Annotated in this window: 111 protein-coding genes and 5 pseudogenes (2 of these 116 cut by a window edge); 65 read left to right on the forward strand and 51 right to left on the reverse strand. The window is 70.2% G+C overall.

The annotated features are described in order from the left end of the window. Positions 1 to 395 carry the 5' portion of an aspartate 1-decarboxylase gene (gene panD / locus ACIP8Z_RS09930; RefSeq protein WP_402081096.1) on the reverse strand. Its footprint begins 37 nt before the window's first position, so only the first 395 of its 432 coding nucleotides appear in the window; its start codon is at positions 393 to 395; the stop codon falls past the left edge of the window. A gap of 511 nt (positions 396 to 906) precedes the next feature. On the opposite strand from panD, the gene ACIP8Z_RS09935 reads away from it, so the two are divergent. Beyond that, positions 907 to 1,146, forward strand: a complete 240-nt coding sequence (locus tag ACIP8Z_RS09935; RefSeq protein WP_402081098.1) for a helix-turn-helix domain-containing protein — start codon at positions 907 to 909, stop codon at positions 1,144 to 1,146. Between the two features lie 67 nt (positions 1,147 to 1,213). Here ACIP8Z_RS09935 and ACIP8Z_RS09940 read toward each other — a convergent pair whose 3' ends face one another. The 3 genes from ACIP8Z_RS09940 to ACIP8Z_RS09950 all read right to left on the reverse strand — a co-directional run bounded on the left by ACIP8Z_RS09940 (position 1,214) and on the right by ACIP8Z_RS09950 (position 3,743). Beyond that, a complete protein-coding gene (locus ACIP8Z_RS09940) occupies positions 1,214 to 1,723 on the reverse strand; it encodes a hypothetical protein (protein ID WP_402081100.1) in 510 nt (169 codons plus the stop codon). Between the two features lie 468 nt (positions 1,724 to 2,191). Further along, the gene (locus ACIP8Z_RS09945) at positions 2,192 to 3,208 is read right to left on the reverse strand and encodes a hypothetical protein (RefSeq protein WP_402081102.1); all 1,017 of its coding nucleotides are present in this window, start codon (positions 3,206 to 3,208) and stop codon (positions 2,192 to 2,194) included. Between the two features lie 91 nt (positions 3,209 to 3,299). After that, positions 3,300 to 3,743 carry a transposase family protein gene (locus tag ACIP8Z_RS09950; protein WP_402081104.1) on the reverse strand — a complete coding sequence of 148 codons (444 nt, stop codon included), beginning with the start codon at positions 3,741 to 3,743 and terminating at the stop codon, positions 3,300 to 3,302. Between the two features lie 95 nt (positions 3,744 to 3,838). Between ACIP8Z_RS09950 and ACIP8Z_RS09955 the strand changes: the two genes are divergently transcribed. Together ACIP8Z_RS09955 and ACIP8Z_RS09960 are read left to right on the forward strand one after the other, a co-directional pair. Continuing rightward, positions 3,839 to 5,173 (forward strand): hypothetical protein, encoded by a 1,335-nt coding sequence (locus tag ACIP8Z_RS09955; protein WP_402081105.1) that lies wholly within the window; start codon positions 3,839 to 3,841, stop codon positions 5,171 to 5,173. 259 nt (positions 5,174 to 5,432) lie between these two features. Next, positions 5,433 to 6,365: a DUF5655 domain-containing protein gene (locus tag ACIP8Z_RS09960; protein WP_402081107.1), complete on the forward strand. Its 933-nt coding sequence runs from the start codon at positions 5,433 to 5,435 to the stop codon at positions 6,363 to 6,365. A 96-nt stretch (positions 6,366 to 6,461) separates the two neighbouring features. Here ACIP8Z_RS09960 and ACIP8Z_RS09965 read toward each other — a convergent pair whose 3' ends face one another. Next, positions 6,462 to 7,208, reverse strand: coding sequence for a DNA-methyltransferase (locus tag ACIP8Z_RS09965; RefSeq protein ID WP_402081109.1), 747 nt, complete (start codon positions 7,206 to 7,208; stop codon positions 6,462 to 6,464). A gap of 565 nt (positions 7,209 to 7,773) precedes the next feature. On the opposite strand from ACIP8Z_RS09965, the gene ACIP8Z_RS09970 reads away from it, so the two are divergent. The 10 genes from ACIP8Z_RS09970 (at position 7,774) to ACIP8Z_RS10015 (ending at position 17,702) form a co-directional block, all read left to right on the forward strand. Next, the gene (locus tag ACIP8Z_RS09970) at positions 7,774 to 8,916 is read left to right on the forward strand and encodes a C40 family peptidase (RefSeq protein WP_402081110.1); all 1,143 of its coding nucleotides are present in this window, start codon (positions 7,774 to 7,776) and stop codon (positions 8,914 to 8,916) included. 87 nt (positions 8,917 to 9,003) lie between these two features. Beyond that, a complete protein-coding gene (locus ACIP8Z_RS09975; RefSeq protein ID WP_402081112.1) occupies positions 9,004 to 9,312 on the forward strand; it encodes a DUF6112 family protein in 309 nt (102 codons plus the stop codon). Beyond that, the gene (locus ACIP8Z_RS09980) at positions 9,312 to 9,998 is read left to right on the forward strand and encodes a hypothetical protein (RefSeq protein ID WP_402081115.1); all 687 of its coding nucleotides are present in this window, start codon (positions 9,312 to 9,314) and stop codon (positions 9,996 to 9,998) included. Before ACIP8Z_RS09975 ends, ACIP8Z_RS09980 begins: the two co-directional genes overlap by 1 nt. 27 nt (positions 9,999 to 10,025) lie before the next feature. Beyond that, positions 10,026 to 11,456 (forward strand): ATP-binding protein, encoded by a 1,431-nt coding sequence (locus ACIP8Z_RS09985; RefSeq protein WP_402081118.1) that lies wholly within the window; start codon positions 10,026 to 10,028, stop codon positions 11,454 to 11,456. A gap of 135 nt (positions 11,457 to 11,591) precedes the next feature. Beyond that, on the forward strand, positions 11,592 to 13,064 hold the full coding sequence (locus tag ACIP8Z_RS09990) for an SCO6880 family protein (RefSeq protein ID WP_402081120.1): 1,473 nt from the start codon (positions 11,592 to 11,594) through the stop codon (positions 13,062 to 13,064). A 32-nt stretch (positions 13,065 to 13,096) separates the two neighbouring features. Beyond that, positions 13,097 to 13,549, forward strand: coding sequence for a DUF6238 family protein (locus ACIP8Z_RS09995; protein WP_402081122.1), 453 nt, complete (start codon positions 13,097 to 13,099; stop codon positions 13,547 to 13,549). Positions 13,550 to 13,574: 25 nt separating this feature from the next. After that, positions 13,575 to 15,080, forward strand: coding sequence for an ATP-binding protein (locus tag ACIP8Z_RS10000; RefSeq protein ID WP_402081124.1), 1,506 nt, complete (start codon positions 13,575 to 13,577; stop codon positions 15,078 to 15,080). 80 nt (positions 15,081 to 15,160) lie between these two features. After that, positions 15,161 to 15,796 (forward strand): hypothetical protein, encoded by a 636-nt coding sequence (locus ACIP8Z_RS10005; protein WP_402082330.1) that lies wholly within the window; start codon positions 15,161 to 15,163, stop codon positions 15,794 to 15,796. A gap of 143 nt (positions 15,797 to 15,939) precedes the next feature. Beyond that, positions 15,940 to 16,488 (forward strand): hypothetical protein, encoded by a 549-nt coding sequence (locus ACIP8Z_RS10010; protein WP_402081126.1) that lies wholly within the window; start codon positions 15,940 to 15,942, stop codon positions 16,486 to 16,488. Positions 16,489 to 16,928: 440 nt separating this feature from the next. Further along, positions 16,929 to 17,702, forward strand: coding sequence for a hypothetical protein (locus tag ACIP8Z_RS10015; protein WP_402081128.1), 774 nt, complete (start codon positions 16,929 to 16,931; stop codon positions 17,700 to 17,702). 52 nt (positions 17,703 to 17,754) lie between these two features. Here ACIP8Z_RS10015 and ACIP8Z_RS10020 read toward each other — a convergent pair whose 3' ends face one another. Further along, positions 17,755 to 18,678: a hypothetical protein gene (locus ACIP8Z_RS10020; protein WP_402081130.1), complete on the reverse strand. Its 924-nt coding sequence runs from the start codon at positions 18,676 to 18,678 to the stop codon at positions 17,755 to 17,757. Positions 18,679 to 19,352: 674 nt separating this feature from the next. On the opposite strand from ACIP8Z_RS10020, the gene ACIP8Z_RS10025 reads away from it, so the two are divergent. From ACIP8Z_RS10025 to ACIP8Z_RS10100, 16 genes and pseudogenes are all read left to right on the forward strand, one after another. Beyond that, on the forward strand, positions 19,353 to 20,630 hold the full coding sequence (locus ACIP8Z_RS10025; protein WP_402081133.1) for a hypothetical protein: 1,278 nt from the start codon (positions 19,353 to 19,355) through the stop codon (positions 20,628 to 20,630). A gap of 194 nt (positions 20,631 to 20,824) precedes the next feature. Then, a complete protein-coding gene (locus ACIP8Z_RS10030; protein ID WP_402081136.1) occupies positions 20,825 to 21,892 on the forward strand; it encodes a hypothetical protein in 1,068 nt (355 codons plus the stop codon). Positions 21,893 to 21,987: 95 nt separating this feature from the next. Then, positions 21,988 to 23,775 carry a type IV secretory system conjugative DNA transfer family protein gene (locus ACIP8Z_RS10035; protein WP_402081138.1) on the forward strand — a complete coding sequence of 596 codons (1,788 nt, stop codon included), beginning with the start codon at positions 21,988 to 21,990 and terminating at the stop codon, positions 23,773 to 23,775. After that, complete coding sequence (locus ACIP8Z_RS10040; RefSeq protein ID WP_402081141.1) at positions 23,772 to 24,008, forward strand: hypothetical protein; 237 nt, start codon at positions 23,772 to 23,774, stop codon at positions 24,006 to 24,008. Before ACIP8Z_RS10035 ends, ACIP8Z_RS10040 begins: the two co-directional genes overlap by 4 nt. Continuing rightward, a complete protein-coding gene (locus ACIP8Z_RS10045) occupies positions 24,005 to 25,177 on the forward strand; it encodes a DnaB-like helicase N-terminal domain-containing protein (RefSeq protein WP_402081144.1) in 1,173 nt (390 codons plus the stop codon). The genes ACIP8Z_RS10040 and ACIP8Z_RS10045 overlap by 4 nt, the downstream gene beginning before the upstream one ends. Positions 25,178 to 25,220: 43 nt before the next feature. After that, positions 25,221 to 25,805: a hypothetical protein gene (locus ACIP8Z_RS10050; RefSeq protein WP_402081146.1), complete on the forward strand. Its 585-nt coding sequence runs from the start codon at positions 25,221 to 25,223 to the stop codon at positions 25,803 to 25,805. A 1-nt stretch (position 25,806) separates the two neighbouring features. After that, positions 25,807 to 25,980: pseudogene (locus ACIP8Z_RS10055) on the forward strand (hypothetical protein); the annotation flags it as partial. Between the two features lie 121 nt (positions 25,981 to 26,101). Next, positions 26,102 to 26,338 (forward strand): annotated as a pseudogene (locus ACIP8Z_RS10060) (C-5 cytosine-specific DNA methylase); the annotation flags it as partial. A 357-nt stretch (positions 26,339 to 26,695) separates the two neighbouring features. Then, a complete protein-coding gene (locus ACIP8Z_RS10065) occupies positions 26,696 to 27,004 on the forward strand; it encodes a hypothetical protein (RefSeq protein WP_266971857.1) in 309 nt (102 codons plus the stop codon). Between the two features lie 90 nt (positions 27,005 to 27,094). After that, the gene (locus ACIP8Z_RS10070; protein ID WP_266971855.1) at positions 27,095 to 27,712 is read left to right on the forward strand and encodes a DUF4913 domain-containing protein; all 618 of its coding nucleotides are present in this window, start codon (positions 27,095 to 27,097) and stop codon (positions 27,710 to 27,712) included. Continuing rightward, positions 27,709 to 28,485: a glycosyl hydrolase gene (locus tag ACIP8Z_RS10075; protein WP_402081149.1), complete on the forward strand. Its 777-nt coding sequence runs from the start codon at positions 27,709 to 27,711 to the stop codon at positions 28,483 to 28,485. The genes ACIP8Z_RS10070 and ACIP8Z_RS10075 overlap by 4 nt, the downstream gene beginning before the upstream one ends. Next, entirely contained in the window at positions 28,482 to 28,967 is a 486-nt protein-coding gene (locus ACIP8Z_RS10080; RefSeq protein ID WP_402081151.1) for a hypothetical protein, read from the forward strand. Before ACIP8Z_RS10075 ends, ACIP8Z_RS10080 begins: the two co-directional genes overlap by 4 nt. Before the next feature lie 17 nt (positions 28,968 to 28,984). Beyond that, positions 28,985 to 29,629 carry a hypothetical protein gene (locus ACIP8Z_RS10085; protein WP_402081153.1) on the forward strand — a complete coding sequence of 215 codons (645 nt, stop codon included), beginning with the start codon at positions 28,985 to 28,987 and terminating at the stop codon, positions 29,627 to 29,629. After that, positions 29,626 to 30,474: a winged helix-turn-helix transcriptional regulator gene (locus ACIP8Z_RS10090; protein WP_402081156.1), complete on the forward strand. Its 849-nt coding sequence runs from the start codon at positions 29,626 to 29,628 to the stop codon at positions 30,472 to 30,474. Before ACIP8Z_RS10085 ends, ACIP8Z_RS10090 begins: the two co-directional genes overlap by 4 nt. 96 nt (positions 30,475 to 30,570) lie before the next feature. Next, positions 30,571 to 31,509 carry a DUF317 domain-containing protein gene (locus ACIP8Z_RS10095; RefSeq protein ID WP_402081158.1) on the forward strand — a complete coding sequence of 313 codons (939 nt, stop codon included), beginning with the start codon at positions 30,571 to 30,573 and terminating at the stop codon, positions 31,507 to 31,509. Positions 31,510 to 31,568: 59 nt separating this feature from the next. Continuing rightward, positions 31,569 to 32,054, forward strand: coding sequence for a hypothetical protein (locus ACIP8Z_RS10100; protein WP_402081161.1), 486 nt, complete (start codon positions 31,569 to 31,571; stop codon positions 32,052 to 32,054). A 4-nt stretch (positions 32,055 to 32,058) separates the two neighbouring features. Here ACIP8Z_RS10100 and ACIP8Z_RS10105 read toward each other — a convergent pair whose 3' ends face one another. Beyond that, the gene (locus ACIP8Z_RS10105) at positions 32,059 to 32,325 is read right to left on the reverse strand and encodes a hypothetical protein (RefSeq protein WP_402081163.1); all 267 of its coding nucleotides are present in this window, start codon (positions 32,323 to 32,325) and stop codon (positions 32,059 to 32,061) included. Positions 32,326 to 32,549: 224 nt separating this feature from the next. Here ACIP8Z_RS10105 and ACIP8Z_RS10110 point away from each other — a divergent pair, with 224 nt between their 5' ends. The 5 genes from ACIP8Z_RS10110 (at position 32,550) to ACIP8Z_RS10130 (ending at position 34,460) form a co-directional block, all read left to right on the forward strand. Beyond that, positions 32,550 to 32,897, forward strand: a complete 348-nt coding sequence (locus ACIP8Z_RS10110) for a DUF317 domain-containing protein (protein WP_402081165.1) — start codon at positions 32,550 to 32,552, stop codon at positions 32,895 to 32,897. A gap of 107 nt (positions 32,898 to 33,004) precedes the next feature. Next, on the forward strand, positions 33,005 to 33,373 hold the full coding sequence (locus ACIP8Z_RS10115; protein WP_402081168.1) for a winged helix-turn-helix domain-containing protein: 369 nt from the start codon (positions 33,005 to 33,007) through the stop codon (positions 33,371 to 33,373). A gap of 170 nt (positions 33,374 to 33,543) precedes the next feature. After that, a complete protein-coding gene (locus ACIP8Z_RS10120) occupies positions 33,544 to 33,804 on the forward strand; it encodes a hypothetical protein (protein WP_402081171.1) in 261 nt (86 codons plus the stop codon). Between the two features lie 41 nt (positions 33,805 to 33,845). Continuing rightward, positions 33,846 to 34,058 carry a hypothetical protein gene (locus ACIP8Z_RS10125; RefSeq protein WP_383177559.1) on the forward strand — a complete coding sequence of 71 codons (213 nt, stop codon included), beginning with the start codon at positions 33,846 to 33,848 and terminating at the stop codon, positions 34,056 to 34,058. A gap of 72 nt (positions 34,059 to 34,130) precedes the next feature. Beyond that, positions 34,131 to 34,460 (forward strand): esterase, encoded by a 330-nt coding sequence (locus ACIP8Z_RS10130; protein ID WP_402081174.1) that lies wholly within the window; start codon positions 34,131 to 34,133, stop codon positions 34,458 to 34,460. Positions 34,461 to 35,062: 602 nt separating this feature from the next. Here ACIP8Z_RS10130 and ACIP8Z_RS10135 read toward each other — a convergent pair. After that, positions 35,063 to 35,212 (reverse strand): annotated as a pseudogene (locus ACIP8Z_RS10135) (IS701 family transposase); the annotation flags it as partial. A gap of 149 nt (positions 35,213 to 35,361) precedes the next feature. On the opposite strand from ACIP8Z_RS10135, the gene ACIP8Z_RS10140 reads away from it, so the two are divergent. Continuing rightward, entirely contained in the window at positions 35,362 to 36,150 is a 789-nt protein-coding gene (locus tag ACIP8Z_RS10140; RefSeq protein ID WP_402081176.1) for a class I SAM-dependent methyltransferase, read from the forward strand. A 43-nt stretch (positions 36,151 to 36,193) separates the two neighbouring features. Continuing rightward, positions 36,194 to 36,721 carry a ferredoxin gene (locus ACIP8Z_RS10145; RefSeq protein ID WP_402081179.1) on the forward strand — a complete coding sequence of 176 codons (528 nt, stop codon included), beginning with the start codon at positions 36,194 to 36,196 and terminating at the stop codon, positions 36,719 to 36,721. 14 nt (positions 36,722 to 36,735) lie between these two features. Here the strand turns inward: ACIP8Z_RS10145 and ACIP8Z_RS10150 are convergent. Then, positions 36,736 to 37,619 (reverse strand): IS5 family transposase gene (locus ACIP8Z_RS10150; protein WP_402081181.1). Its coding sequence is split into 2 segments (ribosomal slippage): positions 36,736 to 37,275 and positions 37,278 to 37,619, totalling 882 coding nucleotides; the frame shifts between segments, so codons are not numbered across the junction. 214 nt (positions 37,620 to 37,833) lie between these two features. Between ACIP8Z_RS10150 and ACIP8Z_RS10155 the strand changes: the two genes are divergently transcribed. Beyond that, on the forward strand, positions 37,834 to 39,090 hold the full coding sequence (locus tag ACIP8Z_RS10155) for an IS701 family transposase (RefSeq protein WP_402081183.1): 1,257 nt from the start codon (positions 37,834 to 37,836) through the stop codon (positions 39,088 to 39,090). 10 nt (positions 39,091 to 39,100) lie between these two features. On the opposite strand, the gene ACIP8Z_RS10160 is transcribed toward ACIP8Z_RS10155, so the two are convergent. After that, positions 39,101 to 41,848: a helix-turn-helix domain-containing protein gene (locus tag ACIP8Z_RS10160; protein WP_402081186.1), complete on the reverse strand. Its 2,748-nt coding sequence runs from the start codon at positions 41,846 to 41,848 to the stop codon at positions 39,101 to 39,103. Between the two features lie 37 nt (positions 41,849 to 41,885). On the opposite strand from ACIP8Z_RS10160, the gene ACIP8Z_RS10165 reads away from it, so the two are divergent. Then, complete coding sequence (locus ACIP8Z_RS10165) at positions 41,886 to 42,188, forward strand: hypothetical protein (protein WP_402081189.1); 303 nt, start codon at positions 41,886 to 41,888, stop codon at positions 42,186 to 42,188. A gap of 310 nt (positions 42,189 to 42,498) precedes the next feature. Here ACIP8Z_RS10165 and ACIP8Z_RS10170 read toward each other — a convergent pair whose 3' ends face one another. The 11 genes from ACIP8Z_RS10170 to ACIP8Z_RS10220 form a co-directional block, all read right to left on the reverse strand. Beyond that, positions 42,499 to 44,427: an AAA family ATPase gene (locus ACIP8Z_RS10170; protein WP_402081190.1), complete on the reverse strand. Its 1,929-nt coding sequence runs from the start codon at positions 44,425 to 44,427 to the stop codon at positions 42,499 to 42,501. Positions 44,428 to 44,665: 238 nt separating this feature from the next. Next, on the reverse strand, positions 44,666 to 44,977 hold the full coding sequence (locus ACIP8Z_RS10175; RefSeq protein ID WP_402081193.1) for a hypothetical protein: 312 nt from the start codon (positions 44,975 to 44,977) through the stop codon (positions 44,666 to 44,668). An 80-nt stretch (positions 44,978 to 45,057) separates the two neighbouring features. Further along, entirely contained in the window at positions 45,058 to 45,453 is a 396-nt protein-coding gene (locus tag ACIP8Z_RS10180; RefSeq protein WP_402081195.1) for a hypothetical protein, read from the reverse strand. Positions 45,454 to 45,570: 117 nt separating this feature from the next. Then, the gene (locus tag ACIP8Z_RS10185; protein ID WP_402081197.1) at positions 45,571 to 47,328 is read right to left on the reverse strand and encodes a relaxase/mobilization nuclease domain-containing protein; all 1,758 of its coding nucleotides are present in this window, start codon (positions 47,326 to 47,328) and stop codon (positions 45,571 to 45,573) included. Beyond that, a complete protein-coding gene (locus ACIP8Z_RS10190) occupies positions 47,328 to 47,993 on the reverse strand; it encodes a plasmid mobilization protein (protein WP_266971837.1) in 666 nt (221 codons plus the stop codon). The genes ACIP8Z_RS10185 and ACIP8Z_RS10190 overlap by 1 nt, the downstream gene beginning before the upstream one ends. Next, positions 47,990 to 48,214, reverse strand: a complete 225-nt coding sequence (locus ACIP8Z_RS10195; RefSeq protein ID WP_266971835.1) for a hypothetical protein — start codon at positions 48,212 to 48,214, stop codon at positions 47,990 to 47,992. Before ACIP8Z_RS10195 ends, ACIP8Z_RS10190 begins: the two co-directional genes overlap by 4 nt. 101 nt (positions 48,215 to 48,315) lie before the next feature. After that, on the reverse strand, positions 48,316 to 49,350 hold the full coding sequence (locus ACIP8Z_RS10200) for a DUF2637 domain-containing protein (RefSeq protein ID WP_266971834.1): 1,035 nt from the start codon (positions 49,348 to 49,350) through the stop codon (positions 48,316 to 48,318). Further along, complete coding sequence (locus tag ACIP8Z_RS10205; protein WP_402081200.1) at positions 49,347 to 49,913, reverse strand: WhiB family transcriptional regulator; 567 nt, start codon at positions 49,911 to 49,913, stop codon at positions 49,347 to 49,349. The genes ACIP8Z_RS10200 and ACIP8Z_RS10205 overlap by 4 nt, the downstream gene beginning before the upstream one ends. 117 nt (positions 49,914 to 50,030) lie before the next feature. Beyond that, a complete protein-coding gene (locus tag ACIP8Z_RS10210) occupies positions 50,031 to 50,735 on the reverse strand; it encodes an ATP-binding protein (protein ID WP_266971831.1) in 705 nt (234 codons plus the stop codon). Continuing rightward, positions 50,735 to 51,754, reverse strand: a complete 1,020-nt coding sequence (locus tag ACIP8Z_RS10215; RefSeq protein WP_402081202.1) for a hypothetical protein — start codon at positions 51,752 to 51,754, stop codon at positions 50,735 to 50,737. Before ACIP8Z_RS10215 ends, ACIP8Z_RS10210 begins: the two co-directional genes overlap by 1 nt. A gap of 1 nt (position 51,755) precedes the next feature. Continuing rightward, entirely contained in the window at positions 51,756 to 52,082 is a 327-nt protein-coding gene (locus ACIP8Z_RS10220) for a transcriptional regulator (protein WP_402081204.1), read from the reverse strand. A gap of 331 nt (positions 52,083 to 52,413) precedes the next feature. Between ACIP8Z_RS10220 and ACIP8Z_RS10225 the strand changes: the two genes are divergently transcribed. After that, positions 52,414 to 53,301, forward strand: a complete 888-nt coding sequence (locus ACIP8Z_RS10225; RefSeq protein WP_323185857.1) for a helix-turn-helix transcriptional regulator — start codon at positions 52,414 to 52,416, stop codon at positions 53,299 to 53,301. Between the two features lie 44 nt (positions 53,302 to 53,345). Here the strand turns inward: ACIP8Z_RS10225 and ACIP8Z_RS10230 are convergent, their stop codons facing one another. Genes ACIP8Z_RS10230 through ACIP8Z_RS10240 form a run of 3 tightly spaced genes read right to left on the reverse strand, consistent with a single transcriptional unit; the run spans position 53,346 to position 56,303 of the window. After that, positions 53,346 to 54,524 (reverse strand): amidohydrolase family protein, encoded by a 1,179-nt coding sequence (locus ACIP8Z_RS10230; RefSeq protein WP_402081206.1) that lies wholly within the window; start codon positions 54,522 to 54,524, stop codon positions 53,346 to 53,348. Positions 54,525 to 54,543: 19 nt separating this feature from the next. Beyond that, positions 54,544 to 55,665: an MAB_1171c family putative transporter gene (locus tag ACIP8Z_RS10235; protein WP_266971821.1), complete on the reverse strand. Its 1,122-nt coding sequence runs from the start codon at positions 55,663 to 55,665 to the stop codon at positions 54,544 to 54,546. 2 nt (positions 55,666 to 55,667) lie between these two features. Continuing rightward, positions 55,668 to 56,303, reverse strand: a complete 636-nt coding sequence (locus ACIP8Z_RS10240; RefSeq protein ID WP_402081209.1) for a hypothetical protein — start codon at positions 56,301 to 56,303, stop codon at positions 55,668 to 55,670. Positions 56,304 to 56,789: 486 nt separating this feature from the next. Here ACIP8Z_RS10240 and ACIP8Z_RS10245 point away from each other — a divergent pair, with 486 nt between their 5' ends. Together ACIP8Z_RS10245 and ACIP8Z_RS10250 are read left to right on the forward strand one after the other, a co-directional pair. Then, complete coding sequence (locus ACIP8Z_RS10245) at positions 56,790 to 57,233, forward strand: pyridoxamine 5'-phosphate oxidase family protein (protein ID WP_402081211.1); 444 nt, start codon at positions 56,790 to 56,792, stop codon at positions 57,231 to 57,233. A 78-nt stretch (positions 57,234 to 57,311) separates the two neighbouring features. After that, positions 57,312 to 58,358: a phosphotransferase gene (locus tag ACIP8Z_RS10250; protein ID WP_402081213.1), complete on the forward strand. Its 1,047-nt coding sequence runs from the start codon at positions 57,312 to 57,314 to the stop codon at positions 58,356 to 58,358. Here the strand turns inward: ACIP8Z_RS10250 and ACIP8Z_RS10255 are convergent. The 8 genes from ACIP8Z_RS10255 to ACIP8Z_RS10290 form a co-directional block, all read right to left on the reverse strand. Beyond that, positions 58,355 to 59,386 carry a glycosyltransferase gene (locus ACIP8Z_RS10255; protein ID WP_402081216.1) on the reverse strand — a complete coding sequence of 344 codons (1,032 nt, stop codon included), beginning with the start codon at positions 59,384 to 59,386 and terminating at the stop codon, positions 58,355 to 58,357. The genes ACIP8Z_RS10250 and ACIP8Z_RS10255 overlap by 4 nt on opposite strands. A 6-nt stretch (positions 59,387 to 59,392) precedes the next feature. Continuing rightward, positions 59,393 to 60,007: a hypothetical protein gene (locus tag ACIP8Z_RS10260; protein ID WP_266971814.1), complete on the reverse strand. Its 615-nt coding sequence runs from the start codon at positions 60,005 to 60,007 to the stop codon at positions 59,393 to 59,395. After that, a complete protein-coding gene (locus tag ACIP8Z_RS10265; RefSeq protein ID WP_402081219.1) occupies positions 60,001 to 60,915 on the reverse strand; it encodes a PIG-L deacetylase family protein in 915 nt (304 codons plus the stop codon). Before ACIP8Z_RS10265 ends, ACIP8Z_RS10260 begins: the two co-directional genes overlap by 7 nt. Further along, complete coding sequence (locus ACIP8Z_RS10270) at positions 60,912 to 61,643, reverse strand: glycosyltransferase (protein ID WP_402081221.1); 732 nt, start codon at positions 61,641 to 61,643, stop codon at positions 60,912 to 60,914. Before ACIP8Z_RS10270 ends, ACIP8Z_RS10265 begins: the two co-directional genes overlap by 4 nt. Then, entirely contained in the window at positions 61,640 to 62,524 is an 885-nt protein-coding gene (locus ACIP8Z_RS10275; protein WP_402081223.1) for an aminoglycoside phosphotransferase family protein, read from the reverse strand. Before ACIP8Z_RS10275 ends, ACIP8Z_RS10270 begins: the two co-directional genes overlap by 4 nt. Continuing rightward, positions 62,518 to 63,738 carry a glycosyltransferase gene (locus ACIP8Z_RS10280; protein WP_402081226.1) on the reverse strand — a complete coding sequence of 407 codons (1,221 nt, stop codon included), beginning with the start codon at positions 63,736 to 63,738 and terminating at the stop codon, positions 62,518 to 62,520. The genes ACIP8Z_RS10275 and ACIP8Z_RS10280 overlap by 7 nt, the downstream gene beginning before the upstream one ends. Then, entirely contained in the window at positions 63,735 to 63,968 is a 234-nt protein-coding gene (locus ACIP8Z_RS10285; protein ID WP_402081228.1) for a hypothetical protein, read from the reverse strand. The genes ACIP8Z_RS10280 and ACIP8Z_RS10285 overlap by 4 nt, the downstream gene beginning before the upstream one ends. A 130-nt stretch (positions 63,969 to 64,098) precedes the next feature. Beyond that, on the reverse strand, positions 64,099 to 64,626 hold the full coding sequence (locus ACIP8Z_RS10290; RefSeq protein WP_402081229.1) for a hypothetical protein: 528 nt from the start codon (positions 64,624 to 64,626) through the stop codon (positions 64,099 to 64,101). A gap of 291 nt (positions 64,627 to 64,917) precedes the next feature. Here ACIP8Z_RS10290 and ACIP8Z_RS10295 point away from each other — a divergent pair, with 291 nt between their 5' ends. After that, positions 64,918 to 66,345 carry a helix-turn-helix domain-containing protein gene (locus tag ACIP8Z_RS10295; RefSeq protein ID WP_402081232.1) on the forward strand — a complete coding sequence of 476 codons (1,428 nt, stop codon included), beginning with the start codon at positions 64,918 to 64,920 and terminating at the stop codon, positions 66,343 to 66,345. 29 nt (positions 66,346 to 66,374) lie between these two features. Further along, positions 66,375 to 67,561: pseudogene (locus tag ACIP8Z_RS10300) on the forward strand (dihydrofolate reductase family protein). Positions 67,562 to 67,671: 110 nt separating this feature from the next. On the opposite strand, the gene ACIP8Z_RS10305 reads toward ACIP8Z_RS10300, so the two are convergent. Next, on the reverse strand, positions 67,672 to 67,818 hold the full coding sequence (locus ACIP8Z_RS10305; RefSeq protein ID WP_402081234.1) for a hypothetical protein: 147 nt from the start codon (positions 67,816 to 67,818) through the stop codon (positions 67,672 to 67,674). Between the two features lie 128 nt (positions 67,819 to 67,946). Between ACIP8Z_RS10305 and ACIP8Z_RS10310 the strand changes: the two are divergent. The 7 genes and pseudogenes from ACIP8Z_RS10310 to ACIP8Z_RS10340 all read left to right on the forward strand — a co-directional run. Beyond that, positions 67,947 to 68,123 (forward strand): annotated as a pseudogene (locus ACIP8Z_RS10310) (universal stress protein); the annotation flags it as partial. 127 nt (positions 68,124 to 68,250) lie between these two features. Further along, positions 68,251 to 69,723: an AAA family ATPase gene (locus tag ACIP8Z_RS10315; protein ID WP_402082332.1), complete on the forward strand. Its 1,473-nt coding sequence runs from the start codon at positions 68,251 to 68,253 to the stop codon at positions 69,721 to 69,723. 101 nt (positions 69,724 to 69,824) lie between these two features. Next, entirely contained in the window at positions 69,825 to 70,019 is a 195-nt protein-coding gene (locus ACIP8Z_RS10320; protein ID WP_402081236.1) for a hypothetical protein, read from the forward strand. Positions 70,020 to 70,029: 10 nt separating this feature from the next. Beyond that, complete coding sequence (locus ACIP8Z_RS10325; RefSeq protein ID WP_402081239.1) at positions 70,030 to 70,488, forward strand: cyclic nucleotide-binding/CBS domain-containing protein; 459 nt, start codon at positions 70,030 to 70,032, stop codon at positions 70,486 to 70,488. Positions 70,489 to 70,903: 415 nt separating this feature from the next. Continuing rightward, entirely contained in the window at positions 70,904 to 71,362 is a 459-nt protein-coding gene (locus tag ACIP8Z_RS10330; RefSeq protein ID WP_402081241.1) for a Crp/Fnr family transcriptional regulator, read from the forward strand. Between the two features lie 26 nt (positions 71,363 to 71,388). Next, positions 71,389 to 72,027, forward strand: coding sequence for a CBS domain-containing protein (locus ACIP8Z_RS10335; protein ID WP_266971795.1), 639 nt, complete (start codon positions 71,389 to 71,391; stop codon positions 72,025 to 72,027). 51 nt (positions 72,028 to 72,078) lie between these two features. Continuing rightward, positions 72,079 to 72,765: a response regulator transcription factor gene (locus ACIP8Z_RS10340; RefSeq protein ID WP_266971793.1), complete on the forward strand. Its 687-nt coding sequence runs from the start codon at positions 72,079 to 72,081 to the stop codon at positions 72,763 to 72,765. Between the two features lie 6 nt (positions 72,766 to 72,771). On the opposite strand, the gene ACIP8Z_RS10345 is transcribed toward ACIP8Z_RS10340, so the two are convergent. The 4 genes from ACIP8Z_RS10345 to ACIP8Z_RS10360 are packed head-to-tail and all read right to left on the reverse strand — an operon-like array spanning position 72,772 to position 78,945. After that, positions 72,772 to 74,505: a GAF domain-containing protein gene (locus ACIP8Z_RS10345; RefSeq protein ID WP_402081244.1), complete on the reverse strand. Its 1,734-nt coding sequence runs from the start codon at positions 74,503 to 74,505 to the stop codon at positions 72,772 to 72,774. Positions 74,506 to 74,556: 51 nt separating this feature from the next. Continuing rightward, positions 74,557 to 77,178: a cation-translocating P-type ATPase gene (locus ACIP8Z_RS10350; RefSeq protein WP_402081246.1), complete on the reverse strand. Its 2,622-nt coding sequence runs from the start codon at positions 77,176 to 77,178 to the stop codon at positions 74,557 to 74,559. A 7-nt stretch (positions 77,179 to 77,185) separates the two neighbouring features. Then, the gene (locus tag ACIP8Z_RS10355; protein WP_266971788.1) at positions 77,186 to 78,046 is read right to left on the reverse strand and encodes a universal stress protein; all 861 of its coding nucleotides are present in this window, start codon (positions 78,044 to 78,046) and stop codon (positions 77,186 to 77,188) included. Beyond that, positions 78,043 to 78,945, reverse strand: coding sequence for a universal stress protein (locus tag ACIP8Z_RS10360; RefSeq protein WP_402081249.1), 903 nt, complete (start codon positions 78,943 to 78,945; stop codon positions 78,043 to 78,045). The genes ACIP8Z_RS10355 and ACIP8Z_RS10360 overlap by 4 nt, the downstream gene beginning before the upstream one ends. A 247-nt stretch (positions 78,946 to 79,192) precedes the next feature. Here ACIP8Z_RS10360 and ACIP8Z_RS10365 point away from each other — a divergent pair, with 247 nt between their 5' ends. Continuing rightward, positions 79,193 to 79,816 (forward strand): CBS domain-containing protein, encoded by a 624-nt coding sequence (locus ACIP8Z_RS10365; protein ID WP_266971785.1) that lies wholly within the window; start codon positions 79,193 to 79,195, stop codon positions 79,814 to 79,816. 91 nt (positions 79,817 to 79,907) lie between these two features. Continuing rightward, positions 79,908 to 80,828, forward strand: a complete 921-nt coding sequence (locus ACIP8Z_RS10370) for an Acg family FMN-binding oxidoreductase (protein WP_402081251.1) — start codon at positions 79,908 to 79,910, stop codon at positions 80,826 to 80,828. Positions 80,829 to 80,836: 8 nt separating this feature from the next. On the opposite strand, the gene ACIP8Z_RS10375 is transcribed toward ACIP8Z_RS10370, so the two are convergent. Genes ACIP8Z_RS10375 through ACIP8Z_RS10385 form a run of 3 tightly spaced genes read right to left on the reverse strand, consistent with a single transcriptional unit; the run spans position 80,837 to position 85,076 of the window. Then, entirely contained in the window at positions 80,837 to 83,227 is a 2,391-nt protein-coding gene (locus ACIP8Z_RS10375; protein ID WP_402081253.1) for a glycoside hydrolase family 65 protein, read from the reverse strand. After that, positions 83,224 to 83,997, reverse strand: coding sequence for an HAD family hydrolase (locus ACIP8Z_RS10380; protein WP_402081255.1), 774 nt, complete (start codon positions 83,995 to 83,997; stop codon positions 83,224 to 83,226). The genes ACIP8Z_RS10375 and ACIP8Z_RS10380 overlap by 4 nt, the downstream gene beginning before the upstream one ends. After that, positions 83,997 to 85,076, reverse strand: a complete 1,080-nt coding sequence (locus ACIP8Z_RS10385; RefSeq protein WP_266971779.1) for a zinc-dependent alcohol dehydrogenase family protein — start codon at positions 85,074 to 85,076, stop codon at positions 83,997 to 83,999. Before ACIP8Z_RS10385 ends, ACIP8Z_RS10380 begins: the two co-directional genes overlap by 1 nt. A 175-nt stretch (positions 85,077 to 85,251) precedes the next feature. On the opposite strand from ACIP8Z_RS10385, the gene ACIP8Z_RS10390 reads away from it, so the two are divergent. The 6 genes from ACIP8Z_RS10390 (at position 85,252) to ACIP8Z_RS10415 (ending at position 91,137) form a co-directional block, all read left to right on the forward strand. Beyond that, positions 85,252 to 86,679, forward strand: coding sequence for an MBL fold metallo-hydrolase RNA specificity domain-containing protein (locus ACIP8Z_RS10390; RefSeq protein ID WP_402081257.1), 1,428 nt, complete (start codon positions 85,252 to 85,254; stop codon positions 86,677 to 86,679). Between the two features lie 73 nt (positions 86,680 to 86,752). Next, on the forward strand, positions 86,753 to 87,406 hold the full coding sequence (locus tag ACIP8Z_RS10395) for a CBS domain-containing protein (RefSeq protein ID WP_266971776.1): 654 nt from the start codon (positions 86,753 to 86,755) through the stop codon (positions 87,404 to 87,406). Positions 87,407 to 87,459: 53 nt separating this feature from the next. After that, on the forward strand, positions 87,460 to 88,794 hold the full coding sequence (locus tag ACIP8Z_RS10400) for a nicotinate phosphoribosyltransferase (protein WP_266971774.1): 1,335 nt from the start codon (positions 87,460 to 87,462) through the stop codon (positions 88,792 to 88,794). Between the two features lie 170 nt (positions 88,795 to 88,964). Further along, positions 88,965 to 89,804, forward strand: coding sequence for a potassium channel family protein (locus ACIP8Z_RS10405; RefSeq protein WP_323185856.1), 840 nt, complete (start codon positions 88,965 to 88,967; stop codon positions 89,802 to 89,804). Positions 89,805 to 89,866: 62 nt separating this feature from the next. Next, positions 89,867 to 90,472: a CBS domain-containing protein gene (locus tag ACIP8Z_RS10410; protein WP_266899504.1), complete on the forward strand. Its 606-nt coding sequence runs from the start codon at positions 89,867 to 89,869 to the stop codon at positions 90,470 to 90,472. Positions 90,473 to 90,477: 5 nt separating this feature from the next. Then, on the forward strand, positions 90,478 to 91,137 hold the full coding sequence (locus ACIP8Z_RS10415; RefSeq protein ID WP_266971769.1) for a DUF4389 domain-containing protein: 660 nt from the start codon (positions 90,478 to 90,480) through the stop codon (positions 91,135 to 91,137). Here ACIP8Z_RS10415 and ACIP8Z_RS10420 read toward each other — a convergent pair. The 8 genes from ACIP8Z_RS10420 to ACIP8Z_RS10455 all read right to left on the reverse strand — a co-directional run bounded on the left by ACIP8Z_RS10420 (position 91,107) and on the right by ACIP8Z_RS10455 (position 100,725). After that, positions 91,107 to 93,818, reverse strand: coding sequence for a cation-transporting P-type ATPase (locus ACIP8Z_RS10420; RefSeq protein WP_266971767.1), 2,712 nt, complete (start codon positions 93,816 to 93,818; stop codon positions 91,107 to 91,109). The two genes, ACIP8Z_RS10415 and ACIP8Z_RS10420, sit on opposite strands and share 31 nt — an antisense overlap. Then, complete coding sequence (locus ACIP8Z_RS10425; protein ID WP_266971765.1) at positions 93,811 to 94,398, reverse strand: hypothetical protein; 588 nt, start codon at positions 94,396 to 94,398, stop codon at positions 93,811 to 93,813. The genes ACIP8Z_RS10420 and ACIP8Z_RS10425 overlap by 8 nt, the downstream gene beginning before the upstream one ends. Positions 94,399 to 94,446: 48 nt before the next feature. Continuing rightward, the gene (locus ACIP8Z_RS10430) at positions 94,447 to 94,950 is read right to left on the reverse strand and encodes a flavodoxin domain-containing protein (RefSeq protein WP_266971763.1); all 504 of its coding nucleotides are present in this window, start codon (positions 94,948 to 94,950) and stop codon (positions 94,447 to 94,449) included. Continuing rightward, positions 94,947 to 95,405 (reverse strand): Hsp20/alpha crystallin family protein, encoded by a 459-nt coding sequence (locus ACIP8Z_RS10435; RefSeq protein WP_266971761.1) that lies wholly within the window; start codon positions 95,403 to 95,405, stop codon positions 94,947 to 94,949. The genes ACIP8Z_RS10430 and ACIP8Z_RS10435 overlap by 4 nt, the downstream gene beginning before the upstream one ends. A 219-nt stretch (positions 95,406 to 95,624) precedes the next feature. After that, positions 95,625 to 96,038, reverse strand: coding sequence for a CBS domain-containing protein (locus ACIP8Z_RS10440; RefSeq protein WP_266971760.1), 414 nt, complete (start codon positions 96,036 to 96,038; stop codon positions 95,625 to 95,627). A gap of 243 nt (positions 96,039 to 96,281) precedes the next feature. After that, positions 96,282 to 98,684 (reverse strand): phosphoenolpyruvate synthase, encoded by a 2,403-nt coding sequence (gene ppsA, locus ACIP8Z_RS10445; protein WP_402081263.1) that lies wholly within the window; start codon positions 98,682 to 98,684, stop codon positions 96,282 to 96,284. A gap of 128 nt (positions 98,685 to 98,812) precedes the next feature. Next, positions 98,813 to 99,823: a universal stress protein gene (locus ACIP8Z_RS10450; RefSeq protein WP_266971757.1), complete on the reverse strand. Its 1,011-nt coding sequence runs from the start codon at positions 99,821 to 99,823 to the stop codon at positions 98,813 to 98,815. Next, a complete protein-coding gene (locus ACIP8Z_RS10455) occupies positions 99,820 to 100,725 on the reverse strand; it encodes a universal stress protein (RefSeq protein ID WP_266971755.1) in 906 nt (301 codons plus the stop codon). Before ACIP8Z_RS10455 ends, ACIP8Z_RS10450 begins: the two co-directional genes overlap by 4 nt. Positions 100,726 to 100,949: 224 nt before the next feature. On the opposite strand from ACIP8Z_RS10455, the gene ACIP8Z_RS10460 reads away from it, so the two are divergent. Next, a complete protein-coding gene (locus ACIP8Z_RS10460) occupies positions 100,950 to 101,807 on the forward strand; it encodes a universal stress protein (protein ID WP_266971754.1) in 858 nt (285 codons plus the stop codon). Positions 101,808 to 102,041: 234 nt separating this feature from the next. Here the strand turns inward: ACIP8Z_RS10460 and ACIP8Z_RS10465 are convergent, their stop codons facing one another. Next, positions 102,042 to 102,749 (reverse strand): pyridoxamine 5'-phosphate oxidase family protein, encoded by a 708-nt coding sequence (locus ACIP8Z_RS10465; protein ID WP_266971752.1) that lies wholly within the window; start codon positions 102,747 to 102,749, stop codon positions 102,042 to 102,044. Next, entirely contained in the window at positions 102,749 to 103,648 is a 900-nt protein-coding gene (locus tag ACIP8Z_RS10470; protein WP_266971750.1) for a universal stress protein, read from the reverse strand. Before ACIP8Z_RS10470 ends, ACIP8Z_RS10465 begins: the two co-directional genes overlap by 1 nt. Positions 103,649 to 104,020: 372 nt before the next feature. Here ACIP8Z_RS10470 and ACIP8Z_RS10475 point away from each other — a divergent pair, with 372 nt between their 5' ends. Further along, positions 104,021 to 104,620 carry a CBS domain-containing protein gene (locus ACIP8Z_RS10475; RefSeq protein ID WP_266971748.1) on the forward strand — a complete coding sequence of 200 codons (600 nt, stop codon included), beginning with the start codon at positions 104,021 to 104,023 and terminating at the stop codon, positions 104,618 to 104,620. On the opposite strand, the gene ACIP8Z_RS10480 is transcribed toward ACIP8Z_RS10475, so the two are convergent. Continuing rightward, complete coding sequence (locus tag ACIP8Z_RS10480) at positions 104,607 to 105,092, reverse strand: DUF1918 domain-containing protein (RefSeq protein ID WP_402081268.1); 486 nt, start codon at positions 105,090 to 105,092, stop codon at positions 104,607 to 104,609. The two genes, ACIP8Z_RS10475 and ACIP8Z_RS10480, sit on opposite strands and share 14 nt — an antisense overlap. Here ACIP8Z_RS10480 and ACIP8Z_RS10485 point away from each other — a divergent pair. The 5 genes from ACIP8Z_RS10485 to ACIP8Z_RS10505 form a co-directional block, all read left to right on the forward strand. After that, positions 105,091 to 105,768: a CBS domain-containing protein gene (locus ACIP8Z_RS10485; RefSeq protein WP_402081270.1), complete on the forward strand. Its 678-nt coding sequence runs from the start codon at positions 105,091 to 105,093 to the stop codon at positions 105,766 to 105,768. The two genes, ACIP8Z_RS10480 and ACIP8Z_RS10485, sit on opposite strands and share 2 nt — an antisense overlap. After that, the gene (gene acsA / locus ACIP8Z_RS10490) at positions 105,765 to 107,567 is read left to right on the forward strand and encodes an acetate--CoA ligase (RefSeq protein WP_402081273.1); all 1,803 of its coding nucleotides are present in this window, start codon (positions 105,765 to 105,767) and stop codon (positions 107,565 to 107,567) included. The genes ACIP8Z_RS10485 and acsA overlap by 4 nt, the downstream gene beginning before the upstream one ends. A 125-nt stretch (positions 107,568 to 107,692) precedes the next feature. Beyond that, positions 107,693 to 108,631 (forward strand): pyruvate dehydrogenase (acetyl-transferring) E1 component subunit alpha, encoded by a 939-nt coding sequence (gene pdhA, locus ACIP8Z_RS10495; RefSeq protein WP_402082334.1) that lies wholly within the window; start codon positions 107,693 to 107,695, stop codon positions 108,629 to 108,631. After that, positions 108,628 to 109,632 (forward strand): alpha-ketoacid dehydrogenase subunit beta, encoded by a 1,005-nt coding sequence (locus tag ACIP8Z_RS10500; RefSeq protein WP_266971743.1) that lies wholly within the window; start codon positions 108,628 to 108,630, stop codon positions 109,630 to 109,632. The genes pdhA and ACIP8Z_RS10500 overlap by 4 nt, the downstream gene beginning before the upstream one ends. 1 nt (position 109,633) lies before the next feature. Continuing rightward, positions 109,634 to 110,949, forward strand: partial view of a 2-oxo acid dehydrogenase subunit E2 gene (locus tag ACIP8Z_RS10505; RefSeq protein ID WP_402081275.1) — the 5' portion only. It continues 79 nt past the right edge of the window; only the first 1,316 of its 1,395 coding nucleotides appear in the window; its start codon is at positions 109,634 to 109,636; the stop codon falls past the right edge of the window.

Genomic DNA, 110,949 nt, shown 5'->3' on the forward strand with positions numbered 1-110,949 from the left:
CGCACCGTGTCGCTCCCGGGGACGGGCGCGGAGGCGTCGGTCCCCAGCTCCACGATGCGGTTGTCTCCGTCGACGTGCACGACGCGCGGCACGAACGTCCGGGCCTCGGCGTCCTCGACCTGCGCGTAGCTGATGAGGATCACGAGGTCGCCGGGGTGGACGAGGTGGGCGGCGGCGCCGTTGATCCCGATGACACCGGAACCCCGCTCGCCCTCGATGACATAGGTCTCGAGCCGGGCGCCGTTGTCGATGTCGACGATGTGCACGAGCTCACCGGGCAGGAGGTCGGCCGCCTCCATCAGATCGGCGTCGACGGTGACCGAACCGACGTAGTGCAGGTCGGCCTGGGTCACGGTGGCCCGGTGGATCTTGGACTTGAATATCGTTCGTATCATCGAGGTACTCCTGGACATAGGCTCCCTGCCTGCGTTTTTGCAGGTCAAGGGCTGTTTCCACACCTTACAACGAGTCGCAAGTTCGAGCAGCATTCCCCGGGTTTTTCAGGACTGATGCTGACCACTTGCTGACTTTCCTGACGCGTCATCAGGCAATGCCGGAGAGCTTCGTCCGCCCCTCTGGACCCACCACGACGACTTCACAAGCCTACGCAGCTATCGCCCACGAGCCTCCGTGATCACCGTCACCCCGACGGATCGGCGACGACTCCCGATCCCTGCATCCGCCAGGGCCCCGCCACTGCAGGAACCCTCGAAACGACGCGGCGACCTAGCAGTGAATCCCGGCCCGGCAAAGCCGACGATCCTCATGACCATGGCCGCAGCCCGCCCGGTGGCTCTTGGCAGTGACGCAGGGGCGGCCATCAAGAATCTCCGGAATCCGGCCAGAGCAGAGCGCGACCCGGCCCTGCGATCAGCCTCAGAGCAGCCCCGAGGAGCCGTCTCACCCATGGAACCACAGCAGTACCTCGCCAAGAACGGCCGACCGCGCAGGCGCCAGCCCGTCGAGCCCGTCCTCATGGAGACTTCCGAGGTCGCCACGATGCTCAGCATGTCCACGAGCTGGGTCTACAGGGAAGCGTCGAAACTGGGCTTGAAAGGCTACAAACTCGGCCGAGGCAAGAACGCCAAGGTCCTGTACAAGAGGACTGAGGTCTTCAAATGGCTGGAGCAACAGAAGATCCATTAAGGCGCCACCCCTGCAACTACGGGAAATGGATTCCTTGAACGGACGCGTAAGCGGCAGAAAGGCACCGTCAGAGGCTGGACTTCATGGCTTCGATGCACGCGGCACGCGCGGCGGCGGATTGATCGCGGGGATAGGCCTGCCCCAGGTTCATGCCGTCGTCGCTCTGTATCGGTGGCTGCATCCATGCCTCGCTCATGTGCACGCCCGCTTCGGAACGAGCCGCCGACACCAGAACCGTGTAGGGCTCAGCGACCGCGGATGCCTCGATCTGGAGCCAGGCATGGTGAAAGGCCATGCGGGCGAGGAGGGAACTGACCTGATCGGTGAGTTCCCTGCGGGCATCGGGTGAGTCGGGGCGCCGCCGTATCCGGTACGGCATCTCCAAGTACTCCTCTACCGCAGTCAACGCTTCGGCGAAGGTCTTCGCTCGGCGCTCCCGCCGAGCTGCACGCTGGTTGAGGACGTAGGTGACATAGACGCCCAGCAGCGCGATGACGGGCACGATCAGGGCGGTCGTCTGAACCCATGACCAGCCGCTCGCCTGCGACGCGGTCGAGAGGAACTGCTCCTGGACCAATTGCGATCCTCCGGAAGGCCGTGTGGTGCGTCCTCGACGATCCACTCACCGCCGTCACGCCCGCCCGTGCAACGCCAGTAGTGTTCAAGGAAGAGGTGTCTCTCGACGATCCCAAGAAGGTCGAGAAGGCCCTTCTCGCTGGTCCACCGACGCTCTTCGGGATCGTACGGGTACCACAGGCACAGCGCATCGTCCGTGGCGTAGCGATGTTTGGACGCGGCACCCGGATTGGCGTGGACCCGGGGGAAGTCCTGGGGCCGCTGCCCGTACGTGTCGTACCGGGGATTGGCGTAGAAGCTGACCGTCACCAGGACAGGATCCGTTTCGCCGACGACGTCGAGGGTGGAGAGGCGGTAGGTCAACCGCCCGTCTCCGTAGCGGTGCGTCAGGTCGGCGCCGAAGCGGAGCTTGGCATCCCGTTCGAGCGGGGCCCACCACATCGGCTCGACCCCGTACCAGCGGCCCATCTCAAGGAGCCCATGCTCGGGTGGGCGTCGCTCCGTAGGCAAGTCCCGGACCAACTGCCGCTGCCATACTGAACAGCGAGCGGATCCTTCCCTGCTCCTCGTCAGTGACATCCACGTCGGGAACGATCTCCGGCAGAACACGGCTGAGCGCTCGTTGCGCACTGAGCGGCCTGCCCTCGGCCTCATGCTCCTGCGCGAGTTTCAGGTAGTCCCGTGCCGTGCGCAGGCGCCGACGCACGTCTCCTCGCAGCATGTTGAGCGGGATCGGTCCTGCGACATGGGCCGGATCCTTCGTGGGACCGTCCTTGAGTGCCTCGTCCGCATGCGTGAAGAAGCCTTCGAGGGCGTCGATCAGCGGCATCGGTTCCTTGATGCACTCAAGGGCGAGCGCTTTGATGTTCCAGGAGCAGAGCGGCTTGCTGTGCTTCTTGTTCCAGTGCTTGAGCAGTCGGACGGTACGGGCGAACACGCGGTCGGTGTCCTCCAACGCCTTCAGCACCAGCTTCGTATGCGTGAGGGGGTCCGCGCGGTCCCATCGATCAGAGATCTCCATGTTGGGGATGTACAACCCCATCCCCGAGGGATGTGGGATCGCGGTCATTACGTCCGCCGTGAAGTCCGGTTGACCGGGCGTCACGGGGTCGCCAAACCTGACGAGTACGGCACGGCGCTGACCTTCGATCTTCACGGTGAGGTCGGGGAACTCCTCCCCCAATTCGCTTCTGATCGCCTGTCTCGCACGCTCCATCAGCGGCAGTGCGTTCCTTCGCCCTGGCCCATAGCCCTTGGCGTCCTCCACGGAGAGCTTCGCTCCGAGGTCGACGTCGGTCAGAGGGGTGTTCGCGTCCCCGTGTGCGACGCTGCCGTTGAAGTAGATCGTGCTGCCCGGGAAGGCGCCACGCATGGCGCCGGCCAGGAGCCGTCTTCGTCGTCTGGCTTCGTCGAGCTCCTCGTCAGTCACTTCGATGGCGTGACGGGCGTCTTCAAGAAGTTGCCCCAAAACCTTCTGGTACACCATTAGTTCCTCCTTCTCGCACCGTTATCGCCCGTTCCTGAGCACCTGAACCTTCATGGGGCATATGACTTTGGAGACCGAGCCTTTTCCAACCTCACGACGAGGTGTGGTGAAGGGTGACGACGGCCTTGACGATGTCGATGATGCGGGCGGCGCTGCAGCGGAGCTTGCTCAGCAGTAGCCAGCCCTTGAGCGTGATCATGGCTTGCTCACCGATGCAGCGGACCTTGGCGTGGGCGCTGTTGTGCCATCGCTGCCACCGCTTGAGCCGACGCCCCCGGGACGGCACTCGAGCCGGGCGGCTGGCGCCCTGGTGGGCCCGGTCCGCCCAGCACTTCAGGTCGGCCGCGGCAAGTGTGCCGACTACCCCGTGCGCACGCGCCGCCGTCAGGTCACGCGCTGAGCCGGACAGCGCGGGCAAAGCCCACAACAACCGCCCGAACGGATCAGTCAGAGCCTGGATGTTCATGCCGCGCCGTTTGCGATTGCCCGAGTAGTACGGGGCGCCGGTGGCGATCCTGTCGATCAGCAGCAACATCCCGTCGAGGATCTCGATCCGACGCCTGCCTGACCGGTGCTGGAGGAGTTGCCGCTCTTCGGGAGAATCCCAGCGCCGTCGTATGCGAGTACTTCATGCTGACGACCATGCACCCTCGGGACAATGAGACATGGCGCGCGATCGACCAGGGCTCCCGGCCGATCGACTGGGAGGCATGGTTTGGTTGCCCGGAGGGTGCCAACTACCTCTCCCCCGCGGGGCACGAGGTCACCGCCCGCGCGGTGTCCGGCCTCACCGAGTTCTTCCACAGCCGCTGGCTGCCCAAGGCCGTGACGCCTTCCCCTGCCTCCGGCGCGGCCAATGACACCTTTGTCGGCCTGGGCCGGCACTCCCCCGTGCTCCAATTCATGAACGGAGCAGCACCGGGAGCGTGGGTGGAGGCGGTGCGGTGGTGGGCCGCGTACACCTATCTGGAGAAAGCTAGGGTGCCCGGGCTTGCTTCGATGAAGCGCGACGCTCGTTGCGACGTCACCTTGTCCCGGTTCCTGCACACCCAGACGCAGGCCCGTCTCGCACTCATGGGGGCGGCCCGCGGACTCGAGGTCGAGCTGGAGCCGGTGAAGGCCAGTGGTGGGCCCGGTGACGTCCGTATCGGTCCGGTCTTCGTTGAGGTCGTCACCTTCGGCGTGGACCAGAAGCTCCTGGACGATGAGAAGTTCCGCGAGAAGTGTCGGGATCACCTCTTTGCCCTGGGTAGGGGTCGCGACATCTACTGGGAAGGCGACTATCCCGAACCCCTTAACAGCGACGACTTCAAGGCGTGGAAGAGGCGGACCGAGGAGGCCGCCCAGCAGTGCGGGATCTCGGGAGCTGCGGTCGACGTCCTCAGCAGCACTGGGAGGCGGCTCACTGTCCACCCCGGGGCAGCTCCCCCAGGCACCGTCCTGACCGGCGCGACCGTGGAGAGCGACCAGGGCAAGCGGCTCCTGGGCAAGGTGCGGGGTAAGTGCGGCAAGACGAAGGGTGCGGGCACCGCGTGGATCTGGGTGGAGGACCACAGTGGCCTCTTCCACTTCCCGACGCCCTTCGCCGAGCTGTCGCTCAGCACCAAGACGGATGCGCTCGCGGACCTGTTCGGGCCGCTCCTGGGGGAGCATGCACACGTCGCCGGGATTATCGTCTCGAACGCGGCCCACCGACGTCTGCCGCTCCCGCGCGACGAGACCGCAATCCGCCCTTCCGGACAGGGCTTTCGGCGAGGACTGCCCCTCGATCGGGTTCGTGAGACGATCGTGATTCCTCGGAGGATCCTCCTGCCAGATCAGACGAGCATGATCGCCCGAATGTGTGATGACGAAGGTGCCGTGCTCGACTGGGCCTTGGGGGAGCTCGGGGTCTCTGGGGGTGTCACATCGCTACTGGCTGCTTCGTCATCGTCGCACCGGAGTTCCGCGCTGTGGACGCCGTGAGCCAGCCGCAGCGGTGAGAAGGGGTGGAGTTTTGTATCGCTCCCGGATGAGGCACCTTTTCTCACTCTGGTACGTGGCAGGGCGACCTGGACTCTGACGGCCACCAGCCGGCCGTTACCCATCCTGCGAGTCCTAGACGGCGGCCCGGTTCACCAGGCACCTTCACCTGACCGAGCCACTCCAACCTCTAGGACATCAAGGAATACCCCACGCCCTCGGTTGATTGTTCTCCTCGCAGCGATCATGAGAGGGGGCGCTGGTGGCCGAGTTGATGTTGTTCCGGCAGGACGCGGACGGGCGGGACGTGGAGCTGTCCGGTTCGACGGTGGCGCTGGAGGTGGAGCTGCAGCGGCGGGTCGAGGCCGGGCTGGAGCAGATGCTCGGGATCCGGTTCCTGGCGTCGGAGTACGCGACCGGGCCGTGGCACCGGGGGCGGATCGACACGCTGGGCCTGGACGAGAACGGCAGCCCGGTGGTGATCGAATTCAAGAAGGGTTCCGACAGCGGAGTGCTGTCGCAGGCGGTCTCCTACATGGCGTGGCTGGAGTCGGCGCAGCATGAGTTCGAGGCGCTCGTCCGGACGGTACTGGGCGCGGAGGCGGCCGAGTCGGTCGACTGGCGGCGTCCGCGGGTGGTCTGTATCGCGGCTGGCTTCTCTCATCATGACCGGGTGGCGGTGCAGCGGGTGCCGGAGCGGATCGACCTGGTGCGTTACCGGGTCTTCGAGGGTGGTCTGCTGAGCCTGCTGCTGGTGGACTCCTCGCCCGGCGTGCCGAGCGCGGTGTCCCGGCGGAGCCGCGAACGGAGCGCCGTGGCCGGCGACGCGCCGGCGGCACCGGCGGTGCCTGCGCCGGCGGGTGCTGGTCTTGTCCCGGAGTCCATGCGGGATCTGTTCGCAGAGGTGGACGAGGCGCTTACGGCGTGGGGCGATGTCGAGGTGGCGGTGCTGCGGCACTACATCGCCTACCGGCGGCTGGTGAACGTGGCGTCGGTCCTCTTCCGTCCGAAGCACCAGGTGATCCTGGTCCATCTCAGACTCGACCCGGACACGGTCGTGCTGGAGGAGGGCTTCACCCGGGACATGCGTGGTGTCGGGCATCTCGGGACGGGGGACCTGGAGATGCGTATCGCTTCGGCGGCGGACCTGGAGAAGGCGGCGCCGTTGATCCGGCGGGCGTTCGAGGCGGCCTGAGACAAGCGGAAGGGCGGCTGGAGCATCGGTTACTCGATGTTCCAGCCGCCCTTCGGCGTCTGCGGCCCGCCAGCCCCGGGGTTTCCGTTCTCATGATCAGTCCTCCGGTCCCGCCAGGGTGAAGTCGTCCTGTTCCAGCTCGGCGCGCAGGCGCCGTTCGGCGATGTCGGCGTAGTGCGGGGAGAGTTCGACGCCGACGAACTTCCGGCCTTCGCGGAGGGCGGCGACGCCCGTGGAGCCGCTGCCAGTGAAGAGGTCGAGGACGGTGCCGCCTTCGGGGCAGACCTGGACGAGCTGCCGCATGATCCCGACGGGCTTCTGGGTGATGTGGACCCGGCCCTTGCGTGGCTGGGAGGCGATGTAGTGGCCGGGCAGGTAGAGGTCGCGGGTGTTGTCGAGGGATCCCTTGACGCCCCAGACGATGAACTCGGAGTCCTGCTTCGGCCCGCCCTTGCGGGGCCGGCTCGCGGGCTTGATCCACGGGAGGGTGCCGCTCCAGGTCCAGCCGGCCATCTGCAGGGCGTCGGTCGTGGTCGGTTCCTGGCGCCAGTCGGAGAAGACCATGGCCACCGCGTGCTCGGTGGAGGCCCGGTACGCCTCGGTGAGCAGTTCGGTCAGCCAGGAGCGGTAGGAGCGCTGGTCGCGGTTCTCGCCGGGGAAGTCGGCGAGACCGTGCGCCGAGTTGCTGGTGACGTACTTGGCACGGGCGGTGCGTCCGGTGCGCTCAGAGCTCGTACGTCCGCCGGAGTTGTACGGGGGGTCGGTGATCACGGCGTTGACGCTCTCGTCGGGGAGGGACTTCAGGACGGTCAGGGCGTCGCCTCGGTGCAGCGTGTAGCTCATGGGAGGGCCTTTCTTCGGGGTGTGGAGGGCCGTGGACCCGTGCCGGACAGCGCTCAACAGCGCTCGTTCCTGGCGGGGTTGTGCCGGAGGTTAGCCGTGGATTCCGGCCGGACCTAACGAAGCGGCGGTGGCTCGGGGCCGGGGCCGGGGGTCGTTTGGTGCGGCCGGAATCGCGGTCTACTGTCTCGCCGTGTCACCGGGAAGAAGCCTCGCTCCACCCCCGCTGACCTGTGCTTATCCGTTCCGCAGCGCACGGATAAGCGTGTTCCCCTCGTGTCCCCTGCCGTCAGGAGCCCCTGGTGTTCTGCCTGAGATTACGAGCGCGGCTGGCTGCCGCGCGTGACCTGAGACCGGCGTCCGGGAGCCGCCAACTCCCCTGACCCCGGGCCCGCCCGAGCGGCGGATGCACACCGGCGCGGTGCCGGCGGCTTTGCACGAGAAGCCGGCACCGCGCCTCCTACGAACATCGAGGAGCCGCTGCGATGCAGCATGTCCTGATACCTCCGCGCCCCGACCCGACGCCGTCACCCGGCCGGCCCCGCCGCCCCGGTGAACGGCGGCGGCGATGAAGAAGACCACCAAGGGCGTCGTCGGACTGTTCACTGCCGGCTCGATGCTGCTGGTCGTGCCGGTCCTCGCCTTCGGCGCCGGGACCGCTTCGGCCTCCTGCCCGACCGGCGGCGCGCAGTCCGTGGACACCGCGGCGGTCGCCGGCCAGGTGAAGGCCATCCTGGAAGGCGGCGGCAGGGCGTCGGTCTCCGTGCCCGGTCTGGACAATCCGGCCGAGCAGATCCCTTTCGCCAAGACGATCCAGGCCACCGGCGTCTCGATGAACATCCCGGCCCGGGGGCAGATCGTGGCCCTGGCGACCGCCCTGCAGGAGAGCGGGCTGCGGAACCTGACCTGGGGCGACCGTGACTCGCTGGGCCTGTTCCAGCAGCGGCCTTCGATGGGCTGGGGTACGGCGAACCAGATCCTCGACCCGGTGCACGCCAGCACCAAGTTCTACGAGGGGCTCAAGAAGGTCTCGGGCTGGGAGTCCCTGTCGATCACCCAGGCCGCCCAGGCGGTGCAGCGGTCGGGCTTCCCGGAGGCGTACGCCAAGTGGGAGCCGCTGGCCACGGCCTTGCAGAAGGCCATCGAGCCCCTGCTGGCGAAGGCCGGTGGCGGTGGCGTGTCACCGGATCCGGTGCCAGACGGTGCCGGCGGTCCTTCGCCCGGCACTGCGGGCGGCTGTAGCGCCGAAGGGGACGGGACCGACTTCGGCACCATTCCGGCCGGCGCGCTGCCCAAGGAGTACAGCATCCCCGCCACCGCTCCGCGAGAAGTCCAGACGGCGATCCGGTGGGCGCTCGGCCAGCTCGGCACTCCGTACCAGTGGGGCGGGACCTGCACCGATTCCCATGGCGACACGGCGATGGCCCGGTGCGACTGCTCCTCCCTAATGCAGCAGGCGTACAAGGCCGCCGGGGTCACCCTGACACGGACGACGTACACGCAGGTCAAGGAGGGCAAACCGGTCTCGGCCGACGCCCTTCGACCGGGTGACCTCATCTTCACCGAGGGCACGGCCGCCGTACCCGAGCACGTCGGCATGGCCATCGGCCAGGGCCTGATCGTGCACGCCCCGCGCACCGGCGACGTCGTCCGCATCACGACCGTCGCCGCCTGGAAACCCGGGATTCTCGCGGTCCGCCGAGTCGTCTGACCGGCGCCTCTCCCCTCCCCCCTTTCCCGCACCGCCGCTCCACCCCCACGGGCTTCGGCGCGCCTTCATTCGAACTGGAGTTCCCTTATGTATCTCGCCGACCAGGTCATACAGCTCGCCTACGACCCCGGGATCAAGCCGAACGAGGGCGGGCTGCCGGGCCTGAACGTCCTCAAGCAGGTGATGGGCTCCATCAACCTCTTCGGGCTCGTCGCCGTGGTCGACGCCCTCGCCGTCAGCGCGGGCGTGTGGGCCTGGGGCCACCACTCCGGCGGCCACCAGGCCGAGGCCAACGGCAAGAAGGGCGTCCTGGTGAGCGCCGGCGCGGCCCTTCTGCTCGGCGCGGCAAATGGAGTGGTGGCGTTCTTCAGCACGCTGGGGACGCAGGTCCGCTGATGCCTTCCCACTCCTCCAACCCCGGCGGCGCATCTCGCGTGCGCCGCCGGGCGTTGCTCGGCACCGTCGTCCTGGCGCTGCTCGTCGCCCTCGCCAGCCTGGCCGCCTACCTCACCCGCGACGGCAGGCCCCCAGCCAAGACCGCGGCGGCGCGTCCGAGTTCGCCGACGTCTTCCTCCTCGGTCGTCTCGCCGTCCGGGCCTCCCACAGCGACGCCCCGTCCCCGCTCTCTGCCGGTTCCGCCGAAGACCAGCGACCCGGTCGCCTTCGGGAAGGCAGCCGCAACGGCGTTGTGGTCGTACGACACCCGGGCGTACCCGCAGGCCGAACTGCGACGCGCTCTGCACGCGTGGCTGACCCCGGAGGCCAAGTACGCCGACGCGGCCTCGGTCGACCGGGGGATCCCCTCGCCGGTGCTGTGGAAGGAGATGGCCGCCAACGGCCAGTTCGCCACCGCCACGGTGAACGAGGGGCACTTCCCGAACGCCTTCACCCGGGCCCTTCAGGAGGACCCGGGCGCGATCACCACGGCGTACATCTACGCCGTCACGGTCTCGGGCAAGCAGACGATCGCCTGGAAGGGCTCGCCGGGCGGTGCGGAGAGCCGCTCCACCACCCTCGCGGTCCAGTGCCGCCCCAACAAGCCCTGCGCCCTGGCCGGCGTCATGCCGTCCGTCGCGCCCTGACCCCCGCTCACGAAAGGAGGTACCACCATGGACGTCTGCGGGATTCCCATGATGGACAAGGTGTGCACCGCCATCGACTTCGCCACCAACCCAGCCGGGGCCGTCACCGACGGCATCGGCGCGTGGATCGCGAAGTCGGCAGGAGAACTGGCGGCCAGCGCGGCGGACCTCGCCACCAAGGCCGTCAACCAGACCACCGCCATCGACCTCAACGCCGGATGGTTCCGGGACAACTACCAGCTGCTGCTACCCATCGGGCTCGCCCTGACCGTCGGCACGTTCTGCATCCAGCTCATGCTCGCAGCCTGGCGGCGCGACGAGCGGGCCCTGGCCCAGGCCGCGATCGGCACCATGACCGGCGTCCTGTTCAGCTTCTGCGCCATCGCCTTCACCACCGTCGCCATCACCGTGGTCGACGCCCTGTCCGACGGCCTGTTCCAAGCCGCCAACACATCGGTCGACGATGCCATCCGCCGCATCGTGAAGATCAACCAACTGGGGGCGATGTACGGCCTGGGCTGGGGCGTTCCCGCCCTCGTCGCCCTGGGCTGCGCGATCGGCTCGTTCCTGTACTGGGGCGTCATGGTCGCCCGCAAGGTCGGCGTCCTGATCATGGTCTCCCTCGCCGTGTTCGCCGGCGCCGGCGGCGGCTGGGAGGTCGCCAAGCGCTGGCGGCGCGGCTGGATCGAGGCCACCGCCACCCTGGTCGTCTCGAAACTCCTGATGACCATCGTCTTCCTGATCGGCGTCTCCGCCATGGGCAAGACCGAGACCAGCGACGGGCTGTCGGCCCTGTCCGACGCGATGGCCGGCATCGTCGTCATGGTCCTGGTCCTCCTGTGCCCCTACGCCACGTACAAGTTCGTCCACTGGGCGAGCGACGGCGGCGGCCACGACGACCTGCACCGGACCGGCGTCGCGGGCATGGCCATCGCCGCCGGGGCAGCGAAGACCGCCGCCAGCCTGGCGATGCGGGTCGGCACCGGAACCCCCGCTCCCGAGGGGCCGAGCCAGGTTCCCGGCGCGGGTGCCGACGGCGTCGCCTCCGGCATCAACCCCGCCGGCGGCAACCTCAGCAAGGAAGGCATCGACACCGGCCCGCCCAAGCCGCAGACCCGCTTCCGGTACGGCGAGGACCCGCATGCCCCCGGCGACAAGGGCCGCGCCCTGATCCAGCGCCCCGGCATCCCGCCGCTCATCACCCGTCCCGGCGGAAGCGAAGCAGCCCCTTCCGCCGACGAGATCCCGGCCCCGGCGGCCCCTTCCGGTGTTCTCACCGGCGCGTCGGCTCCAGGCGGCAGCATGGTCTCCGTGCCGTCCGCCGCCGCCGGATCCCCGTGGTTCGCCGCCCGGGCCGCGCCGCCGGCCACACCCCCGCCGGCCTCGACCCCGCCGGCCGTCGGTTCCCCGACGCCGACGACCTGGGTGTACCCCACTCAGCCGCCCTCGGGTTCCTGACCCGTCACCACCCGGGGCGGGCTGTCCTTCGCAGCCCGCCCCCTCCCAGCCCGACCGTCAAAGGAGTTCCGTCATGTCCTCCAGAAGAGCGCCGCACGCCCCGTCCCTCGATCGCTCCCACCGTCTGGAACCCCCATGTCCGGCAAGCACCAGGCCGAAGTCCCCTCGGCCACCGTGAAATTCCCCCACCGCAGCAGGCGCGGCGTCCTGCTCGGCCTGACCGCCCCGCAGCTCCTCGTCGCCGGCCTCACCGGCCTTCTCCTTCTCGCCGTGATCCTCGCCCGCGGCGTGGTCGGCGCTCTCGCGCTCATCCCCCTGTGGGCCGCCATCGCCCTGTTCGTCTTCGTCCGCCACCGGGGCCGTGCCCTGGCCGACTGGACGCCGATCGTCGTCCGCTACGCCCTGCGCCGGATGCGCGGCCAGCTCCTCTGGCTCACCCGCCCCTCGCACCGTCCGACCCGCGAGGGACTGCTCCACCTGCCCGGCACCGCGGCCAGCCTGCGCGTGACCACCGCTCCCGACGGCCGGTACGGCGCGATCTACGACCCGCACAACGGCACGCTGACCGCCGTGGTCAAGGTCTCCTCCCGCGCCTACGCCCTGCTCGACCCGAGCACCCAGCACGCCAACGTCAGCGGCTGGGGACGAGCTCTGGCCGCGCTCGCCCGGACCGGGCAGATCGCCCGCGTCCAGGTGATCGAGCGCACCGTCCCGGACTCCGGCGACAGCCTCCGCCGCTACTGGGAGGAGCACGGCCGCCCCGACACACCGGTGGCCGGCGCGATCTACAACGAGCTGATCCACAGCGCGGGCCCGGCCGCCGCCCCGCACGAGGCATACGTCGCGCTGTCGCTGGACACCAAGGCAGCACGCCGGCTGATCAACCAGGCCGGCGGCGGACTGACCGGGGCCTTCAGCGTCCTGGCGCAGCTGACCTCGACCTTCGACCAGGCCGCGCGGACCGCCGGGCTCAACCCGACCGGCTGGCTCACCGCCCGCGAGATCGCGGCCGTCGTCCGTACAGCGTACGACCCCAAGGCGCTCGCGGCGCTGGACCGGTGGTCGGCCACCGGACGTCCCGAGGCCGACGCTGCCGCTGCCGGTCCGGTGGTGGTCGTGGAGAAGGCGGACCACATCGCGACCGACTCCGCCGTCCACGCCACGTACTGGGTGGAGAACTGGCCCCGGACCGAAACCAGCGCCGGTTTCCTGCACCAGCTCCTGTTCACCGGTGGGGTCCGGCGCACGCTGTCGCTCTCCTACGAGCCGAAGGGGCTGGACGCCGCCCTGCGAGACGTCCAGCGCAAGAAGGCGTCGGTTATCGCCGATGCCGCCGAGCGGGCCCGGCGCGGGCAGGTCGACTCCGAGGCGGACTCGATCGAGTACCAGGACATCAAGGCGCGCGAGCGTCAGCTCATCGCTGGCCACGCGGATGTCGCCCTGACCGGACTGCTGACCGTCTCGGCCGACTCCGAGGAGGAGCTGCGCACCGCGTCCGCGGTTGTGGAGACCGCCGCCGTCGGCGCCCAGCTCGACCTCCGGCCGCTGACCTGGCAGCAGGCCGAGGCGTTCACCGCCGCCGCCCTGCCGCTCGCCCTCGCCGCGTAACCCCCGACGCCCCCTGTCGAAAGAGCACTTCCGTGTCCCGCACTCCCAGCCCGACCGCGCAGGACTTCGTGCCCTTCGCCACCGCCGCGCTCGACTTCCACCGCGCGCTCAACGTCCCCGGCGGCCCGCTCGTCACCTCCCGGGCCGAGCTGGACGCCCTGCACTCCCATCTCGTCTCGCTGTACGGGCTGCTCGACGCGCACGCCGTACGGGTCGGACAGCTCCTGCCGGCGGAGGGTGACCACCTGCGTGCCGCACGCACTCGGGTCTGGCAGGTGGCCGACCACCTCCACGCCGCCTACCACGCAGCTCCCCGTCCGGACTCCGGAGAGGTGCCCGAGAGCGAGGCGTGCCGGGCGGGCCTGCCCGAAGGCGCGCCGGAGCTGACCATCTGCCAGCGCCATCAGCGCACCGCGCACCTGGTCCGCCGCCGTACGACCCCGGCCGACCTGCACGCCCCGTTCACCGGCCTCATCCGTCACTGACCCACCCCTTCTTGGAGAAACGCTCATGCCTCGTACCCGCGCCAGCGCCTCCCACCTGTTCGTGCCCCACAAGGCATCGCGCACCCAGCGGAGGGCGGCCCGAGCTGGTTTCGCCGACGCCCACCGGCAGGCCCGCCGCGCCGAAGCGCCCCCGAGGCACCGTGCCCAGGAGACCGCCGATCCGGAACTGCGGCCGACCTACCCGCCGGCCGGGCGGCCCGGACCGGCCTCGGCCCGCAGCGGCAAGCTCAGCCTGCCCGCCCACCGGATGACCACCGCCACCGCCAGCGGCGCCTATCCGTTCGTCGCCGAGGGCGGCCTGGGGGCGGAGGGCGTCTTCATCGGCCGCGACGTCCACGCCGAGGCCGCTTTCTGCTTCGACCCGTTCTCGCTGTACAGCAGCGGCCGGATCGAGGGCTTCACCAACCCCAACGCCGTCCTCGCCGGAATCATCGGCATGGGCAAGTCCGCGCTCGCGAAGTCCATCGCCACCCGGTCCATCGCCCACGGCTACCGGATCTACATCCCCTGCGACCCGAAGGGCGAATGGACCGGCGTCGCGCAGGCCCTCGGCGGCTACAGCATCGCGCTCGGCCCCGGCCTCCCGGGACGGCTGAACCCGCTGGACGCACCGGCCCGGCCCGCCTCCGTCAGCGAGGACGACTGGGCGACCGAGGTCCGAAAGCGGCGCCTGCTGCTCCTGGCCGGCCTGGCGCGCACCGTCCTCAAGCGCGACCTGCAGCCGATGGAGCACACCGCCCTGGACCTCGCCCTCGACCTGGTCGTCGCCGACGCTGCCGCCCGGGGCACGGTGCCGCTGCTCGGCGAGATCGCCTACGTCCTCGGCTCCCCCCAGCTCCTCGACCAGGCCCTCGGTAACTCCTCCGGGCACCTGGGGACGGCCGCCCAGGACGTCGCGCACGCCCTGCGCCGTCTCGTCCACGGCGACTTGAACGGCATGTTCGACGCTCCTTCGACGGTCGCGTTCGACCCGACCGCGCCGATGCTGTCCATCGATCTCTCCCGCCTCGGCGGTGCCGGTGACGACACTGCGCTGGTCCTCGCCATGACGTGCGCGAGCGCGTGGATGGAGTCCGCCCTCGCCGACCCCGCCGGCGGCCGACGCTGGGTGATCTACGACGAGGCGTGGCGGGTGATGCGACACGTCGGCCTGCTGGAGCGGATGCAGTCCCAGTGGAAGCTCTCCCGTGGCCTCGGCATCGCGAACCTGATGGTCATCCACCGGCTCAGCGACTTGCTCTCGGCGGGCGATGCCGGCTCGCGGGGCCGGGTCCTGGCCGAGGGCCTCCTGGCCGACTGCTCCACGCGCATCATCTACCGGCAGGAGCCCGACCAGCTCGACGCCGCCGCGTCCCTGCTCGGCCTGACCGGCATCGAGACCCAGGCGGTGTCCGCCCTGACCAAGGGCCGGGGCCTGTGGAAGGTCGCGGGCCGGTCCTTCATCACGCAGCACATCCTCCACCCGGCCGAACGCGAACTGTTCGACACCGACGCCCGGATGGCGGCCTAGACCATGTCCGGAGGAACGACCACATCCGTTTCCGCCAGTTCTCCGGCCCCGGCCGAGAACCAGCCGGAGCCACCGAGGACCTGGCGTGGCGAAGGCACATCCCAGCGCTGGCCTCCGCCGTCGCCGGGATCCGGCAGGCGTCCGACGCCTGGGACGCGGTCTCGGACTCCTTCTGCGACACCGACGGCTGGCCCGTCGACGAGCACGGGTACGAGGACGGCAAGGTGAAGCGCGACGCCGAGGCATGGCGGCACGTCGAGGTCTTCCTCGACCACGGCCCCGAGGTCCTAGCCGGCGTCCGCGCGACCGCCCAAGGCGCCGACTACGTCGAAGGGCCCATCAGCGAAGACCTCCGCTCGCTGCGCGGCATCGACCGCACCCTGGAACACGCGGGGCAGCTCCAGCGCGAGTGGGACCAGATCCTGGTGCTCATGGACGCCTCCATGCCCGGCTCGCGAAAGCTCTACGAGGGCAAGGCGAAGGAGGATCGGAACGCCGACGGCTGGCACTACGCCGACGAGCTGGCCATCCGCGGCCCGGCCCTCGTCCGGGCCGCCGACTTTCTGGCCGGGCGGCCGGACACCCAGCAGTCCGCGCACACCGAGCGGGCGCGCGTGGCTCTCGCCCGCTCCGCCTCCGGTCTTCGCGGAGCCCTGCCCGCTTCTCCCCCGGCGCCGCCTGCACCCAACGCACCGGTCCCGGGCCGCTCCCGCTGACGCTCGTAGCACCCGGTCCCGGCCGTGCCAAACCGCCCGATCACCAGATCCTCGTGGACCACCGCCCGCCCGACGCGGTCCGGCCCGTACCCACAGCGGTGCGCCGCCGGCCGCTGGGGAGCCCCTCACCACGGAGAAGACCCATGCACCAGGACAATCCCCTGATCACCATCCAGCAGGAGGGACCACAGATCACCGCGTGGACCAGCTCCTCCTCGCCTGCTGTCTCCGAGGGCCCGAAACGAGATCACGGGTACGGCTACCTCACCGGTCCCCTCCGCCAGCGGGGCCTGGAGCTCACCGTCGAGTACGGCCTCAGCGACTACATCGTCGACGTCACCCTCCCCGACGGCAGCTCAGTGATCATCTCGCCACCGCAGGAACCGCCTTCCGAGAACCCCGAGTTCCCCGAGAGCTGGACGGCGATCCGCCACCGGGAGGCCGGGCCCGCGATGTACGAGGTGATCTACGACTCCGAGCCCGACGGTCCGGATGCCCGGCACGGCGGCAACGTCTCAAGCCTGCTCGCCGCCATCGACGCGCGCCTGGACCAGCTCGGCGTGCCACCCCGTCCCGGGCAGCACCGCTCCTCCCAGGAGCGCGCCGCCGACGAGGTACTCCGCCGGTCGGGCGCTTCATCTCCGCGATCTCGTTCGACGAGGAGCGCTATCACCGGCTGCCCACGGCCATGACCGACCTGGCCGAACAGCGGCAGATGGTGACCCGGGCCTTCACCGCACTACAGGCCGATGGCTTCAACGTCACGTGCGATTCGGCCCTGCTCAGGCCCGGCACTCCCCCTGCCCAGCCGCACCAGGCACGGCTCGGCGACGTCCTCACCACCCAGCCCGACCCGGTCCACAGCCCGGTAGCCCCAACCGCGCTGCCGACCTCCGTTCCACCTCGGGTGAGCGCTGCTCTCACACCCTCCCCGTCGGCCGGATCGCGCACGGTCCGCACCCGCCTGGCTGCGGAAGCCCCCCAACGTGCCGCGTCGCCGCCCGCGCATCCCTCCACCGCACCTGGTCGCTGACCTCTTCCCACCTCGGAGTTCGCCGTATGCCTCGCACCAGCAGACCCTTTCCGACCCTCGACCTCCCCCGTCATCGAGCCCGCACCGGATGGATCAGCCGTGTTGCCCAACTCCGCCGAAGAACTGCTTCCCGACGTCGCCATCGGCCGCCACCCCGACCACGGCATCGTCGCCGCGAACCCCAAGAACCTCGCCGCCAGCACCTGGATGCTGGAGCGGCTCGACTTCCGCCCCATCCCGGGCGAGCCGACCTTGTACGCCCTGACCGACCAGCAACGTGACGGGCAGGGCCGCGCCACCCGGGCCGTCGAGCTGCTGCGCAACGCCGACTTCCGAGTCGACACGGACGCCGTGTTCAACCCCTCCCTCACACCCGGGCCTCGACCCGTCCCGGGCCGAACCCCGCTCGGCGAGCCCGATGTCGCGTTCGCCGAGCATCCACGGCTCGGCATCATCGCGGCCATCGACGACCGAGCCTCCGGAATCACCGGACTCGCCCTGCTCGACCAGGGCTGGCGACACGACCCCCGCCTGGACATCTACACGCTGCCCGCCACCACCGGCCGCAACGAGGCCCTGGGGAAGGTCGCCGACGCCACGCTGGCCCTGCACCGTTCCGGTGTCCAGGTCGCCGTACACCCTCACCTCGCGCAGGACGTAGCGACCCGCCACCATCCCGCGACCGGGCAGGCCCCGTCCCGCGACCGCGCCCAGAACGCCGGCGTCCGTCGCTCGCCGCTCAGCGCCGCCGCGCTCGCCACCAGCCCGGCCCTCGCCGGCCTGCCGGGCAAGCGACCGGTGGCCGCTCCCGCCACCTCCGTCGCGGCGGCGCGGCCGGTCGACCCGCGCATCGCCTTCTCCCGCGACCGCTGACCCACCCCCGTAAGGAAGCTCCCCCCATGGCAGTTGTTGGTAAGTCCGGCTATCAGAAGTTGTGGAATGGTCCTCCATCCCATGAAGATCCACGGACTTCAGCTGGCTCCCAGTCCGCGTAGAAGTCGTTTGGTGACTCATCCAGCTTGACCTCCTCCGCGAGCCCTTCCAACTCTTCAAGTTCCTCGTGTTCGACACGCAGGTCGCAGGCCGGGCAGGTGAAGACGAACGGGGTGAACATGACCGCCCACTCATCCTCGTCCACGTGAGTGTCACCACTAAGCCAGCCCTGCGAGTCGCATGCCGGGCAGGTGGCGGGCTCGTCGTGTTCGATGTAGCCGGGAGGGTAGACGCGCGCAATCGTGCTGAGGACGAGCTCGCGTTCCTTCTGGGGCAAGTGGCCGTACCGTTCCGAGAAGACATCTTTGGCCCGAGCAAGTTTGCTCTCCAGCCGGACACGGACAGCTTCCACGTTCTCTTCGAGAAGCCGATCGTGCAGGGACTCGTAACGGCCCCAGTAGGAAGTGTTGATCTTGAGCTCGACGAGCAAGGGGTCGATCAGCCGGAGACACGTGGTGAAGACGGCATTGACCTCTGACCGGTCGTACATGCCACTGTGCGCGACGCCGTTACGAGCATTGGCTAGCGGTCCAAGCGCCCGCTGATCGACCGGCATCTTCTTCCGCAAGATCTTCTGTGCTCGGGCATGGGCTTCGGCCAAGCCGATGGTCTTGACCTGCTCCGCGGGAACCGAAGCATGTGACCCGTGACCCGTCGCGTGCAGCAAGGAGTTGAAATCCTTGCCCTCCACTACGAGAGCCGGGTGGAGGCTGGCCAGGTATGACTTGAGGAGATGCTCGGCAGCGATCCCGGCGTGGTGGACCGCCAGGTCATGAGACGACGGGCCTTCGGCGAGCGCGGCGAAGGCCGCGATCATCCATTTGCGCGAAGAGAGCTTGAGCTGTTCAGAGTCCATGGCCAGGACACTAGGCGGCCGGAGCGGACACATTGTCGGAATTTCGGTGGCACTCAGTAGCGCTACCGGTGACATATGTCCGCTTCTGCCCCAGCGCCGAGCGGCCGAGGTCGCAACGGCAGCCGTTCTCGCCGTCCGGACCGTGTTCGGGCAGGAGAACCAGGCCGCAGGTTGAAGAACATCTGGCCGATCAACCACTCCTGCGGCCACCACACCGACCGCGACCTGTCCGACCGACCGGCCGACCGTCGCGCGGGCTTCGCCGAGTGGCTCGCCACTCAGGAATGCACCGACTGCTGGCGCGCCTCCAGGGAGGTCAACGAGCAGGACAAGGCAGCCTGGTTGAAGGCCAAGCGAGCCGAGGAACAGGCCGAGTCCGAAGCCTGGTCCCAGCAGTACCGGATGCCTCCGCGTCCCCTGGGGTGCGCGCTGCCGCCACCAGATCCTGGCCGCCACCGACGCCGACCGGCCCAACGAGAACCCCTACTTCTAGCCGCCCGGTGCCCCGCTGCGGCGGGGCACCGGCTTCTGCTCTCCCCACAGGTCAGGGCCGGCGAGCCTCGGCCTCTACCAGCCATCTCCGGCGGGGCCAAATCTCGAATCCTGCGGATCCTCTCCCTGTCGGTCCGACCTCCCGGGCCGTCGCTCCGTCATTCCCTTCCGAGGTCGCCGCCGTGATCGCCCACCTTCAGCGCGCCAGCGACACCGCCGGCCTGCTCTCGTATCTGTACGGGCCGGGTGAACGCGGTAACCACGTCAGCCCCCGGCTGATCGCGGGCGATGGTCACGGGGCGCCGATCGAGCTGCTCGCCGAGCCGGGCTCGCTGTCCTACCTGGCGCAGGCGATCGACGCTCCCGTCGAGCGTCTCGGGGCCCGTGCTCCCGCCCGGCCGACGTGGGTCTGCTCGGTTCGGTCCGATCCCCGTCTGCCGGACCTCACCGATGCGCAGTGGGCCGGCGTCGCCCGACGGCTGGTGTCGGCCACCGGGATCGCCCCGAACGGTGATCCGGACGCCTGCCGGTGGATCGCCCTGCGCAACCAGCCCCGGCAAGTGCACGTCGTGGCCACCCTCGCCCGCGAGGACGGCGGCCTGCACCACGGCTACCGCGACGCCTTCCGCCTCCAGACCGAATGCCGCCGGATCGCGGCCGAGCTGGGGCACATGGCCACCGCCTCCCCTCCAACTTCCCGCGCCCAGGAGACCTCTGTGCCCGTTCCTCCGATCACCATCTCCTCCGAGTTCAGCGGCAGCGTCGTGGCCAAGGGAGCCAACGACGACCTCTCCGCCATGATCCTCAAGCACGCTGGCTTCCAGCAGATCCAGGACTGGCACGGCCGGCGCCACCGGCTTCCCACCACCACACCGGTCGCCGACCGGGTCGCCATCGCCAGCCACGCCGCCGAGATGCTCCGCGCCGCCCGCTACGACGTCGCTCTCGCGCCCTCCCTGGACGCGGCCCGGATGAGTACCCCGGCGAATCCTCTTGAGTCCTACGCCGCCGGCGCCGCGCTCCTCCAGATCACCGACGAGATCAGGTCGGCCGCGAACGGAGAGGGCCTCCGGCGGGCGGTCGACCAGCTCCTCCACCCCGAGCACGGAGCCCTGGAGCGCGTCCGGGAAGCGCTGGAGGCCACCGGCGAGCACATCAACGACCTCGACGACGAGGCGTACAGGCTGGCCGACCGGTTCGGCTTCGCGGCGGATTTCGTCGTCTCGGCGCAGTCGGAGCTCGTCGACTCGGAGGACGAGCTGCGTCGTGTCGGCGCCCCTTCCCGGTCCGAGGCCGAAGCGCCGACGTGCTCCTCGAACCCGTTCGCCTCCCGGAGCGCGGCGCTGGCCGTCTCGCCTGCGGCGGCCAAGGCCGAGGTCGTCACCTCGGCCTTCGGCATCGATGTCGTGGAATCCCGCCCGTCTGCCCGTCCGCCGCACGCCTCCGGTCCTCGGCGGTGATCGGGGGTCGTCACCGCCGGCAGTCCCGCCCCGCCCGCGAACGGCTCGCGGTCCTCGCCGACGGCCTGACCCTGTCGGTCGCGCCGTGACCCCGCCGCCGCTGCCCTCGGCCACCAGACCGGTCTCGCTTCCTCGGGTGGGAGCACGTGCTCCCACCCGTCCTGACCCGTCAGCACCACCAACCAGGAGGATCCGTGCCCGAGTATTACTCCAGCATCGGCGAGGCCATCGGCGCCGCGATGCAGCACAACATCCGGCTCGCTCACCGCGGCAGGAGGCCCATCGACGATCCGCCCCTCCAGGTCCGTCGCCTCCCGTCGGCAGCCGACGATCCGTACTCCGTCCCGGGGATGATCGCCCGGCTCACCGAGGACGCCGCTCCCGACGAGGTGGCCGGGATCATCGAGGAGGTCAACGGCGCGCTCGTCGGTGCTCTGCCTCAGCTGACAGGACTCGTCGCCGCTGCAGCCGACTGGGTCCGCGTCCGCCTCACGTTCGACGACCCGCACCACAACCCCGCCATGGAGACCTGGACAAGGCTGGCCGCCGCCCACGGCCTGCTCGAAGACGTCCGGGAGCAACTGGAGGCCGCCGAGGACGGAATCGCCGCCTGCCCGGCCGAACGCACCGACCCCCGGCACCACAACATGATCAATGTCCGGACGCGCGAGCTGCTCGACGACGTCCTCAGCGCTGGCGCGGACCCCTCGTCTCCCGGCATCCAAGGCCCGAAGGAGGCGGACCGCCAGCGTTCCGCGAGCACGTCCTCGTCGCCGACGTCCTCTCCCACGGCTTCTCCTGCCTCGCCCCGTTCCACGGAAGGATCCCCGATGGGCAACCTGGCCAATACCTACGGCACCGACGTCGAGATCTACCCCTGGGCCGACGGCCTGGTCTGGGTCGACTGCCGGACCGGCCTGCCCGAATCAGCCCAGCGGATCCTGAGCTCCTGTGGGTTCACCGCCCCAGCCGACCCGGGCGATCCCGCCTCTTTCAGCCTCGAGTCGCACGTCGCCGGCCCGGACCGGCAACTAGCCGCCTCCGCTGCTGCGGGCCAGCTGGCCGACCTGGGGTACCGGGTCGCGATCGACCCATCCCTGGCCGTCGGCTACGTCGGCGAGACCTCCGACACCAACGCCCGGCGTCAGGCCGCTGCCCGCCAGACCTCACCCATCGCGGCCAAGGCCGGCACCGGCACCAACGCCCCTCCCACCCCCTCGCCAGTTCCGTCCGCAGGACGTCCCGCCCCGCGTTCCCGCTGAAACGATTCCGTTCGATCCCGAAGGAGTAGGCCCATGAGCTGCACGAGAGCCGAGCGCGCCCCGCCCCCGCCCGCTCGCACCCCAAGGATCCGCCCGTGCCCTCCCCGCGCACCAGCGCGCCGTCGACCACCACCGGCTCCGACGCGCTCTTCTATCTCCTGTTCGGCTTCCTCGGCGCCGCCATGGCCTTCGGCTCCCTCGCCTGGCTGACCGGTAACCTCACCAACTCCCTCGTCGGAAGCGGCCCGTGGGTCCCGTTCCGTGCCACCGCCGCCCTGCTGCATCCCGAGGTGCTGTGGCCGGCCCTGAGTACCACCGCGCTGCTGGTTGGCGTCCGCATCGTCCCCGGCCTGCTCACCCTGACCCTGCTCACCACGGGCCTGGTGCTGTGGCTGCGCCGGCGCGCCGGGGCCAAGACCGGTCTCGCCCGCAAGAGCGACCTGGCGCCGCTGCTGGACAAGAAGATCACCGCCAAGGCCAAGAGCCTGCGGCCGTCCCTCGACGGCCGGGAGCGTAAAGAGGTCGCCCCCGCCGACCGCGGCATCCTGCTCGGCACCCTCGACCCGGGTCGGGCCGATGTCCGCGCTTCCTGGGAGGACGTGATCGTCGCGATCATGGCCCCGCGCAGCGGGAAGACCTCCGGCCTGGCGATCCCCGCGATCCTCGCGGCTCCCGGCCCGGTCCTGCTCACCAGCAACAAGGCCGCGAATGACGCGTTCACCGCCACGGTGGACGCCCGAGCCGAGGTCGGCACCGTCTGGACCCTGGACCCGCAGCAGATCGCCCACCATCCGCGCGAGATGTGGTGGGACATCCTGGCCGACGCCCGCGACCTGGCCGGGGCGAAGCGGCTGGCCGGGCACTTCGTCGCGGCGAGCGTGGACGAGTCGAGCGGTTCCGATTTCTGGTCCACCGCCGCGTCCAATACGCTCGGCTCCCTGTTCCTGGCCGCCGCCAGTCACCGGCGGCCGATCACCGACGTGCTGGCCTGGCTCGCCTCCCCGGCTGACCGGACTCCGGTCGACCTGCTCACCGACGCCGGCCACGATGCGGTCGCCGCCCAGCTCCAGGGGACCGTCTCCGGTGCGACCGAGACCCGCGACGGCATCTACGAGACGGCGAGGCAGTACGCGAGTTGCCTGCTCGACCCGGAGGTCGCCGCCTGGGTCACCCCGAGCGAGGACCTCCCCGAGTTCAAGCCCCTCACCTTCGCCACCTCCCGCGACACGCTGTATCTGCTGAGCAAGGACGGTGGTGGCAGTGCGTCGGCGATCATCGCGGCGGCGGCCGACGCGGTGATGCGCGCGGCTGTGATCGTCGCCGAGCGCTCCGGCGGACGGCTCGACCCGCCCGCCCTGTGCGTCCTCGACGAGGCCGCCAACGTCTGCCGGATCTCTGACCTCCCGGACCTCTACTCGCACCTGGGCAGCCGGGGCGTCATCCCGATGACGATCCTGCAGAGCTACCGGCAGGGTCAGCGGTGCTGGGGCGAGGCCGGGATGGACGCCCTCTGGTCCGCCGCCACCGTCAAGATCGTCGGATCGGGCATCGACGACGCCGACTTCGCCGACCGCCTCAGCCGACAGGTCGGTGACCACGACGTCCAGACCGTCTCGGTCTCGACGAGCGAGGGCGGCAAGTCCACCTCGGTGAGCATGCGCACCGAGCGGATCCTGCCCCCAGACGCGATCCGCGCCCTGCCCAAGGGCAAGGTGCTGCTGCTGGCCACCGGTCTGCGGATCGCCATGCTCAACATCCGGCCCTGGTACAAGGAGCCCTCCGCCAAGGTCGTCGGGCCTGCCTCGGCCCACGCCACGAAGGCGATCACCGAGCGGGCCCTGGCGAAGAGCGTCGGCCACGACGACTTCGGGCTGTCGGCATGAGCGCGCCCACGCCGCCCTCCGCGCGGCTCGGGCAGTCGCCGGCCGTCCTGCGCGACGGCCGGTGGTGGCTGGTCGGCGAGGCCGGGGCGGTTCCGCTGTCCGATCCCGCGTTCACCACCGTGCTGGACGGCTTCGCCGAGGCGTTGTCCGCCGCCGACCGGGCGGTCGCCGATCTGCGGGCCCAGCCGGGTGAGCCGTACGCGTCCGTTCCCAGCGCGGGAGGCTGGCGTTGAACCCTCTGCTGGACGCCGAGCAGGCGGTCCTCGGCGCGGTGCTGCTCGACCCGGGCCAGCTCGCGCAGCTGGAGTGGCTCGCGCCGGATCACTTCTACCGGCCGGTCCACCAGGCGCTGTTCGGCGCGCTGCGTCAGCTCCGGAGCGACGGCCATCCCGCGGCGGCGGGCGAGGGGCCGGTGCCGCTGTCGTGGGTGACCGACGCGGTCAACGAGGCCGGCCGCCACGTCCGGGGGCTGACCGCGTCGTACGCCCACACCCTGGTCTCGGCGTGTCCGCGTCCGGCGCACGCCCCGGTGTACGGCCGGATGGTGCTGGAGGGCGCGATCCACCGCACTGTCACCCAGCACGCGATCCGGCTTCACCAGGAGGCTCGCACGGGCGCGCTGCGAGGCGAGGTCGAGGGGACGCTGCACTACGCGGACGTCCTGACAGGGGTGCTCACCGATCTCGCGCGGCGGTGGGGCACCGAGCCGCGACCAGTCGCACCCGCGACACCGCCGGCCACCATCCCGTCCGTCGTTCCGCCGACGCAGGCCGATCAGGGAGCCGAGGACGAGGCGTTCCTTCTGGCCGTCCTCGTCGAGCGGCCGGGGGCCATGGGCGAGGTGGTCGACTGGCTGCGGCCGGGGGACTTCGCCGACCCGGTCCACGGGCAGCTCTACCGGTGCCTCGGTGCGCTGCATCACCGGGGCGAGCCCATCGACCGGATCACCCTGCTGTGGGAGGCCCAGCGGCGCGGCCTGCTGGCCGACGGCACGCTGCCGAGGGACCGGTTCGCCGTCATCTGCGACGGCGTGGGCGCCGGAGACGCCGAGTGGCTCGGCAAACAGGTGATGCGCTCCTCGATCACGCGGACCGCCGCCGCCTCCGCTCGCGCCGTCCGCGCCCTGGCCGAGGACGAGACCCTGGCCCCGGGGCGGCTGATCAACCACGCCCTGCACTCGCTCGGCCCGCTCGCCGACGTCCGCACACGCTGGGAGACCGCGCACGGTCGGCCGGCCTCCCTGGCACCGTCCTCCGCGCCTTCCCCGAGCGGGCCGCCGGCGGCGCGGGTGCACGCGGCCCTCACCCGCAGCGCCCCGCGTGCCGCTCCGTCTCCACCAGACCGACTCTCCCTCGGGCCCGCCCCAACCGCCGCGCGCCCGTCCTCGCGCATCCACAGCTGACACCCCCTTTCCACCCCTCCGCTCCTCAAAGACGGGATCCACCGTGACCACGAACTCCCTTTCCGACTCCCTGGCCATACGTGCCATGGCCTCTGCCTTCGACGCCCAGCGCGGCAAGCTCCCGGTCCCCGGCGACCCCCACCGCCTCCCCGGAAGCATCGTTGTCGCCCAGCAGATCTCCGAACTCGGCAAGCTGATCACCGAGCTGGGCGATGAAGTCCTCTTCCGCGCAATCAACAAGGAGGCCGGCTCTCGCACCACCCCGGCCGTCTCCGGTTTCTCCGCCGCCGTTCGGTACGCCGGTGAGGCTGCAACCGCTCTCGGAGAACTGGCCCAGCAGCTCGCCTTCCTGGAGCAGACCGAGCACCTGCACGAGCAGCCCGACGCCCGGGACGCCCGGGAGGCTGCGGGGCTGGTGATCGACGACCGGCTCGAAACGGCGGACACGGCCCTGCGGGAGGCGGCCGACTCCCTGCACGCCGCCTCGACCACGGTCTCGCCACCGTCCTCCCGGCTCCGGGCCGCTCTCACCCGGACCACGGCCCCTGTGTACGGGGCCGCACCGGCTGCCCCCGCTCCGTCGGCGTCGGCGTCGGTTCCCGCGGCCCGGACCGTACGGGGTCGGTGACATGTCCTCCGCCTTCTCCCGCCCTCCGCTGATCGGGTCGCTCTGCTCCGGGTACGGCGGCCTCGACTTGGGGGTGCAGGCCGCTCTCGGCGGCACCCTGGCCTGGCACGCGGAGGTCGATCCGAGCGCCTCGCGCATCCTGTCCCGCCACTGGCCCGGCGTCCCCAACCTGGGCGACATCACGACCGTCGACTGGTCTGCCGTTCCCCGGGTGTGCGTCCTGACGGCCGGCTTCCCCTGTCAAAGACGTCTCGGTCGCCGGCCGCCGGGCCGGACTCAACTCCCACACCCGTTCTGGGCTGTGGCTGCACGTCGCCCGTGCGGTCGAGGCCCTCCGACCCTGCTTGGTAGTGATCGAGAATGTCCGCGGCCTCCTCACCTCCCCCGCCAGTTCCCCTGGCGACGTGGAACCATGCCCGTGGTGTCTGGGAGACACCGCAGGTCAGCCTCCTCTGCGGGCACTCGGTGCCGTACTCGGATCCCTGGCCGACCTCCGGTACGACGCGAAGTGGCTCGTGCTTCGCGCCTCCGACGTCGGAGCCCCGCACCGGCGCGAGCGGACCTTTCTGGCGGCCTGGCCCGCCGGACACCCTGCTCAAGACGCCGACCAGCAACATCGGGAAGAACGGCGGCTCGCAGCACCCGGCCAAGAGGAAGAGCGGGGGCCATGGTCCGAACCTGGCCGACGAGGTCGAGTGGCTCCTGCCGACCCCGAAGGCGTCGGACGGCATCAAGGGCTCGCCCAATCAGCGGCACGGCAACGGGGACATGACCCTGCCCAGTGCGGCGGCCTCGCTGTTGCCCACACCCCGGGCCAGCGACACGGGCACCCCGGGCCGCCGCCCCGGCAAGGGGTGGCGCCCTCCCTTGTCGGTAGTGGTCCTGCCGTTGTGGACGGGGCCGTCGCCGGAAGCCGGGGAGACGGCGGACGGTGGGGACCGTACGCCGCCGCCATCACCCGATGGGAGAGGCTCACCCGCCCCGCGCCGACGCCCACCGACGCGGCCGGTCGGCTGCGCGCCGACTTCGTCGAGTGGATGCAGGGCCTCGACGCCGGCTGGGTCACCGCCACCCCTGGGCTCGGGCGTCCAGCGCAGCTCACCGCGCTCGGCAATGGAGTCGTCCCCCAACAGGCTGCGCGGGCTCTGCAGTTGCTGGCGCCGCCGTTCCCGCGCTGTCCACGCTGCGTGGACGGGTAGCGGCCGCCTACCGGGTTTTCCCGGCCGGGCCAAACCGCTGTTTCTCCGCATCCTCTCGGGCATGTCGCCTCACAGATGGAGCACGCTCTCATGTCCGACACCAGCCCGACCACCCCCGCACCCACCAGCTCTGTTCCTGAGCCGTTCCGGGTCTCCGACGAAAACCTCGACGACCTCGCCAGCACCCTCGCCAAGACCATCGCGGAGGTCAGGCGCCACGGCGTCATTCTCGACCGCCTCGGCTCCGAGCCCGATCCCGTACCCGCTGCCGACGGGCAGACGGACGGCGCTGCGGAAGCCGGGGCGGTCGGCCAGAAGGCGGAGGGTCCCGCCTCGGTGTTCATCGTCGCCTTGGGCGGTAAGGAGTATGCCGTCGAACTCGCCGCGCTCGGCGACTGGGTGAACCACCTCCTGCTGCCGGTGTACGGCCGGGAGATCAGCACGACGCGTCCATGGTGCGCGCAGTGGTACGAGCATCCGGAGGCCGTCGCCCGGCTGCACGCCCTCTGGCTCGCGTGGCAGCAGCTCACCGACACCGAGGCCGGCCTGGCCGGTCCGTCGACCTGGCACCGCGACCACCTGGACCAGGCCCTCGTGCACCTGCGCGCCCCGGACGGTCCCTTCGCCGCGTGCACGACGAGCCCAACCCGCCCCAACCACCGGGTCCTGTCCACTCCCGCTCCCGAGCAGGCGGAGGTAGCGGCGTGAACGACGGTTTCGACTTCGATTTCGATCTCGACGAACTCGCCCCCGCCGATGACGCGTCCGCGGAAGCGGTGGAACGGTTCTGGTCCGGTGACCTGAGGGCGCTGTCCCGGCACCACATCACGCCCGACGGCTCCCACGGCTTCGTCGTCGCCCACGACCAATCCGTTACGTGGGGAGCGCTCGGCGAGCCGGAGATCATGGCGATCGCGGTCGCGCGGGATCTCAGCCGGTTCACGTTCACCCTGGAGACGAGCTACCACGCCACGGTGCCCTTCGCTCAGGCGTGGCTGGTCGAGCGCGGCTGCCCGCCCGAGAAGATCGCCAAGCTCTACGACGACCTCGTGAAGCCCGCCGACGACCTCACGGTCCAGGTCGAGCGGAAGATCCGGGAATCGGGCACCCGATATGAGGTCCTCGACACCTACACTTCGGACTTCGACCCGAGCGAGACGTGGACGCTGACCCGCGACTCCCGGTCCGTCGAGGCGCCGATCCGGATCTTCCACGAGGAGTGGGAGTCGGGCGCCGACAGGTACACGATGTGCGAGGGCGCGTTCGCCGACGTGGACTCCGCCCGCTCCTGGCTGGACGACCGCGACGGCCCGCTGCCCGAACCACCGGGATACCGCTATGCCGACGGCGCCGTCCTCCGGGCCCGCGCCGCCCTCTCCCGGTCGGTCGGCGCTCCCGCGATGCCGAAGGCCGGCCTCGACGCCCCCCGTACACCGCCGGCCGAACCAGGCCGACGCCTGATCCAAGGGCGGCTGATGTGAGCCGCGCCCGCTTCGCCTTCGCAGCGCACCCCGATGCCATCGCGGACCTGCGGGAACTCCCGGACAGCATCCGCGACCTGGCGCTGCTGGAGCTGCTGGAGCTGCAGAACCTGGTCCACGGAAGCGACGACTGCCTGCCGTTGAAGGGCCGTCTCGCCGGATACCACAAGGTCTACGTCGACCCGTCCGTGTCCTACCGGCTGGTCATCCAGTTCCGCGCGGCCCCTCCGACCTCGAACCACCAGCGCGAGATCTACCTCGTCGCCGCCGGAAGCCGGAAGGACTACGCGGTCTACCGCACGGCCCACCTGCGTACCGCCCCGCCGCAGGACACCGCGGCGGCCTCCGCTGCCGAGGCCCGCGTCCAGGCCGCCCGGTCCCGCTCCTCGCTCACCGTCGGCCGCCCGCCGGCCTCACCAGCAGTTCCTTCCACAGTGGCCCCCTCCACGGCCGCCGCCTCTCGAAAGGTCCCCCAGCGATGACCGCCAACCGAGCCCCCATGTCCCGAACCGACCTGGCCGGCCTCCTCACCGAGGCCGCGCAGAGCATCTCCGGGATCCTCACCGCCGAGTACCCGACGCCCGCCAGCCGTTCATACCTGCACCCCGTCCTGGGCGCGCTGTCCGCCGGCCCGCAAGTGGTGGGCGAACTGAACGAACATCTCGAGGAGTTCATGGCCGCCGAACCGCGTCCCGCCACTGCGGCGGGTCTGTTCACCCTGGCTTCCTACACCTCCGCACTGGGCTGGCTCACCGAGTCCCTCGCCGAACTGACCACCGCCGTAGACCAGATCTGCACGCGCGTGGGCATCCCCGCGGGCGCCGGGGAACTGGCCTTCGCCACGTCCGAGGACGCCGAGGAAGAAGACGGGTTCGACTTCGCCTTCAGCGTGCTGGAACTGGCGGCGATCCGCACCGCCGCCGAGGCCGCCGGCCTCCCGCCCGGCGACTACGTCGGCGTGCTCTCCCAGTCGCTGCTCGCGGCGTCCCAGATCACCGACGCCTGCATGGAGATCTCCAACGGCCTGCTCGAAGACACCGCGTACATCCTCGACGAGACCGACCGCATCTGGGCCGGTGGCGAACCAGGGGGCCTTCCGACTCTGGTCCGCTCGCTGCTCGCCCGGATGGAGACGGCCGAATGAACCAGCACCACATCCCCGGACAGCCCGTCTTCCCCATCGAATCGTTCGATCCCGAGCGCATCGAGAACGCCCTCGCCGTGATGGGGCCGAAGTGGACCACCTGGACGGTGATGACCATGGCCCAGGAGGGCCGTCCTCTGCGGGTGCGGGATGTCGCCGCCAGGCTTCCCTTCGTCAGCGAGCAACTGGTCGGCAGGCGCCTGGCCGCCATGCACGCAGACGGACTGGTCACCCGAGCCGACACTCGCCGCGGGGCTCCGTACCAGCTCATTGCCCTCGGCGAGTCCCTGATGCACGTGCACCGCACCCTGGCCGACTGGTCTCGGAACTACCTGTCGTCCGGCGCGATAGCCGAAGCCGAGCGCGTCGAGGACGCCGTGCAGCGCCTACGGCTGCGGCACACCACCGCCATGGTCCAGGTCCTCGGCGCGGGCGGTCCGATGCGGTTCGTCCACATCGCCGAACAGGCCGGTCTGGACTACGCCTTCACCCAGCATCGCCTCCTCCGGCTCCAGGCCGACGGCCTGGTCACCCGCACGGGCCCGCGCCACGGCGACCCCTACGTGCTGACCGAAGCCGGCCAGGCGCTGGGCCCCGTCTACGCGACCATCGAGCACTGGAGCGCCCCCTTGGCCACGCGGAGGGCCCCGGCTCCGCCCACCCCCGTCGCGACGGCCCAGCGGACGCACTCCGGCGTCCCGTTGGGGGCGGACGGCGCCCGGACCGCAGCGGCCCTGCGCCGGAGCGCCGCCGTGCCGACCTCCCTGTTCAGCCACGCTCCCCAGCCGCAACCGCGGGTGTCGGTCTCCGTGACCGCCCAGTCGGCCCCGGGACGGTCCCGGTGATTCGGATGGCACCGAGAGCCAGCCATTCCCCGTCACCGCGGCGGCCTCCGCGCACGCGGACCCGCTCTCCTCCCACCCACGCCCGGAGCTTCGACCATGTCCGCCCTTCCCGACCCGTCCCGCTACGAAGAGGTACTGGTCAGCCCCATGTACCTCGCCGGCTCCAACGGGGCCGGTGACGCCGGCTTCGCCCCCGTGGCCCACTGGCCGCACCACTACCTCGACGACGGCCCCTGCCAGCTCCTTGTCACCTCGCCCGACCAGCGAATCCGCATCGGGTGGTTCGGCGACGACTTCGAGCTGTGGAAGATCACCGCTTCCGAGGAGGCCGTCGCCCCGCCCCGCTGGACGGCGACCTTCAACCACGTCACCCCGGCCGAGATCGTCGCCGGTCTCACCACCGCCCTGGTCCAGGACTACGCCGCATCCGACCCGTACGAGAACAACGGGCGCTTCCTGGGGGCCCCATCGGTCTACTGGACCGATTCCCTCCAACCGCTCCTCGACGCCGGCTGGCGCCGTGAGCCGGCCATGCACGGAACCGTCAACGTCAGGGCTCCCGACGGACAAGCAGGCGCCCTGATCCGAAACAACCATCCCCGCTGGGACGACGAGGCCGTCACGCTGTGGGCCGGCCCTCGGGGCTGGGGCACGCGGGCGGAGGCTGTGTTCACTGCGCGCACCCCGACCCACCTGATCGCCGCGACGGCCGCCGCCATGGCGAGTTCGGCTCCGGTCGTCCGCGAGCGGCACAGGATCCACCGCGAGGTGGAGCACCTGGTCACGCTGACCCCGGTCGGCCTGGTCGCCGCTCCTCAGGGCTCTCGCGCTCCTACCCCGCTCGACGTACGGCGTACCGCTGTCACCGAGGCCGTCCGCCGTGCCGCGCGCGCTCCGCGGACAGCCGCCGACCTCCGCGTGATGGCGGCCCAGAGCCGCACCACGTCCTCGGCCCGGATGCGGTCGTCCACCCACACGCCCGCTGCCGCAGCCCGGGCGCCGGTCGCTTCGTCGGCGCGCCGGCACAGCCGCTGACTCCCGCCCGGACCTACCCGGACGCCCTCTCCGCCCCTCCGGACACCAGGAATTCCCTCATGCCCGACACCACCGCGCTCGACCAGGCCACCTCCATGATCGAGAAAGCCTGGGCCCGGCCCATCGAAGTACTGGAGGTCCTCGCGGTCCGTCGCCCCTGCGACGACCCGCTCCTGCGCTCAGCCATGCACATCCGTACGGCCCTGGCCATCACCGACAACGCGGCGGCCGTCCACCAGGAAAGGCTGCACGCCCTGACTCGGCCCGGGTACGTGCCGGCGTACTACGAACTGGAACGGATCGTCAGCTCGGCCGCCGACCTTCGAGTCGCACTCGCGGAGAGCGGTGCTCACGTGCAGGCGATCCGGCGCGTGGTCGAGGCGCGTGAAGCCTCCTCGACGGCGGACCGGGGCCCGGCGGCGAGCCTGTCCCGGGCCGCTGTCACCCGCTCGGGGCTCGCTCCGCGTGCCCCGGGCCAGGTGCCCGACCAGCCCGTTCCCGCCGCCGTCGCCGGGCCGAGGCCCGCCCCGGGGCCGCACCGCTGACCGGTCAGGCGAGGTCCTCGTTGCGGTGGGCGTCCTCGGTGCGGGCGCCCACCGCGCGTGCCAGCTCCTCCACCGTCAGCTCGACGCGCCGGCCTTCCGCGACCCGGTGCTCCACCACCGTGTCCTCGTCCGGCCACCTGTCGGGCTGCGCGCCGACGCCCCACTGGCCGTCGGCGACCATCGCGATGTCACCGACGGTCCACGGCCGTCCGGCAGCTCGGATCTTGCGCTCCAGCCCGGCTCCGTCCCCGTGTCTGCTCGGCTCCGTCATCCCTGCTCCCCCTTCGGTCCCGTACGGCTCGCCGCCGTAACTCGGTTACGACAACCCCGGCCGCCGTTCCATTCCCGCGCCGCCAGCGTCCTGGGCGCCTGGTCGTAACCGGTTCGCCCACGGCAGACGGGTCACCCCCGGAAACGACTACGGACTTCGACACGCCCCATGTCAACGTACGGGTGTCGGGAAAAACCGCAGGTCAACGAATGGATCGTCCAACCGTGAACGCCTCCGCCACCCTCCTGCCCGCTGTCGCACACCCTTCCGTGGAAGGCCGCCGCTGGCTCTCCTCGGACCACTGCGCCACCCCGGTCCTCGAACTCCTCCACGCCCTCGACTGGACGGTCGTCGACACCCCGGAGTGCAACGTCCACGCGACGAGCCCGGACGGCCGCGTCTACGTCGGCTGGCTTCCCGAGGACCCCGCAGCCTGGACGCGCGACATCGTCTGGCGGGTCCAGGTACAGCCCGCCGAAGGCGACGCGTGGGTCCAGGAGTTCGGCACCCACACCCCCGCCGAGGCGGTGGCCGGATTCATCGCCGCCCTCGTCGCCCACTCCTCCCACTGAACCGGTGGCCGGGACGGGCCGGTGGGGCCCGCCACGGCCACCGATACCCGTCCGGGCTCGCGCCCAACGATCCGCGCGCCCTTCCTCCTTCACGCAAGGCCCTGAAAGTGACCATCTATTCAGACGATCTCGTCCGCGCCTCCGGCCACATCGTCGGCCTGGGTGCCAGCGGTCTCGCGGCCTACGACGTTGTCGCCGGTTCCGGCTCGGCTTCGTTCCGTCTTCCCCTGGCCTGCTGCGGGATGGCGCTGGTCTACACCGCCGGTAGCTTCCAGGACCACCTCCGCCGCCGCGACACCCGGGTCGTCGCCTACCTCTCGAACAACCCCGGTACGCCTCTCCCCGAGATCAGCGCCGCCACCGGCCTCAGCGAGGAACGCGTCGCCAGCTCCCTTCAGCGCCTGGTCGCCGACGGCCTGGTCGCTTCCGAGGCGAGCCCGCCCCCTGCCGCCCGCTCCTACCGACTGGTCCTCTGACGCCGCCCCTCAAACCCGACCGGCCCCTCCCGTCTCCCCGGCCACTTCGCCGCCGGGCCGCCCGCCGAGCAGAACAGCGCCAATGGCAGCGCGGCCTCTTCGAATGACCGAACGCCCTGGCCTACGCCGCCCGGATACCAGGGCCCCTTTCCCAACACGAGGAATCCGCCGTGCCGTTCCACGCCCTACTCACCAATCACCACGCCGACGGCACCCTCTGCCCGGCGGACCATAAGCACACCAGCTCCGGCAAGCCGCTCCACCCTAACTGCCCGGGGCGCTCGTACACCCAGGCCGTCTGCTCGTGCGGCGGCTGGGAGATGAAGCAACGCGGCAAGGGCTACGTCGCCGAGTGCCGCAAGCGTCACCTCGCCAGTCACGCCCAAGGGCCGAAGGTGCTCCGGGACCTGCTCCGTCTCAACGCCTCCTGACGCTCCTGCCCCGTACGCCCTCACTGCTCCCGGAGACTCCCATGCCCAAGTGCCTGACCGTCGGCCACCTGCTCCGCCAGCTCCAGGACCTCGACCCCAACCTGCCGATCCGCCTCGCCGTCAATCCCGACTTCCCCTTCACCCACTACGTGGGGACCGAGGTTGTCGTCCGGGACGGCAAGGCGTTCATCCCCGACGACGGCCAAGAGGGCTATCTCTCGGTGCCGGTACGCGACGCCCTCACCTGGTCCTGACCCCTTCTCCGCTCACCGGAGGCTCCCATCTCGTCACACCCCCTCCCGCTGCACGGCCTCGCAGTACGCCCCATGCCGGACGGTGTACGCGGCGCCCTGGTCCAGCGCGTCTCCGCCAGGCACGACGGCCCGCTCGACGTCACGTGGCTCGCCGCCAGAACCCCGAGGCTTCCCCTCGGCCGCATCCGCCTCCGCTGGGAGCCCGCTTCTCGATCCGGCTGGGACGTGAGCGCCCACCTGGGCCTGGTCACCACCGAGGTGCACCTCGCTTCCTGGCCGTCTGCCCCGGACGACTGGCCGCGCGTGGTCCGCCCGACACTCCACGAGGTGACCGGCCTCTGTGCCGCCCTCGCGTTCGCGACCGACGCCCTCGACCTCTCGACCCGTCTCGCCGAGGTCTGACCGGGACCGCAAAAGGCCGCCCCTCGCCGATCAGGCAGGGGCGGCTTTGCCGTACACCCGGCCGCACGTGCGTACGCTCATCCCCGACGAACGAGGAGGACACCTTGGCCGACGACCAGCCGCTCTGGGGATACCCGGAGGTCGCCCCCCCCCACTTGGGAATCAGCGTCCAAGCCGCCCGCAGCCACAAGAGCCGGGGCATCCTGCCCCGCTCCCGACGACACCACCCTGCCGGACCGCCCCCGCTGGAAGCCAGCCACGTTCGAAGGCCGAATGCCGGTCGGCCGAGGGTTCCGTACCGACCAGCACGGAGGGCCAGCTCTCCTTCTCCCATCGGCCCCCCTTAAATTCGGAAGCCTCCTGAGAGCTACGCCTCGGTCTGCAAAGCAGCCCTGGCGGCGGCTTGGAAGTCTCCATCCGGCTGGCGTTTTTCCCTCATGGCCGCCTTGAAATCCTGCTCGTACTCGTGGAGTTGGCCGTTGCCGACGTCTAGGCCTTGTTGAGCCATGTCATGACTGCTCGCTCCACGTTCAGCATCGCCGTACGGAATGTCTCAGCGGACTCGGTTACCGAGCTAGTACTCCAGCCGTAGATCGTGATCTTCATGGCTGGGCGGCTGCTTGCCGTCGGTAGTGGCAGTCGCGGGCGCGGGCCTGGTGTCGGCGTCGCCAGTGTGACCAGCGGAGTCGGTGCGCGAGGTCGTGGGCCCGGATGGTCAGGGTGGTGAACAGGCGTTGGATATCGGTGCAGGTCGGTATGGACCGAGGCCGGCCTGTGGCGTCGGCTGCACCGGGCGGTGCTGGACGAACTCGGGAACGAACGGCTCGTTGGATCTCGAAGGATGTGAGGGCCGCCGGGAGCGGCCCGGAACTGAACTGGTGCAGCACACGTCTCCCGCACCATGATCTCAAGTGAGCGCCAAGAGCACGCGATCTCCACCAAGCTGGTCTCGCCGTCCGCAGTGAGTGCGGAACCGTCGAAGACCAACGACTACAACAGCTTCGCCGAGGCGTACGCGGCCGCAAACGAAACCAACCTGGTCAATGCCTACTACGAGCGGCCCGCGATGCTGGCCCTCGCTGGAGACGTGGCCGGCCGACGGATTCTCGACGCCGGCTGCGGCTCGGGGGCCCTGTTTGCCGCGCTGCGCGACCGTGGCGCCGTTGTGAGTGGCTTCGACACGAGTGCCGGGATGCTGGAGCTGGCTCGGCGGCGGCTCGGCGACGGTGCGGACCTGCAGGTGGCGGACCTGGGCAGCCCGCTTCCTTACGCTGATGACACATTCGACGATGTAACGGCGTCCCTGGTGCTGCACTATCTGGAGGACTGGGGGCCGGCGCTGGCCGAGCTGCGACGCGTACTCAGGCCCGGCGGTCGACTGATCGCATCTGTCGACCATCCCTTTGCCATCAACCTCATACACCGCGAGGCCGGTCGCGAGGCCGAGCACAACTACTTCGACACCACCAACTGGACCGTGGAGTGGACCATTGGCGGCCATACCGCCCTGGTGAGTCGCTGGAACAGGCCGCTGCACGCGATGATCGAGGCTTTCATCGGGGCCGGTTTCCGGATTACGGTCATCAGCGAGCCGGAGCCTGATCCCGCCGCCCGCGAGATGTTCCCCGAGGCCATCGCGGCCAAGCCGCGCTTCCTGTGCTTCCTGTTCTTCGTCCTGCAGGCCGACTAGGCCGTGTCCGGTGAATCGTTCAGGACATGGCTAACCTTCTGCCGTGGACGTCTACTTCGATCCGGTGCCTCTGCTCGACGACGCGCGAGGGGCATTCCTCGGGCAGTGGCCGGATCGGAAGTGGCTGAATGTGCCCGGACCGTTCTATGGGGCCGAGACCGACAACTGCGGCACGGGCCGTATCCACGCCCCCGAGTCCGTGCTCTACGAGGCGGACTACTTCACCGAGTACGTATACCGGCAGCCCCGGACGCCCGAGGAGGTTCAGCAGCTGGTCGACGCGGCAGAGGCCGAGGCATTCTCCGGCTACGGCTGCGATGGTGACACTCACTGGACGCCGACAGCGGTCCGGGAATGGTGGCGCGACCGAGGGCGGATCAGGGAGTATCTGGCGAACCGGCGAGCCGACTGGGAAGCCGACGACGCGAAGGCAGGGCAAGGTGTTGCCGCTGCTGCCCTGAAGTACGCCGCATACCTCGACGGCGAGCTGGCATCGCACCTCCGCGTCTATCTCTTCTGGCTTGAGGAGCGATGTTCTCCCACAGTTGCGGACCGACTGCCGCAGCTCTGAGCTGCGGTGACGCATCAGTCGCAGAGCCAGAGACGGATCGCGGCGACGGCCACGGTGCCGTGGAAGACGTAGGCGCGCTTGTCGTAGCGCGTCGCCACGGCGCGGAAGCCCTTCAGCCTGTTGATCATGCGCTCGACCTCGTTGCGGCGCTTGTACGTGGCGCGATCGAAGGCGGGCGGACGGCCGCCCGCTGAGCCTCGGGCTAGCCGGTGGCCCACCTGGTCTTTCTTCTCCGGGATGCTGTACGGAATTTGGCGTCTGCGCAGATAGATCCGTATACGACGGCAGCTGTAGGCCTTATCGGCGCTCAGTGCATCCGGACGGGTGCGGGGGTGGCCGCCGCCGCCGTGGGCAACTCGGACCTCGGCCATGACCTGCTCGAACATGCTCCCGTCGTGGGCTTGGCCTGGGGTGATGAGCAGGCCGAGTGGGCGGCGACCGCCTTCGCCGGCCAGGTGAATCTTGCTCGTCAGGCCACCGCGGGATCGTCCGAGTCCCTCGTCTGCGCGGTGGCGGGCCGGGACTGCCCCTTTTTTGAGCCGTTGGTCGGGGCGGTCTTCCTTGCGCCTGCGGCGTGCTGATGCGCCCGGCAGGTGGTTGAGTCGACGCTGACCTGGCTCCAGTCGAGACGACCCTCCGCATCGGCATGAGCCTGGACGGCTTTCAGGATCCGGTCCCAGGTCCCGTCCGCCGACCAGCGACGATGGCGTTCATAGACGGTCTTCCACTTCCCGTAACGCGCGGGCAGATCCCGCCAGGGGACGCCCGTGCGCTCGCGGAAGTAGATGCCGTTCAGCACACGACGGTGGTCACTCCACTGCCGGCCCCGCCCACCGTTGGCAGGCAGGTGCGGCGAGAGCCTCGCCCACTCCTCATTCGTCAGATCGTCACGTCCCACGCCACCCAAACGATCAAGGAAGACGATCCAGTTCCAAGATCGAATGACGATTCACCGGACACGGCCTAGTACTCCAGCCGTAGGTCGTGATCTTGCTGGTCGGGGCCGGTGCGGAGACGGCTGCGGCCACCGTTGATCATCGTGAGTTGTGTCGACCAACGAAGATCAGGCGGTGGCCGCAGGTCGCAGCGTAGTGCCTGCCCGGTGGCGGTCGATGTTCGACCAGCTGACGGGCCGTATCGCGGGCCGGTTCGCGCGGGTCGAACCACGCCGCCACGCAACGGCGTTGGTGCTGGGCCTGCTGGCGGACCTGCCAAGGAAGAACTGCTGGACGCTGGCCGAGCACGCGGGCGACTCCACCCCGGACGGCATGCAGCACCTGCTGCACCGCGCGAAGTGGGACGCCGACGCGGTCCGCGACGACGTACGCGCCTACGTGGTCGAGCACCTGGCCGATGACGAAGCCGTGCTGGTGGTCGACGAGACCGGCGACCTGAAGAAGGGCACCGCCACGGTCGGCGTCCAGCGCCAGTACACCGGCACGGCGGGCCGGATCGAGAACTCCCAGGTCGCCGTCTACCTCGTCTACTCCGCCGCCTGCGGGCATGCCGCGATCGACCGGGCCCTGTACGTCCCGCGCTCGTGGACCGACGACCTCGACCGCTGCCGGACCGCCGGCATCCCCGAAGACCTCACCTTCACGACCAAGCCGGTACTGGCGGCTCGGATGATCACCCGGGCCCTGGATGCGGGAACGCCCGCCCGCTGGGTCGCCGGCGACGAGGTCTACGGCGACAACCCGCACCTGCGGGCCGCGCTGGAAGACCGCCGGACCGGCTACGTCCTGGCAGTCTCCAGCACCCACCAAGTCACCACGGTGGCAGGGAAGTTCCCGGCCAAGGCCATCGTGGCGAAGATCCCGAAACGGGCCTGGCAGCGGCGCTCGGCCGGAGCGGGCGCCAAGGGCGAGCGGTACTACGACTGGGCCCAGGTCGACATCCACGGCCCCGCCTACCGGCCCGGGCACTGGTGGCTGCTGGTCCGCCGCAACCGGAGAAGCGGCGAACTCGCCTTCTACCGCTGCTTCTCACCCCACTCCGTCCCGCTGTCCGACCTGGTGCGGGTGGCCGGACGGCGCTGGACGGTGGAGGAGACCTTCCAGGCCGGCAAGGGCCTGGCGGGGCTGGACGAGCACCAGGTCCGCCGCTGGACCTCCTGGCACCGCTGGGTCACCCTCGCGATGCTCGCCCACGCCTTCCTCGCCGTCACCGCAGCCGCCGAACGCCGCGACCACCCCGCCCCCGACGACCTGATCCCCTTGACCTGCAACGAGATCCAACGCCTGTTCACCACCCTGACCATCCGGGCCCACGACCTCGCGCACCGACTCCGCTGGTCACACTGGCGACGCCGACACCAGGCCCGCGCCCGCGACTGCCACTACCGACGGCAAGCAGCCGCCCAGCCATGAAGATCACGATCTACGGCTGGAGTACTAGGGTGTCCCAGGTCCAGCGGCCGGCGGGTGCGCCGTCGAGATCGAAGCCCCACCGGCCGACAGGTGCGGTGACAGGCGCTTCATCGATGTCCCGGGCTGGTATCCGGCTGAGCACCTGTCGAGCGGCCTCGACCTGCCCCACCTCTTCGAGACTTTCCAACAGCCAGGCGGCGCCGTCCGGATCGGTGAGATCAGTGTCTGAGGCGACACGGTGCGCAAGCAGCGCCACCGCCTCATCCATTCCCATCTCGTCGAGGAGGGTGAGCAGCTGCCCCACGCTTTCAGGGTCACGCACGTCTGTACGGGATGCCACATCCCGGTCAAGCAAGGTAGTGATCTCGGCTTCCATATCGAGTTGATGGAGGAACTCGATTAGCTCAGCGAGACGAGCGGGATCGGAGATGTCAGTCTCCTCCGCAGCGCGCGTGGCCAGGGCGGTGAACTCCGCGTCCCGTTGGTGGGCCAGCAACGTGCGCAGCAAGAACGACACGGCATCCGGATCCGAGATGTCCGCCAAGGTACTGACGCCTCGGTCGAAGAGGGTGTGCACCGCTTCCGACTGATCAAGCTGGTCAAGGACATCGACAAGCCAAGCCACGGCTTCTGGGTCATGAAGATCGACGTGCTGCTCCGGCTGGCGACGCAGCAGGACGGTGATCGCCTCAAGCAGACCCTCCTCCCGCAACGCGTAGAGGAGCAGCCACACGTCGGTCGTGTCGCCGAGGTCAATCGACGTTGCCGCCCGGACTGCGAGAGTGCTGGCGTTAATTGAGCTGTAGGCGTTCAGTTCCGCAAGCAGGGCCGGCGTGAACGCCATGTCCGAGGTGTCGGCCTCGTGAGCGGTGCGGCCAGCCAGCACGTGGTACGCCTCGTCGAGACCCAAAGTCCGCAAGGCTTCCAGCAGATCGACACTGCTACCGGCGTCGGTCGCGTCCCCGACCTTCGCCGCACGGGCTGCCAGCCGGGCCGCGGCATCGTTCTGTCCAGCTGCGCGTAGCCGTACGAGGAGATGCGCGACCGACTCCGCGTCATCGCAGTCGACATGGTTTTCCGGCATGCGCCGCATCAGCGCGGTCATCGCCGTGTGTCGGCCTGTTTCGGCCAGTACCTCTACGAGAAGCCGTACACCGTCCGGGTCGTGCACAGGAGTATGGTGGGCGGCCCACACGCTGCCATGCGCCTGAGGGTCCTTGTCGTCGTCGAGAAGCTCGACTAGGGCGTGGGCGCAGGTCGGGTGACCGACGAGCACGGCCTTGTGCCACAGGCGTACCGCCTGCGTCAGGTATCCGTGGTCGCGCGCTGTCGTGGCAAGCTCTACAAGGTCGTCCGCATCTCTCGTGTGAGCGAGCAGGGCTTGCCACAGAGAGAGCGTTCCGGGACGGTCCTTGTGCTGAGGGCGGACATGCTGAACGAGGTAGTCGGCCGGTTCATACTGGGCCTCGTCGCCGGACCGGGTGAGCGGGCTGTGCATCGCGGTCAGCGTATGCCGTATGTCGGTGCGCCGTCCGTCGTCGCGTTCCCCGGTGCTCAGGGCTTTCAAAACGCTCTCAACCCAGGCCTCATCGGTCGGGCGCCGACGCGGGTGCAACGCGCCGGCGGCAGCATCTGCGAGTAACCCGGCGGGCAGCGGACTGCGGTGGCCAAGGTATCTCGCGTCAAGAGCCGCAGTCACTACTGCGTGTTCCACATGGCTGAAGTGGCTGCCTGGACCGCTTTGGTAGGCGGCGAGGAGTGCGGGCCCTCCGCTGAGGTGCTGCACGACGAGGCCATCAGCGGCTCCCGCCCTTAGCGCGTCAGCCAGTCGACGATCACCGTCCGCTTCTGCCGCCTGCGCCATAGTGCGCCACCGAATCAGTTCGGCATCGGAGAAGTGGTCGGGCACCATGACCCTCCGCGCTGCGGAACAGTCCAGCAACCCGCGGACCTGCCCATGCGGATCCCCTGTGCGACCGGGTCGTGTCAGCTCCTCCCAGTAGGGATCGGTCCAGAGGGTTCCCACCGCCACTAGGCCGGGCGTCGTGACGAGCCGCTGCCGCAGCTCGGCTGCTGCCTGCTCCGCATCGCGACCGTAAAAGAAGCGCTGAGCCTCGTTGAGCCAGAGGACTGTGCCGGGATCGAACAGCGCCCGTAGCAGAAGTTGCAGAAGGTCACTGGAGCCCGACGGGCGCAGAAGCCGCCGGTGAGGCGCGAGATCGGCCAGAGCTTCGAACAGCGCGCGGGTCTTCCCGGTGGCCGAGTCCCCCGTGAGCATCACGAGTACCGATTCTCCCCCCGACAGGGCCGGTGCCAGATGCGTGCGAATCTCGTCGTCGTGCAGTCTGGGCATGTAGGGCGTGAGGAATGGATACCCACCGGGGTCAGGGGCCGCCAGCACGGCACGGTGCACTTCGAGAGCCTGGGGGCCGACATCGGCAATGAACTGTTGGTGGACGTCCGCCCCGGTCCGGTCCACGGAAACCACAGAGGGAGGCTGTGGAGGCTGGGAGCCTTTCCAAAGATCGTGTAGCTCATCGAGGACTTTGGGACCGACACCGAAGGCCTTCGCGATCGCCGCGACTGTGCCCCACGACGGGTGCGTGGGTCCGTGGTTCAGGGCTTGGCTGAGCGTGGTGCGCCCGAGCCCGGTACGCAAGCGAAGTTGCTGCATCGACAGTCCGGATCGCCCACGTAGATCCTGCAGTTGCTCCCGCAGATTCGCCAGGTTCCGAGAGGATGCCTCGTCTCTCTGCACGTCTACTCCCCGCCCGGTAGCGCTCCCACATTGTTCGGTGCTGTTCATTCTCGTCCACCCGAACCACGGTGAACACGGACATCGGCAAGGTCTGGTGCAAAGCAGAGTCGCACTGACGAAGGAGTTTTCGATGTCCCCTGCGTTGCTGGCCACCATGACAATCCTGGCCGTGACTGTGTCCTTGATCGTCTCCGCCCTAACCGGCGCGGCGGCCGCCCTTCTCGCGCGTGCGGAGGGCGCGACGACAGCCGCTGCTCTCATCCGGGCGGGTATCGCGTTCGGAGCTACCCTCTCGTTGATCGCGGTCTTGGTGACCACGGTAGCGGGACTGTTGCGCTGAAGTTCGGTGGCTCCTATGCCCGTCCGTCCCAGCTGATCGACAGTGGTGACTCGGCCGCGGACGGCGGGCGGGGACCGTTGCCGGACTGGGCGGCCCAATGACAGGACATGCTCAAACATGCCTCATGTGCCTAACGGACTTGCAGGCCGACTGCCAGCGTGTTCATTTGACAGCCCGAGATAACCATCGAGGCTGTTCGTCGACCGCGGCTACGACTACGCGTGCAGCAAGTTGTAGTCGAGGGAGGCGTGAGAGGCGCCTGCTCCCTGACCTGTTCGCCGGGCAAACGAGTCAGAGAGCAGGCTCTTGGTCAGCGGCGCGGCAGCAGAGAATTCAGGCGATCAAATAGCTGGCCAGCGCGCTCGATCGTTGCCGCGTCGATTTCCGGGGCGAGCACTGCCTGTTCGCGAAGGAGGACGGCCGCCGGCTTGTAGTGGTTGAACCGAGTGGCGATCTTGCGCTTCTTGAACTCGGCCTCGATCTGCCGGACGACGCGGGGGTCCTTGGCATTGATGTCCGCTGCCGTGATCGGGGTGGTGAGCTCGTTGGCGTAGGCGCGGTTGACCAGTTCCAGGTAGAAGTCGCGGTCGAAGAGGTCCTCGACATCAGCATCAGCCGCGCTGGTGAACTCGCTGATCTCGACGAGTCCGTTCCTGGCGAGCTGGTCGTTGTCCCGGAGACGCTGGATGGCCCCGACGTCCTTGGTGCTGGAGTCGACAAGGACCGCGACGTTCAGTTTGTTCGCACCCAGGAGGGCCACGAAGGTGGACAGCTTCCCCGATCCGCCGATGGGGGTCTTCACCCAGCGGGGGTCAAGCCCAGTGGAGCCGTTCGCCTCGGCGATCTCCGTGAGGACGTCCAGGTAGATCAGGTCGCTCGGACCTTCGAGGAGCAAGACGTGCTCGCCCACGAACAGCGTCTGGGTCATCTCGATCCCCATCGCGGTCAGCAGCGGGAACACGGTGTCCGCGTCGGCCTTGAAGATCTCCGAGGAGACCTTCGCGCCGCCGCGGTCCATGTCGATGACCGTCCGGACCCTCTGGAGGTGGTCGGGATCGACCATAAACGGGGAGTGCGTGGTGTAGAGGACCTGGTGCTTGGGGGCCAGCCGCTCGTCGATCAGACGGAGGAGGTCCGCCTGGGCCCGGCCGTGCAGGGACAGGCCCGGCTCGTCCAGCAACAGGATCAGGTCCGTGGTGCCTGCGTCCTCCAGCTCGTTGAAGTAGGCGAGGAAGCTGAAGAACCAGACGAAGCCGCGGGACCGGTCGTCGAACGGGACCGATGCCCGGTGGCGGCTGTTGAAGACGCGGACCTGAAGGATCGGCCCCTCCTGGAAGGGCGCCTGGGCCCCGGCTTCGGGGGCCAAGACCTCCAGCCGGACTTCCAGCTCCTTGTTCTGGGACCAGTAGTCGAAGACCTCGTCCGAGATGACGTTGCCCGCGTTCTCCAGCTCGCGGATGAGCCGTTCGTGCTGGCCAGAGTCCTGGAAGTCCTCCGGTGAGACTCCCGCCATGTCCAGCAGGCTCAGCAGGGCCCTCTCACCACGCTTGAGTGCTTCCGATTCCCGCCGCCTCACCAGATCGGGCAATGAGACCTTGCCGGGCATCGTGTCGTAGTCCGCGAAGTAGACGAACTTCGGCATGAACGGGGCGGCGTAGTTGTCGATCAAGTACAAGCCGAGATCGCAGTCGCGCCAGCTCCGGATGCGGTCGGCCAGCGCGGACGCGGCGGACGGCGGCTCTTCCAGCGCGTCGAGGGCGTCGAGGAGGCCCTCGATCGTCTTCGCGTCGCCGATGGCCTGGGCGGCTGCGGCCGGCAGGTCCAGGGCGGAACGCAGGTGGTCGACGACCGCAGCCTCGCTGTAGTGGAGCTCGAAGGTCTCCTCGTCGTCCCGGTAGCCGATGACCACCTCGAATTCGGGGCTCCTCATGGCTTTCAGGCCGAGGTCCTCCCCGATGGTCTTCATCTCGGTGTCGTCGAAGCGGAAGGTCGCCCGGACAACGGGGATCTTCTGGTCGGCGGGGAGCTTCTTGCGGTCGCGGGTCTTGCGGGCGGGGAAGTCAACCACTTCGTCGAAGGCGGCGGGCTCCACGGGGTTGAGTCGGAAGAGCGCCTGGAGGAGCGTCGTCTTGCCCGACTCGTTCTTCCCAACGAAGCAGGTGACGTCTTCCTCGACGTCGAATATGGCGGAGTCCTCGACGGAGCGGTAGTCGGTGATACGGGCCTTGATCAGCTGCACTGTGCTGTGGATCCTTCCTCGTATCCTGCGAGGTGGCCCGGCGTGCCAGATCGAGAGGCACTGATCACAACGACATGACACCAAGTGCCTTCGGCGTTGCGTTCGAGGTATGTTCCAGATGCCAATCAGGAGAGACCCCGGTGCCCGTCGACCTCGACGCCGCCGGGGTCCTCTTTGAGCTAGATCTGAGGTTAGCGCCCACCTCTGACAACTCCGCTCGGTTTGTCTCCCAGTGGCCTCACCGTGCTGTAGGCCCCGGTTGGGTCGGTACGACTCGCAGATTGTCAGGCCTCTCGGCCAGCTGGAGGCGGAGCTGGCGGTTCTCCATCACGACCTGGTGCAGTGCGCCGACGAGTGCCTCGTTGTCGGCCTTGAGCCGGTCGATCTCCTTCAGCGCTTCGGCCCGGAGTTCCTTGGCCTTGACCAGCTGACGCCGGAGTCGCTTCTCGCTGTCGGGCATCTCGCCGCGGGCTCGGTCCTTCTCGTAGAACTCGTTCTTGAGGTCCAGGTGCCGCTGGGTGAGGGCATTGTGGGGGACGTCGGCCTCCATCGCGAGGACGACGATGGTCAGCGCTCTGTTCGACCGCTGCAGGGTTCCGCCGAGGATGCGGTTTTTCGTACCGCGCTCACCTACTCCAGGTAGGTGCCGGAGAAAACACCGTCGAAGCCGAGCGCAGCGAGGCCCTCCTCGACGGTGGGGTAGGTCGTGCCGTACGGGCTGGCGGTCAGGGCGTCGAAGTCGGCGCGGGTGATCTCGGGTTCGATCCACTGGTTGCTGCACCGGCAGCGGATCCAGACGTTGCGGCCGTGGTTGATGAGCAGCCAGTCGCGTCGGGCCTGGCAGGCCGAGCACGTCACGGGGATGCCGCCGAGGGCGAGTTCGGGTGGGTGGCTGACGCAGCGGGTTGCGGCCGGGCCGTCGGCCAGCTGCGTCTCGTACTGGAGTTGCAGCAGGGGGTCGGTGCCGGTGGGAAGGACGGGCAGCGCGGGTGCCGGCTCCGTGGTGCGGTCGGTCGTTCTGAGCACGAGCGTGATCTCCCGGTCGAGGGCTTCCTGTTTTCATCCGTAACAGCCGATGGAACCGGCTGTCCAGGCATTTCGTGGGGTCCGGCCGGTCGGTGGCCGGCCCTCCGGACGCGCTGATTAGCGGCGTGGTGGGCGGCTGCGCGGGTCGGGGACGGCAGGTCGCGGCAGCGCTGTGGCTGCGTTCCGTTCACTGGTGCAGTTGGCCGAGGTCTTGGTCGGGCGGGTGCCGGCTTGTGGGCGACGGGGCGCTTCGCCCGGGTGGGCGGGGAGCTGGGCGAGGCGGCGCAGGCGCCAGACCAGGACGTCGTTCACGTCCGCGGCGGTGTCGAGTTCGCGCATGTCGATGGCCTGCTGCAGGAGAGCCTCGGGGTTGTGGCCTGCCTGCTCGGCCTGGGCGAGGGTGGCGACCAGGGCGTCGGTCTTCGTCGGCATGCCATCTGCTCGTACGCCCTGCTCCGGCAGAGCCGCGCGGAGGGTGGCCTCGTGCGTCCGGCGCTGGGCCTCGGGGAGGGCACGGCCTTGGTCGTACAGCCCCCGCATCGGCGTGGCTGCGGCCTGGCAGTAGGCGGTTCGCAGATGCTCGGCGGCCCGTCGGGAGGCATGGGCCTGCTGGGCGTGACCGCGAGCGGAGTGCCAGCGGGCGGCAGCGAGGGTGACCAGTACCAGGGTGGAGACGAGCATGGCAGTGGTGCCACCGTCCTCGCCCCGGCCGAGCGCGCCGCCAGCCTGGACGATGCCCCGGGCGGCCGAGCGGAGAGCCCGGATGTCGGCGCCCTCTGCTCGGATGTGGCTGCGGGTCGCCCGCTCGAAGGCTCGGGCGGCTGCAGCCAGTTCGGCGCGGGTGGCGGCCGGGGAGGTCTGGGCGAGCGCGTCCAGGAGTTCTCCGACGCCGACGAGCTGGGCGGCGGCTTCGTCGTCGTCGCCGTCGAGGAGGACGGCGGCACGCTCGGCGATGCCGGTGGCGCTCCGTCGCTCTCGGGCGGGCGGGGACCAGTCCGCCCGGCCGTCGGCGGCCGAAGACGTTGCCCGCTCGGCGGTACCGTCGGCAAGCCGGAGGCGGATCTTCGGAAGGGACAGGTCGGGAGCCAGCTTGGAGCCGGGGTACCAGACGGGTTCACCGTGGCGGTTGCGGTCGCCGGGCAGGGCCACGTTGTAGCCGAGCGCGTCGCCGGACGGGGCGTGGCGCACTTTCACGCGTAGGCCCGCCTCGCGGAGCCGGGTGAAGAACTCCTTCTCGTCGTCCGCTCCCGCGACGGCCTGGCGGACGGCTTCGCGGAGCGTCTCGCGGGAGGTCTCGGGGCGGCCGGTGCGTTCGGCCTTGAACTTCTCGGCGCTGGTGGGGTTCTTCGCTGCGGTGCCGTCGCCGGCGTTGAGGCGGCGCAGGCCCATCTCCTCCTCCATGCGCCGGCAGACGGCCTGGGCCTTGTTGAAGTCGTAGTTGAGTCGGGGATTGCGCAGGTCACCGCGGACCAGGGTGGCGACGATGTGGATGTGGTCTTCCGCGTGGCGGACGGCGATCCACCGGCAGCCGTCGGGATCACCCTCCGGGGCGATGCCGGTGGCGTGGACGATGCGCTGGGCGACGGCGTTCCACTCCTCGTCGGAGAGCCGCCGGTCGCCGGGGGCGGTCCGGACCGAGCAGTGCCACACGTGCTTGGCGGGCGCTCGGTCGCCGACCTGATTGACCCGGAGGTCGAGGGCGGCGGTGAGGCGGGCGAGGGTGACGTGCGGGTCGGGGTCGCGGCCGGGGTCGGGGGCGAAGCCGTCCCAGGAGCCGACAAGGTGCGCGTCGGTGTGTTCCTCGCGCTTGCCGGGGCCATAGAGGTAGACGAGGAGTCCGTGGGTGCGGGAGCCGCGTCCGATGTCGGGCACCATCACAGCCGCCTGGTCACCAGGTCGTTGGCCGCGTCGTCGAGGCGGCTGAGGGACCGGGTCAGAACGTTCAGCGCGTGGTCGAGTTCGCCGGGGCGGGGCTGTCCGCCGGCGTTGTGGATGTAGGCGATCTGGTTGATGTTGTTGCCGATCCGGGCCAGGGCGGTACGCAGGGCGGCGAGTTCATCGATGGCCGCGTCGAGTTGTTGGTTGGTGTGCAGGGCGGTCGAACCGCGGGCGGCGGCGAGGCCGGCGGCGGCAAGGAATCGGGCGACGGTGACGCCGCGCTGTGTGGCAGCGGCGACGATCTCGGCTTTCTCGGTGTCGGAGAGGCGGGTCGTCGTCTTGCGGGTGCGCTCACTCGGGTTGCGGCTGCGGCGGCGCGGTTTTCGGTCGGGGAAGGCGGGCGTGCTCGGGCTTGGCTGCTCGCGGTCGTCGTCGTGGTCAGCTTCTCCCCCCGTGACCGGCGCCCCCTGGTGCCGGTTGCCCGGCTGGTTCCCGAGCGCCCTCGCTCGGGAACCAGCCGGGCTTCCCCCGCTCCCCCGGGCGGGGGCAAGTGCGTGCGACGGGCCGTAGGACCGTCGCACGCGATAGCTTGCTCCGCCAGGAGCCGTCGTGGGGTTCCGCTGCTCTCCGGCCGTGGTCACCGCCGGGTCGTCGGTGGTCACCGACTCGTCTCCGGGTCCTGCTGCTGGATTTCGCGGACGAGTTCCTCGATCCAGTCCATGGCCAGGACCGGGTGGTGCAGGGTCCAGGAGCGATCGTGCTGCTCTCGTTGCACGATCCAGGTGTTGTCGGGGCCGGACTGGGCGCGGTGGAGGTGGCCGCGCTGGTGAAGGACGGTCAGCCAGGAGTCGACTTCGGTGGGAGTGGCCGGGTGGGTGCGCAACGGGTGTTCTCCGCTCTTGCTCTGGAGGGGTGTGAGGCGGGTGTCCGGAGCGGGTGACCGGCTGGGGTGACCGGCTCGGTCACCCGCTCCGTGGTGTCCGGTCAGTTCCGGATGGAGGTGACCGGCTGCCCGTGCTGCTGGCGAAGCTGGGCCATCAGGGCGGTCAGGGTGTCGCTGGACAGGGGGATCTGCTGACCGCGGATCGCCTGGGCGACCACCTTGCGGGTCAGCTTGTCCTCGGCCCTGACCGCTGACCGGGCGATCTTCAGCAGCTCCGCGGTGTCCGGGTCGGACCGCCGGGCACCAGGTGTCCGGGCCTCCCGGTCAGTGACCGGCGGCGGAATGACCTGGAGACCGGTGACCGGCGGCACCGTATCCGGCGTGCTGGGCAGGTCAGCAACCTCGTCCGGCTGACCGAGGTGGCCAGCGGCCGAGGCGGTGTTGCCCGGACGGCCAGTGACCGGGTTACGGCTGTCCGCCGGGTCACTGGCCCCGGTCAGGGACCGAGGCGCGGGCGTCCGCTTCTCCAGGGACAGCGGCGGCCGGCCGGTCAGGTCAGTGACCGGCTGCCCGGCCTCGACCTGACCGGACTGCGGTCGCTGACCAACCCGGTCGGCCCGGGTGACCTCGATGCCGTCGGGCAGGTCACCTTGACCGAGTTCACCGGTCTGGCCGAGGTCCTCGTGGTTACCGTCCTCGACCGGCTTGCGGGCGATGAGGATGTAGAGGTGGACGGCGCCGGCCAGGGCGAGCGGGGCGATGGTGGACAGCACTGCGACCACCGTGTCGCCGAGCCGGAGCCCGGTGCCGGCGACCGCTTCTTCGTTGAGCCGTACCGCGTGGAGGGCGTTGGCCCAGATGCTGGCGGCGGTGGCCGTGCCGAAGAGTGTCCAGACATACAGCCGGGCGCGCAGGGGTGATTCGCGGAGGACGAGGAGGGCTCGGATGCCGTAGGCGATGAACCCGTCGATCACCAGGGGGAAGAGGTAGGTGAGGAAGCCTCGGATGTGGATGGCCACGGCCATCTGCTGGAGGGCGTCGTACGACAGGGCGCATCCCGCGCCGCCAAGGGCGATGACGGCCGCTCGGTCCCAGCCGGATATGTGCGCCGTCTTCGGCGCGATCGTGGCGGTCACGCCGCCGTACCGAAGTCGTCGCGGCCCAGGTGCTCGACGCCGGCCTCAGGTGGCGCGGTGGTCTTCGCGGACTGGTTCAGATCTCGGTTGCGCAGGGCGCGGCGGGTCTCGCGGTAGAGCTTCTGGGCGTGCTCCTCGGTGATCTTCAGGAGCCAGGCCAGGCGCTGCTCGGTCACTCCGTGGCGGTAGGCGGCGCAGATGACCGCGCGGCGTTCGGCCTTGGTGAGGTGGACGTCGCGTCCGGCGATGGTGTCGTTGACGCGGCTGTAGTCGAGGCGGTGGGCGATCCTCCCGTGCAGTGGTTCGCGCTCCTCCTCGGTCAGTCCACCTCGGATGCCGTCGGTGTCGCCGGCTTCCAGGGCGGCGTCCAGGCAGGCGCGGCGGACCGGGCACTGGCCGCACAGCGCCTTCGCGACGGTGATCTTGTCGATCTCGTCTGGGGCCGGGAAGAAGATCTCGGGGTCCACCGGGTTGTATTCGGTGGTCTGGCAGACGGCTTGGTCCTGCCATGTGTGGTCGCCGAGCGACCGGTGACGGGCAGGGCGGATTGTCGTGCTGGTCATGCGGGTTGCTCCGATCGCTCTCCGCGCGCAGGGGCGTCGGCGGAGAGGTGCGCTGGGTCGGGAAGTGCTCGGGGCGGCGCGGAGAGGACGCAGCCCGGCGTGTTGGCCTGGGGCGGGTCAGGCCGCGAAACCGCGGCGTCTGCGGTCGACCTGCTCGAACTCGACCCGGGTGGTCATCTGTGCGAGCCGAGAGGCGACGCGGTCGCCGAGGTGGGCCCGGAGGTCTCTGATCGCCATGTTGGTGGTGATCAGGGTCGGAAGCTCGTAGTTGTACCGGCGGTTGATCAGCCGGTACGTCACTTCCTCGACCCACTCGGATGCCTTGGCCGCCCCGAGGTCGTCGATGATCAGCAGCGGGCAGCGGCTGACAGCTGCCAGCTCCCGCTCACTGTCGACTCCGGGCCGAGGCCGCAGATCGGCGTACAGGTCGGCGGCGGTCGTCGCTCGCCAGCGCACGCCGACTCCGGTCTGCACCAGCCGCCGGACCGCGCCGAACGCCTGGTGCGTCTTGCCCGCGCCGACGACGCCGGCCATCAGCAGGCTGGGGCCGGTGGTGACCTGTCGCCTGGCTCCCTGATTGGGGGCGACGGCGGCCTCGGTGACGGTCCGGACCCAGGTCAGGACCTGGGGGTGGTCGGCGACGGCGGCCCGGTAGCGCGGGGGCATCCCGGCCGACAGGGCGTCCAGCGGGGAGAAGGGCTCGGGCTCCTCGCCCGGTGCGGAGACGGTCGTGGGGTCGATGTTGCGGGCAGCCAGGATCTGGGCCATCCGGTCCAGGGTGCCCTCGCCGAGGGTCTGTGGTTCGCGGTGACGGGTGCGCATCACAGCTCCTCGGAGTAGGCGACAGCGGCGTTGGCCGGGGTCGTCCAGGCCTGATGGGCGGGCACGTTAGGCCGCGATCCCGGCCGCGCCAAACCGCCGGGGCGTGCGTTCATGGCCTCGTTGACCATGCTGGTCAGCACGCTCGGGTGCTTGGGGTTGGCCGCGAAGTTCTGCAGCCCGGCCCGGATGTGCTCCGGGGCGATGCCCTCGCCCAGGAGCTTCTTGGCGATCCGGCCGAGGTGCCCAATCACGTCATTGGGCGGGCGCTCGTCGCAGGCGGCGACGTACTCGCCGACGAGCTGGTTGGCCGAGACGCCGTCTGCGGGCGCCGTGCGCCCCGTAGGGACAAGAGATCCAGGATCCAAGATCCTAGATCCAGGCGCCGAGCCCTCTCCGAGGTTTCGGGGAAGACTCGGAGAATCGTCGGCGGATGCGCACTGACCTGCGCTTTTCACCCCCGCGTGGTGATGGGCGCCAGCGATGTGGTCGAAGGTGTCCTGTCGGGTAGCGGGGGTCTCGTCCGTGTGCTCGCGAAGCGTCGCGGTGGATAGCGCGGCCGGATCGAGGGATCGGGGAGCGTTCGGCGAAGTCTCCGCGAGCCCGCGGAGAGCAGAGGCCGACTCCTCGGCCCGCCTGGTGCAGGTGCCCTTGCAGGGAGCGCACCGGGCGGCAGCCTGGTGCTGCGGGCAGGAGGGCAGGCGCGACTGGCTCGGCTTGTCGATCTTCTGGTGCTCGGACCAGGTCACGATGTGGAGGTAACGGCGGCCGTCACAGCCGGTGTACCGGCAGACCAGGCCGGCGGTCGCGAGCTGGTGGACATCGTCCTCGACGTGGACCGACGTGTGCTCGGCGCGGAGCGGCCAGAGGAGCCCGGCGATGATCGCGGCATTGTCGCGGTGGCGGCCGTGGTCGTCGGATTGCGTGAGGAGCCCGAAGAAGGTCCGCTCGGCCTCGACGCTCACCTCGGCGAGCGACTCGGAGACGAATGCTTCCGGCTTGATGGTTCGTATCCGGGCCATGTCAGCGGTCCAGACGGGCGGGGATCGGGTCGCCGCAGGTGAGAGTGGCGTCGGCAAGGTGAAAGGTGTGCGGTTGCTTCCAGTCCGCCTCCGGCCAGACCCGCAGGATCCAGCGGGCCGCGACCCGGACAGTCGTGCGGCTCGACGCCACGGCCTTCCCGGCCTCGTCCTTGACGATGGCGTGCGGGTGGGGCCACACCTGCTTCGGGTCGTCGAGGCCGACCCGAATGGTGGCCGCGCCCGGGATCATGTCGGAGAGCTGGGCCGCGAGGCGGTGCTGACGGTCGGCGTCCGGGCAGGCCAAGGTTCCGCTCGGCATGGCGAGCATGCGATACTCCGTTTTTCGTAGGAGCGCGGTGCGGTGGTTCTCGTGCAAAAGCCCCGCCGCCCGCGTGATGTGTATGGGCACCTCTCGGGGTGCCAGCCCGGCGCTTGGGAGTTGGTAGCTCCCGGGCGCCGGTTTTTTCGTCTCCGCGTCGCTTCACGGACCGTTCGGTTGCATCGCCACCCCCCACCTCTACTTCTGCACAGGCACGCACCTATGCATCGAGGGGCAGGGGTGCGGATCCCGGCGTTTTTCGGTAGCCTGAAGCTATCTTGATTCACATGAAAGGTCAACGGACCGAAACTTCTTCGGTTCACCCGAAAAACGAGGTCTGATGCCAGCTCGCCACTTCGATAGGGCTCTCGTGCGCTCGGTGCGCAGAGCCGCCGAGATCTCGCAGTCTGATGTGGCAAACGCCCTTGGGACTGCAGATTCGACAGTGGCCGGGTGGGAGCTCGGATCATCCGTGCCGGATCTGGAGAAACTGCCCGCCCTCGCCCAGGTTCTCGACCGGCCGCTTGATGTCCTGTTTCCTCGCGACGGGTTGCCCGACCTCACTGACCTGAGGTGCGACGCCGGCCTCTACCGGTACGAGACGGCAGCGATCATCGGAACCAAGAGCGACGGCCCTGTGGCAGGTGCAGAGCAGGGGGTGCGGCGCCTCAAGGACAGGTACCTCCCCTACTTGGCGGAGGCGTATCACGTCACCGTGGACGAGGTGAAGCGAGCGCAGGATCGGTCGATGGCGAAAGCCAGCGGCGAACAGGTGGAGGGCAAGACCGCCGATGCCACGGAGGGTGAGAGGCTGCCGCGGACGCTAGCGGAGAAGATCACCCTTCTTCTGGAGAAGTCCTTCCCTGGCCCCGATGGGGCCCCTGGGGACGCAGAGATCGCGGCGTCGATCAATGCGCACGCGGGCGGAAGCGTCATCAGCGCCGAGGAAGTCCGTGATCTCCGGACTGGGGTATCGGAGACGACCACGCCGCTCGTCCTGGAGGGGCTCGCCGGCCTCCTGGGAGTCACCCCCCTGTACTTCCAGCCCGACGACGAGGTGGCTGCGCAGGTGTACGAGGGCCTCCAGCTCCTCGCCGCTCACCGGGAAGGCAAGGTGGGGCGAGTGCGTGCCCGTGGCGCCGGCGCACAGGGCCTCCCGCCGAACCTGTTGGCGCTCGTCAGTGAACTCGTCGACGAGATGCAGCAAAAGGCCAGCGAGCGGGAGTAGCGGGGACCGGCGTCATTTGCCAGGCCCCCGCCACCGCCGTTCGACTACGACCGAATTTCCAGCGAGTGCCCGGCCGACATCACTGCCCTGATGGTCGAGAGATCGTTCAGGTTCGCGAGCGGATCCCCGTCGACCAACACGAGGTCGGCCTTGTAGCCGACCGCGATCCTTCCGGTCGTGCTGCCGAGGCCGAGCGCGTCAGCAGCAACCGACGTGGCCATGTCGAGGATCCTGCCGTTGGACAGTCCCAAGTGGGCGTAGAACGACAGCGCCTGCGCGAGGCCGTCGAACGATGCTCGTTGCACTCCTGCGTCCGTTCCGGCCACAAGCGTCACCCCGGCGTCCGCCATCCTGCGGACGAGGTCGAACATCGCGCGAGCCTTCTCCTCACCGAAGAACCGGGGCAGCATCTGCCAATGCGGGCTGACCGCGGGACAGACCGCAATCTCCTGCTCCACGATCCGGGCGACGACGTCGTCCCGGAAGTCGAGCCCGTCGCCCGTCATCCATGTGCAGTGCTCGATCGTGTCCACACCTGCCGCGACAGCGGCCGTGATACCCGGTGTCCCGTGGGCATGCGCCGCCACGGGCAAGCCGGCCGCATGGGCTTCCTCCACCAGAACGGCGAGTTCGGCGGGCGAGAACTGCGACTCCCAACTCTTGGGGCCGTCCTTGGTCAGACCCCCGCCCGTAACCATGGCCTTGATCACGCCCGCTCCTGCGGATGCGTTCTTCCGAACCAGCGCGCGGATGTCGTCCTCTCCGGCGACCTCTCCACCCAGGAAATGACAGTGGCCGCCAGGTGGTGTCAGCGGCGTGCCGGCGGAGACGATGCGAGGCCCGACAGTCGTTCCCTCCTCGATCTCGGAGGCCAGCCGGAGCGCGAGGCCATTCCGATCTCCGAGGTCACGAGCTGTTGTCACCCCGCTTCGGAGGAGCATCTCCGCCCGGCTCCGCATGTCGGCCAGGAGGGTCTCGTCGCTCGACTGGGCGAGCGTGGCAACGGGGTCGGCCCCACCGTCGAAGGCAAGGTGCACGTGGGCATCGATCAGCCCTGGCATCAGGGTCCCGCCGAAGGCGACGCGTTCGATGTCGGGCCTCGCCTCTGCGATGACCGTTTCCTCGGGCCCGACCGCACGGATGATGTCGCCCTCGATGAGAACGGCTCCGTCTTCCAAGTAACGCCCGGATCCCACGAGGACCCGCTTCGCAACGATCAGCATCTCGTCTCGTCTCCTTCGGTCACGCGGCACGGCGCAGGGCGTCGGATACGGCGACCAGCTGCTGAACATCCGCCTCCCGGTCGGTTCCGAGGGCCATGGCCAGCGGCACGGCCTGGCGTGGAACGGTCGCACCGTCTCCGATCCGCGCCGCCGCCTGGCGGAGCCGAGCCGCCAGCTCAGCAGGGTCCCGGCTCAGAGCGGCCCCATCGTTCTCATCGCCCCCGACAGAAAGGTAGGGGCTGATGTCGAGGAGACCATCCCGACACTCCACGATTCGCCGGTGATAGCGACGATGAACTCTGCGCGCCCGCCACCGGTCCCCCATGGCCGGCGAGGCGGCACCGAGCACGTTCGACGGGTACGCCTCGGTCAGTAGCTGCCACAGCGGCTCCAGCCGTCGGTAGTCACGGCGGTGCCGGGCCCAGAGCCGGATCGACGCGATACGAGTCCGGACGCCCGGGTAGGTGATGCCCGCGACGAAAAGCAGGATCGACACCACGAGCAGCAGAGCCACCGTCGACATCAACGCGTGTGTCACCGTCCCTCCGCTCCATCGGACGGCGACCAAGACGGCCCGGACACCGCAGGCGCCGGCCATGATCGCCAGACCGAGAGCGGCCATCCACAGACCTGTGGCGTGTGGCCTCCGAGACAACCGCGCGAACCGATACGTCCAGCGAGCTGTGACGGTCAGGGCATACATCAGGTAGATGCCTGCGCCGCCATAGAAGAAGGCGATCTGCGGCACGGTCATATCCGCAGTGCTGAAGGAACCCTCGAAGACGGAGGACGGCACGGTGAGGGCAGCGACCGAGATGGCCACGCCGACCGTAAACGCGAGGACCGCCTCAAGACGCGCGCGCCGCCGTCCAGCGCCGCCCTCGGCGGAGTAAAGGTAGAAGCAGAGCAGGTGGTACACGGTCGCCAGCAGCAGCAAGTTCTGAATGAGCTTCGCCGCTCCGTGGCCCGCGACCGTGTCCACACCAGAGGCGCCGCCGGGCATGGCGACGGGGTATGAGAGCGCTGCGCACACCAGGCACAGCGTCACCGACCGCAGTGGCAAGTCGTCAGGGGCCTTGGAAAGTTGGTAGAGCTTCCAGGCCACCGCGGCAACAAGGCCGAACAGAATGATCTCGGTCATGCCTACAACCAACCCGTCCGGTCACCGAGAGCCTTCTCGATGCGGCTGACCGCAGGGTCCTCAGAGAGGGGAACGTCTCTCAGCTTCGAGGCCCATTCCATGATGATGGTGGCGGCGAGCTCTACGGAGCACTCCTCCTCGGAGTCGTACGAGCAACGGCGGGACACCCGCTGGATCAACTTCCGGTCGAGCACCGGAATCAGCGTTGCCCAGCCCTCCACATAGTCATCCGGGTCCTCAAGCGCGCCATCAACGCCGGCGGCTTCATCATCAGCAACGATGATGTGCCCCACCTCGTGCAGGATGATCAGGTCCTGGTGGAATCTGGTCGTTTCCTGCTGGTAGAGGATGACGTCCATGCCGGGCGTGTCCACCCAAAGACCGGACGGGCCGGGCTTCTCCAGCCGTGCGGGCTTGAGCACGATGGGGCGCCCTCGCTTCTCGGCCAGCGCCAGGCACAGGGCCTCGACATCCAACGGCGGACGGACCCCCAACGCCTGCAGTTCGCGCCGAAGCCGACGCTGCAGGTCCGACTCCACCGTTCGAGACGCGGTACGGCGCCATTGGCGGCGTTCCCCGCCGTCCCGCTGCGAGATGTGAGGTACGGGCGCCGTGCGCGCACCCTTGCCCGAGAACATGTCTTCCCCTTCTGACGGGCTGGTTGGTGACCCCCGAGCTGGGCGACAGCCACGCCCTGGCGTTGATGCCGCCGGCACACTCCGACCCCCGAGCACAGCACCACCTACGAAGATCGCGTGAGCAAATTCGCAGTCTGGATGCGGGCATCGAAAACGCCACACGGACATTACGTGAAGAGTGCAGCCACCCCTGGTGGGCGTCGCGGCCGAGAGCCATCGATCGGAGCAGACGATCTTCGCTCGGGGCAAGATCGAATATTTCTTTCGGCCGGTAATCCCCGGGCCTTTCGCCCTCGCGGAACATCTCGAAATTCATACCTACCAGGCGGTTGCCCCCGTTATGAATTCGATACCTTGACCCCGGCAAAGCATCGGGCAAATGCCCCAGATCGAACAAATAACGCTGGACTGGGAGTCCGCTCGACACCCTTGCGACCGCTCTCGCTCGACCAAGAACAGACCGCTCAGCCCGTTATGCTTCCTCCCATGCGTACCGAGACCGTGGCGATAGACGCCGATTCCCTGGCGTTCTGGGCCGAGCGCCACCTCTGCACACTGACCACTCTCCGCACCGACGGGCGACCGCACGTGGTTCCCGTCGGAGTGACCTTGGATGCCGAGCTTGGGGTGGCGCGGGTTATCACCCGCAAATCAAGCAAGAAGGTCGCGAACGTGCTCTCCTCACCCACCGGCGAAGCTCGGGTGGCCGTGTGTCAAGTCGATGGGGGTCGCTGGGCGACGCTGGAGGGGGTTGCCGAGATCCGCACCCACCCGGACGTCGTGGGCGATGCCGTTAAGCGCTACGCGGACCGATATGGACGCACTCCGACCTTCGATCCCGAACGTGTCGTGATCGAGATCAGAATCGATCGGGCCATGGGACAGGCCAAGCTGCCCCAAACCCCGGCTGGGGCACGTACCGCGGGCTAAGTTCGGCAAGGCTGCGCCCTGGCTCCATGCCGGTGATCCTTGTGCGCCCGAGCGCTCGGCTCACGTATCGTCGCCCGGGTGACCGACGCACATGTGGAGAGCAGGCTCCGGGTCTCCACCGACGATCTTGCCGAACTGATCAAGGACTTCGGCCTCGGCGAGGTCACGGAGTGGCGCCATCTGGCCGAGGGCCTCATGAACGTGAACTGGCGGCTGGACACCCTCGCGGGAACCTTCGCGCTCAAGCGGGTCACGGACGTGCCGCTCGACCGGTTGCGACGCAACCTTGCTGTACTGCCCACCCTTGCTGAGGCCGGCGTTCCCGTGGTTGCCCCTTTGGAGACACCCTCGGGCAGCGTCGTCGTCGAGGTGGGCGGAAGCGTGTACTGCTTGTTCCCCTGGGCTCCGGGAGCGCACGTCCGTGGCGTGGGCCTCCCCCGTGCTCAGGTGAGGCGGCTTGGCGCAGAGCTGGCCAAGCTCCACCTGGCGCTCGGGTCCGCCGCCGGCACGGAAGTCCTGCCCGCTGTCCCAGACACCGTGACCGCCGAGGTCGTCACGCTCGAAGGGGCTGCAGAGAAGGCCGACCGACTCGCTTCCGCTGCGCGGAACCGCGGTGCGGGCGAATCCTTCGACGTGGTCGCGCTCGATGCCCTCGCGACGCGTCGGGTGCTGCTCACCAAGTACGCGCCTCTGCGCCCCGAGGGTAACGTCCCTGCGGGGCCGCACGGCTGGACGCATGGCGATTTCCAGTACCGGAACCTCCTGTGGTCCGGTGGCGAGCTGGCCGCGGTGCTCGACTGGGACCGGCTGGGCGTCCGCCCGTACGCGGAGGAAGTCGTCCGTACGGCGCAGGTGCAGTTCGGGGTGGAGGGCGTCTTCGACCTGGAGCGGGTGGTGGCCTTCGTAAGCGGCTATCGGTCGGTGGTCCCGCTGGAGCCGGCCGAGCTGCTCGATGCCGCCCGCCGGCTGTGGTGGAAGCGGATGACAGACTTCTGGCAGCTCGAATTCCACTACGACCGGCAGGACCACTCCTGCGACAAGTTGTTCATCGCCGACGAGGCGCTCCTTCACTGGTGGACGGAGCGGCTCGACGAGGTAGAGCAGGCGTTCACCGGAGCTTCCTAGATCCCCAGTACGCGGAGCTCGGGCAGGCACGGCCGGGTGAAGTGTGTCGCCCGACGCCTCGCCCGCAGCCCCAGGGACTCGTGGTCGACGGCACGGATCGCCGAAGCCCAAGCCTCGGGGCCGGCGGTGCCGGGCAGGACGATCCCGGCGTCGCCGATGGCTTCAGCGATGCCGCCCCGGTCGGTGCCGATGCTCGGTACGCCGTGGAGGGCTGCCTCGATGATCACGCGCGGGAAGGCGTCTTCCACGGTGGAGGGCACCAGCAGCAGGCGATGGCTGCCGTACAGGGGCGTCATGTCGTACACGCGGGGCACGTAGGTGACGTTCGGGTACGCGGCGAAGTCGGCGGCGGTGTCCCACCAGCCCTCGACGAGGGTGAAGCGCTGTTCCGGCATGAGGCGAATGAGCTGATGCAGGAGACCGGAGCCCTTGGCCGGAATGGGATTGACCATGAGGACGGCCGCTGTGCGGGCGACGTCCACGGCCAGTCGGGGCCGTAGGAACGGCGGGTACATCACGGCGACACGGGTGTCGGCCGTGTGACGCGCGCAGGTCCGGACGAACTCCGACACTGCCAGCCCGTAGTGGGGGCGACCGGCGAGCACGCCCAGGCCATTGGCGGAGACGGAGTGCAGCAGGCCGGCCACCAGCGTGTACGGCCGGGCCAGTGCGGCCAGCTCGGCCGAGCCCTCCTGAGACGTGAAGACGACGTCGGGGCGTAGCCACCCCAGCAGCCAGCTCAGTTCCGGCTCCAGCCGCTCCTGCGGAAGGGAGAGGCAGTCCAGCCCCTGCCAGCGGTAGCGCAGGGATTCACCGCTCCCCTCGTGCGGAACGCGCTGGGCGGTCAGGTGGGTGCGCATCGCGGAGAGCTGGTCCTCTCCGTTCCAAGGTGCCTCGTGCGAGCCGAGGTAGGTGACGTGCCAGCCGGCGGCGGCGAGCTCTTCGGCGAGGAGCTGCTGGGTGACCTCGGCGCCGCCGATGAGGAACGGGGGCGGGGTGCGGCGCCAGGCGAAGAGGGCGGTGGGCACCGGCGGTCACCTCGCCCAGAAGGCGACGAGGGCTTCCACGGCCCGGGCGACATCGTCCGGGCCCGCGTCGGCGGCCAGGACGGCCAGTTCTCGCGTCACGGGCCGTCTGGGCGTGTGGACGAAGTAGTCACGTGCATGGTGGAGGAAACCGGGCTCGTGGAGGAAATACTCGGACTCGGCGGCGGTGTGGCCGGCGGTCTTCCGGCGGAGGTGAAGCGTGTCGGCCGGTACGTCGAGGTAGAGGGTGTGGTCGGGGCACAGAAACGGGAGTGCCTTGAGCCGGTCACGGAGCTGGTGGTGGACGCCGTATCCGAACAGGGCGTCCAGGGCGTACGCGTGGGCGAGGAGCGTGTCCACGGAGCGGTCGAGGATGACGAATCGCCTGCCGCTCGCGGCGACTTCGGCGACTCGGGCGGCCTCGATCTCCATGAACCGTTCGAAGGCAGCGAGTTGCGCAGCCGCAGAGTCGGTGCGGGCCGGAGGGATGTCATCGCGGTGGGCGATGTGCTTGACGTAGCAGTCGGAGACGAACGCCCGCGAGCCAAGGGCGGTGTGGCGGAGGTGGCGTATCGCCGTGGACTTGCCGGCGTAGGAAGGTCCCTCCAGGGCGATGGTCAGCACGTCGACTCCTCCGTCCGGTAGAAGCGTTCGGCGTAGAGGCCGGTCCCGTCGACGAAGTCGGCCGCGGTGGTGAAGGCGTGCCGGATCGGCCGGTTCATCTTTCGGGCCGGGTACATCTGCGAGCCGTGCATCCGCAGGACGGTGACCTTGTCCAGGACGACGTCGGTGATGTCGACCAGCTCGGGCCGCATCGTCGCCCCCGTACGCGTTCGGAAGAGGTGCTGGTCGCAGCCGGCGAGGGCGTACGTGGACCAGAAGGCGAGGTCCTCCCAGAACCAGGTGCAGCCGACGCGGACGGCCGCCTCGTGGACGAGGAGGTGGTCGGGGTGGCGGGTGACGGCGGCGGGTGCGAGGAGTTCGGCGCCGGGGTGGGCCGCGGCGATCCGACGGAGCTCCTCGGTGACCTTGTCGAGCAGTTCGGGGTCGTAGGGACGGTACGGGGGCTCGGCATCCTTGTGACCGAGGAGGAGCCGCCTGGCGGCGAATGGTGCGAGCGCGGCGGCGCCCTCTCGGTCGCGCAGCTCGGACACGGTGTCGACGTCGGCGTAGATGGCCTCCAGAGCGGGGTGCACGCTCCGGGACCGGGTGAAGACGGTGGCCACGGTCAGCGGTCGGGGGCGCGCGAGGAAGGTGCCGGAGGCGGAGAGGGCGAAGTCGTCGTGGTGGGGTTCGATGACAAGGACTGGGCGGCCGGCGGGGGTGCGGGCCTCGATGCAGTACGGGACGCGGGTGTGGGGCGCGGTCACCTCCAGCACGCGGTGGTCGTGGGTCCGGTGGCGGGCGGCGAGTTGCTTGGTGTGCGCCTGGTGGGCGCGGTGAAGGTCGTCGGGGAAGGTGTAGATGCCGTGCCCGTCGGGAACCGGCAGGTCGGCCAGAGGCTGGGGCTGCACAGGGGTCTCCTTCGTCATCGCACGGTGCTCTCGTACCAGTGGCGCCACATGCGGGGCGACCGGAGGCGCAGGCGGGCGGTCACGGGGTTCTGCCACCAGAGCATCCGCAGGCTCGACCACTGGTCGTACCGGCGGGTGGATGGGCGTACGCGCAGCTCGTCGAGGATCGCCACGGGCCGGCCGGTGGCCTGGCCGTGGGTGGTGAGGCGGGTGAAGAACTCCACGTCCTCGCTCATGAACAGGTCGTCCCGGTACCCGCCGACGTGGTGGAACGCGTCGGTGGTGCAGAACTGGTTGACGCCCTGGGCTCCGCCGCGCCGGGTGCGGTAGTGATCCCAGTACGCACACAGCAGGCGGGCACCGAGCCGTTCGGGCGTGTAGAGCGGCGGGATGGCGCCACCGATGGCACCGGCGTCCATGGCGGCCGCGGCGGCGCTGACGGCTTCCAGGGGCAGGGCCACGTCCGCGTCGGTGAAGAAGAGCCGGCCGCTGCGGGCGGCGCTCGCGCCGGTGTTGCGGACCCGGCCGATGTTGCGGACGGACTCGGTGACGACGCGGACGCCGAATGAGGCGGCCATGTCGGCGGTGGCGTCGGTGCTGGCGTTGTCGACGACGATCACCTCCCCGGTGCGGCCGGTGATCTCCTCCCAGCGGGCGAGGGAGGCGAGGACGGAGGGCAGATAGCGGGGCAGGTAGGCGGCCTCGTTGAAGGCCGGGATCACCACCGACAGGGCAGGGGCGCTCATCGGTACGTCCTTTCCGGGCGGGGTGAGCGGAAGAGATGAGGGGTCCGCCGGTTCAGCTCGTCCAGGCGGCCGGCCCACCGTGTGCGATCGTCCCCAGGTGCCGAGTGCGCCCAGCAGCGCACCGTGTGGAAGACGAACCAGGCCGCCAGCTGGTGATGGTCCAGGGCGAGCGGGTAGGCGTCGGTGAGCTGGCGGGCCCGGACGGAGGCGAGGTCGCCGATCATGACCAGGGTCTGGGCCACGTCGGATTCACGGGGTCCGGCTGCGGCATCGGTGAAGTCGACGAGGTGACGGACAGCTCGGGGGCCGGCGATCACGACGTTGTCGCCGTGCAGGTCGCCGTGGCACCACACCGGGGCCGCTGCAGGGGCGTCGGCGATGGCGGCCAGGGCGGGCGCGATGCGGTCCAGGGTGCTGGGCGGGCAGCGACGGCCGAGCGAGGTGACCTGCTCGTGGAGCGGCCGGCGCGGGGCCCACATCTGGACGGGCGCCCGGTGCAGGCGGCCGAGCAGGCCGCCTAGATCTCTCAGAGCTCGCTCGTCGCTCACCCGGCCGGAGTGCACAGCGCCGCCGAGGGTGAGCGGGCCGAGGTCGGCGGTGACGAGAGCGGTCACCTCGTGACCGGGAACATGTCCGTAGGCGAGGACGGCTGGTACGGGGACATGAGTGGCTGCGGCCCGGATCGCCGCGGCCTCGGTGATCGCGTTGCGGCGGGCGGTGGCTTCGTACAGCTTGATCACCACGCTCCGGCCGTCGGTCAGCAGCGCCCGGTGCACGACCGTCCTCGATCGTGCGGACAGGCGGTGTGCGGCACGGACCGGAACTCCCACGAGACCGAAGGCGGCCCGCGCGACGGCCGCAGGTACGTCCCTGTTCACCATGCACCCGCCGGTTCCGCACCGATCGCGCCCAGCCGGCGGACGTGACGCAGGGTGCGCGACAGGTGCCGCCGGTACTCGGCCACGTCCTCGGTGGCAGGGCAGTCGGCCTGCCACGGCTTCTCAGGACCGACGAAGTGCACGAGGGCCGCGCTCGGGTCCGGCCTGAGAGGTCGTTTGACGACCCTGCGCACCCAGTTCCCCCGCTCAAGGAAACGGGAAGCCTCGAACCGGTTGAATCCGGCGGCGACCGGTCGCACTCGGCCGGAGTGCAGGAGCCACAGGTTCAGTGCGTCCTGGTCGTTGTGGAGGATGTGGCGACGGGCGTGGGTCAGCGCGTGCTGGACGCCCTTGCGGACTGCGGGCATGTGGCTGGTGTGTGTCCAGAGGACGCCCGCGTTGAAGTAGGGGTGGCCGCGCAGATGGGGCCAGCGCTCGGCGGCACCCGGCAGGGCCGCACACGCCCCGACTGCCGGGGTGAACTCGTCCCTGACCGCGCCGGTCTCGTCCGGCGCCAGGAGGTCGAGCGGCTCGGTGAGATCTCCGCGCACGAGCACGTCCGCGTCCACGTAGATCAGGTAGGGCCTGCGGACGAAGCCCGGCGTGAACTCGAACCGCAAGTAGGTAGTCACGGTGATGTACGAAGCGTCCGCCATGCGGGAGGTGCGCATCGGGGCGCAGCGGCGGACGTCGAAGGAACCGAATCCGACCCGCTTGGCGAGGTTGGAGAGAAGGAGGGCTTGTGCCGGGGTGAGGTCGAGGGTGAGCACCCGCACGGCCGCGTTGCGACGGGCAGCCGGTGTGAGGCTGTCCGCCAGGCCGGCAAGGGTGGCGAGGCCGGGGAGGAGGTATTGCTGATCGATGCAGAGGCCGAACGCGTACATGGGGACGTTGCCTTTCGGGTGTGGTGCACGGGTACTCGCGTCGAAGTCGTGAACGCCGTACCGCAACCGCTCTTGGGTACCTCGCCGTTGTGCGATCTCGACCGCGGCCGGGGAGACGTCCAGCCCCAGTACGTCGTGGCCCCAGCGGAGGAGCTGTCTGCTGAAGCCGCCGATGTCGCACCCGACGTCGAGTACGGACGACCCCGCATAGAGACTGACGTGCGTGAGGAAGCGGTCGGCCTCGGCGTCGGTCACCTTGCGGTCCACGGCTCGGCCCTCGCGATACCAGCTATCCCACTGGGCGGGGCTGAGGCGGCGCGTGATCGTCTTCATTCCGAACCCTGCGGACCGTCGCAGGCACCGTCGGATGTCGTGGTCCCGGGAGCGGGCAGGTGGAAGGGTTCGGAGCCGGCGCGCCGCGCCTCGTCGGCGGAGGTGGCGAAGAGGTTGGTTCCAGCCGGGTCGGGCGGCCTCGGTGCCGCTTCCGGGATCACGAGCGTCTTGTCCCACAAGCGGTGCGGCAGGAGGCATGGGGCCCGGTCGGTGTGTCCCTCGAACGTCATGCTGGCCCTCTGATCAGGTGGAGTAATAGACGGCGATGAAGGCGGCGAACACGGTGACGACGACAAGGACTTGGGCGCTGACCTGTCTCCAGCCCCATCCCTTGGCGTCCATCCAGCGCCCCGGACGCCTTCAGGTCGGTGCAACCGGCTCCTCAGGGATCACGAGGTGCACGAACGCCTGGTATCGCTCGCCCAGCCCTTTAATCACGGCGTGGTACTCGTCGTCGTCGGAGCTGATGTCGTGCCGGTCCATGACGATCACGCCGTCCGCGAACCCGCCTCGGATCAGTCGTTCGGCTTCCCTCCAACCAGGGCGGTCCTGGGGCGGCGTGTAGACGCCACGGCCGGCATGCGCGCCGGGCAGGCGCATCGTGACCACGGGAACAGCCACGTCGTGGAGCCTTGCTCCCAGCTCGTACCCGCGCTGCTCAGCCTCGGCCTGGAGGGTGCTCCAGTCGTCGCCCGGGTCGGCGCCCCTGCCCAGTACCAAGCTGTAGGCCAGAACCCGAAGTGGACGACCGGCGGACTGACGGTTGCGTCTCTCAGCCGCCTCGCGCCGGAACTGCAGACGGAGCCGGGCGAGCCGGGCGCTGTACGACGACGGCTCCGGCGGGATCGGCGAAGCGATCACGTCATCGACACTTCTGGTTCTTCTCATGGTCGCCTTCCTGGGATCGCGCTCAGTCCTCGCCGAACTCACTCCGACGACTGCGGTGAAGCGTTCGAATCGACGGCCGCTCCGTGAGCACTGACGTGAATCAGGGCTGTCCCACGGGTCGTTCGGATACCGTGTGACCAGCTCGTGGCAACGATGGAATCCGAGCGGGGCCGCGGGCGGGAGCCCCTGGATGGAGCCTCGCTCGTTGGCTCCGCAGGCCCCTTTCGACGAGAGCCGGTGCAGCCGGTTGCGACCATGGGGCGAGCCGACGTCGACGGTGAGGGGGAACGCATGGGGCAGCAGCCGAACCAGCTGACTCCGGATGCCGGCCCGTGGCATCGCTGGGGTTACGAACTCCGCCAGTTCCGCGAGGCTCGTGGGCTGTCACAACAGGCGCTCGCACACCGGGCATTGATCGACCGCTCGCATCTAGGGCGCTTCGAGCGTGCTGAGCGTCCCGTCCCCCGGCACGTAGCCGTGGTGCTCGACGAGGTGCTCGACGCCGCCGGCGCCCTGGTTCGGTGCTGGGACGAGGCGGAGCGCATGGCTCCCCATGACGACTCCGGTGTCGTGTCCAGGGCCAGGACGACTGATCATGGGGCCAAAACACGGGACTATGGGGCCAGCGCCCCGGGAACACTGGCCGTGAGCGAGTTCGGGCAGGCAGGCTCTGCCGGAGACGACGAAGACACGGTCGTCGTCCCCGCCCGCATCCACGGAAGGATCCTCTTCGTGCCCGTGCCCCGCCGTGTTGTTCTCGCCTCCGGGCTCGCCGGCCTGGCTGCGACGGCCGTCCCGGCCACGACGGCAACGGCTGCCACCGAACTCGCCGACCTGGGCTCCCCCTTCGAGCACTTCGCGCAGCTCCGCCGGGTGATGATCCAGGCAGACAACCTGATCGGCCCCCGGCACGTGCTGCCCGCGCTCCAGCAGCACCTCGTCTCCCTCGCTGTAAGGCGCCGAGCCGCCCGTGGCGCCGACGCCGTCGCATTCCTCGCCCTGGAGACGCGATACGAGGAACTGGCGGGCTGGTTCGCCCAGGACATAGGCGATGAGCGCGCCGCCCGCGGCCATACCGCGAAGGCACTCGACGCCTCCCACATCGCCGGAGACTCCGACCTCACCGCGTACATCCTCGGGCGCAAGGCACAGCTCGCGGTCGACACCGGACATCCCTCCGACGCCCTCGGCCTCGCCACCGCTGCCCGGCGCACCGCCCGGGCCGGAAGTCGTCTCGAAGTGATCGCCATCCTGCACGAGGCCCATGCCCACGCCGTGCTGGGTGAAGGCGACGAAGCCCGCAGGGCCTACGACTCCGCACTCACCCTCCTCGGTAGCGCGGACACCGACGGCGTTTGGGGCTCCTGGCTCGACACCGCCTATGTCAACACCGCCCGCGCACGCTCCCTCGCCGCACTCGGCGAATACGAGCAGGCCGCAGCCGGCTTCGACAGCGCCATCGCGGCGCTTCCCCCCTCCTATCGCCGGGATCGCGGTGTCTACCTCGCCCGCGCAGCACGTGCCCATGCGGGCACAGGCAATATGCCCCTGGCTGCCCGTATCGGCGCGCAGGCCGTGGGGATCGCCGCCGAGACCGGATCCGCACGGATCATCGGCCAGCTCGACCGGCTCGACCGGATGCTCATCCCCGCAGCTGCGGAGGACGGCGTCGCGGAGTTCCGCGCCGCGCTCGATCGCATCGTCCTGCATCCCGCCTGACCCAACCGCACACACCCTCTGGAGATCGCGTGCCCCGCCCGTACGTACTGCTGTCCGCAGCCGTGTCGCTCGACGGCCACCTCGACACCCGTCCGGGCGAGGACCGGCTCCTGCTGTCCAACAAGGAGGACTTCGACCGCGTCGACTCCGTACGGGCAAGCGCCGACGCGATCCTCGTCGGCGCCGGGACACTCCGTGCCGACAACCCCCGCCTCCTCGTCAACTCGGCAGAGCACAGGACGGCACGGATCGCAGCAGGCAAGCCGGAGTACCCGCTCAAGGTCACCATCACCGGCACCGGTGATCTCGACCCCGACTGGAAGTTCTGGCACCACGGCGGGGACAAGCTCGTCCTGGCCGTCGGCGACGCAGCCGCCGCGAAGGCCCGCGCCAACCTCAGCGACCTGGCAACCGTACAGAGCGTCCCCGTCGAGGCCGTGTGGCCGACCGCGCTCGACCTCCTCGGCGACGAGTACGCGGTCGAACGGCTCATGGTCGAAGGCGGCGGCACCATCCACACGCAGCTCCTGGAGGCAGAGCTCGCCGACGAGCTGCAGCTCGTCATCGCCCCGCTTCTGGTCGGCCAGCCCGATGCGGTACGGATGCTCAGCCCGGCGCACTACCCCGGCGGCCCCGCAGCCCGTCTCCGCCTCCTCGAGACCCGCCAGATCGGCGACGTGGTACTCCTGAAGTACGCCCCCAAGGACACCTCGACGGAGCCCCGATGAGCACCACCCCCTCCCCCACTGCCCCAGGCACCGGCCACGAGCCCAACACCGCGGACCGGAACTGGATCACCCTCGCCTGCAGGCTGGCCGCCCTCTGCCCACCCTCGACGACCGCCTTCAGCGTGGGAGCCGTCATCGTCGCGGCCGACGGCAGCGAACTCGCCCGCGGATACTCCCGCGAGAACGACCCCCACGACCACGCCGAGGAAGGCGCCCTCGCCAAGCTCCCCATCGGGGACCCCCGGCTCGCCACCGCCACGATCTACAGCTCCCTGGAGCCCTGCGCCAAACGAGCCTCCCGCCCCCGCCCCTGCACCCGGCTCATCCAGGACGCCGGCCTCCGCCGCGTCGTCACCGCCTGGACCGAACCCGACACCTTCGTCGCCGACGCCAACGGCACCGGGATCCTCGAAGACGCCGGCGTCACGGTCGTCGTACTGCCGGAATACGGGAATGCCGCACAGGCACCCAACCTGCACCTGCTCTAGTGCCGAATCAGGCATCGTTAGCCCTGTTGTGATGTGATGCGCCGTCCGGGTGCTGTGCCGGGCGGCTGTGACTGGGCGCCGAACTTGGCCCGTCTGGCCAGGAACGGTGCTCAGATCATCGGCAACGGCATCAGGGCCAGGGCGACGGCTGCGAGGACGATGCCGACCGTGGAGTGCCCGGCCTCGCCTGCCCGGACAAGGGCCCGCACGGCAGCGCCCGGGACCAGGCCCACCCCGCTTCCGAGCCGGGTCTCCACGCCGCCCGCATGCGCGGCACGACGATGTGCGGTACTCCTCGGGGGTGAGGGACGTGAGCGTCGGCCGTGGGCTGCCGATGTCCACCCGTCCGTCCATCCCGGAGTCGTACGAGACGGAGATAGTCGCCATGGAGCCATTCGTCACGGTCGGCCTCGACGGCTCACCCGAAAGGGCCGCCGCTCGCTGGGCCGCCGACCAGGAGCTCCACCCGGGCCTCGTGATCGTCGGTAACCCGGTTGCCGACGACGCCCGGCACGCCCTGCTCAAGGTGGCCTCGGAGTTCGCGCCGACAGTGCTCGGTTCATTCAGCCGTCCCCATGGCTGAGTCGAACCGCCTCGGGGAGGCGATCACGTCAGCGCGTCAGGACGACGCGTCCGTGCTACGGACCGCCGCCTCCGGCACCGGCGCCGGCTCGCTTCCGCGGGCGGAGGTGTACGAGACCCACACCGCGGTGGTGTTCTTCGTCGGCGAGCGAGCTTACAAGCTCAAGAAGCCGGTGGACCTGACGTTCCTGGACTACACCACCGTTGAGGCGCGGCGGGTGGCGTGCGAGCGGGAGGTCGCTCTCAACCGTCGCTTCGCCCCCGACGTCTACCTGGGCGTGGGCGAGTTGAGTGTCCCGCACTCGGCATCACCCGAACCTCTCGTGGTGATGCGCCGCATGCCGGCGGAGCGCCGCCTGGCCCGGCTCGTACGGGAGGGTGCTGTTGTCGAGGATGCGCTGCGGGCCGTCGCCCGGCTGCTCGCCACGCACCACGCGAAGGCGGTCCGCACTCCGGACGTGGACGCGCAGGGCACGCGGGACGCATTGTCCTCCCGCTGGGAGGCGAGCTTCGCACAGGTCCGTGCGCTCGATGCGGATGGCCACGCGCCCGAGGGCGTGGAGGAGATCGAGGAACTGGTCCGCCGCTACCTCGCCGGCCGCGAATCGTTGTTCGACATGCGCATCGAAGAGGGCCGGATCGTCGACGGACACGGCGACCTACTCGCCGACGACATCTTCTGCCTCGACGACGGCCCCCGGGTGCTGGACTGCCTGGAGTTCGACGACCACCTCCGCTACGTCGACGCCCTCGACGACGCCGCCTTCCTCGCCATGGACCTCGAACAGCTCGACGCACCAGAAGCCGCGGCATTCTTCCTCGCCCGCTACAGCGAGTACTCCGGGGACCCCTCACCCCCCTCACTGCACCACCACTACGTCGCCTACCGCGCCTTCGTCCGCGCCAAGGTGGCCTTGATCCAAGCAGTCCAAGGCGCGCCCGGTGCCGCCCCAGCCGCACAGCACCTCATCACGACGACTCTGCGTCACCTGCGGGCCTCCGTCATCAGCCTCACGCTCGTGGGAGGGCTCCCCGGCAGCGGCAAATCCACGCTCTCCGGCGCGCTGGCCGACCGCTTGGGCGTCACCCTGCTCAGCAGCGACCGTCTCCGCAAGGAACTCGCGGGCATCCCTGTCGACCGGCCCGCTCCCGCTCCGTACGGCGAGGGCCTCTACACACCCGAATGGAGCGAGAACACGTACACGACCCTGCTCGAGCGCGCGTCCGCCCTGCTCGCCCGTGGCGAATCCGTCGTCCTCGACGCCAGCTGGTCGGACGGGAGGCAGCGCGAAGCCGCCCGGCTCGTGGCCGAGCGAACGAGCGCCGACCTCGTGGCCCTGCACTGCCAGGTCCCGTACGACATGACGGCGGCCCGCCTCGGCACCCGGGCCGCCGGACCGTCCGACGCCGATCTCGGCGTAGCCACCGCCATGGCCGAGCAGGAGCCGCCCTGGGCAGACGCTGTCGCGGTCGACACCAGCGGCCCCTTGGAGTCCGCTGTCGCCCAAGCGCTGTCGGCGGTACGCCCTTTCGGCTCCAGCCCCTTGGTCTTCCGGCGGCCTTACATGACGGCGGACTAGGACGACGCGGATGCGGCCGTCCACGACCAGGCCCACGCCACGACTCACCCATCGCCCGGGAACATCCCCCGTCCCCCACCCCCGAAGGAAGGCGAACCCTGATGACCGAGAACATCGCCCCGAACGATCATGAGAAGCTGCGTACCGTGGAGGCCCAAGTGCAGGTCCTGGCGCAGGCCGTCAGAGCTCTGGCCGCAGGGCTGGAGGAGATCCCCTCGGAGGACACCGACAGGGAGAAGCAGGCGGCTCGCGGAGCCCGGCTGGCGCACGAACTCCTGCTGTCCCACGGATTGTAGGAGCCGGCCGATGACGGTATCCGAGGCGATGAGCCATCCGGCGGTGTCCGTACCGACAGGAACACAGCTGCGCCATGTGGCCCGTGAGATGGCCGAGTACGGAGTCGGCTCCGTACTGGTGACCGAGGGCGGGACCCTCCGCGGCATCGTCACCGACCGCGACCTCGCGCTGGGTGCCCTCGCCGGGGGCCTGGACGCGAACGACGCGGTGGATTCGCTGATGACCTCGCCCGTCGTCACCGTAAGCGTCACGGACGACATCCACGCGGCCTACCGGACCTTCCGAGGATCCGGGTTCCGGCGTCTGCCCGTACTCGACGGTCAGCGGGTCGTGGGCATGCTGACCGTCGACGACATGCTCATCGACGTGTTCCAGCGGCTGGCCGACCTGTTGGGCCCGGTCGCCTGGAGCATCCTCGAGGAACCCCCCGGGCCGCCCTCCGCGGGCAGCCGTTCACGCGGGGCATGACAGCGGGCGCCCAGCGGCCGGACCAAGCGGCCGTCGACCATGCACCGGCCGGCCCGTGCAGGACGGCAGACACCACCCGATGCGGCTGCTGCGCGGCACCGAATTGAGCAGGCCGCGATCTGAGACTGACCCAGCATGTTCATCGACGCCTTCGACCGCTGCGTGACCTTGGAGCACTCCCCCACACGTCAACGTTGTCGGCCACGCCACCACCCGACTGATCGACAAGCGCCCGGGCATCGGCGCCGGCCTCGACGACCGCGCCACCCGAGTGCGTCGGCTTCGGTGTACGGCATCAGATCGACAGCCGCAGAGGCTCCCACGCCACGAGGTACGAAGAGGGGGCCATCCGGCCCTCCCTCTCCCCGTGAAGTGGAGCAGAGACTGGATGCGGACACCGACGAGGAGGTCCCCGATGAACTCTGTTCCTTCCCCTCGGCTCACGACGGCTCTGTCCGCCGACCAACATGACCGGCTGATGGCATGCGCCCGCCCGGTGGACCTCCCTGAAAGCACCCGGCTGTTCGAGGAGGGCGATCCCGCCCAGCGCTTCTGGATCCTGCGGACGGGCACGGTCACCTTGGACGTCTCGGTGCCTGGCGCACAGCCGGCGGTGATCGACACCGTGAACGCGGGTGAGCTGCTCGGATGGTCATGGCTGTTCGCCCCTTATCGCTGGCACTCCGGGGCGGAGGCCATGACACGAGTGCGGGCGTACGAGTTCGACGCGGTGGCCGTGCGCATGATGATGGACGCCGATCCGGGCCTTGGCTCCGCCCTCGGGCACCTCGTCGGGCAGACCCTCGCTCGTCGCCTCGTCTCCGCCCGAGTGCGGCTGCTCGATCTGTATGCCCCGCACGGCAGCGGCCTGTAGGCCTCGTCCACCTCCCGGAGAACGTCATGCCTGCCTCGCACTACATCGTCAGCGACGTCATGACCCACACCGCCGTCGCGATCGGCCGTGACGCGCCCTACAAGGAGATCGTCGCCCTCATGGACCAGTGGAAGGTGAGCGCCGTCCCCGTCCTGGAGGGAGAGGGCCGTGTCGTCGGAGTCGTGTCGGAGGCGGATCTTCTACCGAAGGAGGAGTTCCGGCTCGACGAGCCGCGCCCGAACGAATTCGCCGAGGCGGCCAAGGCCGGAGCCCTGCGAGCGGGGGAACTCATGTCGAGCCCGGCCGTGACCGTCCACCCGAACGCCACACTCGCCGAAGCGGCACGGATCATGGCCACGCGCAAGGTGAAGCGGCTGCCGGTGGTGGACGAGATCGGGATGCTGGAGGGGGTCGTCAGCCGGAGCGACCTGCTCAAGGTGTTCCTCCGTACGGACGGCGAGATCGAGGGGGAGATCCGCCGCTCCGTCCTTGGCGAGTCGGCTGCCCCGGCAGGGCTTGACGTGTCCGTTCTGGAGGGTGTTGCCACCCTTCACGGTGCGCTCGCCGACCGGTCGCTGGTTCCGCTGCTCGCCCGCGCCGCGCGGGCGGTGGAGGGTGTCGTCGACGTACGGATGGATCTCGGTGCCCACGAAGACGCTGTATGACGGACAATCCTTGTGGGGGCGGATACGAACCCACCGACCGCAGGGGTCTCCATGTCCGATCTGCAGGTAGCCACCGCACCCACACGGGTCTTCCTCGTCGATGACCACGAGGTCGTCCGCCGGGGCCTTCGCGACCTGATCGACGACGAGCCCGACATGGAAGTGGTCGGCGAGGCGGCGACGGCGGAGCAGGCCCTGGCCAGGGGACCGGCACTGCGGCCGGCCGTGGCGGTTCTCGACGTGCGGCTGCCCGACGGGGACGGCATCTCGGTGTGCCGGGAGCTGCGGTCCCGGATGCCGGATCTGGCGTGCCTGATGCTGACGTCGTTCGACGACGAGGACGCTCTTCTCGATGCGATCATGGCCGGGGCGGCCGGGTACGTCTTGAAGCAGATCAAGGGGTCGGATCTGGTGGCGGCGGTACGGACCGTGGCCACCGGGCAGTCGATGCTCGACCCGGCCACCACCGCCCGCCTGATGCACTCGCTGCGCGACGCCGAGGCGGCGAAGCCGCCGGAGGACGAGCGCCTTGCGGTGCTGTCCGCCAGGGAGCGGTCGGTGCTCGACCTCATCGGCGAGGGACTCACCAACCGGCAGATCGCCAAGCGGCTCTATCTGTCGGAGAAGACCGTCAAGAACCACATCTCACGTCTGCTCGGCAAGCTCGGCGTCGAACGGCGTGTGCAGGCCGCCGTCATCGCCGCGCAGGTCCACGAGCACGACGCCGAGGAGACGTAGAGGCTCCTACTCCTCCTCGTCCGGCAGCGGGATCCGCCACTCGAGGACCGTGCCGCTGCCCGGCTCCGCTCGCGCGTGGACCGACAGGGTGCCACCCAGCCGCTCGGCCCGTTCCGCCAGGTTCCGCAGTCCACTGCGGCTGCCGCCGTGCGGCATGCCGACACCGTCGTCGTCCACCGTCACCACCAGCACGCCGTCGTCTGCGACGACAGACACCTCCGCCCTGCGGGCCTGGGCGTGCCGTGCCACGTTGGTGAGGGCTTCACCGAGGACGGCGAGCACCTCCTCAGCCGCTTGCGGTGGTACGTCGGTGTCGATCAGGCCCTCCATCCGCAGCGCGGGGGCGAATCCGAGCATCGACGCAGCCGAGTCGACTGCTTTGACGACACGATTCCGCAGCTTCGGTGCACCTCCGAGGGCGTCGTGTTCCCGGAGGCCGAAGATGGTCGATCGGATGATCTTGATCGTGGCGTCGAGGTCGTCGATGGCTCGGGTCAGTCGGTCGACGGCCTCCGGGTGCTCGACGAAGCGCCGGGCGCTCTGCAACGTCATCCCGGTGGCGAACAAGCGCTGGATCGCGAGGTCGTGGAGGTCACGAGCGATCCGGTCGCGGTCCTCCAGAAGACTCACCTGTTCGGCGTCACGACGACGGTCGGCCAGTTCCAGCGCCAGAGCCGCCTGCCCCGCGAATCCGGGAAGGGGCGTGACCTCCGCGGCCGTGAAGGGGGGCCGCCCCTGGCGCCGCGCGAGGATCAGCACCCCGCTGAGGCGTTCCTTGATACCGACCGTGACGGCGACGGCTGGTCCGAACCCCTTCCACCGTTCGGACTGCACCGTGATGCGCGGCTCGTTCTCGACGTCGGCGACCGTGACCAGGCCGTCCTGCGCGAGGGCGGCCTCGACCAGGGTTCCCTCACTGCTCGGGAGGACGACTCCACGGTGCGCTTCGGATCCCTCGCCGCGGGCCAGCGAACCCCGCAGCTCGCCGCCCGGTCCGACCAGGTAGAAGACCCCCATGTCGGCGCCTGCGATGTCCACCGCCCGGTCCAGCATCCCACCCAGGACCTCGGTCTCCTCCGCACCCGACAGGAGGGCGCTGGTGAAGTCGGAGCTGGCGGCCAGCCAGCGCTGACGCACGCGGCCCTCCTCGTAGAGGCGGGCGTTCTCGATGGCGATGCCGGCGGCGACGGCCAGGGTTGTCACGACGGCCTCGTCCTCGGCGTCGAAGTCGACCCCTCCCCGCTTCTCGGTGAGATAGAGATTGCCGAAGACCTCGTCACGGACCCGGATGGGGACGCCGAGGAAGGAATGCATCGGAGGGTGGTGCGGCGGGAACCCGTACGAGGCGGGGTGCTCGGACAGCTCGGAAAGTCGCAGCGGCTGAGGGTTGCGGATCAGCTCGCCGAGCAGGCCGTGCCCCGAGGGCAGGTCTCCGATCTGCGCCCTCAGGTCGTCTCCGATACCGATGGGGACGAATTCGGAGAGCCTGCTGTCGTCGCCGATGACCCCCAAGGCTCCGTACTCGGCATCCACGACGGTGACCGCCGCTTCCACGATGTCCCTGAGCACCTGTGGCAGGTCGAGTTCCCTGCCCACGACCATGACTGCTTCCAGCAGCCCGCTGAGCCGGTCCCTGGTGCCCCGCGCCTCGTCGATGCGCACCCGGAGCTCGTCGAGCAGCTCGTCGAGTCTCAGCCGCGGAATTCTGCTCTCCGCGGGCTCCGGGCCCTCACGACCCATCGAAACCTCCGGCTGCATCGAGCGCACGGGCCGCACCCGAAGCGCGCACTCTCACCGTAGTCCGGAGGAACCACCCCTTCCTGTCGGGCTCGCTGTATGAAAGGCGGTCCGTACGACACGGGCCGCGACGAATCCGGCCGGCGCGCACGCGAGAGCGATCCCGGCTCCCGCCCAGCCGAGTGGCTCGGTCTCCAGGATCGAGTTCAGGAAGGGCACGTACAGGGCTGCCGCCGCCAGCAGGGCAGAGGCGAGGACGGACAGGGGGAGGAACGGGTTCTCCTTGGTCAGAAGGCGGGTACGCAGCCCCAGGGCGACGCCCAGCTGCGCGGAGAGCAGGGCGAGGAAGAGGACGCTCTGCCAGGCAAGGTCCAGTGCCTGAGCGGCGAGTCCCGCGCCCAGGGAGGCCGCCGTGACGACGGCAGCGAGAAGGAGCAGCCTCTGCCAGGCGCCGCCGCCGAGAATGTGCTGGTCGGGTGGGCGCGGCGGGCGGTGCATCGCTCCCGGGGACGCGGGTTCGGCGCCCATGGCGACGCCCGTGAGGCCATGTGTGAGCAGGTTGATCCACAGGATCTGGCCGGCGCGAAGTGGCAGCGGCAGCCCGAGCAGCGGGCCGATGAGCATCACGAGGATCTCTGCCGCGCCGCCGGCCATCCCGTAGACGAGGAAACGGCGGATGTTGTCGTAGACGCGCCTTCCCTCCTCGACGGCGGCCACGACCGTCGAGAGCTCGTCGTCGGTGAGGACGAGGTCGGCGGCCTGCCGGGCGACCTCCGTACCGCGTGCGCCCATGGCGACGCCGATGTCGGCCCGGTGCAGGGCGGGGCCGTCGTTGACCCCGTCGCCGGTCATGGCGGTCACCGCTCCCCTGGCGCGCCATGCCTCCACGATGTCCAGTTTCTGCTGGGGGTCCGTGCGGGCGAAGACCCGGACCGAGGTGAGGTCGGCGACGCGTCCTGCGGCGACGTCGGCGCCGGTGACGACCCTTCCCTCCGTCTCGCCGCCGTCGCCCAGGAGGCCGATGTGGGACGCGACCGCCCGTGCCGTCGCCGGGTGGTCGCCGGTGATGAGGACGGGAGTGATACCGGCCGCACGGCAGGAGGCGAGAGTCGCTGCGGCATGCGGCTTGGGCGGGTCGCTGAGCGCGACGAGGCCGAGGAGCGCGAGCCCCGACTCCGCCGCGGTGACCGGGCTCGGGATGTCGTTCCGCTCGCCCGACGCCACGGCGAGCACGCGGTAGCCCCGGGCGGCCAGGCGTGCGGCCTCCTGGCGGGCCGCCGCGAGCGCGTCCGGAGGATCGTGCAGGACGGCCGGGTCGAGTACGGCTTCGGGTGCGCCCTTCAGGCAGACGAGCACCCCGTCTCCGTCGGTCTTGTGGAGCGTGGTCATGCGTCTGCGGAGGCTGTCGAAGGGCGCTTCACCGATCCGGGGGCGGGTCGCCGACAGTTCCGCCGGACCCGGGCATCGCGTCTTGGCCGCGGCCGCCAGCAGGGCGGCTTCCATGGGGTCGCCCAGAGCCGTCCAGCGGCCGTCGGGCCCCCGGTCGTCCGCCGGGCGCAGCGTGGCGTCGTTGCACAGGGCGGTCACGGTCAGCAGCTCCGTCAGCGGTTCGAGCTCGTCTGCTTCCGCCGGTCTCCCGGCGATAAGGGCCTCGCCCTCGGGTTCGTAGCCCACCCCCGTGAGTTCGGCGGTCACTCGCGGTGTCCAGACGTGCTGGACGACCATGCGTCCCTCGGTCAGGGTGCCGGTCTTGTCGGTGGCGAGGACGGACACCGAGCCGAGCGTCTCCACCGCGGGCAGCCGCCGCACCAGGGCGTGCTGGGCGGCCATGCGTCTGGCTCCGAGTGCGAGGGCCAGGGTGACGACGGCGGGAAGGGACTCGGGGACCGCCGCCACGGCCAGGCTGATGGCGGTGACCGCCATCGTGCCGAGCGGGAGTCCCCGCACCAGGCCGAGGGCGAAGACGAGGACGCACAGGGCGAGCGTCACGGCCGCGAGGATGCGTCCGAGCGCGGCGAGGCGGCGCTGCAGCGGGGTCGGCTCGCGACGTTCGTCGAGAAGAGCCGCGATGCGGCCGAGCGCGCTGGACGCCCCGGTCGCCGTGACCATGGCCACGCCCCGGCCCCGGACGACGACCGTGCCCGCGCTCAGGGTCGCACCGGCGTCCTTGTCGACGGGCACGGACTCTCCGGTGAGCATGGACTCGTCCACCAGCACCGCGGACGCCCCGGCGAGGTCGGCGTCGGCGGCGACGATGTCGCCCTCACCGACCAGGAGTACGTCACCCGGGACGATCGACGCCGCCGGGAGGTCGCGTACGGCGCCGTCGCGCCTCACTCGCGCGTGCGGGGCGGTGAGGGCCGAGAGAGCGGCGACGGCGTTGTCGGCCCGGATCTCCTGCACCACGCCGACGGTCGTGTTCACGAGGACGACCAGCCCGATGACGACGGCGTCGGGATAGTCGCCGATCGCGAGGGTCAGTACGACTGCCCCGAGGAGCACCATGATCAGCGGGTCGGTCAGCTGGGCCAGGACCCTGCTGTGGAGCCGTACGGGACTTCTCGCGGTGACCTCGTTGGGGCCGGTGTCGGCCAGCCGGCGGGCGGCCTCCGCCTCGGTGAGTCCGGTCGTGACCCGCACCGACGCGAGTGCCTGGCCCGCTGCCGACGCGGTCATGGCCCGCTCACCTCGCAGGGACGGTGATCACCGGGCAGTGGGCGCGGTGGAGCAGCCCGTGGACGACGGAGCCGACGCGCATCCCGGTGTACCCGCCCCGGCCCCGGCGGCCGACGACGACGGCAAGGGCGTGTTCGGCGGCGCCCGCGAGCGTCTCGACGGGGGAACCGATGAGCACCTCGTGGGTGAGCCGGACGTCGGGGTACGTGTCCGTCCAGCCGGCGGTGGTCTCCGAGAGCAGGCGGCGTTCGGCGGAGAACAGCGTGTCACCGCTGTGCAGGGTGAAGACGGGGGGCTGCCAGACGGCGACGGCCCGCAGGGCGCAGCGCCGGAGGTCCGCCTCTTCGAAGGACCAGGCCAGGGCGGCCCGTGAGGACGCGCTGCCGTCGACGCCGACCACGAGGTAGGGCGTCTCCTGCGTGACGTGCTCCGCGTCGCCGACGACGACCACCGGGCAGTGTGCCTTCGCGGTGACCGGGACGACCAGGGAGCCGGCGCTGAGGAACTCCTCGGTACGGCTGAGGTGCCGGGAGCCCAGCACGATGATGTCGGCCTCGTTCGACAGAGCGGCCAGGGCTGCCGCCGGGAACCCGTCGAGAAGGGAGAAGGTTGCCTTGATGCCCGGCTGCCGGGTGTGCGCCCAGGCGAGTGCCGCACGCAGAGTTTCCGTGCCTGCCTGCCGCCGTGCCAGGTGACGAGGAGTGTCGTCGACATGTTGGGTGTCGTGCGGCGGAGGTACGGCGACCACCAGGCGCAGTCCCACGCCTCGCAGGCGGGCCTCGTCCACGGCCCAGGCAAGGGCCAGGTGCCAGTTCTTGACCGGGTCGATGCCGACGACGATGTCACGGCGCTCCGTGGTGCTGGTCATGACGTGCTCCCGTGTCCGGGCCCTTGCCGGGGGATGAGCTCCACGGGGCAGTGGGCGTGCTGCAGCAGGCTCAGCGTGGTCCGGCCGATCGTGGGTCCGAGGTATCCGGGCGAACGTCGACCCCCGGTGACCAGCAGGTCTGCGTGGTGCGTCGCCTCGACGAGAGCTCCGGGCACGCTGCGGCCCTTCTGGCCGTCGGCGTGCACGGTGAGCTTCGGAAACTCTTCCCGGAGCCGCTCCGAGACCGAGGCCATGACGCGTACGTGATCGCGGGCGATCTCGTCGCCACCGTTGTGCAACGCAGCCCGTGAGCCGACGGACAGCCCGACACTCCAGATGTGCAGGAGCCGCAGAGGTACCTCGCGCAGCAGGGCCTCGCGGGCCGCCGCACGGGCGCAGCCCACGTCGGCCTCGTCCCGAACCGCCGCAAGAACCACGCCGGCCTCGGCGGGCTCCGCGGTACCGCGCACCACGACCACCGGCGTGGTGGCGCCGGCCGCCACCTCAAGACCAACCGATCCGAGCAACAGCGAGGGGAACCCGCCACGGCCCCGGTGCCCGACGACGATCGTGCCGGTCAGGGCGGCGGCGCCGCGCAGCCCGTCGGCGGCCCCACCATCGGTGAGTTCCGTAACGACCGTCAGCTCGGGGTGGCGTTCCATGACCGCCTCGGCGGTCCGGTCGAGCAGGTCCCTTCCCGCCCGCCGACTCCTGACGATCTCCGCCTGGGACAGGAACGGAGCCTGTGTGTCCGTGTCGGCCGCATGGACGAGGAAGAGAGTGCTGCCCCGCAGGGCCGCCTCCGCTGCCGCCCACATCACCGCCGTGCGTGCGGACGGTGATCCGTCGACGCCGACGACGACCCTCCTGGGACCGGGACGGGCTGGGGTTCCGTCCATGGCTCCTCCTCACGCGTTCCAGGGGACTCCTTCCACCCTGGCAGCTGGTCCCGAGCGGCCGGAGGGCCGCTGGGGCCAACAACGGGACCAAAGGTCCTACACGCGCGGGGCATAGCGCGGACCGGCGGCGACGAGCCCGTTCGGGCCCGAGGGTGGACCATTCGGCCCTCGCCGCCCTCGAGCGTGCGGTGGAGGGTGGTGACACGGGACATCACACCGGCCGAACCCTCGAACAGGAGGCGTGGTGATGAAGCACATAAAGGTCGGCGGTCTGATGACCGACGACGTGGTCTCCGTCGTCCCTCCGGCGTCGTTCCGGGAGGTGGCGAAGCTGCTCGCCGAGCGCGACATCAGCGGCGTCCCCGTCGTGGACGAGGACGACCGTGTTGTCGGAGTCGTCTCCGAGAGCGACCTCCTGGCCCGCGACGAGCTGACTGCGCGGGACCTGATGACCACGCCGGCCGTCACGGTTCACGCCGAGGAGACGGTGGCGGACGCGGCACGGCTGATGGTGCGCCGCGGAGTCGAGCGCCTTCCCGTGGTCGACGAGGAGGAACGACTGGTAGGCATCGTGACCCGGCGTGATCTGCTCCGTGTCTACCTCCGCCCCGACGCGGAGATACGGCGCCGTATCCGTGAGGACGTCCTCGCGGACGCCATGGACCTGCCCGGGGACGCGGTGGACGTGCACGTCCTCGACGGCGTGGTGACGCTTGGCGGCCGCGTCCGGCGGCGGAGCCAGGCCCTGATGCTCGCCGGACTCGCCGAGAGCGTCGACGGCGTCGTCGCCGTCGTGGACCGACTGTCCTTCCACGAGGACGACACGCGTCTCGCGCACTCGGCCCGGACTCCGCACGACATCTCTTGGTGACTCAGCGCAGACAGGACGAACCGTGGCTACCACCGCTTTGACCCGATCTCTCGTGACGTCGCTGATCGAAGACGCCGTCACGGCTCCCTCGATGCACAACGCACAGCCGTGGAAGTTCGTCTGCAAGACGGGTACCGGCGTCATCGAGCTGCACGGCGATCCGTTGCGCGGCATGCCGGTGGAGGACCCGGACCACCGTGCCCTCCACCTCGGCTGCGGCGCCGCCCTGTTCGGTCTGCGGGTCGCCGCCGCGCACAGAGGCCCGCATGCCGCGGTCCGGCTGCTGCCCCGCCCCGACGACCGCTGGCACTTCGCCGACGTGGAACTCCATGGTGCGGACGACGTCGACCGCGGTCTCGTCGCGCTCCACGCCGCCCTGTCGCGGCGCCACACCAGCCGCTTCCCCTTCACCGAGGAGCGAATCCCCTCCGAGGTGATCGACGGTCTGCGGGCCTCGGCCCTCCTGGAGGGCTGCCGGCTGGTCGTGCCGGGCGACTGGCACACCGACGCAGTCCTCGAGATCGTCCACGACTCCGAAAGGTTCGAGGCCGCTGACGCGGCGGTTCGCGCGGAGATCGCCGCCTGGACGCGCACGGGTGCGTCCGGCGAGGACTCCGAGACCGAGGGCATCCCTTCGTACGCCTTCGGCCCTCGGCAGTACGACGTCACCTCTCCGGTCCGGGACTTCGACTCACCCCGTGAAGTCCGGGACCGCGCCTCGGCACGCTTCGAGAAGCGGCCGCAGATCGCCCTCCTCGGCACGGTCGAGGACAATCCGCAGCAGTGGCTGATGGCAGGCCAGGCGCTGCACCGGGTCCTGCTCCGGGCCACCCTCGACGGTCTGTCCACCTCCCTCATGTCTCAGCCCCTGGAGTGGTCCGAACTCCGGTCCGTCGTGCGGGATCCGGCTTCCACGACGGGCTTCGTCCACATGATCATCCGCCTGGGCTACGGCCCTCAGGGGCGGGCCACCCCGCGCCGGCCCGTCCCCGAGGTGCTTACCTTCGACTGAACCGCCCCTCACAGACGGAACCAACGCTCCTGGCCGGGTGCGACGGTCACCCGCCGTCCGCCAGGGAGCACGACGGCGAGCGGGCCCTCGGGCGAGGCGGGAACCCGAATGGCCAGCCGCCCGGGAAGCATCCGCAGGCGCACACCCCGATGAGGGCCGCAGCACAGGGTGAAGGTGAACCGTGGGATCTCCGCGAACGGCACCGGAGCCACTCGAAGCCCTTCCGGTCCCGTTTCCAGGCCGGTGATCCCGCGTTCGACGAGGTCGATCGTGCCCGCCATCGCACCGAGGTGGATGCCCTCCCCCGTGGTTCCGCCCTGGACGTCGGCCACGTCGGCAAGCAGCGCCTCCTCGCAGTAGCGCCAGGCGTCGGCGCCCTTCTGCCGGGCCAGCACCCAGCCGTGGACGAGACTGCTGAGCGTCGAGCCGTGGCTGGTGCGCCGCAGGTAGTACGAGACGGTCGCACGCCACGTCTCGTCGTCCAGCGCGTAGCCGAGCCGGCCGAACAGGCCGTGCAGCTCCTCGGGCCGGAAGAGGTAGCCGAGCATGAGGGTGTCGGCCTGCTTCGACGCCTGGTAGCGGTTGACCGTGTCGCCCTCGGACTCGAGGATCCGGTCGAGCCGACGGATGTCGCCGTAGCGGCCGTGGTACGCCTCCCAGTCGAGCTCCGCCAGCCCGCCATATCCCTCGAACTGGCTCACCACGCCCTGGTGGAACGGCACGTACAGGCGGCGGGAGACGTCCTCCCAGCGAGCGAGTTCGCCGTCGTCCAGCGACAGTTGCTCCCCGAGTTCCGAACGGCGGGCCTCGGGAAGTTCGCCGAGCAGATCGAGGCCACGGGCGAGCACCCAGGCGGCGGTTGCGTTGGTGTAGGCGTTGTCGTCGATCCCGGGCGCCGTGGCATCGGGATAGGCGTCGTGGTACTCGTCCGGTCCCACGACTCCGCGGATGCGGTAGCGGCCGATCGCCGGGTCGAACGTGGCGGCCCCGGCCCAATAGCGGGCGACCTCAAGCAGGATCTCCGCCCCGGCCGAGTGGAGGAATCCTCGGTCGCCGGTGGCCTGGGCGTACTTCCAGACGTTGTACGCGACGGCTGACCCCACATGACGCTGGAGACGGGAGTGGTCCGCCAACCACCGTCCTGAGCGCGGGTTGAGGTGCAGGGACTGTGTCTCCTCACGGCCCGAACTCGCGCTCTGCCAGGGATACATGGCTCCTTGCTGACCGGCGAGGCGGGCGGCCTCGCGAGCGGTCGGCAGCCGACGGTGCCGGTACATGAGCAGCGCCCGGGCCACCTCGGGGAAATGAAGGTCGAGATAGGGCAGGACGAAGAGCTCGTCCCAGAAGACGTGCCCCCGGTACGCCTCACCGTGCAGTCCGCGCGCGGGCACGCCCACGTCGAGTTCCGCCGTGTGCGAGGACAGCGTCTGCAGCAGATGGAACACGTGCAGCCGCAGGATGCGGCCCGCCTCCCCGGGCACATGAAGCTCTCCCTGCTCCCAGACGCGCTGCCAAGCCGCCTTGTGTGTGGCGAGCAGCTGGGGGAAGGCCGGAGCACGAGCGATCACAGCGGTGGCTGCCGTGAGCGGGTCGGCGGCGGGCCAGTCCATCGATGTGTGCAGCGCCAGAGTCTTCAGAACCATCGCCGAGCGGCGGGGAACGACTGGCAGGCGGTATGTCTGCACGGTGTCGGCGGAGGTGGCCGCTTCCCGCGCGGACCGCGCGGGGCGGGTCACCGTACGCACGGCCATGGCGATCCGGATGCCTGGGTCGACGGTACGACAAGAGATCCAGGCGACGCCGTCGGGCGCGAATCCGGTCCGGTGATCGGTGAGATGGCACCCGTCCAGGTGTCGATAGCGCTCGATTCCGGCGTTGGTAACGGCGCCGTCGAGAACCGATTGCACCTCGACGGAACCGCTCCAGCCGTAGGCGCGGAAGAGGGTGCACTGGGCCGCCAGTCCGGGTTCCCCCATGTGAACGAGGCGGATGTGGCTGACGCGCAGGCCGCGCCTGTGGGCGTCCTCGAAGAACAGACGTCGCGTAAGGACCCCCGCGCGTAGGTCGAGCTGCACGTCGTAGTGGCGCAGTTCGCCGGCGTCGGGGGTGAGCCAGTCGCCCGGCGGACCGTCGTCCGGCAGGCAGCGGTAGCGCAGCAGCGTCCAGTTCGGAAGGTTGACGAGATCCTCGTTCTCGACCTGCTGCCCTGCGACAGTCGAGGTGAGCCGGTCGTAACAGCCGGCCATATAAGTGCCCGGGTAGTGCGCACCCCCGGCAGTGCACTCGGGAGCAGAGCCCCGAGTGGCGAACCGGCCGTTGCCCAGGGTGCAGAGCGCTTCGACCAGCGGCTCGCGTTCCGGGTCGTACCGGTCGTAGTGCCACGTCCAGCCGGTGGTCATCCGCGCTCACCCCACACGCTCCGGACCAGCGTGGTCAGATCGGGAACCACCAGGTCGGCACCCTGCTCCCGCAGGAGGGCTGCTGCGCGCCCCAGCGGTGTGCGGTCAACACCGACGACAAGACCGAAGCCGCCGCTTCGCGCGGCCTCGACTCCGGCGAGGGCGTCCTCGACGACCGCGGCCTCCTGGGGGCGGCTGCCCAGGAGGGCGGCCGCCCGCAGGAAGAGCGCGGGGTCCGGCTTGCCGGCGAGGCCGAGCCTGGCGGCGTCCTCGCCGTCCACGATCACCGTGAGGAGACCGGCGAGCCCGGCGGCACGGATCAGTGTCCGGGCGTGCCGGGAGGCGGAGACGGCTGCGCACGGCACGCCCGCCGTGCGCAGAGCCATGAGGGCGGGCCCTACGTCGGCGAAGGCCGTGATGCCTTTCGTACGCAGCAGATCGACGAACGCCCGTTCCTTGTGTGCCGCGACGGCCCAGACCGTGCCGTGGCCGGGGGCGTCGTGGGGATCTCCCGGTGGGAGGTGAAGGCCGCGGGCGGTGAGGAAGGCCACGGCGCCGTCGTACCGGGACCTTCCGTCGACGAGTCGGCGGTACTCGGCGTCCGCATCGAAGGGGGGTTGTCTCCCGTTGTCGGGCGCCAGTCGGTCGAGGCAGGCGTCGAAGGCGATCTTCCACGCCGCCGCGTGCACGACGGCTGAGTCGAGCAGTACACCGTCGGTGTCGAGGACGACGCTCTCCGGCGGCCGAGAGTCCGGGCCTCGGCCGTTCATCAGGCCGCCGACGCGTCGGGGAGGCTGACGACCGTGTGCTGCGGGCCGCCCAGCGCGACTTTGATGGCGCCGGTCTCGGACCCGCGGCCGAAGACGTCGTACGCCTCCTCCATCTCCCCCAGTTCGAACCGGTGGGTGAGCAGTGCTGCCGACGGCAGCCGCCCCGCGGCCATCATGCGCAGCAGCATGGGTGTGGACGACGTGTCCACGAGGCCGGTGGTGATCGTGACGTCCTTGATCCACAGGTCTTCGAGGTGAAGCGTCGCGGGCTTGCCGTGGACTCCGATGTTGGCGACCCTGCCGCCTGGTCGGACCATGCGCGTGCACATCTCGAACGCCTCCGGGACACCGACGGCCTCCATGACGACGTCGGCGCCGAGGCCGTCGGTGAGATCCGCGACGAGTTGATCGGGGCCTTCCCCGGCGTTCACGGTGGCGTCCGCGCCGAGGGCGCGGGCGGCGCTCAGCCGGGACTCGGCGAGGTCGACGGCGACGATGCGGCCGGGACTGTACAGGCCCGCCGTGATGACGGCGGCGAGGCCGATGGGGCCCGCGCCGACCACGACCACCGTGTCGGCGGGACGCACCGCGCCGTTCAGGACACCCACCTCGTAGGAGGTGGGGAAGATGTCGGCGAGCAGGACGGCGTCGGCGCTGTCGATCGAGTCCGGCAGCGGGTGGACGGACAGATCAGCGAAGGGCACGCGGACGTATTCGGCCTGTGTGCCGTCGATGGTGTGGCCGAGAATCCAGCCGCCTCCGCCCCGGCACTGTCCGTAGCGGCTCTCACGGCAGAAGCGACACCTTCCGCAGGCCGTGATGCAGGAGACCAGGACGCGGTCCCCCGGCCGAACCGTGCGGACGTCGCCCCCGGTCTCCACCACCGTGCCGACCGCCTCGTGTCCGAGGACGCGGCCGGGCGTCACCTCCGGAACGTCCCCCTTCAGGATGTGCAGGTCTGTACCGCAGATGGTGACGGCATCGACCCGCACGATCGCGTCGGCGGGATCCTCGATGACCGGGTCGGGTACGTCCTGCCAGGCGATTCGTCCCGGGCCCTGGAAAACGAGTGCCTTCATGGCGCCCACCCACTTCCTGTCGTGCTTCGCCGCGGTCCTGGTCCATCAGGGTCCGTCCGGGACTCGGGCTGCGCATGGGCCGGTCGGGCCCTCGATGTGCCCGTACGGACTCTCGGGGCGTCCAGGTCCGGATGCGAGGGTGGAGGCCGGTACACGTTCCGAAGGAGGGACGGCCATGTCCGAGGCAGACCCGAATCCCGCTCCCACGCCCCTGCGGCCGTCCCTGCTCAGTTTCCTCGGTGGAGTGGGGACGGTCACCGGCAGCAAGTTCCTGGTCGAGAGCGACCATGCGCGGATCCTCCTCGACTGCGGTCTCTTCCAGGGTTTCGCGAAGCTGCGGCACCGCAACTGGGAGCGGTTCGCCCGCGACGCCGCGGATGTGGACGCCGTGGTCGTCACCCATGCCCACCTGGACCACTGCGGCTACCTGCCCCGCCTGGTGCGGCAGGGATTCCGGGGACCGATCCTGACCAGCGCCCACACCGCCCGGCTCGCCGGGATCGTGCTGCGCGACAGCGCCCGGCTCCAGATGGAGGCCGCCCGGCACGCCAACGAACACGGCTGGTCCAAGCACCGCCCGGCCAAGCCGCTCTACGACGACTCGGACGTCGAGAAGACCCTGGCGTTCTTCGACCCCGTGACCGTCGGCGAGGACGTGGAGATCATGGCCGGCACTCGGCTGACGCTCCACCACGGCGGACACATCCTCGGCTCGGCATGGGCTCACCTCACGCTGGAGGACGGCCACACCGTGGCCACCTCCGGGGACCTGGGTCGCCCAGGGCACCCGCTACTGCTGCCGCCGGAGCCGTTCTCGGGCGCTGACGTACTCCTCATGGAATCCACCTACGGCGATCGCCACCACGACCAGGAGTCCGCCCGGTCGGAGTTCGCCTCCGTCATCGCACGCGCACTCGCACGGAACGGCACCGTCGTCATCCCGGCGTTCGCGATCGACCGGACCGAGGTCGTCCTGCACGAACTGGGCCGCCTGCGCGACACGGGCGTCCTGCCCCGCTCGGTCTCCGTGTACGTGGACAGCCCCATGGCCCTCGCCGCGCTCGACGTCTACCAGGACGCCGTACGCGAGCACTCCGCCGAGCTGCGGCCCGAGATCCTCGCACGTGGCGAGGGCGCGCTGAGCCCGGAACCGTTCCTCGCGGCGCGCACGGTGCAGGAGTCCATCGACATCAACAGCACGCACGGGCCCGCCGTGATCGTCTCCTCGGCCGGCATGGCCACCGGCGGCCGGGTCCTGCACCACCTCCACCGCCTTCTCCCGGACCCGCGCAACGCCGTGGTCGTGGTCGGCTTCGCGGCGGCCGGCACCCGGGCGCGGGGCCTGGTGGACGGAGCCCGGACGCTCAAGATGTTCGGCGAGTACGTGCCCGTACGGGCCGAGATCGCCGACGTGCCCCACTTCTCGGCCCATGCCGACGCCGGACAGATCATCGACTGGCTCCGCGGCGCTCCTCCCCCGCACACCACCTATCTCGTCCACGGCGAGCCGGCGGCGTCCGAGGCGCTGCGCGATCGCATCGACCGTGAACTGGGCTGGACGGCCGTCGTACCCCGCTCCGGGGAGGCCGTCCTGGTCCGCTGACCCGGTCCCACCGGTCCCCGGCTATGCCCTGCGGCAACACTGGTGCGCCGATCCCTCAGGTAAGGAAAGAGCGATGACACCTCAGCCGTTCACCGTCGCCGACGTGATGACCAAGAAGGTCGTCGCCGTCCAGCCCGGCGCGGAGTTCAAGGAGATCGTCGCCGCCATGGAGCGGTGGAAGGTGACGGCCGTACCGGTCGTCGAGGGCGAGGGCCGCGTCGTCGGGGTGGTCTCCGAGGCCGATCTGCTCCTCAAGGAGGAGTTCCACGACCACCGCCTCGGTCTCGTCGAACAGATGCGACGACTGGACGCCACGGCCAAGGCCGGTTCTCGCCGGGCCGAGGACCTGATGACCTCGCCGGTGGTCTCCGTTGCTCCCGAGGCGTCCCTGCCCCAGGCCGCCCGCCTCATGGCCTCCCATCACGTCAAACGGCTCCCGGTCGTCGGCACGAACGGAACGATCCAGGGAATCGTGAGCCGGTCCGACCTCCTCAAGGTCTTCCTCCGCCCGGACGAGGATCTCGCCGCCGAAGTGCGCCGCGACGTGGTCGAGCACCTTTTCCCGCTCTCTCAGAGCCGGGTCGACGTGCGTGTCGACGCCGGCGTGGTGACGCTGTCGGGCGAGGTCCGCGACAGCGCGCTCATCCCGCTCGCAGCCCGCCTGACCCGCGCTGTCGAAGGCGTGGTGGACGTACAGTGCGAGCTCACCGCCCAGGGCCGGACGTAGCCATGTCCGGCCGTTCCGGTGCGGGTCACGAGGCCACCCGACATGCTCGAAGCATGTCCCAGGTGACCAGCACCGACCTGTACGAGGTCACGATGGTGCTCTCGTACCTGCGGGAGGACATGCGGGCCCCTGCCACCTTCAGCCTCTTCGTCCGCGACCTCCCCCCGGGCCGCGGATTCCTCGTCGCGGCGGGACTTGAGCCGGCCCTCGACTACCTTTCCCGGTTCCGGGTGGGCCGCTCCGACGTCCTGGAATTCGCCGAGGCGCTGCGCCGGCCGATCGCGGACCTGGAACCGCTGCACGGCCTGTCGTTCGACGGCCAGGTTCGCGCCGTGCCCGAAGGGCGGCTCGTCCTCGCAGGTGAGCCGCTCCTGGAAGTCACCGCGCCCCTGCCGCAGGCACAGCTCGTGGAGACGTACCTGCTGTCCCTCCTCTGCCACCAGACGGCGGTCGCCTCCAAGGCGGCGCGGTGTGTGCTCGCCGCCGCCGGGCGGCCCCTGGTGGACTTCTCCCTGCGCCGGAACCACGGACCCGAGGCCGGCATCCAGGCGGCGCGGCTCTGCGCCCTGGTCGGGTTCGCGGGCACCAGCAACGTCGCCGCCGCGACCCGGTACGGCATTCCCGCCTCCGGCACCATGGCCCACTCCTACATCGAGGCCTTCGCCTCGGAGGAGGACGCCTTCCGCGCCTTCGCCCGCACCCATCCGGGACCTGTGACCTTCCTGGTCGACACGTACGACACCGACCGCGGGGTCGCGACGGCCGCGCGCGTCCTCGGCGACTTGGGACTCGGCCCGGGCTGCGGCATCCGCCTCGACAGCGGCGACCTCGGAGCGCTCGCCCGACGCGCCCGCACCGCACTCGACGCGGCGGGGCTGAGAGACGTGCAGATCATCGCGAGCGGCGGCCTCGACGAGTACGCCGTCGCCACGCTGGTACAGGACGGGGCACCCGTCGACGTCTTCGCCGTGGGGACGAAGGTCGGCACGGCCGCCGACGCCCCGTATCTGGACGCGGCGTACAAACTGGTCGAGTACGACGGCCGGCCCGTCATGAAGCTCTCGTCGGCGAAGGTGACGGCTCCGGCCCCGAAGCAGGTGTTCCGCGGACCCGGCCTCCGCGACGTCATCGGCCTGGCGAACGAGGAGCCTCCCGAGGGCACGCAGCCGCTGCTGCGGACCGTGATGAGCGGCGGGCTCCGCACAGAACGGCCCGACACTCTGGCCGCCGCCCGCGCCCGCTTCGAGGCCGACGTCGCCGCACTACCGGAGGCCGCGGGCCGCATCGAGGGCCCTGTGCCACCGGTACCGGTCGTGTCGACCCGGCTGTCGGCTCTACAGACCGTCGTACGACACCGGATCGAGGAGCGGACGCGAGCCGGGCGGTAGCACCGGGGCACCCGGCGGAGGCTGCGCCCGATGGGGCGAGCGGGCGCAGCCAGGGGGCTGAGATCGAAGGCGGAGGGCGGGACTCCATCGCCGCTCGTGGGAAGGCTGCCGGGATGACCTGGCTTGCGACGCCCGCGGGCGCTTTCCTGGTGCTGTTCATCCTCCGGGACGTGTTCCACACCCTTTGGCACCCGACCCGCCACGGAGGTCTGAGCAGGCTCGTGATGGTGTCGCTGTGGTGGCTGTCCCCGCGCCTCGGCAAGCGTCGGCGGTCGGCGGGGCTCTCGGGCCCGCTCGGCATGGTGACGGTCGTCGCCACGTGGGCACTGACCGTGGCCGTGGGATGGGGGCTCATCTACTGGCCCCACATGCCGGAAGAGTTCTCCTACGCGGCAGGGCTCGTCCCCTCCGAACATGCGGGCCCGCTCGACGCCCTCTACATCTCCCTGGTCACCCTGGCTACGCTCGGCCTCGGCGACATCGCGCCGACCTCGGGATGGCTGCGCGTACTGGCCCCCATGGAGGCCCTCGTGGGCTTCGTCCTGCTGTCGGCGACCGTCGCCTGGATCCTCGGTATCTACCCGGCGCTGGCCCGCCGCAGAGCGCTGGCCCTGCGGCTGTCGCACGTGCGCCGCAGCCGCGCCACCGCCCAGGCGCTCGACTCCGACGGAGGCGCGGCGCTCCTCGACGGACTCGCCTCCGCCCTCTGCATCATCACGGTCGACTTCCTGCAGTACGCCGAGTCGTACTACTTCCACGACGGGGACGAGAACACGTCCCTGCCCCGGCAGCTCCGCTACGCCGTCGGCCTCGCGGACCGAGCCACCGGGGCGCATCACCCGGACGTCCGGCTCTCCGCGTCGGTACTGCGCAGGGCGCTGGAAGACCTGGCCGTCGTGCTCGACGAGCGCTTCCTCCGCACAGGCGAGGGACCCGAGCGGGTCTTCGCGGCCTACGACGACGCCCACGGGCAACCCCAGGGACCGGACGGCCCTCCCCAGGACGGCTGAAGCGGGCGATCCTGAGAGATGGGAGGGGGCCACCGGTCGAACGCGCGAGAAGGTGACGAGCGATGAGGCACCGCAGCGTCGCGGATCTGATGACCCCCACGGCCGTCAGCGTGGTTCCGGGCACGACGTTCAAGGAGATCGCACGGCTCCTGAACGAGTTCGACATCACCGCGGTGTGCGTGGTGGACGAGGCGAACCGGCCACTGGGCGTGGTCTCGGAGGCGGACCTGATACGCCGCCGTGCCGCCGGGGCCGGGCTCGACTCCGCGGGCGCGCTCATGTCGAGCCCCGCCGTCGTCGCCCGACCCGAGTGGAGCGTGGTGCGGGCCGCCCGTGTGATGGACCGGGCCAGGGTCAAGCGCCTGCCCGTGGTCGACGACGGCGGGCGCCTCGTAGGCGTACTCAGCCGCAGCGACCTCGTCCAGCTCTTCCTGCGCCGCGACCGGGCGATCCAGGAGGAGATCGTCGAAGACGTGGTCACCCACACCCTGGGGCTGAGCCCGTCGGCCCTCTCGGTGGAGGTCGAGGACGGCAAGGTCACCCTCAGTGGCACGGTCCGCCGCCGCAGCCTCGTGCCGGTGCTCCTCAGGCTCTGCAACAGCGTCGACGGCGTCGTGGGGGTCGTCGACCGTCTCACCTACGAAGACGACGACCTGTCGAGGAAGTGACGATCATGGACACCCCTGGCGCCCCGTATGGTCCCGTGGCGGTATCCGCCGAACTCGACAGCCGGCTGTCCCGCTGGCTGTGGCTGGTCAAGTGGATCCTGGTGATCCCGCACTGGATCGTGCTGTGCTTCCTCTGGATCGCCTTCTTCGTGGTGACAGTGATCGCGTTCTTCGCCATCCTCTTCACCGAGCGCTTCCCCCGGGGCCTGTTCGACTTCAATCTCGGCGTGCTCCGCTGGTCCTGGCGCGTCTCGTACTACTCGTACGGGGTTCTCGGCACCGACCGCTACCCGCCCTTCAGCCTGGGCCCCGAGCCTGACTATCCGGCCCGACTGGACATCACCTACCCGGAGCGGCTCTCGCGCTCGATGGTCCTGGTCAAGTGGTGGCTGCTCGCCATCCCCCAGTACCTCGTGATCGCCTTCTTCACCAGCGGCGTGCACGCGGGATGGTGGAGCAGCGGCCTGATCACCCTGCTGGCGCTCATCGCGGGCTTCGCCGTGGCCTTCACCGACCGGTATCCGCGTGACCTGTTCGCCCTGACCGTCGGACTGAACCGCTGGGTCCTGCGCGTCGTCGCCTACGCGAGCCTCATGACGGACGCCTACCCGCCCTTCCGACTCGACCAGGGCGGTCACGAACCGGGGAAGGCCGACGTCCGCTGACGGCGCCGCCTGGCACGCCGCAGCTCGTCAGTGCCCCACACCAGCACCGGGAACGTCGCGACGAGCAGGACGACGTCCAGAGGAAGGGCCGCCGTGCCGAAGAGATGCTGGAGCGGGGGCGCGTAGACGAGAGCGGCCGTGAACACGAGCTCGAAGGCGATACCGGCGAGCAGCAGCCGATTCGAGAACACCCCGATGTCGCGCAGCGCCGCGTGGTCGGTGCGGGCCGCGAACGCCGTGCCGACCTGGCAGGTGACGATGCCGGCGAAGGTGGCCGTTGTGGCCGTCACGTAGGCGTGGTGCAAGGGGCTGCCGGAACCCGTGGGGTCGCCCGGCTGCCAGCCCGCACGCCACAGCACGTAGAAGTAGCCCGCCATGACGAGGACCGCCGACGTGAGGCCCAGGTATCCCCAGCTCCGTATGAGCATGTCGCGGGAGATCACGCTTTGGTGCCGCGGCCGCGGAGGCCGCTGCATGATGCCGGGCTCGGAGCGTTCCCGACCGAGGGCGAGGGCGGGCAGGGTCTCGGTGCCGAGGTCGATGGCGAGGATCTGCAGCACGGTCAGGGGGAGCGGTATCGCGCCGGCGGAGAGCGCGAAGACGAGGAAGGGAACGATCTCCGGGGTCGCGTGAGCGAAGATGTAGACGATGAACTTGCGTACGTTGTCGTAGACGCGGCGCCCGGCTTCGACCGCTGTCACGATGGTCGCGAAGTCGTCGTCGGTGAGCACCATGGTGGCGGCCTCGCGTGCCACGTCGGTGCCCGAGCGCCCCATGGCCACCCCGATGTGCGCGCGGTGCAGAGCAGGGGCGTCGTTGACACCGTCGCCGGTCATGGCGACGATCCGGCCGTGCTCCCGCAGGGTGTCGGCCACCTTGAGCTTCGTCTCGGGCGAGGAGCGGGCGAAGACGATCTCGTCGTTGCCTTCCACGAGGAGCCGGTCCAGCTCGTCGTCGCCCAGCGACTCCGAAGCCGCGACCACGTGCAGACGGGGAACTCCGATGCCGACCTCCCGGGCGACGGCCGCGGCGGTGGCGCCGTTGTCGCCCGTGACGACGTGTACCCGGATCCCGGCCTCGTGGCAGCGGCGGACGGCCTCCGCCACCTCGGGGCGCGGCGGGTCGTACAGCCCGACGAGCCCGAGCAGGGTCAACCCCGACTCGGCGTCCTGGCGGTGTGACGGCACCTCCGCGCCACTCGGCACGTCGCGTACGGCGACGGCCAGGACCCGCATGCCGCCCCGGGCCAGGTCCTCGGCCGCGGCGCGGGCCGAGTCCGCCGCGGTTCCGGGCAGGAGGCGGTCCAGCACCGCCTCGGGCGCACCCTTGACCACGATCCGCATGGAGCCCTTCGCCTCCCCGTCCTGCACGACCGACATCAGGCGCAGCCGCGGATCGAAGCGGAACAGCGCCCGCCGTCCCGCGTCGCGCCGATGCAGGTCCACCGGAGCCCCGTGGTCGGCGGCCCCTGCGACAAGGGCGGCCTCGGTGGGGTCGCCGTGCAGTTCGCCGTCGGCTTCTCGCGTGACGGTGGTGCACAGGGCGCCCGCCCTCGCCAGGTCCTCTGCCCAGGGGCCCGGCTCCGACCCGTGGTCGACCGTCCACAGCGCCCTGAGACGCATGCTGTTGCGGGTGAGCGTGCCGGTCTTGTCCGTGCAGATGACGCTCGTGGAACCGAGGGTCTCCACGGCGCTGAGCCGTTTGACCAGGGCACCCCGGCGGGCAAGGGCTCGGACGCCGACGGCCAGGGCCAGCGTGATGGTCGGAAGGAGTCCCTCGGGGACATTGGCGACGAGGAGCCCGATGGCGAACGTCAGGGAGTCGGTGACCGGAAGCCCGACCGCCACCCCGAGGACGAGAAACACCACGCCCATGCCGGTCGCGACGCCGGCGATGAGCCACGCGACCCGCTTGACCTGCCGTTCCAGAGGGCTCGCCTCACGCCGCGTCCGCTGGCTGAGCGCGGCGATCCGACCGAGTTCGGTGTGGTTTCCGGTGGCGAACACGATGGCACGCGCCTGGCCCCCGGCACAGGTCGTCCCGCTGAAGACGAGGTTCGGCTCCTCCAGCAGCGGGGCACCGAGGATCCCGGCCGAGGCGATCCGTTCCACCGGCACGGACTCGCCCGTGAGCATCGACAGATCGACCTCGACCCCACCCTCGGTGACATGCGCGTCGGCGGGGACCTTGTCGCCCTCCTCCAGGAGGATCAGATCGCCCGGCACGAGGTCACGGGCCTCCACCACGTGAGGCTGCCCGTCGCGTACGGCGAGGGCGTGCTCGGGCAGATAGCGGGCGAGCGTCTCCACGGCCCGCTCCGCCTGACGTTCCTGGAGCAGGGCGAAAGCCGCGTTGACGGCGATGACCGCGAGGATCGCCCACCCGAGGACCGCCAGGGCCGCGACGAAGGCGAGGACGGCGGCAGCCCACAACAACAGGGCCAGGGGATGGACCAGCTGTCCGACCAGCTCGCGCACGAAGGAGGAGCGCACCCTTCGCCGTACCTCGTTCGGTCCGTGGACGGCGAGGCGCCGGGCGGCCTCGCGGGCCGAGAGACCGTCCGGCCCCGTGGCGAGTTCACGACGCAGCCGGGGCAGCGGTTCACTGGGGTCGAAGGGCAGCTCCTCGGTGGAGGAAGCGGTCCGCTCCCGGGTGGGACGGCTGCCGGCACGGTCAGTCATCGTCGTCCCCGGCACCGCTGCCCCGGTGGAGTCGGCCGGACCATACGGGTTCCACCTGCTCCCACTCGCGTTCCCAGGCCGCGAGCCGGTGACCTTCGGTCCGCCGCCGTACGAGGAGGACCACTGCGGCGCCTGTCACACCGACCACACCCGCCGCCGCCGTACCGCCAGAGAGCGAGGTGAGGGCGCGGTCCGCAGCAATGCCCGGGGGCCGGGCAGGGGTCCCTGCGTCGTCCACCCAGATCGTCACGGCGCGCCCCTGAGGTGTCCGCGGCGGGACGTGGATGGTGCCGGACCGAGGGACGTTCTCGGGCTGTTCCCACACCGCCGGTGCGACGGCCTGCGGCTTCGTGCCGTACCGGGTGGCGACGTTCGGGTCCTTCGCCGGCCCGGTGGTGGTCGCGGTCACCTGATGCCGGTGCGCAGCAAGTTCACGGTCGGCCTTGGCTCCCGCCGACCACAGACTCCCGGCCGCCACAGCACCGCAGATCACAGCGATCAACAGCACGAAGACCAGGGCGGCGCGCCGTGCGGGTCTCCTGGACGGGGTGGCCCCGCTCCCCGGCTCGTGGTCGAGCATGCCGCACCTCCCGTTGTGGTGGCCTCGCCAACCTGTCGGCGGCCCGGTTCAGGGGGTGGCGTCGAGTTCCGTTCCGATGTGGTGGGCCCATGCCCGGATGCGTTCCGGATTGCGGAAGTCGCCGCCCTTGCCCCGGGCCACCATGTGCCGGGCGACCGGGTCCGACGTCTCGGCGGTCACGGCGCCACCGAAGGTCATGTGCTCACGCGCACCGAGCTTCTTCATGCGCCGGGCGACTCCTCGTACGGGCGGGATGTCGTGCTGTTCCGCGGAACTGTCGACGGGACCGCTGCTGAACAACCAGAGAGGCCGGTGCCTGAGCTGTTCGGCGTTGCGCCGGGCGCACCGTCGGGCCTTGCCGGTCCAGTGCCCGGCGTAGAGGGCTCCGCCGAGGACGACGCCGTCGTATCCGCTGACGTCGGTGATGGTGTCGGCCGGCAGGACGACGGCGTCGAAGCCGTCGTCCCGGAGCGTCTTGCCGATCTCTTCGGCGATCCCGGCGGTCGCGCCGGACTTGCTGCCGTAGGCGACCAGGACGCGTTTGGCGTTCATGACGCCGCTCCCCCGGTCGGCTTGTCGGTCCGCTTCACCGGAACGGTCCGCACGGACGTGGTCTCCTCGTCGGGCATCGGGACGCGAATGGTGAGGATGCCGTCCGCGTACGACGCCTCGACGTCGTCGGCGGGGATCGTGGCCGGGAGGCGCACGGTCCTGCGGAACGATCCGTAGCGGAACTCTGAATGCTCCTTGTCCTCCGTGCTCTCGCTGTGCTCCGCACTCACCGTGATGAGGTTGTCGTCGACGGTGATGCCGATGTCGTCGTCCGGGTCCATCCCCGGCAGCTCGGCCCGCAGCACGTACACGCCGTCACCGCTGGTCACCTCCACGGGAATGGAGTGAGCAGCCGTCGCGGGGCGCCACCCGGGCAGCCCTGGGAACTCCCGGTTGAACCAGTCGTTGAAGTCGGGGAAGAGGCTGTGCCTGCGTTCCACCTTGCCTCCGGCCATTGCTCTGCTCCTCATGTACGGGGCCCAGGACGGTCGCCGTGGACCCGAGTAGGTGCGGACAGGCGGCGGATCGGGTTGCGGAGCCCGGTCCGACTCCGTAACCCACTCTTCCACCCACGAGGTCGCGTGGCGCAGTGTCCAAGGGGGCTGTCCGACGGGGCCGAACGGGCCGCACCAGGAGGGGACCGACCGGCCCATGGCGCCACAGCGCTGGTGCTGTCAGCGGCAGATCTCCTCGACGAAATGGCCCACCCGTTCCTCCGGCAGGTGCCGCGCCAGGTCCGCCTCACTGATCATGCCGACCAGGCGATGGTCGTCGATCACTGGCACGCGGCGGACACGGTGGTGCTGCATCGTGCGAAGCACCACTTCGCTGTCGGCGCCCGCGTCCACGGTGACCGGCTTGCCTTGGGCGAGGTCTCCGGCCGTCATCCGGTGGGGGTCCTTGCCTTTGGCGAGGCACTTCACCACGATGTCCCGGTCGGTGATGATGCCGTGCAGCCGGTCGTCCGGCCCGCAGATGGGCAGCGCGCCGACATCCAGTTCGCTCATGCGGCGTGCGGCATCCATGAGGTTCTCGTTCTCCTGCACGCAGCTTGCACCGGCGTGCATGATTTCCCTTGCGGTCGTCATGGCCGCGTCCTCCTTTCTGGCCCCCTGCTCACGGTCCGGCCGATCAACCCTCGGTTCAGAGGAAGAACGTCGACACCTTGATCGTGTGAATCGGGCGCCAGGGACGTCCCATCGCTCCCTCCGTGGGCAGCTGGTGGTTCCTGGGCCGACCGGGCAGCGCGTCTCCCGTGGCCGCCCGTCGACCGCGCCGGGCCGGCAGCCCGGTGTCCGCAGCGACTCGATGTCGTGCCTTCCTTGGCATGGTCACTCCTCCCTTCGCCCGGTGCCGTTCTTGAGCGTCGTCTCCGCGTGGGCCACGTGCTGTTTGACCGCCGCGAAGCTGTCCGGCGCCACGGATATGGAGTCGAGGCCCGCGTCGACCAGGATCGCGGTGAAACCCGGATCGTCGCTGGGCCGCTGCCCGCACAGTCCGACAGGGCGGCCTGCCGCGTGGGCGCGGGCGGCAAGGGTCTGAATGCTGCGGACGACGGCGGCGTCCCGCTCGTCGAAGACATGGGCGAGGGCCTCGGAGTCGCGGTCGACGCCGAGGGTGAGCTGGGTGAGGTCGTTGCTGCCGATCGAGAATCCGTCGAAGCGTTCCGCGAACTCCCTGACAAGGATGATGTTGGCCGGTATCTCCGCCATGACGTACACCTGCAGCCCGTTCCCGCCGCGTACCAGTCCCTCGTCCGCCATCACCGCCAGTACGCGGTCGGCCTCGCCGAGGGTGCGGCAGAAGGGGATCATGACGATCACGTTCGTCAGCCCCATCCCGTCACGGACCCGGCGCAGTGCGCGGCATTCGAGGGCGAAGCCCTCGCGGTAGCCGTCGCTGTAGTACCGGCTCGCACCGCGCCAGCCGATCATGGGGTTCGCCTCGTCCGGTTCGAAGGGTCGGCCGCCGAGGAGCTTGGCGTACTCGTTGGTCTTGAAGTCGCTGGTGCGCACGACGACGGGCGCCGGCCAGCGCGAGGCCGCGATCCGGGCGATGCCGTGGGCCAGCCGGTCGACGAAGTAGTCACCTCGGTCGAGGTAGCCCTCGGTGAGCCGCTCGATGATATGCCGGTCGTGGGCGTCGAGCCGCTCCGGATGCAACAGGGCCATGGGGTGGACCTTCACCTGGTGGGCGACTATGAACTCCAGGCGCGCCAGTCCCACTCCGTCCGCGGGGAGCCGCCACCAGCGGAACGCGGCCGATGGATCGGCCAGGTTCAGCATCACCCGAGTTCGGGTGGCTGGCAGTTCCGCGAGGTCGGTCTGGGTCTCCTCGTACGGGAGCAGCCCTTGGTAGACACGTCCGCTCCCTCCCTCGGCGCAGGAGACCGTGACGGAACGTCCGTCACGCAGGACCCGTGTCCCGTTTCCGGTTCCGACGACGGCGGGGACGCCGAGTTCGCGGCTGACGATCGCAGCGTGTGAGGTGCGCCCCCCGTGGTCGGTGACGATGGCGGAGGCCCTCTTCATGACGGGTTCCCAGTCCGGGTCGGTGACGCCGGTGACGAGGACGCCGCCCTGTGGGAAGCGGTCGAGGTCGACGGGCGCGTCGAGCGCCACGACACGGCCCTGGCCGATGGCCTCGCCGACGGCGATGCCTTCGACGAGCGGTTCGCCAGGAGTGACGGTGAGCCGGCGGCGGGTGAGGGTAGTGGTGCGCCGACGCGACTGGACCGTCTCGGGGCGGGCCTGGACGATCCAGAGCTGTCCGGTGAGGCCGTCCTTGGCCCATTCGATGTCCATGGGGCAGCCGTAGTGCGCCTCGACGGCCGCCGCCCAGCCGGCGAGCGTACGGATCTCCGCGTCGTCGAGGACCCGCTGGTTCCTCTCACCGTCGGGTGTGTCGACCGTGCGGGTCATCCCGGTGTCCGCGTACACGGCCTTCAGCCGCTTGGCTCCGATCCGCACGTCGATGACGGGGTCGAGCACCGGGTCCTTCATGCTCGGCTTGAACACCGTGTACTCGTCCGGGTCGACCTGGCCGCTGACGACGGTCTCCCCCAGCCCCCAGGCGGCACTCACCACGATCACGTCCGGGAAGCCGCTCTCCGGGTCGAGGGTGAAGACGACCCCGGCGCCTGCGAGATCGGAGCGGACCATGACCTGGACGCCGATGGACAAGGCGACGGCGAGGTGGTCGAAGCCCATCCGTTCGCGGTAGTCGATCGCCCGGTCGGTGAACAGGGAGGCGTAGCAGCGCGTGCACGCCTCAAGAAGCGCGTCGGCGCCGCTGACATTCAGGTACGTCTCCTGCTGCCCGGCGAAACTCGCTTCGGGCAGGTCCTCCGCCGTCGCACTGCTGCGCACCGCCACCTCGGGCGACTCCCGGCCGATCTCCTCGGCCAGCTGCTCGTACGCCGCGAGCACGGCATCCCGCAGAGGCACGGGCAACGGCTCCACGAGGAAGAGGGACCGGATGGCCGCCCCGACCTCATCGAGTGGGGCACCCGCGTGCAGTCTGTCGATCTGTGCCTCCACGCGACGGCGGAGGTCTCGGGAGCCGAGCAGTTCCTCGTACGCTTCGGCGGTGGTGGCGAATCCCGGAGGGACACGGATGCCGGCGCCCGCGAGCCGGGTGGTCATCTCGCCGAGCGAGGCGTTCTTGCCACCCGCTCGGCTGACATCGTGCCGCCCCAGTTCCGTGAACGGTACGACGTGTCGTATCGGTCCCATGGTCTCCTCCACAGCTCTCGGGCCACCTCAGTACGGCAGGGGGCCGGCCGGACGGCGTGCGCAGGTCGAGGGGGCGAGCCTGCGGGGATGCTGGGGCCGGGGGCTGATCAGGATGCGCTGCATGACGCTCACCTCTCCGCGGAACCGGCCGACGGACCGGGGGCGTCCTCTCGCCCCACCGTCCCGCGTGGAGGTCGGCGCGCCCCAGTGCCGAGCGGGGCAGTGGGCCCGGGCCGGCCGGTCGTACCGGAACGGGACCGGTCGGCCCATGAGGCGTCGCCGGTCTGCCGCTCGCCCTGCGGGAGGGGGACGGTGATCACGGGACACAGGGCACGGTGCAGCAGGCCGTGGACCGTCGAACCCAACCGCATGCCGGAGTAGCCGCCACGGCCTCTGCGACCGACCACGAGTGAGAGGGATTCCTGGGACGTCAGGGCGAGTTGCTCGACCGGGTGCCCCCGCAGGACCTCTTGGGAGATGGCGACATCCGGATACCTCTCCGCCCAGCCCGCCAGCGATTCGGCGAGCAGCCGACGCCGCTCGGCCAGACCTTCTTCACCGTCGTCGTGGGCGAGCACGGACCGGGGCCAGACCCAGACGGCCCGCAGCCGTGCCTCGCGGAGGCTCGCCTCCGCGAGGGCGAAGGCGACCGCGGCCTGTGAGGACTCGCTTCCGTCCACGCCGACGACGACGGTCGGTGGGTGCGTGGTGGTGTGCTCAGGTGCGCGGACCACGACGACGGGACAGTCTGCCCGCGCCGTGAGCGGGGCGACCACGGAGCTCTCACTGAACACCTCGGCCACCCTGCCGAGACGACGCGAGCCCACGACGACGAGTGCGACGTGCTCTGCCATGTCGCACAGCACGGTCGCCGGCACACCGTTCACACGTTCCGTCGCGGTCCGCAGACCGTGGTGCAGTTCCCGGACGAGGTCCTCCGCGTTGGCGATCGCCGACTCCGCACCGGTTCGCAGGGCGCTCTGGTGGGCGATCGCGTCGTACCGGACGGCGTCGTGGGCAGGCGGCACGGCTACGACCAACCGGAGTACCAGTCCCCTTCGTACGGCCTCCTCGGCTGCCCAGACGAGAGCGGGGACCGACTGCTCCCGGGGGTCGACTCCGAGGAGTATCTCGTTCATGTCTCCTCGACCCGGGTGGCGAAGGCAGGGGGGACGATCTCCACCGGGCAGTGGGCGTGGTGGAGCAGGACGTGGGCGACGCGGCCCAGGGACGGGCCTGCGCCCAGGGCGCGGAGTTGTCTGCCCATCACGAGCAGATCGGTGTGGGCACTCGCCTCCACCAGGATCCCGGGCGTGCTCGTGCCCGTCTCGACGTGATGGCCGACGGTCAGGGTGGGGTAGAACTCCTGCACGAGGTCGGCGAGCGACTTGATCTCGTGCACGCGTTGCCCCGCGATCTCGTCGAGGTCGTCCAGCATGGTCGCGACGCTGCCGACATGGGTGAGCACGTTCCAGACGCTCACCAGCCGCAACGCCGCCTTGCGGGCCTCCGCCTCGGCGGCCGCGACGAGCAGCCAGCCCAGATCCGAAGCACCGTGCACGGCTGCTGTCACCGAGCCCGACGCCGGCCGGTCACGGTCGCCACGGACCACGATCACAGGCACTTCGGCGCGGGCCGCCACGCCCAGGCCGACGGATCCGAGCATGAGCGCGGAGAAGCCTCCCAGCCCCCGGTTGCCCACCACGATCGTGCCTCGGTTCCCCGCAGCCGCCCGGAGACCGGCGACCGGCTCCTGACGGCTCAGCTCCTTCGTGACGGCGAGGTCCGGAAAGAGGCCACGGACCACGCTCGCGGTCTCGGTCAGCAGGTCGCGACCCGCTTCGCGTACCGACTGGATCGTCTCTGCATTGGAGAAGATGGCCCGACGGTCGGTGTCGGCGGCGTGCACGAGATGCAGGGACCGCCCCCGTCGGTCCGCCTCGTCAGCGGCCCACAGTACGGCCGCGCGCGCGGAGGGGGACCCGTCGACTCCCACGACGACGTTGCCGAACTCCGGTCGGGCCGGGGTCTCACTGGTCATGGCTCCTCCTCCGGGGTACACCCGAGGCTCGGGAGCGCGTCCCGAGGGGCGACATCTCCCACACTGGCATCGGGGTGGGCCTCCTCGGGATGGGCCGTTCGGCCCCGATCGAGCCCTGCCCGGCCCTGCTGCCGGGAGCGACATGACACCAACCTGAATGTGAGATGTCCTGTCCGATCCGGACCCGCGACGGGGCGGAGAGGACTCGATGAGGGAGGCACGCCATGACAGCCCAGGTCACCGTCGGTCTGGACGGCTCTGATGAAAGCCTCACCGCCGCCCGTTGGGCCGCGACGCAAGCGGTGCTACGCGAAGTGCCCCTCAGGTTGGTGCATGTGCAGGAGTGGCCGAACACGCCGGAAGTGCCCCTGGCGTATACCCGCACCCTGGACGAGCGGACCGAGAGGTTGATGCGGGACGAGACGAACCGGGCGCGGAAGGACCATCCCGACCTCGAGGTCGTCACGGAGCATGCGCGCGGCGGGGCAGCCGAGGAACTGACGGCCGCCGCGAACGAGGCGGATCTGACGGTCCTCGGTTCACGCGGGCTCGGCGGCGTCCGCGGCTTCATCATCGGCTCGGTCTCCCTCGCCGTCGCCGGCGCGGCGCGACAGCCGGTCGTCCTCGTACGCGCGAAGGACGAACGGGCAGGTCCCGGAGGCGGGATCGTGGTGGGCGTCGACATCCACCACCCGTGCGAAGCCCTGCTCGCGTTCTCCTTCGCCGAAGCCGCCCGAAAGGGCACGCCGCTGCGCTTCCTCCACAGCTGGACGCTTCCCGCTTCGTACGGCTACGCGGCCGTCATGGACCCGGGGATCGGCAAGGAGCTGGGCCGCCACCTCCTCGGGGGGCTGGACGACCTGCTGGAGCCGTGGCGGAAGCGGTACGCGGGCGTGGAAGTGGAGGCCGAAACGGTGGTGGGCTCGCCCGCGTACCAGCTGGTCGAGGCGTCACGGACGGCGCAACTCGTCATCGTGGGACGCCGGAGTCGGCACGTCCCCCTCGGCCCGCATCTGGGCCATGTCGCCCACGCGGTCATCCACCACAGCCCCGCGCCGGTCGCCGTCGTCCCCTTGATGTGAGAGGACGACGGCGGCGACTACTCGGACTGCGACTCCCGAACCCGGGCGCCCCGTCTGCGCAAGGTCGTCCGCCAGCTGCCGACCTCACGCTTCAGCCTCTGCACTTCGGCCGGCTCCCCCCTCCCCCTCCGTGAAGAGAATCCCAGACTCCACGGTGAGCCCTCCCAGACTCCACGGTGAGCCCGGGGCGCGTTCAGGTCCTCCGAGCCGACGAACGCGATCGCCGACGCCCGCTCACTCAGCGGCCCCTGACGGCGCGCCGGGCGCGCCCGGCACCTGGATGCGCCTTCCGGTCACCCGGCGCGGCGAGAGCGTCACCACGGTGTCCCGCCCTTCCCCAGCCCACGGCGCCGAGTGGACGGCATCCTTGATCCTCCGCACCTCGGTCTCCTCCGACACCGTGCGTGCCTGACCGACAAGGAGGACGCTCCAGCCCTGGCTGAAGGCTTCGTCCAGGTGGTCCTCCTCGAAGGCGATCTCCACCCCGGACGCCGAGGCGCGCGCGAGGGTCGAGTCCGCAGCAGTCATGAAGACCACACTCCCGTCGACGACCTGGTAGTTCACGGGGAACACCATCAGCCCGTCCCGTCCTTCGACGGCGACCCGGCCGACGCCGTGCCCGTCGAGCAGCTCCCAGCACTCGGCCTCGCCGATCTCCTCCATCCGTGCCCGGTACCCGGCGCGGGCTCCTCCGGGTGCGAGGTCCGCCGTGTACCCGGTGAGATCCTGGACGGTGGTCTCCAGTGCGTTCGCGAGCCGGACCAGGAACTCGATCCCCGGGGTGGGCACCTGCTCCTCCACGTAGGCGATGTAGCCGGGCGTCGAGCCGGCCCGTTCGGCCACGTCCTCCCAGGACAGGCCGAGTCGGGTGCGCCTGGCCTCGACGCGGCGGCCGAGGTCGCTCGTGGCGTGCGAGGCACGCGGGTCACCGTTCGTGTTCATCACACGTCTCCTTCCGTGGTCTCCGGACGCCGCTGGGGTACGACGGCGACCGGACACGAAGCGTGGTGCAGGGCGCGGTGGGCGACCCTGCCGAGCTCCAGGCCGACGAGGCCGTCGCGGCGCCGCGCACCGACGACCAGCAGGTCGGCGGCGGCGGAGCGCTCGGTCAGGACCTTGTGGGCGGGGCCCTCCACCGTGCTCCTACGCAGGCGCACCTGGGGATGCTCGGATGCCGCGGTCTCAAGGGCCTTGTCGAGCCGTTCGGAGGACCCTTCCGTGAAGTAGGCCGCCCCGGCGCGCCTCATCAGCAGGTGGTCGGCCGGTTCATGGGCCGGCCGTTGCCAGGTGCGGACGACGTCGAGTTCCGCGTCCCGGACGGCTGCCTCGCGGAAGGCGAACCGCACGGCCGGCGAGTCGACGTCGTACTCTCCGATGCCGAGCAGGACACGCCCGTGGCGTGCTTCGAGGGCTTGCCGGTGCCCCCGGACGACGACGACCGGGCAGTGGGCCCGGGCTGCCACGACGAGGCCGACGGATCCGAGCAGAAGGTCGGCGAGTTCGCCGCGCCCTCGGGATCCGACGACGAGGATCGTGCCCTCCCGGCCCTCCCCGAGCAGCGCGGTGGACGCGTCCTGGGCGAGGACGTCCGTGGTGACGGGGAGGCCCGGTGCGCGGCGCCGGGCGCGTTCGACCGCGGTGCCGACGATGTTCTCGGCGAGGACCTGGCCCGAGGGCCGGTCCGTCGTCCAGGCCGGCACGACACCCTCGTACCGTTCCCACAGGGAGGCATGGACGATGCGCAGGGGAAGCCCGTGCCGTACCGCTTCGTCGACGGCCCAGTCCAAAGCCGTGAGACTGGCGTCGGACCCGTCGACTCCTACCACCAGGGGCGATTCCATCGCGCCCACCGCCTTTCCGGGTCGTGAGGTGGCCACCTGCCACGCTCGCACCACGCTGGAGTGGCGGGGTAGGGCCGGTCGGTCCCGGGCCCCGGACCGCCCGGTCCGCGTACGGAGGCGGCGCGGCGACACGACGGGAGGAGGGGCCCATCCGCTTCTCGCGGATCCTGATCGCGCGGTGCGCGGCTCGAAGCCGCTTCCCCGCGTCCCTCTGGCGGGCCCCCTCCTCGCTTTCAGGAAAGCATCGGCAGGCGGTCCGTGCCAGTGCTGCCCGGGTCCCGACGTGCCCCTTTCGGCCCTTGTCCTCCGACGCCAGGCGGCGAAACCCTCGCAGCAACAGGACTCGGGGCGCAGACGTACCGGAGGCCGGTCATGAAGCACCCTCGTACCGTCGACGACGTGATGACCCATGCGGTGGTCTCCGCCAGGCTCGACGCACCGGTCAAGGAGATCGTCCGGTCCATGCGGCGCTGGGGCGTGAGCGCGGTCCCCGTGCTGTCGGCCCAGGGACGAGTGGTCGGCGTGGTGTCCGAGGCGGACGTACTCGGCAAGGTTCCGGGAGAGGCCCGGGACGACGCGGGATCGGTGACGGCGGGCAGCCTGATGTCGGCTCCGCCCGTCACCGTTCCGCGCGATGCCACGATCGCCGGGGCCGCGCGGCTGATGGCGCAGGGCCACCTCAAGCGGCTTCCCGTGGTGGACGAGGACGGCCGCCCGGTGGGTGTCGTCAGCCGGGGCGATCTGCTCAAGGTCTACCTTCGCTCCGACTCCGAACTCGCCGAGGACGTGCGCCACGAGCTCCTCACGCACCTGATTCCCGAAGGTGACGCGGCACTGACTGTACGGGTCCAGAACGGCGCGGTGACGCTCGCCGGACGCCTGCCACAGTCCGTTCCGGCGGATCTGGCCCTGCGCCTGACCCGGGCGGTGCCCGGTGTGGTGGCCGCGACGGCGGAATTCACGACCGCGTAGCAGCCTTCCCGGGTCCGGCCTCTCTCGTGCCGTGCGGCGGAAAGTGCTGGACGCGTGCGTCCGGGCCCGGGAACACCTCGGTGACCCGTCCCGTGTCCGCCCATCGGACATCGAAGGGCGGAGTGCCGTCCGGATGGTGGAGCCCGACGATCTCACCGTCTCGCCCCTCGTCCCCGACCGTGGCACCACCCACGATCAGCCGGTCACCGACGCGAGCCCACAACCCGGCGCGGGGCTTCTCCTGGCCTTGTCGTGCTCCGGTCCCGGTCATGCTTCTCGCCTCCCGGCACGAGCGCCCGGCCGCGGTCCTCCCGAGACGGGCTCTCTCGCCGTCTCCACCGTGCGTCCCGGCGGGCCCGCCGCCATAGGGGCCAACAGTCCCGGAAGGGGACCATTCGGCACTGCCCCGGGTGCGCTTCGCGCAGCAGAGTGAGACCTGGGGCGGCCGCGTCCCGTGAAGGAGGACCGTCATGCAGCACCGCACGGTTTTCGAGGTGATGACCCACGACGTGATCACCGCCGCCCCGGAGACCCCGTTCAAGCAGATTGCGCGGCTCTTCGCCGACCACGACGTCTCGGCGGTCCCGGTCGTCGACGCCGACCGACGCCTGCTCGGCGTGGTCTCGGAGGCCGACCTGCTGCGGTCCACCGCCGAGCTCCCCGACCTGGAGGGCCGCTGGGCGGGCGTCCGGCTGCTGTCCCAGGAGCGAGGGCTGCCCGACGCGGAGACGGCCACCCAGCTGATGACCTCGCCGGCCGTCACGGCACAGGCGAACTGGAATCTCGTCGAGACGGCCCGGACCATGCAGCGCAAGGCGGTGAAGAGACTGCCCGTGACCGACGAGACCGGTCGCCTCGTCGGGATCATCAGCCGCAGCGACCTGCTGCGGCCCTTCCTGCGCAGCGACACCGCGATCCGTGACGAGATCGAGCACGACGTTCTGGCCGACACGCTGCGCCTCGCCCCGGACACGATCCGTGTGACCGTCGACGACGGAGTCGTCAGGCTGACGGGCCGGGTCGACGAGCGTGCCGACATCCGCGTGATCACACGGCTCTGCCGCTCGGTCGACGGAGTCGTCGCCCTGCACGAATCGATCGAGTACGCCTACGACAACCTCGCGCTCGACGTGGAGCCACCGCGATGAACGCCCTGTGGGTGGCACCCGTCATGCCCGACTACGACAGCGCCCGGGCCACCTTCTCCTGGCGACGCGAGCGGTCCCGGCTCGCCGGACTGCCGGACGGCGGCATCAACATCGGGTACGAGGCCGTCGACCGGCACCTGCGCGAGGGCCACGGCGAACGCGTCGCGCTGCGCTGCATCGCCCGCGACGGAACCGTCCAGACGGTCACCTTCGCCCGTCTCGCAGCCGAGAGCTCCCGCTTCGCGCACGTGCTGGAGACGCTCGGCGTGGAACGCGGCGAGCGGGTGTTCACCCTCCTCGGCCGCCGGTTCGAGCTGTACAGCGCCGTCCTCGGAACGCTGCGTGCCGGACGGGTCCTGTGCCCGCTCTTCAGCGCCTTCGGTCCCGAACCCATCGCACTGCGCATGGAGTTGGGCAACGCCCGCGCGCTGGTCACGACCCGGGAGCTGTACGAGCGGAAGGTGGCCCCGGTACGGTCCCGACTTCCGCACCTGCGGCACGTTCTGCTTCTCGACCCCGGAGCCGACCCGCCCCCGGACACCCTCTCCTTCCCCGCTCTCACGGCCGCCGCGCCGGACGCGTACACAGTGGGTCCGACCGATCCGGCGGAGCCGGCGCTGTTGCACTTCACCAGCGGCACGACGGGCACCCCCAAGGGCGCGGTACACGTGCACGAGGCGGTCCTCGCCCATCACGTCACCGCCGCCTACGCTCTGGACCTGCACGAGGGCGACGTCTTCTGGTGCACGGCCGACCCCGGCTGGGTCACTGGCATGTCGTACGGGATCATCGCCCCGCTCACCCACGGCGTGACGACCGTCGTCGACGAAGGGGACTTCGCCCCCGCTCGCTGGTACGGGATCCTCGCCGACCAGCACGTCACGGTCTGGTACACCGCGCCCACCGCGTTCCGCATGCTCATGCGGGCCGCACCACGCCGCGGCGAGCCGACTCCCGCGGAGCGTCACGACCTCTCGTCGCTCCGGTTCATCGCGAGTGTCGGTGAGCCTCTCAATCCCGAGGCCGTGCACTGGGGCCGGGAGGCTCTCGGGCTTCCGGTCCACGACACCTGGTGGCAGACCGAGACCGGTGCCATCATGATCGCCAACTTCGCGGCCGATCCGATGCGGCCCGGTTCGATGGGCCGCCCACTGCCCGGTGTCGAGGCCGCCGTCCTGGCGTGCGGCGAGGACGGCCGGGCGGCCATCACCGGCGGGCACGTCCAGATCCTCCAAGAACCCGGTGCCCAGGGCGAGCTCGCCCTACGGGCGGGCTGGCCCTCGATGTTCCGGGCCTACCTCCACGAGCCGCACCGTTACGAGGCGTGCTTCGCGGACGGCTGGTACCTGACCGGCGACCTCGTCAGCCGCGACGCCGACGGCTGGTACTGGTTCGTGGGCCGCGCCGACGACGTCATCAAGTCCGCGGGGCACCTCATCGGGCCGTTCGAGGTGGAGAGCGCGCTCATGGAGCATCCGGCGGTCGCCGAGGCCGGTGTCATCGGACGCCCTGACCCTCTGGCCGGCGCGATCGTCAAGGCGTTCGTGCTGCCGCGCCCCGAGTATCCGCCCGACACCGAACTACGGCGCGACGTCTTGGCGTTCGGCCGCCGGCGCCTCGGCCCGGCTGTGGCCCCCCGGGAGATCGAGTTCGTCGAGGATCTGCCCCACACCCGCAGCGGAAAGGTGATGCGCCGCCTGCTGCGGGCCCGCGAACTGGGCCTGCCCGAGGGCGATGTGTCGACGCTGGAGACACCCGAACCGGCCGGGACGGCCGAGCTCTCCGAGAAGGAACCGTGATGGCCACCGCACACGGCGGTACGCCCGCCGGAACACCGAAGACGAAGCGCCCCCGTCGCGCACGTGGACCCACGACGCCCTCCCGCACTCCTGCGGCGTCCCACGACCTGGATCTGCTGCGGCAGATGCTGCTCATCCGGCGGTTCGAGGAACGGTGCGTCGAGCTGTACAGCGCAGCGGCGATCCGGGGCTTCGTGCACCTCTACATCGGCGAGGAGGCGGTGGCGGTCGGCGTCCACCAGGCTCTCGACGAGCGGGACGCGGTCGTCTCCACGTACCGCGAACACGGCCACGCCCTGGCCCGTGGGATACCGCCCGAGGCCGTGATGGCGGAGATGTACGGGAAGAGCACCGGGTGCAGCCACGGCCGCGGCGGTTCCATGCACCTCTTCGACGCCGACCGCCGCTTCTACGGCGGCAACGCGATCGTGGGCGGCGGACTGCCGCTCGCGGCGGGCCTGGCGCTCGCCGACCGGTTGCGCGGCGAGTCTCGAGTGACCTGCTGCTTCTTCGGTGACGGGGCCTTCGCGGAGGGCGAGTTCCACGAGACCGCCAATCTGGCGGCGCTCTGGGGACTGCCCGTGCTCTTCGTCTGCGAGAACAACCTGTACGCGATGGGGACGGCCCTCGCCCGCGAACACGCCCAGACGGACCTGGCGATGCGGGCGGCGTCGTACGGCATGGCGGCCTGGGCCGTCGACGGCATGGACGTACACGCCGTGGAGAGAGCGGCGCGCGGGGCGGTCGAGTCCATCCGCGCCGGCAGCGGACCGCACTTCCTGGAGATGCGGACGTATCGATTCCGCGCGCACTCGATGTACGACCCGGACCGGTACCGGCCGAAGGACGAGGTCGAGGAGTGGAAGCGGCACGACCCCGTCACCCGCCTCGCCGACGGCATGCGTACGGCTGGACTCCTCGACGCAGCCGCGCTGGAGGCTCTGGACCACGACGTCATGGAGGAGATCGACCGAGCCGTCCTGGCGGCCGAACAGGCCCCCGAGGAGCCGGCCGAGGATCTGCTGCTCCATGTCACAGGCCGATACGAGGAGGCTCAGGCATGAGCACGCGACCGCGGGCGCATCCCGACGACGACACCACCACATACAGGGAGGCCCTGCGCGAGGGACTGCGCGAGGCCCTGGCCTCGGACGGCCGAGTGTTCCTGATGGGTGAGGACGTGGGCCGCTACGGCGGTTGCTTCGGGGTGAGCCTCGGCCTCCTGGAGGAGTTCGGCCCCGATCGTGTCCGGGACACGCCCCTGTCGGAGTCCGCGTTCGTCGGAGCCGGGATCGGCGCCTCACTGGCAGGGATGAGGCCGATCGTGGAGATCATGACGGTCAACTTCAGCCTGCTGGCCCTCGACCAGATCCTCAACAACGCCGCCACCCTGCGGCACATGTCCGGCGGACAGCTCGGCGTGCCGCTGGTGATCCGCATGACGACGGGCGCGGGACGGCAGCTGGCCGCCCAGCACTCCCACAGTCTCGAAGGCTGGTACGCGCACATCCCCGGCCTCCGTGTCCTGGCGCCGGCCACGATCGACGACGCCCGCCACGTGCTGTCCGCCGCGCTGGCCGACCCCGACCCGGTACTGCTCTTCGAGCACGGCAGCCTGTACAACGCGGTCGGAACGCTCGACCCGGCGGTCCATCAGGTCGACCTGGACCGCGCGGCCGTCCGGCGCGAGGGCACCGACGTCACGGTCGTCGCGTACGGCGGTTGCGTGTCCAAGGCCCTCGAAGCCGCGGAGGAACTGGCGGGCGAGGGGATCAGCGCGGAGGTCGTCGACCTGCGCACGCTACGGCCCCTGGACGACACCGCGTTCGTCGGCTCGGTCCGGCGGACCCACCGGGCCGTCGTGGTCGACGAGGGCTGGCGCAGCGGCAGTCTGTCCGCCGAAATCGAGTCGCGCATCTGTGAGCAGGCGTTCTTCGAACTCGACGCGCCCGTCGAGCGGGTGTGCAGCGCGGAGGTCCCCATCCCGTACGCCCGTCGGCTGGAGGAGGCGGCACTCCCCCAGCCGGCCGGAATCGTGGCGGCGGCGCGCCGGGTGGTGAGCTGAGATGGCCGAGTTCACGATGCCGTCACTCGGCGCCGACATGGACGAGGGCACGCTCTCCCAGTGGCTGGTGCACCCCGGCGACCAGGTGGCGCGGGGCGACGTCGTCGCGGTGGTCGAGACCGCGAAGTCCGCGATCGAGGTGGAGTGCTTCCACAGCGGTACGGTCGACGCCCTCCTCGTCGACGAGGGCACCACCGTGCCGGTGGGCACCCCGCTGGCTCGCATCGGCACGTCCGCCGAGAGCAGGCCCACCACGGACCGACCCCCGTCGACACCCCTCGTCCGCCGACTCGCCCAGGACCGGCACGTCGACCTCGCCGCCGTCCATGGTTCGGGCCCGGGAGGCAGGATCACACGCGCGGACGTGGAGCACGCGGAACCGGAACCTGAACGAGCACCGGAGCACGCCAAGAGCGCCGGCTCCTCACAGCCCCTTCACACCGGGATCAGGCGGCAGCCGGGTACGGAACCGGCGCGACGGAAGCGGAGCCGATCCGGGGCCGAGGCAAAGCCCGCGCCGACGACACGGTCGACGAAGCCGGTACGCAGCGACGACTCGACCGGGGAGCGTCCCGCTCCTCCGCGCGTGAAGTCCTCACCGCTCGCGCGGCGGCTGGCCACGGAGCTCGGCGTCGACCTCGCCGAGGTGACCGGCACGGGTCGGGGCGGCACCGTCCGTGCGGAGGACGTCCGTTCCGCCCCGGCCGCCGAGGGCGCACCGCGGCCGGCCGTCCCGGATATGGCACGGGCGGCGACCGCCCGGCTCATGAGCCGATCCAAGCGGGAGATCCCGCACTTCTACCTCTCCACGACCGTGGACATGGCAGCGGCCCTGGAGTGGATGCACGCCCGCAACCGCGAACTGCCGTTGTCCGCCCGTCTGGTGCCCGCCGCACTCCTGTTCAAGGCCGTCGCGCTGGCGGCGCGCAAGGTGCCCGAGCTCAACGGGCACTGGGTCGACGACGGCTTCGTCCCGGCGGAGGAGGTACGGCTGGGCATCGCCGTCTCCCTGCGAGGAGGTGGCCTTGCCGCCCCGTCCCTCGCCCACGCCGACACGCTCTCCGTGGTCGAGGTGATGGCCGCGCTCAAGGACCTGGTGGCGCGGGCACGGGGCGGCCGGCTCCGCGCGTCCGAGACCGCCGACCCCAGCCTCACGGTCACGAACCTCGGCGACCAGGGCGTCGAGGCCGTGTTCGGGGTCGTCTACCCGCCGCAGGTCGCGCTCGTCGGCCTCGGCCGGATCGTCGAGCGGCCGGTGGCCGTGAACGGCCTGCTGGGAGTGCGTCCCGTGGTGACGGCGACGCTGTCCGCCGACCA

The organism is Streptomyces sp. NPDC088553, assembly GCF_044752965.1.
Taxonomy (GTDB): Bacteria; Actinomycetota; Actinomycetes; order Streptomycetales; family Streptomycetaceae; genus Streptomyces.

Bases quoted from the DNA above. Each gene is read 5' to 3' on its own strand.
- ACIP8Z_RS09935 (WP_402081098.1), top strand. From the start codon at position 907: ATGGAACCACAGCAGTACCTCGCCAAGAACGGCCGACCGCGCAGGCGC.
- ACIP8Z_RS09945 (WP_402081102.1), bottom strand. From the start codon at position 3,208: ATGGTGTACCAGAAGGTTTTGGGGCAACTTCTTGAAGACGCCCGTCAC.
- ACIP8Z_RS09950 (WP_402081104.1), bottom strand. From the start codon at position 3,743: ATGTTGCTGCTGATCGACAGGATCGCCACCGGCGCCCCGTACTACTCG.
- ACIP8Z_RS09955 (WP_402081105.1), top strand. From the start codon at position 3,839: ATGCTGACGACCATGCACCCTCGGGACAATGAGACATGGCGCGCGATC.
- ACIP8Z_RS09965 (WP_402081109.1), bottom strand. From the start codon at position 7,208: ATGAGCTACACGCTGCACCGAGGCGACGCCCTGACCGTCCTGAAGTCC.
- ACIP8Z_RS09970 (WP_402081110.1), top strand. From the start codon at position 7,774: ATGAAGAAGACCACCAAGGGCGTCGTCGGACTGTTCACTGCCGGCTCG.
- ACIP8Z_RS09975 (WP_402081112.1), top strand. From the start codon at position 9,004: ATGTATCTCGCCGACCAGGTCATACAGCTCGCCTACGACCCCGGGATC.
- ACIP8Z_RS09980 (WP_402081115.1), top strand. From the start codon at position 9,312: ATGCCTTCCCACTCCTCCAACCCCGGCGGCGCATCTCGCGTGCGCCGC.
- ACIP8Z_RS09985 (WP_402081118.1), top strand. From the start codon at position 10,026: ATGGACGTCTGCGGGATTCCCATGATGGACAAGGTGTGCACCGCCATC.
- ACIP8Z_RS09990 (WP_402081120.1), top strand. From the start codon at position 11,592: ATGTCCGGCAAGCACCAGGCCGAAGTCCCCTCGGCCACCGTGAAATTC.
- ACIP8Z_RS10000 (WP_402081124.1), top strand. From the start codon at position 13,575: ATGCCTCGTACCCGCGCCAGCGCCTCCCACCTGTTCGTGCCCCACAAG.
- ACIP8Z_RS10010 (WP_402081126.1), top strand. From the start codon at position 15,940: ATGCACCAGGACAATCCCCTGATCACCATCCAGCAGGAGGGACCACAG.
- ACIP8Z_RS10020 (WP_402081130.1), bottom strand. From the start codon at position 18,678: ATGGACTCTGAACAGCTCAAGCTCTCTTCGCGCAAATGGATGATCGCG.
- ACIP8Z_RS10040 (WP_402081141.1), top strand. From the start codon at position 23,772: ATGAGCGCGCCCACGCCGCCCTCCGCGCGGCTCGGGCAGTCGCCGGCC.
- ACIP8Z_RS10070 (WP_266971855.1), top strand. From the start codon at position 27,095: ATGTCCGACACCAGCCCGACCACCCCCGCACCCACCAGCTCTGTTCCT.
- ACIP8Z_RS10085 (WP_402081153.1), top strand. From the start codon at position 28,985: ATGTCCCGAACCGACCTGGCCGGCCTCCTCACCGAGGCCGCGCAGAGC.
- ACIP8Z_RS10090 (WP_402081156.1), top strand. From the start codon at position 29,626: ATGAACCAGCACCACATCCCCGGACAGCCCGTCTTCCCCATCGAATCG.
- ACIP8Z_RS10095 (WP_402081158.1), top strand. From the start codon at position 30,571: ATGTCCGCCCTTCCCGACCCGTCCCGCTACGAAGAGGTACTGGTCAGC.
- ACIP8Z_RS10100 (WP_402081161.1), top strand. From the start codon at position 31,569: ATGCCCGACACCACCGCGCTCGACCAGGCCACCTCCATGATCGAGAAA.
- ACIP8Z_RS10105 (WP_402081163.1), bottom strand. From the start codon at position 32,325: ATGACGGAGCCGAGCAGACACGGGGACGGAGCCGGGCTGGAGCGCAAG.
- ACIP8Z_RS10125 (WP_383177559.1), top strand. From the start codon at position 33,846: ATGCCCAAGTGCCTGACCGTCGGCCACCTGCTCCGCCAGCTCCAGGAC.
- ACIP8Z_RS10130 (WP_402081174.1), top strand. From the start codon at position 34,131: ATGCCGGACGGTGTACGCGGCGCCCTGGTCCAGCGCGTCTCCGCCAGG.
- ACIP8Z_RS10140 (WP_402081176.1), top strand. From the start codon at position 35,362: ATGATCTCAAGTGAGCGCCAAGAGCACGCGATCTCCACCAAGCTGGTC.
- ACIP8Z_RS10155 (WP_402081183.1), top strand. From the start codon at position 37,834: ATGTTCGACCAGCTGACGGGCCGTATCGCGGGCCGGTTCGCGCGGGTC.
- ACIP8Z_RS10175 (WP_402081193.1), bottom strand. From the start codon at position 44,977: ATGGAGGCCGACGTCCCCCACAATGCCCTCACCCAGCGGCACCTGGAC.
- ACIP8Z_RS10185 (WP_402081197.1), bottom strand. From the start codon at position 47,328: ATGGTGCCCGACATCGGACGCGGCTCCCGCACCCACGGACTCCTCGTC.
- ACIP8Z_RS10205 (WP_402081200.1), bottom strand. From the start codon at position 49,913: ATGACCAGCACGACAATCCGCCCTGCCCGTCACCGGTCGCTCGGCGAC.
- ACIP8Z_RS10210 (WP_266971831.1), bottom strand. From the start codon at position 50,735: ATGCGCACCCGTCACCGCGAACCACAGACCCTCGGCGAGGGCACCCTG.
- ACIP8Z_RS10215 (WP_402081202.1), bottom strand. From the start codon at position 51,754: ATGGCCCGGATACGAACCATCAAGCCGGAAGCATTCGTCTCCGAGTCG.
- ACIP8Z_RS10220 (WP_402081204.1), bottom strand. From the start codon at position 52,082: ATGCTCGCCATGCCGAGCGGAACCTTGGCCTGCCCGGACGCCGACCGT.
- ACIP8Z_RS10225 (WP_323185857.1), top strand. From the start codon at position 52,414: ATGCCAGCTCGCCACTTCGATAGGGCTCTCGTGCGCTCGGTGCGCAGA.
- ACIP8Z_RS10230 (WP_402081206.1), bottom strand. From the start codon at position 54,524: ATGCTGATCGTTGCGAAGCGGGTCCTCGTGGGATCCGGGCGTTACTTG.
- ACIP8Z_RS10235 (WP_266971821.1), bottom strand. From the start codon at position 55,665: ATGACCGAGATCATTCTGTTCGGCCTTGTTGCCGCGGTGGCCTGGAAG.
- ACIP8Z_RS10240 (WP_402081209.1), bottom strand. From the start codon at position 56,303: ATGTTCTCGGGCAAGGGTGCGCGCACGGCGCCCGTACCTCACATCTCG.
- ACIP8Z_RS10245 (WP_402081211.1), top strand. From the start codon at position 56,790: ATGCGTACCGAGACCGTGGCGATAGACGCCGATTCCCTGGCGTTCTGG.
- ACIP8Z_RS10265 (WP_402081219.1), bottom strand. From the start codon at position 60,915: ATGACGAAGGAGACCCCTGTGCAGCCCCAGCCTCTGGCCGACCTGCCG.
- ACIP8Z_RS10270 (WP_402081221.1), bottom strand. From the start codon at position 61,643: ATGAGCGCCCCTGCCCTGTCGGTGGTGATCCCGGCCTTCAACGAGGCC.
- ACIP8Z_RS10275 (WP_402081223.1), bottom strand. From the start codon at position 62,524: ATGGTGAACAGGGACGTACCTGCGGCCGTCGCGCGGGCCGCCTTCGGT.
- ACIP8Z_RS10280 (WP_402081226.1), bottom strand. From the start codon at position 63,738: ATGAAGACGATCACGCGCCGCCTCAGCCCCGCCCAGTGGGATAGCTGG.
- ACIP8Z_RS10285 (WP_402081228.1), bottom strand. From the start codon at position 63,968: ATGACGTTCGAGGGACACACCGACCGGGCCCCATGCCTCCTGCCGCAC.
- ACIP8Z_RS10290 (WP_402081229.1), bottom strand. From the start codon at position 64,626: ATGAGAAGAACCAGAAGTGTCGATGACGTGATCGCTTCGCCGATCCCG.
- ACIP8Z_RS10295 (WP_402081232.1), top strand. From the start codon at position 64,918: ATGGGGCAGCAGCCGAACCAGCTGACTCCGGATGCCGGCCCGTGGCAT.
- ACIP8Z_RS10320 (WP_402081236.1), top strand. From the start codon at position 69,825: ATGACCGAGAACATCGCCCCGAACGATCATGAGAAGCTGCGTACCGTG.
- ACIP8Z_RS10325 (WP_402081239.1), top strand. From the start codon at position 70,030: ATGACGGTATCCGAGGCGATGAGCCATCCGGCGGTGTCCGTACCGACA.
- ACIP8Z_RS10330 (WP_402081241.1), top strand. From the start codon at position 70,904: ATGAACTCTGTTCCTTCCCCTCGGCTCACGACGGCTCTGTCCGCCGAC.
- ACIP8Z_RS10335 (WP_266971795.1), top strand. From the start codon at position 71,389: ATGCCTGCCTCGCACTACATCGTCAGCGACGTCATGACCCACACCGCC.
- ACIP8Z_RS10340 (WP_266971793.1), top strand. From the start codon at position 72,079: ATGTCCGATCTGCAGGTAGCCACCGCACCCACACGGGTCTTCCTCGTC.
- ACIP8Z_RS10345 (WP_402081244.1), bottom strand. From the start codon at position 74,505: ATGGGTCGTGAGGGCCCGGAGCCCGCGGAGAGCAGAATTCCGCGGCTG.
- ACIP8Z_RS10350 (WP_402081246.1), bottom strand. From the start codon at position 77,178: ATGACCGCGTCGGCAGCGGGCCAGGCACTCGCGTCGGTGCGGGTCACG.
- ACIP8Z_RS10355 (WP_266971788.1), bottom strand. From the start codon at position 78,046: ATGACCAGCACCACGGAGCGCCGTGACATCGTCGTCGGCATCGACCCG.
- ACIP8Z_RS10360 (WP_402081249.1), bottom strand. From the start codon at position 78,945: ATGGACGGAACCCCAGCCCGTCCCGGTCCCAGGAGGGTCGTCGTCGGC.
- ACIP8Z_RS10365 (WP_266971785.1), top strand. From the start codon at position 79,193: ATGAAGCACATAAAGGTCGGCGGTCTGATGACCGACGACGTGGTCTCC.
- ACIP8Z_RS10370 (WP_402081251.1), top strand. From the start codon at position 79,908: ATGCACAACGCACAGCCGTGGAAGTTCGTCTGCAAGACGGGTACCGGC.
- ACIP8Z_RS10375 (WP_402081253.1), bottom strand. From the start codon at position 83,227: ATGACCACCGGCTGGACGTGGCACTACGACCGGTACGACCCGGAACGC.
- ACIP8Z_RS10380 (WP_402081255.1), bottom strand. From the start codon at position 83,997: ATGAACGGCCGAGGCCCGGACTCTCGGCCGCCGGAGAGCGTCGTCCTC.
- ACIP8Z_RS10385 (WP_266971779.1), bottom strand. From the start codon at position 85,076: ATGAAGGCACTCGTTTTCCAGGGCCCGGGACGAATCGCCTGGCAGGAC.
- ACIP8Z_RS10390 (WP_402081257.1), top strand. From the start codon at position 85,252: ATGTCCGAGGCAGACCCGAATCCCGCTCCCACGCCCCTGCGGCCGTCC.
- ACIP8Z_RS10395 (WP_266971776.1), top strand. From the start codon at position 86,753: ATGACACCTCAGCCGTTCACCGTCGCCGACGTGATGACCAAGAAGGTC.
- ACIP8Z_RS10400 (WP_266971774.1), top strand. From the start codon at position 87,460: ATGTCCCAGGTGACCAGCACCGACCTGTACGAGGTCACGATGGTGCTC.
- ACIP8Z_RS10410 (WP_266899504.1), top strand. From the start codon at position 89,867: ATGAGGCACCGCAGCGTCGCGGATCTGATGACCCCCACGGCCGTCAGC.
- ACIP8Z_RS10415 (WP_266971769.1), top strand. From the start codon at position 90,478: ATGGACACCCCTGGCGCCCCGTATGGTCCCGTGGCGGTATCCGCCGAA.
- ACIP8Z_RS10420 (WP_266971767.1), bottom strand. From the start codon at position 93,818: ATGACTGACCGTGCCGGCAGCCGTCCCACCCGGGAGCGGACCGCTTCC.
- ACIP8Z_RS10425 (WP_266971765.1), bottom strand. From the start codon at position 94,398: ATGCTCGACCACGAGCCGGGGAGCGGGGCCACCCCGTCCAGGAGACCC.
- ACIP8Z_RS10430 (WP_266971763.1), bottom strand. From the start codon at position 94,950: ATGAACGCCAAACGCGTCCTGGTCGCCTACGGCAGCAAGTCCGGCGCG.
- ACIP8Z_RS10435 (WP_266971761.1), bottom strand. From the start codon at position 95,405: ATGGCCGGAGGCAAGGTGGAACGCAGGCACAGCCTCTTCCCCGACTTC.
- ACIP8Z_RS10440 (WP_266971760.1), bottom strand. From the start codon at position 96,038: ATGACGACCGCAAGGGAAATCATGCACGCCGGTGCAAGCTGCGTGCAG.
- ppsA (WP_402081263.1), bottom strand. From the start codon at position 98,684: ATGGGACCGATACGACACGTCGTACCGTTCACGGAACTGGGGCGGCAC.
- ACIP8Z_RS10450 (WP_266971757.1), bottom strand. From the start codon at position 99,823: ATGAACGAGATACTCCTCGGAGTCGACCCCCGGGAGCAGTCGGTCCCC.
- ACIP8Z_RS10455 (WP_266971755.1), bottom strand. From the start codon at position 100,725: ATGACCAGTGAGACCCCGGCCCGACCGGAGTTCGGCAACGTCGTCGTG.
- ACIP8Z_RS10460 (WP_266971754.1), top strand. From the start codon at position 100,950: ATGACAGCCCAGGTCACCGTCGGTCTGGACGGCTCTGATGAAAGCCTC.
- ACIP8Z_RS10465 (WP_266971752.1), bottom strand. From the start codon at position 102,749: ATGAACACGAACGGTGACCCGCGTGCCTCGCACGCCACGAGCGACCTC.
- ACIP8Z_RS10470 (WP_266971750.1), bottom strand. From the start codon at position 103,648: ATGGAATCGCCCCTGGTGGTAGGAGTCGACGGGTCCGACGCCAGTCTC.
- ACIP8Z_RS10475 (WP_266971748.1), top strand. From the start codon at position 104,021: ATGAAGCACCCTCGTACCGTCGACGACGTGATGACCCATGCGGTGGTC.
- ACIP8Z_RS10485 (WP_402081270.1), top strand. From the start codon at position 105,091: ATGCAGCACCGCACGGTTTTCGAGGTGATGACCCACGACGTGATCACC.
- ACIP8Z_RS10480 (WP_402081268.1), bottom strand. From the start codon at position 105,092: ATGACGGTCCTCCTTCACGGGACGCGGCCGCCCCAGGTCTCACTCTGC.
- acsA (WP_402081273.1), top strand. From the start codon at position 105,765: ATGAACGCCCTGTGGGTGGCACCCGTCATGCCCGACTACGACAGCGCC.
- pdhA (WP_402082334.1), top strand. From the start codon at position 107,693: ATGCTGCTCATCCGGCGGTTCGAGGAACGGTGCGTCGAGCTGTACAGC.
- ACIP8Z_RS10500 (WP_266971743.1), top strand. From the start codon at position 108,628: ATGAGCACGCGACCGCGGGCGCATCCCGACGACGACACCACCACATAC.